Source organism: Streptomyces sp. NPDC041191 (assembly GCF_055591945.1).
Genome location: NZ_JBVIZC010000002.1, coordinates 117594 through 226372, shown reverse-complemented (window position 1 = coordinate 226372; position 108779 = coordinate 117594). Strand labels below are relative to the sequence as shown.

General features: G+C 72.2%; 123 protein-coding genes (2 of these 123 cut by a window edge). 75 read left to right on the top strand and 48 right to left on the bottom strand.

The genetic code is table 11. The annotated features are described in order from the left end of the window. On the top strand, positions 1–8 hold the 3' portion of the coding sequence (locus ACZ6AQ_RS04200; RefSeq protein ID WP_388688048.1) for a DNA-directed RNA polymerase subunit beta'. It extends 3892 nt beyond the left edge of the window; only the last 8 of its 3900 coding nucleotides appear in the window; its start codon lies beyond the left edge, outside the window; the stop codon is at positions 6–8. 64 nt (positions 9–72) lie between these two features. Here ACZ6AQ_RS04200 and ACZ6AQ_RS04195 read toward each other — a convergent pair whose 3' ends face one another. From ACZ6AQ_RS04195 to ACZ6AQ_RS04125, 15 genes are all read right to left on the bottom strand, one after another. Continuing rightward, a complete protein-coding gene (locus tag ACZ6AQ_RS04195) occupies positions 73–345 on the bottom strand; it encodes a hypothetical protein (RefSeq protein WP_468757321.1) in 273 nt (90 codons plus the stop codon). Next, positions 332–586 carry a hypothetical protein gene (locus ACZ6AQ_RS04190; RefSeq protein WP_388688043.1) on the bottom strand — a complete coding sequence of 85 codons (255 nt, stop codon included), beginning with the start codon at positions 584–586 and terminating at the stop codon, positions 332–334. The genes ACZ6AQ_RS04195 and ACZ6AQ_RS04190 overlap by 14 nt, the downstream gene beginning before the upstream one ends. Before the next feature lie 11 nt (positions 587–597). Further along, entirely contained in the window at positions 598–1530 is a 933-nt protein-coding gene (locus ACZ6AQ_RS04185; RefSeq protein WP_388688040.1) for a peptidoglycan-binding protein, read from the bottom strand. A gap of 77 nt (positions 1531–1607) precedes the next feature. Continuing rightward, positions 1608–3053: a phage tail protein gene (locus ACZ6AQ_RS04180; RefSeq protein WP_468757319.1), complete on the bottom strand. Its 1446-nt coding sequence runs from the start codon at positions 3051–3053 to the stop codon at positions 1608–1610. Between the two features lie 153 nt (positions 3054–3206). Beyond that, positions 3207–3923 (bottom strand): hypothetical protein, encoded by a 717-nt coding sequence (locus ACZ6AQ_RS04175; RefSeq protein ID WP_468757317.1) that lies wholly within the window; start codon positions 3921–3923, stop codon positions 3207–3209. A 3-nt stretch (positions 3924–3926) separates the two neighbouring features. Next, positions 3927–5033: a hypothetical protein gene (locus tag ACZ6AQ_RS04170; protein WP_468757316.1), complete on the bottom strand. Its 1107-nt coding sequence runs from the start codon at positions 5031–5033 to the stop codon at positions 3927–3929. An 8-nt stretch (positions 5034–5041) separates the two neighbouring features. After that, entirely contained in the window at positions 5042–6241 is a 1200-nt protein-coding gene (locus ACZ6AQ_RS04165) for a hypothetical protein (protein ID WP_468757314.1), read from the bottom strand. Positions 6242–6302: 61 nt separating this feature from the next. Further along, on the bottom strand, positions 6303–7238 hold the full coding sequence (locus ACZ6AQ_RS04160) for a phage distal tail protein (RefSeq protein ID WP_468757312.1): 936 nt from the start codon (positions 7236–7238) through the stop codon (positions 6303–6305). Positions 7239–7387: 149 nt separating this feature from the next. Next, positions 7388–8677 carry a phage tail family protein gene (locus ACZ6AQ_RS04155; RefSeq protein ID WP_468757311.1) on the bottom strand — a complete coding sequence of 430 codons (1290 nt, stop codon included), beginning with the start codon at positions 8675–8677 and terminating at the stop codon, positions 7388–7390. Beyond that, positions 8674–9873, bottom strand: a complete 1200-nt coding sequence (locus tag ACZ6AQ_RS04150; RefSeq protein ID WP_468757309.1) for a phage tail protein — start codon at positions 9871–9873, stop codon at positions 8674–8676. The genes ACZ6AQ_RS04155 and ACZ6AQ_RS04150 overlap by 4 nt, the downstream gene beginning before the upstream one ends. 24 nt (positions 9874–9897) lie before the next feature. Further along, entirely contained in the window at positions 9898–10659 is a 762-nt protein-coding gene (locus ACZ6AQ_RS04145) for a hypothetical protein (RefSeq protein ID WP_468757307.1), read from the bottom strand. A 339-nt stretch (positions 10660–10998) separates the two neighbouring features. Continuing rightward, positions 10999–11337, bottom strand: coding sequence for a hypothetical protein (locus ACZ6AQ_RS04140; protein WP_468757305.1), 339 nt, complete (start codon positions 11335–11337; stop codon positions 10999–11001). 65 nt (positions 11338–11402) lie between these two features. Next, positions 11403–11693 (bottom strand): hypothetical protein, encoded by a 291-nt coding sequence (locus ACZ6AQ_RS04135; protein ID WP_467386448.1) that lies wholly within the window; start codon positions 11691–11693, stop codon positions 11403–11405. A 119-nt stretch (positions 11694–11812) separates the two neighbouring features. Beyond that, on the bottom strand, positions 11813–12424 hold the full coding sequence (locus ACZ6AQ_RS04130; RefSeq protein WP_468757303.1) for a phage tail tube protein: 612 nt from the start codon (positions 12422–12424) through the stop codon (positions 11813–11815). 190 nt (positions 12425–12614) lie between these two features. Next, positions 12615–13019: a hypothetical protein gene (locus ACZ6AQ_RS04125; RefSeq protein ID WP_383440659.1), complete on the bottom strand. Its 405-nt coding sequence runs from the start codon at positions 13017–13019 to the stop codon at positions 12615–12617. A gap of 360 nt (positions 13020–13379) precedes the next feature. Between ACZ6AQ_RS04125 and ACZ6AQ_RS04120 the strand changes: the two genes are divergently transcribed. After that, positions 13380–13670: a hypothetical protein gene (locus tag ACZ6AQ_RS04120; protein ID WP_468757302.1), complete on the top strand. Its 291-nt coding sequence runs from the start codon at positions 13380–13382 to the stop codon at positions 13668–13670. Between the two features lie 115 nt (positions 13671–13785). Here the strand turns inward: ACZ6AQ_RS04120 and ACZ6AQ_RS04115 are convergent, their stop codons facing one another. From ACZ6AQ_RS04115 to ACZ6AQ_RS04105, 3 genes are all read right to left on the bottom strand, one after another. Next, the gene (locus ACZ6AQ_RS04115; RefSeq protein ID WP_468757300.1) at positions 13786–13995 is read right to left on the bottom strand and encodes a hypothetical protein; all 210 of its coding nucleotides are present in this window, start codon (positions 13993–13995) and stop codon (positions 13786–13788) included. Next, positions 13992–14708: a hypothetical protein gene (locus tag ACZ6AQ_RS04110; protein WP_468757840.1), complete on the bottom strand. Its 717-nt coding sequence runs from the start codon at positions 14706–14708 to the stop codon at positions 13992–13994. The genes ACZ6AQ_RS04115 and ACZ6AQ_RS04110 overlap by 4 nt, the downstream gene beginning before the upstream one ends. A 396-nt stretch (positions 14709–15104) precedes the next feature. Then, on the bottom strand, positions 15105–15401 hold the full coding sequence (locus tag ACZ6AQ_RS04105) for a WhiB family transcriptional regulator (protein WP_468757298.1): 297 nt from the start codon (positions 15399–15401) through the stop codon (positions 15105–15107). A 208-nt stretch (positions 15402–15609) separates the two neighbouring features. Here ACZ6AQ_RS04105 and ACZ6AQ_RS04100 point away from each other — a divergent pair, with 208 nt between their 5' ends. Continuing rightward, positions 15610–16047 carry a helix-turn-helix domain-containing protein gene (locus ACZ6AQ_RS04100; RefSeq protein WP_468757296.1) on the top strand — a complete coding sequence of 146 codons (438 nt, stop codon included), beginning with the start codon at positions 15610–15612 and terminating at the stop codon, positions 16045–16047. A 222-nt stretch (positions 16048–16269) separates the two neighbouring features. After that, a complete protein-coding gene (locus ACZ6AQ_RS04095; protein WP_468757295.1) occupies positions 16270–17259 on the top strand; it encodes a hypothetical protein in 990 nt (329 codons plus the stop codon). 71 nt (positions 17260–17330) lie between these two features. Here ACZ6AQ_RS04095 and ACZ6AQ_RS04090 read toward each other — a convergent pair whose 3' ends face one another. From ACZ6AQ_RS04090 to ACZ6AQ_RS04025, 14 genes are all read right to left on the bottom strand, one after another. After that, positions 17331–18419, bottom strand: coding sequence for a bifunctional 5,10-methylenetetrahydrofolate dehydrogenase/5,10-methenyltetrahydrofolate cyclohydrolase (locus ACZ6AQ_RS04090; RefSeq protein WP_468757293.1), 1089 nt, complete (start codon positions 18417–18419; stop codon positions 17331–17333). Then, on the bottom strand, positions 18416–18853 hold the full coding sequence (locus ACZ6AQ_RS04085; RefSeq protein WP_468757291.1) for a hypothetical protein: 438 nt from the start codon (positions 18851–18853) through the stop codon (positions 18416–18418). Before ACZ6AQ_RS04085 ends, ACZ6AQ_RS04090 begins: the two co-directional genes overlap by 4 nt. A gap of 28 nt (positions 18854–18881) precedes the next feature. After that, positions 18882–20282, bottom strand: coding sequence for a hypothetical protein (locus tag ACZ6AQ_RS04080; RefSeq protein ID WP_468757289.1), 1401 nt, complete (start codon positions 20280–20282; stop codon positions 18882–18884). A gap of 22 nt (positions 20283–20304) precedes the next feature. Continuing rightward, entirely contained in the window at positions 20305–20688 is a 384-nt protein-coding gene (locus tag ACZ6AQ_RS04075) for a DUF4913 domain-containing protein (protein WP_468757287.1), read from the bottom strand. Then, positions 20685–22451, bottom strand: a complete 1767-nt coding sequence (locus ACZ6AQ_RS04070; protein ID WP_468757286.1) for a type IV secretory system conjugative DNA transfer family protein — start codon at positions 22449–22451, stop codon at positions 20685–20687. The genes ACZ6AQ_RS04075 and ACZ6AQ_RS04070 overlap by 4 nt, the downstream gene beginning before the upstream one ends. Continuing rightward, positions 22448–23857 carry an ATP/GTP-binding protein gene (locus ACZ6AQ_RS04065; RefSeq protein ID WP_388688767.1) on the bottom strand — a complete coding sequence of 470 codons (1410 nt, stop codon included), beginning with the start codon at positions 23855–23857 and terminating at the stop codon, positions 22448–22450. The genes ACZ6AQ_RS04070 and ACZ6AQ_RS04065 overlap by 4 nt, the downstream gene beginning before the upstream one ends. Before the next feature lie 137 nt (positions 23858–23994). Beyond that, positions 23995–25473: an SCO6880 family protein gene (locus ACZ6AQ_RS04060; protein WP_388688765.1), complete on the bottom strand. Its 1479-nt coding sequence runs from the start codon at positions 25471–25473 to the stop codon at positions 23995–23997. Positions 25474–25541: 68 nt separating this feature from the next. After that, entirely contained in the window at positions 25542–26651 is a 1110-nt protein-coding gene (locus ACZ6AQ_RS04055) for a zeta toxin family protein (protein ID WP_468757284.1), read from the bottom strand. 34 nt (positions 26652–26685) lie between these two features. After that, the gene (locus ACZ6AQ_RS04050) at positions 26686–26928 is read right to left on the bottom strand and encodes a hypothetical protein (protein WP_468757283.1); all 243 of its coding nucleotides are present in this window, start codon (positions 26926–26928) and stop codon (positions 26686–26688) included. A 75-nt stretch (positions 26929–27003) separates the two neighbouring features. Continuing rightward, positions 27004–28245, bottom strand: a complete 1242-nt coding sequence (locus ACZ6AQ_RS04045; RefSeq protein ID WP_468757281.1) for a hypothetical protein — start codon at positions 28243–28245, stop codon at positions 27004–27006. Continuing rightward, on the bottom strand, positions 28235–29032 hold the full coding sequence (locus tag ACZ6AQ_RS04040) for a DUF8175 domain-containg protein (RefSeq protein WP_468757279.1): 798 nt from the start codon (positions 29030–29032) through the stop codon (positions 28235–28237). The genes ACZ6AQ_RS04045 and ACZ6AQ_RS04040 overlap by 11 nt, the downstream gene beginning before the upstream one ends. Before the next feature lie 17 nt (positions 29033–29049). Next, positions 29050–29331 carry a hypothetical protein gene (locus ACZ6AQ_RS04035; protein WP_388687979.1) on the bottom strand — a complete coding sequence of 94 codons (282 nt, stop codon included), beginning with the start codon at positions 29329–29331 and terminating at the stop codon, positions 29050–29052. 168 nt (positions 29332–29499) lie between these two features. Then, on the bottom strand, positions 29500–29742 hold the full coding sequence (locus ACZ6AQ_RS04030) for a hypothetical protein (protein ID WP_388687977.1): 243 nt from the start codon (positions 29740–29742) through the stop codon (positions 29500–29502). 22 nt (positions 29743–29764) lie between these two features. Beyond that, on the bottom strand, positions 29765–30157 hold the full coding sequence (locus ACZ6AQ_RS04025; RefSeq protein ID WP_468757278.1) for a DUF6668 family protein: 393 nt from the start codon (positions 30155–30157) through the stop codon (positions 29765–29767). A gap of 362 nt (positions 30158–30519) precedes the next feature. Here ACZ6AQ_RS04025 and ACZ6AQ_RS04020 point away from each other — a divergent pair, with 362 nt between their 5' ends. From ACZ6AQ_RS04020 to tuf, 7 genes are all read left to right on the top strand, one after another. Beyond that, positions 30520–31557 carry a peptidoglycan DD-metalloendopeptidase family protein gene (locus ACZ6AQ_RS04020; protein ID WP_468757276.1) on the top strand — a complete coding sequence of 346 codons (1038 nt, stop codon included), beginning with the start codon at positions 30520–30522 and terminating at the stop codon, positions 31555–31557. A 38-nt stretch (positions 31558–31595) separates the two neighbouring features. Continuing rightward, complete coding sequence (locus ACZ6AQ_RS04015) at positions 31596–32279, top strand: hypothetical protein (protein ID WP_468757274.1); 684 nt, start codon at positions 31596–31598, stop codon at positions 32277–32279. An 11-nt stretch (positions 32280–32290) separates the two neighbouring features. Next, complete coding sequence (locus ACZ6AQ_RS04010) at positions 32291–33496, top strand: tetratricopeptide repeat protein (RefSeq protein WP_468757272.1); 1206 nt, start codon at positions 32291–32293, stop codon at positions 33494–33496. Between the two features lie 390 nt (positions 33497–33886). Next, positions 33887–34258 carry a 30S ribosomal protein S12 gene (gene rpsL / locus ACZ6AQ_RS04005; RefSeq protein WP_003948652.1) on the top strand — a complete coding sequence of 124 codons (372 nt, stop codon included), beginning with the start codon at positions 33887–33889 and terminating at the stop codon, positions 34256–34258. Between the two features lie 2 nt (positions 34259–34260). Continuing rightward, positions 34261–34731 (top strand): 30S ribosomal protein S7, encoded by a 471-nt coding sequence (rpsG, locus tag ACZ6AQ_RS04000; RefSeq protein WP_015035567.1) that lies wholly within the window; start codon positions 34261–34263, stop codon positions 34729–34731. Between the two features lie 39 nt (positions 34732–34770). After that, positions 34771–36897, top strand: a complete 2127-nt coding sequence (gene fusA, locus ACZ6AQ_RS03995; protein WP_388687965.1) for an elongation factor G — start codon at positions 34771–34773, stop codon at positions 36895–36897. A 151-nt stretch (positions 36898–37048) separates the two neighbouring features. Continuing rightward, positions 37049–38242 (top strand): elongation factor Tu, encoded by a 1194-nt coding sequence (gene tuf, locus ACZ6AQ_RS03990; protein WP_388687963.1) that lies wholly within the window; start codon positions 37049–37051, stop codon positions 38240–38242. Positions 38243–38370: 128 nt separating this feature from the next. Here the strand turns inward: tuf and ACZ6AQ_RS03985 are convergent, their stop codons facing one another. Further along, complete coding sequence (locus ACZ6AQ_RS03985) at positions 38371–40362, bottom strand: PIG-L family deacetylase (protein WP_468757270.1); 1992 nt, start codon at positions 40360–40362, stop codon at positions 38371–38373. A gap of 269 nt (positions 40363–40631) precedes the next feature. Between ACZ6AQ_RS03985 and gdhA the strand changes: the two genes are divergently transcribed. From gdhA to truA, 34 genes are all read left to right on the top strand, one after another. Next, entirely contained in the window at positions 40632–41999 is a 1368-nt protein-coding gene (gene gdhA, locus ACZ6AQ_RS03980) for an NADP-specific glutamate dehydrogenase (RefSeq protein ID WP_468757268.1), read from the top strand. 201 nt (positions 42000–42200) lie between these two features. Then, positions 42201–42563: a YciI family protein gene (locus tag ACZ6AQ_RS03975; RefSeq protein ID WP_468757266.1), complete on the top strand. Its 363-nt coding sequence runs from the start codon at positions 42201–42203 to the stop codon at positions 42561–42563. After that, the gene (locus tag ACZ6AQ_RS03970; RefSeq protein ID WP_468757264.1) at positions 42560–43822 is read left to right on the top strand and encodes an RNA polymerase sigma factor; all 1263 of its coding nucleotides are present in this window, start codon (positions 42560–42562) and stop codon (positions 43820–43822) included. The genes ACZ6AQ_RS03975 and ACZ6AQ_RS03970 overlap by 4 nt, the downstream gene beginning before the upstream one ends. Positions 43823–44275: 453 nt before the next feature. Then, positions 44276–44584 (top strand): 30S ribosomal protein S10, encoded by a 309-nt coding sequence (rpsJ, locus tag ACZ6AQ_RS03965; RefSeq protein ID WP_003948644.1) that lies wholly within the window; start codon positions 44276–44278, stop codon positions 44582–44584. A 13-nt stretch (positions 44585–44597) separates the two neighbouring features. After that, positions 44598–45242 (top strand): 50S ribosomal protein L3, encoded by a 645-nt coding sequence (gene rplC, locus ACZ6AQ_RS03960; RefSeq protein WP_388687950.1) that lies wholly within the window; start codon positions 44598–44600, stop codon positions 45240–45242. A gap of 7 nt (positions 45243–45249) precedes the next feature. Then, positions 45250–45900 (top strand): 50S ribosomal protein L4, encoded by a 651-nt coding sequence (gene rplD / locus ACZ6AQ_RS03955; RefSeq protein ID WP_467386391.1) that lies wholly within the window; start codon positions 45250–45252, stop codon positions 45898–45900. Next, the gene (gene rplW / locus ACZ6AQ_RS03950) at positions 45900–46223 is read left to right on the top strand and encodes a 50S ribosomal protein L23 (protein WP_053646169.1); all 324 of its coding nucleotides are present in this window, start codon (positions 45900–45902) and stop codon (positions 46221–46223) included. The genes rplD and rplW overlap by 1 nt, the downstream gene beginning before the upstream one ends. Before the next feature lie 39 nt (positions 46224–46262). Beyond that, entirely contained in the window at positions 46263–47099 is an 837-nt protein-coding gene (gene rplB / locus ACZ6AQ_RS03945; RefSeq protein ID WP_030208986.1) for a 50S ribosomal protein L2, read from the top strand. Between the two features lie 12 nt (positions 47100–47111). Then, the gene (rpsS, locus tag ACZ6AQ_RS03940) at positions 47112–47393 is read left to right on the top strand and encodes a 30S ribosomal protein S19 (protein WP_015035577.1); all 282 of its coding nucleotides are present in this window, start codon (positions 47112–47114) and stop codon (positions 47391–47393) included. A 42-nt stretch (positions 47394–47435) separates the two neighbouring features. Then, complete coding sequence (gene rplV, locus ACZ6AQ_RS03935; RefSeq protein ID WP_004571827.1) at positions 47436–47783, top strand: 50S ribosomal protein L22; 348 nt, start codon at positions 47436–47438, stop codon at positions 47781–47783. Next, positions 47783–48631 (top strand): 30S ribosomal protein S3, encoded by an 849-nt coding sequence (rpsC, locus tag ACZ6AQ_RS03930; protein WP_017239578.1) that lies wholly within the window; start codon positions 47783–47785, stop codon positions 48629–48631. Before rplV ends, rpsC begins: the two co-directional genes overlap by 1 nt. Before the next feature lie 5 nt (positions 48632–48636). Next, the gene (gene rplP / locus ACZ6AQ_RS03925; RefSeq protein WP_015035580.1) at positions 48637–49056 is read left to right on the top strand and encodes a 50S ribosomal protein L16; all 420 of its coding nucleotides are present in this window, start codon (positions 48637–48639) and stop codon (positions 49054–49056) included. Beyond that, positions 49056–49280, top strand: a complete 225-nt coding sequence (rpmC, locus tag ACZ6AQ_RS03920; RefSeq protein ID WP_017239580.1) for a 50S ribosomal protein L29 — start codon at positions 49056–49058, stop codon at positions 49278–49280. Before rplP ends, rpmC begins: the two co-directional genes overlap by 1 nt. Next, complete coding sequence (gene rpsQ / locus ACZ6AQ_RS03915) at positions 49280–49561, top strand: 30S ribosomal protein S17 (protein WP_388687943.1); 282 nt, start codon at positions 49280–49282, stop codon at positions 49559–49561. The genes rpmC and rpsQ overlap by 1 nt, the downstream gene beginning before the upstream one ends. A gap of 106 nt (positions 49562–49667) precedes the next feature. Then, on the top strand, positions 49668–50036 hold the full coding sequence (gene rplN, locus ACZ6AQ_RS03910) for a 50S ribosomal protein L14 (protein ID WP_003956455.1): 369 nt from the start codon (positions 49668–49670) through the stop codon (positions 50034–50036). Positions 50037–50038: 2 nt separating this feature from the next. Continuing rightward, the gene (gene rplX / locus ACZ6AQ_RS03905; protein WP_030208998.1) at positions 50039–50350 is read left to right on the top strand and encodes a 50S ribosomal protein L24; all 312 of its coding nucleotides are present in this window, start codon (positions 50039–50041) and stop codon (positions 50348–50350) included. Next, positions 50347–50904 (top strand): 50S ribosomal protein L5, encoded by a 558-nt coding sequence (gene rplE, locus ACZ6AQ_RS03900; RefSeq protein ID WP_104860432.1) that lies wholly within the window; start codon positions 50347–50349, stop codon positions 50902–50904. The genes rplX and rplE overlap by 4 nt, the downstream gene beginning before the upstream one ends. 5 nt (positions 50905–50909) lie before the next feature. Then, on the top strand, positions 50910–51095 hold the full coding sequence (locus tag ACZ6AQ_RS03895) for a type Z 30S ribosomal protein S14 (RefSeq protein ID WP_003948630.1): 186 nt from the start codon (positions 50910–50912) through the stop codon (positions 51093–51095). A 206-nt stretch (positions 51096–51301) separates the two neighbouring features. Next, positions 51302–51700: a 30S ribosomal protein S8 gene (gene rpsH / locus ACZ6AQ_RS03890; protein ID WP_015035585.1), complete on the top strand. Its 399-nt coding sequence runs from the start codon at positions 51302–51304 to the stop codon at positions 51698–51700. A gap of 21 nt (positions 51701–51721) precedes the next feature. Continuing rightward, positions 51722–52261 carry a 50S ribosomal protein L6 gene (gene rplF / locus ACZ6AQ_RS03885; RefSeq protein ID WP_388687939.1) on the top strand — a complete coding sequence of 180 codons (540 nt, stop codon included), beginning with the start codon at positions 51722–51724 and terminating at the stop codon, positions 52259–52261. Between the two features lie 4 nt (positions 52262–52265). After that, complete coding sequence (rplR, locus tag ACZ6AQ_RS03880) at positions 52266–52649, top strand: 50S ribosomal protein L18 (protein WP_056651228.1); 384 nt, start codon at positions 52266–52268, stop codon at positions 52647–52649. Between the two features lie 46 nt (positions 52650–52695). Continuing rightward, positions 52696–53298, top strand: a complete 603-nt coding sequence (gene rpsE / locus ACZ6AQ_RS03875; protein ID WP_017239585.1) for a 30S ribosomal protein S5 — start codon at positions 52696–52698, stop codon at positions 53296–53298. Next, complete coding sequence (rpmD, locus tag ACZ6AQ_RS03870) at positions 53298–53480, top strand: 50S ribosomal protein L30 (RefSeq protein WP_015035589.1); 183 nt, start codon at positions 53298–53300, stop codon at positions 53478–53480. Before rpsE ends, rpmD begins: the two co-directional genes overlap by 1 nt. Position 53481: 1 nt before the next feature. Further along, positions 53482–53937: a 50S ribosomal protein L15 gene (gene rplO, locus ACZ6AQ_RS03865; RefSeq protein ID WP_093874532.1), complete on the top strand. Its 456-nt coding sequence runs from the start codon at positions 53482–53484 to the stop codon at positions 53935–53937. A 219-nt stretch (positions 53938–54156) separates the two neighbouring features. Then, the gene (secY, locus tag ACZ6AQ_RS03860) at positions 54157–55476 is read left to right on the top strand and encodes a preprotein translocase subunit SecY (RefSeq protein ID WP_388687932.1); all 1320 of its coding nucleotides are present in this window, start codon (positions 54157–54159) and stop codon (positions 55474–55476) included. Further along, on the top strand, positions 55476–56123 hold the full coding sequence (locus ACZ6AQ_RS03855; RefSeq protein WP_468757262.1) for an adenylate kinase: 648 nt from the start codon (positions 55476–55478) through the stop codon (positions 56121–56123). Before secY ends, ACZ6AQ_RS03855 begins: the two co-directional genes overlap by 1 nt. Before the next feature lie 96 nt (positions 56124–56219). Beyond that, positions 56220–57071 (top strand): type I methionyl aminopeptidase, encoded by an 852-nt coding sequence (map, locus tag ACZ6AQ_RS03850; RefSeq protein WP_388687926.1) that lies wholly within the window; start codon positions 56220–56222, stop codon positions 57069–57071. A gap of 200 nt (positions 57072–57271) precedes the next feature. Further along, positions 57272–57493 (top strand): translation initiation factor IF-1, encoded by a 222-nt coding sequence (gene infA / locus ACZ6AQ_RS03845; protein ID WP_003956442.1) that lies wholly within the window; start codon positions 57272–57274, stop codon positions 57491–57493. A 63-nt stretch (positions 57494–57556) separates the two neighbouring features. Beyond that, positions 57557–57670: a 50S ribosomal protein L36 gene (rpmJ, locus tag ACZ6AQ_RS03840; protein ID WP_003956441.1), complete on the top strand. Its 114-nt coding sequence runs from the start codon at positions 57557–57559 to the stop codon at positions 57668–57670. Positions 57671–57857: 187 nt separating this feature from the next. Next, positions 57858–58238: a 30S ribosomal protein S13 gene (rpsM, locus tag ACZ6AQ_RS03835; RefSeq protein WP_030209021.1), complete on the top strand. Its 381-nt coding sequence runs from the start codon at positions 57858–57860 to the stop codon at positions 58236–58238. A gap of 66 nt (positions 58239–58304) precedes the next feature. Beyond that, entirely contained in the window at positions 58305–58709 is a 405-nt protein-coding gene (rpsK, locus tag ACZ6AQ_RS03830) for a 30S ribosomal protein S11 (RefSeq protein WP_003956432.1), read from the top strand. A 138-nt stretch (positions 58710–58847) separates the two neighbouring features. After that, positions 58848–59870, top strand: a complete 1023-nt coding sequence (locus ACZ6AQ_RS03825; RefSeq protein ID WP_030209023.1) for a DNA-directed RNA polymerase subunit alpha — start codon at positions 58848–58850, stop codon at positions 59868–59870. A 175-nt stretch (positions 59871–60045) separates the two neighbouring features. Next, the gene (gene rplQ, locus ACZ6AQ_RS03820; RefSeq protein ID WP_388687922.1) at positions 60046–60531 is read left to right on the top strand and encodes a 50S ribosomal protein L17; all 486 of its coding nucleotides are present in this window, start codon (positions 60046–60048) and stop codon (positions 60529–60531) included. Positions 60532–60614: 83 nt separating this feature from the next. Next, positions 60615–61472 carry a tRNA pseudouridine(38-40) synthase TruA gene (gene truA, locus ACZ6AQ_RS03815; RefSeq protein WP_388687920.1) on the top strand — a complete coding sequence of 286 codons (858 nt, stop codon included), beginning with the start codon at positions 60615–60617 and terminating at the stop codon, positions 61470–61472. Here truA and ACZ6AQ_RS03810 read toward each other — a convergent pair. Further along, positions 61443–62423 (bottom strand): hypothetical protein, encoded by a 981-nt coding sequence (locus ACZ6AQ_RS03810; RefSeq protein WP_468757260.1) that lies wholly within the window; start codon positions 62421–62423, stop codon positions 61443–61445. The genes truA and ACZ6AQ_RS03810 overlap by 30 nt on opposite strands. Before the next feature lie 56 nt (positions 62424–62479). On the opposite strand from ACZ6AQ_RS03810, the gene ACZ6AQ_RS03805 reads away from it, so the two are divergent. From ACZ6AQ_RS03805 to glmM, 4 genes are all read left to right on the top strand, one after another. After that, positions 62480–64102 (top strand): ABC-F family ATP-binding cassette domain-containing protein, encoded by a 1623-nt coding sequence (locus tag ACZ6AQ_RS03805; protein WP_468757258.1) that lies wholly within the window; start codon positions 62480–62482, stop codon positions 64100–64102. A gap of 252 nt (positions 64103–64354) precedes the next feature. Then, positions 64355–64798 (top strand): 50S ribosomal protein L13, encoded by a 444-nt coding sequence (gene rplM / locus ACZ6AQ_RS03800; protein ID WP_388687912.1) that lies wholly within the window; start codon positions 64355–64357, stop codon positions 64796–64798. Positions 64799–64842: 44 nt separating this feature from the next. After that, on the top strand, positions 64843–65355 hold the full coding sequence (gene rpsI, locus ACZ6AQ_RS03795) for a 30S ribosomal protein S9 (RefSeq protein ID WP_015035601.1): 513 nt from the start codon (positions 64843–64845) through the stop codon (positions 65353–65355). Between the two features lie 148 nt (positions 65356–65503). Next, positions 65504–66862, top strand: a complete 1359-nt coding sequence (gene glmM / locus ACZ6AQ_RS03790) for a phosphoglucosamine mutase (RefSeq protein WP_388687909.1) — start codon at positions 65504–65506, stop codon at positions 66860–66862. A gap of 99 nt (positions 66863–66961) precedes the next feature. Here the strand turns inward: glmM and ACZ6AQ_RS03785 are convergent, their stop codons facing one another. Then, positions 66962–67945, bottom strand: coding sequence for a DUF389 domain-containing protein (locus ACZ6AQ_RS03785; protein WP_468757256.1), 984 nt, complete (start codon positions 67943–67945; stop codon positions 66962–66964). A gap of 38 nt (positions 67946–67983) precedes the next feature. Continuing rightward, positions 67984–69093: a type I pantothenate kinase gene (coaA, locus tag ACZ6AQ_RS03780; protein ID WP_468757254.1), complete on the bottom strand. Its 1110-nt coding sequence runs from the start codon at positions 69091–69093 to the stop codon at positions 67984–67986. A gap of 171 nt (positions 69094–69264) precedes the next feature. Between coaA and ACZ6AQ_RS03775 the strand changes: the two genes are divergently transcribed. From ACZ6AQ_RS03775 to ACZ6AQ_RS03740, 8 genes are all read left to right on the top strand, one after another. After that, complete coding sequence (locus ACZ6AQ_RS03775) at positions 69265–70023, top strand: hypothetical protein (protein WP_468757252.1); 759 nt, start codon at positions 69265–69267, stop codon at positions 70021–70023. Between the two features lie 107 nt (positions 70024–70130). Continuing rightward, positions 70131–71978, top strand: a complete 1848-nt coding sequence (gene glmS, locus ACZ6AQ_RS03770) for a glutamine--fructose-6-phosphate transaminase (isomerizing) (protein WP_468757250.1) — start codon at positions 70131–70133, stop codon at positions 71976–71978. Positions 71979–72049: 71 nt separating this feature from the next. Beyond that, positions 72050–72418, top strand: coding sequence for a holo-ACP synthase (locus tag ACZ6AQ_RS03765; RefSeq protein ID WP_468757248.1), 369 nt, complete (start codon positions 72050–72052; stop codon positions 72416–72418). A 256-nt stretch (positions 72419–72674) separates the two neighbouring features. Further along, on the top strand, positions 72675–74126 hold the full coding sequence (locus ACZ6AQ_RS03760; protein WP_468757246.1) for an NAD(P)H-hydrate dehydratase: 1452 nt from the start codon (positions 72675–72677) through the stop codon (positions 74124–74126). Positions 74127–74332: 206 nt separating this feature from the next. Further along, entirely contained in the window at positions 74333–75481 is a 1149-nt protein-coding gene (alr, locus tag ACZ6AQ_RS03755; RefSeq protein ID WP_468757244.1) for an alanine racemase, read from the top strand. A gap of 13 nt (positions 75482–75494) precedes the next feature. After that, the gene (locus tag ACZ6AQ_RS03750) at positions 75495–76679 is read left to right on the top strand and encodes an alpha/beta fold hydrolase (protein WP_468757242.1); all 1185 of its coding nucleotides are present in this window, start codon (positions 75495–75497) and stop codon (positions 76677–76679) included. A gap of 10 nt (positions 76680–76689) precedes the next feature. Continuing rightward, the gene (tsaE, locus tag ACZ6AQ_RS03745) at positions 76690–77229 is read left to right on the top strand and encodes a tRNA (adenosine(37)-N6)-threonylcarbamoyltransferase complex ATPase subunit type 1 TsaE (RefSeq protein WP_468757240.1); all 540 of its coding nucleotides are present in this window, start codon (positions 76690–76692) and stop codon (positions 77227–77229) included. Between the two features lie 100 nt (positions 77230–77329). Beyond that, entirely contained in the window at positions 77330–77518 is a 189-nt protein-coding gene (locus tag ACZ6AQ_RS03740; RefSeq protein WP_468757238.1) for a hypothetical protein, read from the top strand. A gap of 31 nt (positions 77519–77549) precedes the next feature. Here the strand turns inward: ACZ6AQ_RS03740 and ACZ6AQ_RS03735 are convergent, their stop codons facing one another. Then, positions 77550–78116 carry a L,D-transpeptidase gene (locus ACZ6AQ_RS03735; protein WP_468757236.1) on the bottom strand — a complete coding sequence of 189 codons (567 nt, stop codon included), beginning with the start codon at positions 78114–78116 and terminating at the stop codon, positions 77550–77552. A gap of 96 nt (positions 78117–78212) precedes the next feature. On the opposite strand from ACZ6AQ_RS03735, the gene tsaB reads away from it, so the two are divergent. The 7 genes from tsaB (at position 78213) to ACZ6AQ_RS03700 (ending at position 83507) form a co-directional block, all read left to right on the top strand. Further along, positions 78213–78869 (top strand): tRNA (adenosine(37)-N6)-threonylcarbamoyltransferase complex dimerization subunit type 1 TsaB, encoded by a 657-nt coding sequence (gene tsaB, locus ACZ6AQ_RS03730; protein ID WP_468757234.1) that lies wholly within the window; start codon positions 78213–78215, stop codon positions 78867–78869. Between the two features lie 23 nt (positions 78870–78892). Next, the gene (rimI, locus tag ACZ6AQ_RS03725) at positions 78893–79354 is read left to right on the top strand and encodes a ribosomal protein S18-alanine N-acetyltransferase (protein WP_468757838.1); all 462 of its coding nucleotides are present in this window, start codon (positions 78893–78895) and stop codon (positions 79352–79354) included. After that, the gene (gene tsaD / locus ACZ6AQ_RS03720; protein WP_388687877.1) at positions 79354–80457 is read left to right on the top strand and encodes a tRNA (adenosine(37)-N6)-threonylcarbamoyltransferase complex transferase subunit TsaD; all 1104 of its coding nucleotides are present in this window, start codon (positions 79354–79356) and stop codon (positions 80455–80457) included. Before rimI ends, tsaD begins: the two co-directional genes overlap by 1 nt. Before the next feature lie 11 nt (positions 80458–80468). After that, positions 80469–80714: a hypothetical protein gene (locus tag ACZ6AQ_RS03715; RefSeq protein WP_468757836.1), complete on the top strand. Its 246-nt coding sequence runs from the start codon at positions 80469–80471 to the stop codon at positions 80712–80714. A gap of 102 nt (positions 80715–80816) precedes the next feature. Continuing rightward, entirely contained in the window at positions 80817–81671 is an 855-nt protein-coding gene (locus tag ACZ6AQ_RS03710; RefSeq protein ID WP_468757232.1) for a polysaccharide deacetylase family protein, read from the top strand. 97 nt (positions 81672–81768) lie between these two features. Continuing rightward, the gene (locus ACZ6AQ_RS03705) at positions 81769–82134 is read left to right on the top strand and encodes a YciI family protein (RefSeq protein WP_468757230.1); all 366 of its coding nucleotides are present in this window, start codon (positions 81769–81771) and stop codon (positions 82132–82134) included. Between the two features lie 32 nt (positions 82135–82166). Next, complete coding sequence (locus ACZ6AQ_RS03700) at positions 82167–83507, top strand: RNA polymerase sigma factor (protein ID WP_468757228.1); 1341 nt, start codon at positions 82167–82169, stop codon at positions 83505–83507. 162 nt (positions 83508–83669) lie between these two features. On the opposite strand, the gene ACZ6AQ_RS03695 is transcribed toward ACZ6AQ_RS03700, so the two are convergent. Beyond that, complete coding sequence (locus ACZ6AQ_RS03695; RefSeq protein ID WP_468757227.1) at positions 83670–84857, bottom strand: THUMP-like domain-containing protein; 1188 nt, start codon at positions 84855–84857, stop codon at positions 83670–83672. Positions 84858–84995: 138 nt separating this feature from the next. On the opposite strand from ACZ6AQ_RS03695, the gene ACZ6AQ_RS03690 reads away from it, so the two are divergent. The 4 genes from ACZ6AQ_RS03690 (at position 84996) to ACZ6AQ_RS03675 (ending at position 89687) form a co-directional block, all read left to right on the top strand. Beyond that, a complete protein-coding gene (locus tag ACZ6AQ_RS03690) occupies positions 84996–85925 on the top strand; it encodes a polysaccharide deacetylase family protein (protein ID WP_468757225.1) in 930 nt (309 codons plus the stop codon). Positions 85926–86253: 328 nt separating this feature from the next. After that, positions 86254–86562: a co-chaperone GroES gene (gene groES, locus ACZ6AQ_RS03685; RefSeq protein ID WP_190121666.1), complete on the top strand. Its 309-nt coding sequence runs from the start codon at positions 86254–86256 to the stop codon at positions 86560–86562. 117 nt (positions 86563–86679) lie between these two features. After that, positions 86680–88308, top strand: coding sequence for a chaperonin GroEL (gene groL / locus ACZ6AQ_RS03680; RefSeq protein WP_388687863.1), 1629 nt, complete (start codon positions 86680–86682; stop codon positions 88306–88308). A gap of 194 nt (positions 88309–88502) precedes the next feature. Beyond that, positions 88503–89687, top strand: coding sequence for an FG-GAP-like repeat-containing protein (locus tag ACZ6AQ_RS03675; protein WP_468757223.1), 1185 nt, complete (start codon positions 88503–88505; stop codon positions 89685–89687). A 33-nt stretch (positions 89688–89720) separates the two neighbouring features. Here ACZ6AQ_RS03675 and ACZ6AQ_RS03670 read toward each other — a convergent pair whose 3' ends face one another. The 5 genes from ACZ6AQ_RS03670 to ACZ6AQ_RS03650 all read right to left on the bottom strand — a co-directional run bounded on the left by ACZ6AQ_RS03670 (position 89721) and on the right by ACZ6AQ_RS03650 (position 95199). Further along, positions 89721–90740, bottom strand: coding sequence for a hydroxyacid dehydrogenase (locus ACZ6AQ_RS03670; protein ID WP_468757222.1), 1020 nt, complete (start codon positions 90738–90740; stop codon positions 89721–89723). A 17-nt stretch (positions 90741–90757) separates the two neighbouring features. Further along, a complete protein-coding gene (locus ACZ6AQ_RS03665; RefSeq protein ID WP_388687856.1) occupies positions 90758–91612 on the bottom strand; it encodes a carbohydrate ABC transporter permease in 855 nt (284 codons plus the stop codon). Then, positions 91609–92508: a carbohydrate ABC transporter permease gene (locus ACZ6AQ_RS03660; RefSeq protein WP_468757220.1), complete on the bottom strand. Its 900-nt coding sequence runs from the start codon at positions 92506–92508 to the stop codon at positions 91609–91611. The genes ACZ6AQ_RS03665 and ACZ6AQ_RS03660 overlap by 4 nt, the downstream gene beginning before the upstream one ends. 4 nt (positions 92509–92512) lie before the next feature. Next, entirely contained in the window at positions 92513–93829 is a 1317-nt protein-coding gene (locus ACZ6AQ_RS03655; protein ID WP_468757218.1) for an ABC transporter substrate-binding protein, read from the bottom strand. Between the two features lie 254 nt (positions 93830–94083). Further along, positions 94084–95199, bottom strand: a complete 1116-nt coding sequence (locus ACZ6AQ_RS03650; protein ID WP_468757217.1) for a substrate-binding domain-containing protein — start codon at positions 95197–95199, stop codon at positions 94084–94086. 286 nt (positions 95200–95485) lie between these two features. On the opposite strand from ACZ6AQ_RS03650, the gene ACZ6AQ_RS03645 reads away from it, so the two are divergent. Beyond that, positions 95486–97453 carry a DUF2264 domain-containing protein gene (locus ACZ6AQ_RS03645; protein WP_468757215.1) on the top strand — a complete coding sequence of 656 codons (1968 nt, stop codon included), beginning with the start codon at positions 95486–95488 and terminating at the stop codon, positions 97451–97453. Between the two features lie 95 nt (positions 97454–97548). Here ACZ6AQ_RS03645 and ACZ6AQ_RS03640 read toward each other — a convergent pair whose 3' ends face one another. Together ACZ6AQ_RS03640 and ACZ6AQ_RS03635 are read right to left on the bottom strand one after the other, a co-directional pair. Next, entirely contained in the window at positions 97549–98322 is a 774-nt protein-coding gene (locus ACZ6AQ_RS03640; RefSeq protein WP_388687842.1) for an SDR family NAD(P)-dependent oxidoreductase, read from the bottom strand. Positions 98323–98350: 28 nt separating this feature from the next. Further along, positions 98351–99016 carry an MOSC domain-containing protein gene (locus ACZ6AQ_RS03635; RefSeq protein ID WP_468757214.1) on the bottom strand — a complete coding sequence of 222 codons (666 nt, stop codon included), beginning with the start codon at positions 99014–99016 and terminating at the stop codon, positions 98351–98353. A gap of 81 nt (positions 99017–99097) precedes the next feature. On the opposite strand from ACZ6AQ_RS03635, the gene ACZ6AQ_RS03630 reads away from it, so the two are divergent. Then, complete coding sequence (locus tag ACZ6AQ_RS03630; RefSeq protein WP_468757212.1) at positions 99098–99991, top strand: LysR family transcriptional regulator; 894 nt, start codon at positions 99098–99100, stop codon at positions 99989–99991. A gap of 89 nt (positions 99992–100080) precedes the next feature. Here ACZ6AQ_RS03630 and ACZ6AQ_RS03625 read toward each other — a convergent pair whose 3' ends face one another. Further along, on the bottom strand, positions 100081–100419 hold the full coding sequence (locus ACZ6AQ_RS03625) for a WhiB family transcriptional regulator (RefSeq protein WP_388687834.1): 339 nt from the start codon (positions 100417–100419) through the stop codon (positions 100081–100083). Between the two features lie 433 nt (positions 100420–100852). On the opposite strand from ACZ6AQ_RS03625, the gene ACZ6AQ_RS03620 reads away from it, so the two are divergent. The 4 genes from ACZ6AQ_RS03620 to ACZ6AQ_RS03605 all read left to right on the top strand — a co-directional run bounded on the left by ACZ6AQ_RS03620 (position 100853) and on the right by ACZ6AQ_RS03605 (position 105191). Then, complete coding sequence (locus ACZ6AQ_RS03620; protein ID WP_003948568.1) at positions 100853–101464, top strand: response regulator transcription factor; 612 nt, start codon at positions 100853–100855, stop codon at positions 101462–101464. A 243-nt stretch (positions 101465–101707) separates the two neighbouring features. After that, entirely contained in the window at positions 101708–102310 is a 603-nt protein-coding gene (locus tag ACZ6AQ_RS03615) for a sigma-70 family RNA polymerase sigma factor (protein ID WP_388687832.1), read from the top strand. Between the two features lie 148 nt (positions 102311–102458). Next, complete coding sequence (gene guaB / locus ACZ6AQ_RS03610) at positions 102459–103961, top strand: IMP dehydrogenase (protein ID WP_388687829.1); 1503 nt, start codon at positions 102459–102461, stop codon at positions 103959–103961. 105 nt (positions 103962–104066) lie between these two features. Then, positions 104067–105191: a GuaB3 family IMP dehydrogenase-related protein gene (locus tag ACZ6AQ_RS03605; protein ID WP_467386311.1), complete on the top strand. Its 1125-nt coding sequence runs from the start codon at positions 104067–104069 to the stop codon at positions 105189–105191. A 67-nt stretch (positions 105192–105258) separates the two neighbouring features. Here the strand turns inward: ACZ6AQ_RS03605 and ACZ6AQ_RS03600 are convergent, their stop codons facing one another. Together ACZ6AQ_RS03600 and ACZ6AQ_RS03595 are read right to left on the bottom strand one after the other, a co-directional pair. Next, positions 105259–105744 carry a hypothetical protein gene (locus tag ACZ6AQ_RS03600; RefSeq protein ID WP_468757211.1) on the bottom strand — a complete coding sequence of 162 codons (486 nt, stop codon included), beginning with the start codon at positions 105742–105744 and terminating at the stop codon, positions 105259–105261. A gap of 139 nt (positions 105745–105883) precedes the next feature. Beyond that, a complete protein-coding gene (locus ACZ6AQ_RS03595; RefSeq protein WP_468757210.1) occupies positions 105884–107125 on the bottom strand; it encodes a nucleotide sugar dehydrogenase in 1242 nt (413 codons plus the stop codon). Positions 107126–107477: 352 nt separating this feature from the next. Here ACZ6AQ_RS03595 and ACZ6AQ_RS03590 point away from each other — a divergent pair, with 352 nt between their 5' ends. After that, positions 107478–108779, top strand: partial view of a glycerol-3-phosphate dehydrogenase/oxidase gene (locus ACZ6AQ_RS03590; RefSeq protein WP_468757209.1) — the 5' portion only. It continues 405 nt past the right edge of the window; only the first 1302 of its 1707 coding nucleotides appear in the window; it begins with the start codon at positions 107478–107480; its stop codon lies off the right edge, out of view.

Sequence of the window (108779 nt, the reverse complement as noted above, 5' to 3'; positions counted from 1 at the left end):
ACCAGTAAGCGAGTCGCCTGAACCGCAGGGCGGTCACCCCGTGTACGACGGGGTGACCGCCCTGCGGCGTGTTCAGCGGCCGAGGGCCTGCCAGGTGGTGAGCATCAGGCCGGCGCTCGCCACCAGGACGGTGACGCTGGCCACCGGCCAGCGCGAGCGTTCCAGGGAGTCGAGCCGGACCTCGTGGTCGGCGAGCTGCTTGTCCGTCTGGTCGTGGCGCTGGACCAGCAGGGCCAGCGACCCGTCGACGCGGGCGAAGCCGGCCTCCAGCGTGCCGCGCAGCCGCTCCAGTTCCAGGGCGACCGCCACCGGGTCGCCCGAGTGGGACGTGTCAGAGTCGGTCATCGGCGGCCCCCGGGAGGACGGCGGCGTCCGGTTCCCCGCTCCGCAGCCAGGACGGCAGCAGCCGCTGCACCCCCGGCAGGGCCATCACGCGGGTCAGCGCGCCCGCGACGGCGAGCGCCCCGGCGGCCCAGGGGAGGGTGGCCGGGATGCCGGAGGCGTCGACGACGGCCGGCAGGACGACGGCGAGGGCCACGGCGGTCTGGACGATCGTGCGGGCCGTGCGCTTGGCGGCATCGGACATCTGTGGACTCCTCACCGGGTGTACGGGACCTTCAGGGCGTTCCAGGAGGCGCGGCCGGGCACGCCGTCGGCGTCGGCGCCGCGGAACCCGAGCTTGCGCTGCCACTTCGCGTAGCTGCGCCGGTCGGCCTCCGTCCAGCGGGGGCCGGGGCCCACGCCGTACGCGGAGCAGCCCTCGGCGACGAGCCGGCGGCCCATCGCGGTGATCACCGGGGAGCTGGTGGAGCCGGTGAAGAACTCGCTTCCGGGGAACGGCTGGAGGCGCGGGGCGCCCGAGGGGGCGCCGCCGGACGGCCCGGCCGGACTCGTGGCGGGCGCCTTCGACGGGGCGGCGGCGAGCCGGGCGGCGATCCGGCCGCGCAGGTCCGGCATGGTGAAGCCGCGCGGATCGCTCTTGTGGTCCGACCACTCCAGGTGCCCGATGACGGACTTGGCTCCCCAGGCGTGGGCGCGGCAGATCGCGGCGGAGGCGCGTTCGATGGCGTCGAGCTGGGCGGCCGGCCAGGGGTCGGCGCCGTCCCCGAGGTTGACGCACTCGAAGCCGTAGAAGCGGGCGTTGCCGTCGACGGCGCCCGCGCTGCCCTGGTGCTCGTCGGTGGCGGGCGGGCGGTCCCCGTAGTTCTCGGCGATGACCGCCTTCAGGACGTCGGGGTCGCCGCCGCCCGCGTGGTTGGCGCGGCCGTTGCCGACCAGGTGGACGACGCCCTCCTTGTCGATGACGCCGTGGCACAGGGGGCCGGGCAGTTCGGCGTAGCCGTTGTAGCAGAGCTCGACGGAGGCCGCGCTGCCACTGGAGACGGTGTGGTGGATCATCACGCCGTTGACCGGGCCCCAGGCACCGACGTGGTTGCGGTTGTGGGTGCGCCATTCGCGGTGCTCGACGACGGTGACGCCTTCGGCGCGCAGCGCGGCGAGCAGCTGGTCGGCGGTGAGGGGAGTGGCCATACGAGGGCTCCTTTCGGAGAGGAGAACGCCCCGTGCCGTTCGGACGGCACGGGGCGGGTGGTGCGGAGGGGGCCCGGTCAGGACAGGGCGGCCCAGATCGCGTTGGAGTCGGCGAGCACGGTGGAGGGGGTGAACGAGGCGGGCAGGGAGGTCTGGCCGGTGGTGGGCAGCCGGCCGTGGCGGACGAACGCCCCCGGCATGCGGGCGCTGCCGCCCGGGGTCTCGCCCATGGAGGCGCCGCGCATGAAGGCCGGGCCGCTGTTGGACGGGCTCGGGCCGTTGACCAGCAGCGCCACCCAGTAGTTGCCGGGGGCGGCGCTGTACTGGGCGGTCAGCGGCAGGACGAACGTCTTGCCCTCGGTCGCCGTGAGCGCCGTGTTCAGCGCGGCGGTCTGGCCGACCTTCGCGCCGGCGGCGGTGTAGAGGCCGGCGAAGGAGGCGGCGCCGAGCGTGCCGCCCACGTACCCGGGCACGTAGAAGACGACGTTCTTCACGGTGGTGGCCGCGTGCAGCGGGACGCCGATCAGGTACACCCAGCCGTTGATGCAGTACTGCACGGAGTTGGCCGAGGAGGCCGCCGGGTCGAACGCCCAGCCGGAGAAGCCCATCGACGCGGGCGACCAGGTGCCGGCCGCCGAGACCGCGTCGACGTAGCCGCGCCGGACCAGGTGGTGGGCGGTGGTGGGGTTGACCGCGGTCGACGGGGGAGCGGCGAAGGTCTTGGCGCCGTTCACCGTCTGGTCGCCGGTCAGGAGCACCGCGTCCCCGGCGGCGACCGCCGAGACGTCGGACGCCTTCAGCTGGACCGCGCCCGCCTGGCCGTTGACCGACTTCACCGGGGCGGCGTTGATGCCCAGGTAGCGGATGTCCCCCGTCGCCTGGGTCAGCGCGCCGAGCTCGGCGGCGGTGAGGGTGACCGCGCCGGTCTGCCCGTTCACCGAGGAGACCGCGCCCCCGGTGGCCGGCAGCTGGGCGAGGGGGACCTTGCCGTCGGGGCCGAGCGCCGCCACGCCGCCGGCCGTGCCCACCGTGGAGGCGGCGACGGCCGACAGGTCGGCGGCGGTGAGGGTGATGTCGGGGGTGGTGCGGCCGTTGACCGAGCGGATCGGGCCCGCCGGCCCGGCCGGGCCCATCTGCCCGGGAGGTCCGGCCGGTCCGGGCACGGCCACGTAGTGCGGGGTGTTCGGGTCGGCGGGGGCCGTGTCGGCGAGGTCGACCGAGGGACGGGAGGCCGGGAGGGCGATCTGGTACGCCCGGAGCCGGCCGAGGCCGCCGAGCTTCTCGGTCACCTGGTACGTCCAGTCGACCGGGTTCCAGCCGGGGGCGTCGGTGGCGGGCAGGACGACGTTGATCCGTCCCTCGCCGTCCAGCCGGGCGACGGTCGGGCCGCCGACGAACACGTCGGCGTCGGTGTGGGTCAGCAGGGACGGCGGGCGGAACTCGACGGAGCCGCTCATGGGGCTGCCGTCCGGGGTCAGGTAGCGGGCGGTGACGCGGACGGTCGGGATGGACGCGGGGAGCACGGGGCGTTCTCCTTCGGTTGGGCGGGTACGGGGCCGGCGGCGGGCCGGTGGCGGGGGAGCGCGGGCGCCGGGCGGGGCGGCGCGGCGCGGAGCCGGCCGGCGGCCGCCGCCCGCCCGGGGGAGGGCGACGGCCGCCGGCACGGGTGCCGTGCGTCAGGACTGCACGCCGTACAGCGCGAGCGGGCCGCAGCGGACCGTGTCGCCCGCCGCGGCGACCTTCGCCTGGATCTCGAAGGTGACCGTCGCGCTGAACGCGGCCGACAGCGGCTCGGTGAACTCCAGGTCCGCGTCCGGCGTGCCGACGGGGCCCACCGGGACGCCGTCCACGAGGAGGCGGACCTGCGCGCCGGCCGCGCCCCGGACCGCGATCCGCGCGTACAGGCGCGGGTGCTGCACGATGCCCGGACCGCTGTAGAGCGTGGTCCACTCGACGCTTCCGGTGGACTCCCAGCGGGCCGTGTCGACCGGCCGGGGCAGCGCGTACGGGATGTACGGGCGGGCGAGCCCGCGCTGCGCGGAGTCGTCGGCGACGACGACGTTGCCCCACCGGTCGAAGATCTGCACCGGCTGGGTGCTCAGCCGGTCCGGCGCCGGCGTCCGCACGGTCAGCGCCAGGGAGCCGTCGTCGCGGCGGACCATCAGACCCTGCTGGGGCTTGTCCGGGCCGCGGTCCGGCTGGACCCTGCCCATGTGGATCAGGTCCTCGCCCTCGGCGGAACGGACCCGCAGCCGGCCGCCGTCGCCGATGACGACCTCGCCGTTGTTGATCTGGTTCAGCGCCGGAGTGGTGTTGGCGCTGCCCATCAGCTCCCGGATCTGCCGTTCCAGGGCGCGGATGCGGTCCAGCAGGTCGGTGGGAATGATCGCCAAGGGTTACACCCCTTCCAGATAGAGCGTGGCCGTCTCCGGCTTGGTGCGCTGGGGCGGGTTCACGGCCAGGCCGACGATCCGGTAGCGGGCGTCGAGCCCGTCCGGGTGCCACAGGTCGCGGATGCGCAGCCGGATCAGGGAACCCAGCAGGGCGGGGGTGATCCGGCCGTCCAGGACGACCGTCAGCTCGGGGATCTGCTCGGGCCGGCGCTGCCGGGTGAGCTCGGCCCGGGCCAGCGACCGCAGCACCTCCGGGTCCTTCACCCCGCTGTGGTCGGAGGTGCGCTCCAGGCGTGGCCAGCCGGCCACGAGGTCGCCGGGCTCGGACTCCTGCACCGTCAGAGGTTCGGAGTCCTGGGCCTGGTCGGTGTTGTCCGAGTCGCCGCGGGCGACCCAGACGTTCGCCTGCACGGTCGAGTCCGTGGGCAGGCTGTACGACAGGACGGGTCCCGGATGGTCCAGGACGATGTCCGAACGGCCGCCGCGGATGACCGGGTGCCCCAGCTGGAGCCGCTTGACGCGGCGGCCCTGGCCGTCGCGGTAGCAGTGGACGCGCCATTCGAAGCCGTCGGCGAGCTGGGCCAGCTTGTCGAGCAGCTCGCGGACGCGGGCCAGGGCCGAGTAGCCGTACGCGAAGTCCCGGTGGACACCGGACATCTCCGCGCCGAGGCTGATCCCGATGTCACCGCCGGCCTGCGCCTGGGCGTGCTCGACCAGGGCCCGCGCGATGTCGAACTGGTCGGTCGCGGTGCCCACCATGTCGGTGGAGAGGATGCGGTGGTCCAGGTAGGAGTCGAAGGTGCCCGCCTGGAACTGCACCGTCATCCGGCCCTGCTCGTCGGAGGCGGGGGTGCAGGTCCACAGCACCCCGCCCCACCAGATGTCCCCGTCCCGCTCCAGCCACACCGCGGTGCGCCCGGGCAGGAGGGCCTCCTTGGCCCGTGCCGCCAGGTCCGGTCCGGGCAGGGGCACGGTCGCGGACAGCGACCCCGACTTGCCGATGAAGTCGTCGAACTTGGCGTCGGTGAGCGGCAGGATGTCGAGGACTTGGTCCGTGCGCAGGTCGCAGAAGAGCGCCCGGTAGACGGGCGTGATCACGTCCTTGCCCATCGGCCGGCTCACAGCACCGGGTCGACGCGGATGAACCGGTTGTCGATCCAGGCGTTGTTGCTGGTCGCCGACGAGACGTACGCGGCGACCGCGTCGTACACGGTGTGCGGCTTGAGGCCGGTCACCCGGAAGGTGTGCGAGACCGACACGCTCGCCTTGCCCGTCACCGCCGCGGCGCGCGAGTCGTCGGCGGGGACGACGACGGCGCCGGCGAGGCGGATGTTCGCCGACATCTGGGACCAGCCGGTGTCGACCGAGTTGCTGCCGCGGTAGCCGACCGTCACCAGCACCGCGCCCGAGACGGACGTGGTGAACAGGGTGGAGATGCCCGGGACGCCGGTGTCGGTGATGCTCTCGACCCAGGTCACGGACTTGCAGAAGCCGCCGTCGTTGTTGTAGTTCCAGCCGCTGGTCGGGATGATCGGGCGCCAGATCGTGCCGTCCCAGCGCTGGAGCTTGCCGCCCTCGTCGCGGTACTGGCCCACGTACTCGCCGGCCGCCAGCGCGCCCTGCGGGGCGACGCCGCCGATGTGCTTGGGGTAGGAGATCCAGCGGTTGCCGTCCCAGCGCTGGAGCTGGGTGGCGTTGTCCCGGTACTGGCCGGTGTAGCCGCCCTTCATCTCCCGGTTCCACGACTCCGCCAGGATGCCGCCGACGGCGACGGTGGTGTGCCGCAGGTCGTAGACGGCCTTGGACCAGTCCAGGCCGCCCGTGCCGACGGACGCGCCCGCCGGGACGACGACCCTGGCCAGCGGCAGCGCGCCCTCCGGCACGGGCTGCGGGTCCGGCTCGCCGGGCGTGCCCTTGAGGATCTCCAGGACGGCCTCGGTGCGGTTGTTGACCGTGTCGAACTGGGCGTCGTACACGCGCAGCACGACCAGGTCGACCCGGTCGTTGTTGGCGTCGCCGTCCGCGAAGGTGATCTGGGTGTAGTCGGTGAGCACGACCGGGTAGGCGCCGGCGGCTGCGGAGCCCTGGATGACGGCCCGGCCCGGAGCGACGTTCGCCGTCATGCCGGCGGTGTCCCCGTAGACGTACAGCGCGTCCATGAGGTACGCGCCGTCCTTCGACCCCGGCAGGATGCCGGTGGCGCTGGTCAGCGCGCCGGTGGGGGCCATGGTGCCGGTGGGGGCGAGCCGGGTGTCGGCGCGGGACTGGCCGGTCTCGGTCTCGGTGCGGTTGATCAGCCATGCGCTGCGCACGGGCATGAGGTCCTCCTGGGAGATGCGTGGTGGGAAGTCGGGGGAGGGGAGCAGGCGCCGGGACCGGTCACCAGTGGGAGTCGCGCCAGCGCACGGTCACCGAGGCCCTCGGGTCGGGGGTGGCGTCGTCGGAGCGGAAGGCGAGCGCGGTCCGGCCGGGCTCCAGCCGGAACAGCTGCTCCGGGGCGGACGCGGGCGTCGCCGTGTAGAGCCGGGACGCGGTGCCGTTGAGCAGCACGGTCCCCGCCTCGGTGTCGACGGTGAGGACGTCGCCCGCGCCGAGGGCGATGTCGTACTGGAGCTGGCGTCCGTCGCCGAGCCGGGTCAGCGACGGGCGGCGGACGGGGCCCCGGAACTCGATCACGGGGTGGGCGGCGGCGCCGCCCTCGTTGACCGCGCTGAAGCTGCCGGACTCGGCGTCGCCGCCCCAGCTCAGCGGCCAGGTGAGTCCGCCGCCGGTCTCGTCCTGCCAGACGAGCCCGGGTTCGCTGACCGGCAGGGTCGCCCGGCCCTCGCGCAGGGCGGGGCTCAGGCGCCGCGGGTCGGTCGCCGTCCACTGCAGGCTCGCCTTGCCCAGGCCCTGGCGGACGAAGGCGCGGTCCTGGGGGACGACGCGGCGGCTGACCCGGGCCCGTACGGCGAGGGTCTCGCCGTGCAGCCGTACGGCCAGCCAGCGCTCGCCGCCCTCGGGGCCGGTCGCGGCGCGGAAGGCGAGGCCGGTGTCCAGCGCCTGCGCGGCGGTGGGCGGCACCAGCCAGACGGTGGCGGTGACGAGCCGCGGCTGCGCCCAGACGGCGCCGGGCCAGGCGCCGTGCTGGTCGGGGCGGGGCACGTCGCCGGTGTCGAGGGTGGGCAGGTCGTCCCAGCCGGTGATGCCGGTGCGGTCGATCTGGTACGGCGTGCCCGGACCCATCAGCAGGCCGGCCCACTGGATCTGCCCGTCGCGGGTGATCAGTGAGCCGGGTGCGGTCTCGTCGGTGTACGCGGTGGTGGTCTCGGCCATGACGGGCCGTCACCTCACTTTCGTCAGGCCGCGTCCAGGCCGGGCGCGGGCCGCGGTCCGGTGCGGGGGCGGGGGTCCGCGGTGGTGTGGCGTGGTCCGGTGCGGGGGCGGGGGTGCGCGGTGGTGTTCCGGGCCGGACCGGTCCGGGTTCAGGCCGCGGTCCGGTGCAGGAACAGCAGGTCCTCGGCGACCGCGAGGGGGCTGCGCCCCTCCGGCTCGTGGTAGGCGCGCAGGCGGGCGCGGTCCGAGGGGTCGGGGGTGCCGCCGGTCCGCCGTCCCGCTTCGGCGGGCCGGAGCCGGTCGAGGGAGGACAGGGGCCGTACGGCGGAGGCGCCGTCCCGCGAGGGATCGACGACACCGCCCTCGGCGAGCTGCGGGATCTTGTCGAGCTTGACGCCGAACTTCTTGCCCAGGAACTCGCCGCTGAGGCTGTTGAGCCCGTCGATGACCCAGTTGGCGAAGGCGATCAGGCCCTTGACGGGGCCGGTGATGACCCCGGCGAGCATCTGCAGGCCGGTGGAGACGAAGTCGCCCATGCCGCCGAGGGTCCCGGCGGTGGCGTCCTTCACCCGGGTGAACATGCCGGGGATCTTGCCGGTGATCCAGTCCAGGACGGGCTGGATGACGGTCCTGAACGCGTTCCAGGGCCGCCGGACGAGGGCGCTGAGCGCCTCGGTGGCCCGGGTGATCGATCCCTTGGCCTTGCCGAAGTCCCCGGAGACGGCGGCGCCCACGACCTCGACGACGGTCGTCATGACGACGCCCATGGCCTTGAAGTAGGTGCCGATGATCGTGCCGTAGAAGGTGACGACGGGGCCGAGGAACTTCAGGATCTGCTGGAAGACCTTCAGGACGTGGTCGAAGACCTGCTTCATGATCTTCTGGCCGGTCTCGGTGTTCATGGCGTACTCGACGAGGGCGGCCACGACCGGCACGATGATCCCGGCCAGGAAGCCGAGCGGGTTGGCGCGCATGGCGACGTTGGCGGCGGTCATGGCGGCCGCGGCGGCACCGAGACCGATGCCGAGGACGGTCATGACCTGGGACACGGGGCCGATGAACTGGCCGAGGAGACCGGCGATGCTGTCGAATCCGGCGGCACCCGCCACGAGCGTGACCAGCCCTCCCACCGCGCCCCTGGTCTTCGAGCCGCCGTTCCTGATGCCGGTCGCGGCGGTGCCGGCCGTGCGGCCGGTCCTGGTGAGGGACGTGCCCGCGCCGTCGGCCCGGCCGCGGATCTGTCGCAGCTGGGCGGTGGCGGAGGAGGCGTCGGAACGGACGCCGTCGAGCGCGCCGGTGATCCGGGCCGGGACGCCGCGCAGGGCGCGTGCCGCCCGGACGGCCGGTGTGACCTGGGCGCGGAACGACGTGAGCGCGCGGGTAAGGTTCCGCAGTTCGACCTGGAGGGTGTTCGCGGGAAGGGCGGGCGCGGTGCTCATCCGCGCGCCTTCGACAGGAACAGCAGGGCGGAGGCGGTCTCCCGCAAGTCGCTGGAGGACGCCTCGTAGTAGTTCTCGATCTGGAAGCCGTGCGTCGCCCCGGCACCCGAGTTGATCGACCGGGCACGGGCCGCCCGGGCGGTGTGGCGCAGCAGCCGGTCGAGCTTGGACAGCGGCAGGACGGCCTCGGCCTCGCCGGCCTCGGCGACGATGGCGTGGACGCCGCCGCGGCGCGGCTGGACGACGCCGCCCTGGGCGAGCTGCGGGATCTTCGGGATGCTGACGCCGAAGGTCTTGCCGCCGACGAAGGGGACCCAGCCCGGGATCGAGACCTTGATGCCGTTGAGCTTGCCGATCGCGCCGTTGATCAGGCCGATGACGGCGTTGATGGGGCCCTTCACGGCGCCCTTGATCTTGTCGAACGCCCGGCCGGCGATGTCCTTGAGGCCGCCCCAGATGCTGGAGAGCTTGTCCTTGACGGCGCTGAACGCCCTCGGGACCACGTCCTTGATCCAGTTGACGACCGGCAAGATGATCTTCTTGATGCCGTTCCAGACACCGGAGATCACCGACTTCACGCCGTTCATCACCGAGGTGATGACCTTCTTGATGGCGTTGAACGTGGTCGAGATGACCTTGGAGACGGCGTCCACGACGACCGTGACGGCCTTCTTGATGCCGTCCCAGACCGTCTTGATCAGCTTCCCGGCCGCCTTCATGATCGGCCCGATGGCCTTCATGACGGCGGTGATGACCTTCTTGATGGCGTCGAAGGCGACCTTGAGGACCTTCTGCATGGTCTTCGAGCGGGTGGCCATCTCGACCACCTTCTCGATGAGCGGCATGAACAGTTCCATGAGCCGGGCGATGAAGTTGCCCTTCATGGACTTGTTGAGGCCGCCCATGCCCTTGGACGCGTTGTCGGCGCCCTTCTTGAAGTTGCCGATCTGACCGCCGCTGGTCGTGCCGGTCTTGCCGGCCTTCGCGAGGGACTTGTCGGCCTTGTCGGCGGCGGACTTGAGGTTGGTGAGTTCACGGGCGGAACCCTGGGCGGCGGACCGAAGGCCGGTGAGCCCGCTCTGCCCGGTGCGGGCCCCCTGACCGATGCTCTGGGCCGCCCTGGCCGAGGCGTCCGCCTGGGTCTTGAACTGTTTCAGTGAGCCCGAGGCCCGTGTTGCCGCTGAAGCGAGCGACATGGCGACTCCTTGGAGTGTGCGCGGTTAGGCGAAGGCGGCGGAGAGTTCGGTGACGGCGGCACGCAGCACGCGGACATCGGAGGCGACGCCTTTCGCGCTGGGGCGCGCGTGGTCGATTCCGTGGGGAGCGGGGCCGGGGCGCCTGGTCTCCGTCGCTCTTTGACGGTCTGCCGCCTGCGACACGGACCTGAGCGCGGCCTTGATCTTGTCGACGTCCCGCCTGAGGTTCTCCAGAATGGCCGCGTCGATCTCCTTGTCCCGACGCGCCTCCTTCTGTTTCTTGCTTTCGATCTTCTTCTGCAGCTTGTCGATCAGCTTGTTGGTCCACTTGAATTCCCGGGTGGCGCCGAGAATGGTGATTCCTTTTTCGTCGACCTTGAACACCGAGAGGCCCACGGTCAGCGCGGTGAGGCTCGCGGCGACTCCGGTCGCGGTGAGCGACGCGAAGGAGGCGGTGCCACTGACCTTGGAGAGGGTGACGCTCATGTTGTTGACGGTCACGCTCATTTTGTTGACGGTCACGCTCATGTCGTTGACCGTCTTGCTGTACTTGTTGACCGTGGAGCTGAAGGTGTTGTGGGTGACGCTGATCCCGTTGACGGTCGTGCTGATCCCGTTGACGGTCGAGCTGATGGCGTTCTGCGTGGCGCTGAGCTGGTTGAAGGACCTGGAAATCCCGCTGAAGGATTCCCGGAACTGCTTGTAGGGGTCCTTGGACGCCTCTTCCATGGCGTAGAGGGCGTCGTCGACTTCTTTTATGGTTTTTCTGGGGTTGGGGTTTCCCATCCGAGGTCTCCTGTGGGATCACTGCGGCACGGTGCTCGCACGGTTTCCGAACCGGCGCGAGTTCTTCTGGTGCTCCCCACCGCGAGGTCGAGGTGTTCCGGAGCCACCGGGCGCGCCGCCGCACGGCGGGTCGGGAAGGCTCCGCGCACTGCGGACAAAAGGTCGCCGGGGGCCGAAGCCGCCGGAGCGGCGGGCGGGCGCCGGCCCCCCGTGACGGACCCGGCCGCCCGCCCCGGTGCCGACCCGGACCGCCGCACCGTCGCCCGGTGCTCCTCCCGACGGCGGGAGGGGACGCCGGGCCGGCGGTGCGCACCGGTCGTGACTCACGCCGATCGTGACTCACGAGAAGAAGCGCCCCAGCTCCGCCGGGTCCGGGACGCCCGCCGCCTCCGGCGCCGACCGCTCCGCCTCCTCCTCGCGCTCGCGGTCGCCCGGCCTGGGGACCGGAACCGGTTGCTCCGGCGGGTCGGAGTCCTCGTCCGAGTGGACGGAGGCGAACATCCAGTTCGCCGCCGCCATGTGGTCGACCAGGGCGGCCAGGAGGTAGTCGGTGACCGACCACTCCGCCGCCTCGCCGTCCCGTTCCCGGCAGACGGCGCTGTCCTGGGGCAGGTGCTTCACGAGGACCGCGAGCCGGCGGGAGGAGAGCCGGCCGCGGTGCCAGTCCAGCAGGTCCACCCCGTAGTGCCGGAGCAGGTCGGCTTCGAGGGCCTCGGCGTGTTCGGTGACGAACTCGTCGAGGCTCAGTCTTCCCCCAGGCCGAGCCCGGTCTCCTTGCCGTACGCCTCCAGGACGGCGGCGATGTCCTGCATGGTGACCTCGTGCTTCTCGAAGCGCGCGAACTGCTCCTCGCCCATCAGCAGCAGGAGCAGCCCGTCGACGTCGTTGTCGTCGAGGTCCTTCAGCCCGCCGGCCGCGCCGCGGGTGAGCTCGGTCGGAAGCTCGAAGGTGTCGCCGTCCAGCTCGAACGACCAGGTCCGGCCGAGGGCTTCCAGGCGCTGGGCGCGGGCGGCGTTGACGTTGAACGATGCCATGGGTGTCTCCGTATCTCTGGGACGCGGGTGAGAAGGGTGGTGCGGGGGGAGGGTGGTGCGGGGGGAGGGTGGTGCGCCGGGGCGGGGGCGGTGGGCCCCCGCCCCGGCACGGGGGGTGGTCAGGCGCCGGCGCCGGCGGCCGCCGCGTACGCCGGGTCCTTCATGACGAAGGTGGCCAGCGGCTCGCCGTCCCCGGAGGACAGCGCGGTGAAGGTGACGCCGAGCGACGCGGCCGCCTTGCGGGCGAGCTTGATGTCGTCGGTGGCCGTGACCTGGCCGCGCGGGATGACGAAGCGGTACGTCACCTCCTTGCCGTCGGTGAACTCCAGGCCGAGCGCGCGCTCGTCGAAGGTCGGGCCGTCCGGGACGTCGAAGGTGAAGACGCCCGGGTTGCCGGTGCCGCCGGGGGTGATGTCGGTCTTGCTGCCGCCCATGAAGAACGGCAGCGTGTCCTCGTTGAACTGCAGCATCGAGAACTTCAGCGTCAGGTCGCGGTCCGAGTAGACGAACCGGGCCGGGCTGATCGACTGCCACGTCTCGACCGGGTCGAGCTTGTCCTTCTTGGAGAAGGTCACGCCGTCGGTCGACGTGTACCCGAGGTCCACCCAGCCGGTGCCCCAGTCGGTGGAGGGGTTGGCGGAGAAGGTGGTCGGGAGGGGGGCGCCGAGGGGGGCGACCAGGACGCGTCCGGTGCCTGCGACGCGGATCTCGGAAGCGGAGTTGCCTGCCATGGGGTGCTCCTTCAGGGGAATGGGTGGTGCATCGGTGGGCTGCCGTGGGTACGGCAAAGGCCCCGCCGGGATCGGCGGAGCCTGGTCTGTGGGGTACGGGGCGGAGGGTCCGGCCCGTACGGGGGCGGTGCGTGCCGGCGCGGTCCCGTACGCGCCCGCCGGGCGGACGCGGAAGGACTCGGGCGCCGGGTCAGGTCCGGACGGAGAGCTGGATCACGCAGAGGTAGCGGTTCGCGGCGGTGTAGACGTAGTCGGGCAGCCAGCGCGGGCCGTCCGCCTCCGCGACGTCGGTGATGACCGACGTGCCGAAGGCCGTGCCGGCGCTCTGGAGCAGCACGGCGCGGGCCGCGTTGGCGAGGACGTGGGCGGCCGTCTTGTCGGGGCCGTACACCTCCAGCTCGATCATCGGCCGGTCGACGTGCAGGTCGTCGATCCAGGCGCCGCCGCGGCGGGAGACGATCACGGCCCGCTGGGTGCCGTCGAAACCGGCCGGCGGCGTCTCGTCGACGACCGCGCCCGCCAGCTCCGGACGGTCGGAGAGGAGGTCCACGACGATGGCCTCCACGTCGGGGAAGGTGCTCGGGGCTGAGCTCATGACGGGGAATCACTCCTGTTCGTACGGGGCTGACGGCGTCCGGGCGGTGCCCGCGGCGCGCTCGGCGCGCCGGAGCGGGCCGGGGGGAGCCCGTGGTCCCGGCGCGCGGGGCCTTGCGGGGCACCGCCCGGACGCGGAGGCGGGGAGCCGGTCCCTGGAGGGATGCGGGCACAGCTCCGCCGCTGCACCTATTGTGAACGAGATCGCGCGAGCGCGCAACTAGTTCGTGCGAGCCCGCTCGGGGCATGAGTGTTTGGACTGGTGACGCACCGCCACGGCGCGTTACCCTCGATACTTCGAACACAGATTCGATTGGTGCGTGAGTCGATGTCAGCGCGTTGTGCGGACAGGGAACGGCAGGTGCGTGTGGTCGGGGGTGCCGGCAGTGCTCATGAACGGCTGACCGAGGTGGTCGCGGCCGCCGTCGAGGTCGCGGCGGAGGCGGGAGAGGCCGGTACGTACACCGGGGACGTGGCCCGGACCCTCTCCGCCGTGGTGGGCAAGGTCGGCGCGCGGATCGCGGTCGAGGCGGAGATCCGCGGGTTCTCCAGCGGCTGGCAGGAGGCGGTCGCCCACGTCGGAGCCCCCCGCCCCGACCCCGACGGCGCGCGCGTGGTGCCCATGCGACCGGAAGGGGACGGAGGACCGTGACGTCAGGACCGCACGGCAGACGGAAGAGGCGGCCGCCCCTCGGGGCGACCGCCTCTTCCGTGTCTTCCGGTGTTCTGCCGTGGTGCCGTACCGCCGTGCTCTGTTGTCCCCGCTCTCAGGCCGCCGGGTCCGCCGCGGGCCTGCGCCGGGTGGCGCGCTCCGCGGCGAACACGTCCTCCAGCCGGTAGAGCAGCGCCCGGCCCTGCCGGCCGGCCGGTACCAGGTGGCCCAGCTGGACCCACTTGCGGATCGTGGCGGGCACCACGCCGGCCTCCGTGGCCGCGAGGGCACCGTTGATCAGGGTGTCGGCGGCGATGACGGTCATCGGCGTCCTCCTTCGTCCGAACGGGCGGGTGCGGTGCGGGCGTCGGCGGACTCGTCCATCGACACGCCGATCTCGTCGGGGTCCGCCCCGGCGGCACGCGCCAGGGCCTCCCAGTCGCCCTCGTGCCACACGTGCCGGTAGGCGGGGTCCGTACGGCAGTCGCACTCCTCGCCGGCGCAGCGGCAGGCCGGGTTCACGCACAGCACCGCCCGGCGGGCCGGGAAGGCGCGCAGGGAGACCGAATCGCACCACGGGCAGCGGCCGCCGACCCGCACCATCGTCTCGGAGTCGCCGAGGACACGGGCGCTGCGGCGGGCCATGCGCCGGGACTCGTCCCGTACGTGCGCGGCGAGTTCCGGGTGGGCGGCGACCCGGGGGAGGAACCCCGCGATCCGCGTCAGCCGCTGGGGCACCCGCGCGTGGCGCGGGCGGCCGAGGCCCAGCTTGTCGTGGACGGCCTCGTCCAGCTCGATGACGCCGTCGGTGATGTCGCGGAGGGCGTCGGAGACGTGGAGCCGCAGCGGAGCGGCCGAGTAACCGGGGACGGGCGTGCCGTGCCGCTGCTGCGCGAGCAGCGAGTCCCGGCGCTCCTCGCGGAGGCGCCGGTCGGTCTCGGGGGAGGGAGCGCGCCGCTCGCCCGTGGCGGACGCGGACGGGCGGCCCGGCGCGAGCTCGGTCAGCAACTCGGGGAACTGCCTGAGCAGGGCCTCGATCCAGAGGGCCGCGTCGCGGACGGTCTTCTCGGGGGAGAGGGCCGGCCCGGGGACGGCCGGTCCGGAGGGAGCGGGGACGGACGGAGCGGGAACGGACGGAGTCGCGGTCGAGGGCGGGGGCTGGGGTGAGGACGCGGCCGGCGTGGACAAGAGGGCCTCCAGGTGGGGCGGGTGCGGCGGAGGGGGAAAGAGCGGGGGCGGGGCGAAGTGCCGGTCGGGTACGGGGACTTCACGCGGCCGGATCGGGACCCCGTACGAGGAGCCCCTACGTCACGTGCGGAACGGGGCTGGCCTCCGGCGTGGTCCCGGATACGCCGGAAGGCGCTCGACGCGCACGCGTCCGGCGGACGCCCGACGAGATGCGCGCGTGGGCGCAACAAGAGGAACGGGGTGGTCTCAGGGCGCGGCGTGCGGTCCGGGGGCGCCCGGCCGCCCCCTCCCGCGCCCGGCCGGTCGGCCGTTGCGCCAGAGGCGGCCGGCGCTCACCCCGTCGAAGAAGCTCTCCGCCGGGGCCACGGCCTCCTCGCACCGCCGTACGACCGGACACCGTTCGCATGCCATCAGTGCAGGCAGAGCCTCTTTTTCCCGTCTGCTGAAGACCACGTGCGGGGGCAGCCCGGAGCATGCGGCGGCGGCGCGCCAGCCGAAGAACTCCACGATCTCGGACAGCGGCAGGGCGGTTGCGGACGGCATGCGGAACTCCTGTCTCGGACGGCGGCCGGTCCGTTCGCGCGGTCCGGGCCGTAGTTGCGAACACGCACGATGACATATTGCGCGCTCGCGCGCAACGTTCCCGTCTCCTCGCCTTTGCGAAATCAACACGGTGCGTGCGCAGGAGCACGTAATTCCTTGCGCGCAATCGCGATAAGCTGGACATCGCTTTGGAGGGAGGCGACCAGTGATGACCGCCAGTGACCTGGAACCGTTCGCCGCCTGGATCGAGGAATTGATTCGCCGCCGCGGCTTCGACATCGACAGTCCCCGCGGAGGGGGCAAGTCCCGGCTCGCGGACGAAGCGGGGGTGCACCGCGCGGCCATCACCCGGCTGCTGCAGCGGCAGAGCATGCCGGACCTGGAGACGACCCGTCGTCTCGCGCACGTCCTGGACGTGCCGGTGCGGGACATGCTCATCAGATCCGGTCGGCTCACCGAGGACGACCTGCCGCTGCCGCAGACCGCCGAGACGGTTCAGCCCGGTGTCGGGGGACGCCGGCTGACCCTGGAGGAGGCCGCCGCCGGGCTCGGGGTGCCGGCGGCGCAGCGGGAGATGTTCATCAAGGTCGCGGGCCAGTTCCTGGACGCGCTGCCGGCCCGGCGCGAGTCGCTCGCCAAGGACTGAACCCGTGCCGCCCGAGCGGCCTTTCGCGCGGGGGAAGGCGTCCGGAGCGGGCGTCTTCCCCGTGTCCCAGTAAACTGTCACGGCCTGACGCCCGCACACCTGTACCAGTGACGCCCCAGGAGTCGCACACGCCGATGTCACGCGGGCCGGGCAGGTGGCCGCAGTCTGCCTTCGACGCCACGGGCGGGATCGGCAGCGATGGGACGCGAGAGAGAAAAACGCATGACCGAGGGCAAGGAGAGGTCCCTGCCCTCCGGCGGCGGGAACGACGCCACCGGCGGCGACGCGCCGGACCCCGCGTGCGGTGAGGAACACCCACCGGGCGACGGTGGCTCCACCAGGCCCCCGGGGTCTTCGGGCTCTCCGGGGACTTCGTCTCCGGGGGCCCCGGGGGATACGGACTCCCCGGGCGACATCCCCGGTCTCCTCGCCTTACTCGTCAGGCTGCTGGAGGACCACGCCCCCGACGAGATCGCCGTCCTGCTCCGCGAGGAGGTCGAGCGCCGCGAGTTCCGCGCCTACGCGAACGGGTGGCGCGACGCCACCGCCCACGCCGGGCCCACGCCGGAGGAGGCGCGGCTGACGCGTACCCGCGCGCTGCGTCTCGTGCGGCGCACGTCCGGGGACGCGTCCGTCATCCCCTTCCCGCAGAAGCGGCCGACGGCGGCGGACCAGGCGGCGAACGCGCCCGAGGAGATCCTGGCGGCTCCCGACGAACCGCCCGAGGAGCCCGACCGGCCGGCCGACGCCGATGCCGGTCCGGACGCCGTCGCGGGGGCTGCGTCCGGCACCGGTGCGGACGGGGCCGCCGGTACGCGGCGACCGGGCACCGGGGCGGGGGAGGGCGGCCCGGGGGAACCGGACGCGGCGGAGGCCGCCCCGGAGGGCCACGCGGGACCGGTGGTTCCGGGACCCCGGGGCCCCTCGGGACCCGAAAGTCCTTCCGCGTCCGGGGAGTCCTCGGCGCCAGGGGGGCCTTCGGCGTCCCCGGAGGCCCCGGAGACCTCGGAGTCTCTTGGGGCCGCCTCCTCACCCTCCGCCCGTCCTCCGCGCACCCCGCCCCCGCCCGGCTTCGTCCCCAAGAGCCGGAGGTCCAAGGTGCCCACGATCCCGAGCATTCCGAAGCTCGCCGGACCGCGCAGGCCCCGCCGCGGGCCGGCGGCCGGACGGCCTTCGGCGTCGTCGTCCGCGTCCGACGACGACACCGCCTGAGGGGGGCGTCCGGCCCTGCCCGGCCGGGGCCTCCGCCGGCGGCCGCCCCGTCGTCCCCCGGAGAACGGGGATCAGCGGGCCGGGCCGCCGCCTCCCTGGGGCGGGAGGTGGGGCCGGGGGGTGGTCTGCTGGCCGGGGACCCGGGGGGCCGTGGCCTGGGGGGCGGGGGCCGAAGGGGTGCCGGTCGCGGGTGCGGTGGTGCCTCGCAGGCGGGCGGCGGCGGCGATGGAGGGGGTGGTGGCCGTCGCGGTGGCGGTGGTGGTGTTGGTGGCGGTCGCGAACTGTGTCCGGTCGAGGTAGGGGCCGGGGGTGACCTTCCAGGAGGTGGCGTTCGGGTCGACTTCCTGGCGGACCACTCGTTCCATGAGGGTGGCCATTTCGACGGGGCCGATGCCGCCGGGTACGGGGGTGATGTTCTGGGGGATGTTGTAGGCCTCGGCGCGTACGTCGCCGCGGACGGTGCCGTCCGCCTGGGGGACGAAGCCGGAGTCGATGACGACGCGGTGGTGGGGCCGGATGTGGTCGGGGGTGAGGATGCCGGGGTTGCCGGTGACGGATATGACGATGTCGGCGTCGCGGACCTGTTCGAGTCTGTCGCCGTAGTCGAGGGTCATCGGGTCGTGTCCGCCGGCCCGGAGCATGTTGACGACTCCCTGTCCGACGAAGCCTTTGCTGCCGACCACGGCGATGGTGGGGTGGTCGGTCGCGAAGGGTTCCGCGACCCGGTAGATGCCTTCGGCCGTGGCACAAGCGGGGTAGGGGGACTCGCCCTTGAGCAGGGCGTCGATGTCCTTGGCCGGATCGAGCCGGTCCATGTACGGCAGGAACTCGGGCGGCGGAGGGAACTGCACGATGATCGCGCGCGTGTCCGGGTCCGCGCTGTATCCCTGAAGGATCCTGCTGAAGTCGCCGCGTCCGGCGTCCGGGGGCAGGACGACGTGGTCGGCCCGGAAGCCGAGGTGTTCGAAGCTCTTGATCTTCTGCTCGGCGGAGATCCGGGACGCCTCCAGGCGGACGCGCCAGTCCGGTGGGTCGTTGTCCGCCGGGGTGAAGCGGATGACCGCCACCCTCATCCCGGTCGGCTCCACGGCGGGCCGGTAGGGCGCGTACAGCTCGCGGGCCTGCCGCAGCACCTCCCGGCCCGACACCAGCTCCGTCACGTCGAGGACTCCAGGCCGGCCAGCACCTCCGGGACCGGAGCCAGGGGAACGCCGTGGAACAGGCGGACGACCTCGTCGGCTGTCAGCTTCCGGTCGTTCTCCTCGTCCTGGTAGCCGTGCTCCGTGACCTTCAGAGTGATCAGCGTGAACGAATCGGGCCCGGGGACGTAGTGGTACGAGAAGTTCCCGAAGTGGGCGATCCATAGGACGGAGGCCAGGTCGGGGCTCAACTTCTCGCGCAGGACCGGAAGGGCGGCCTCCGCGAGCGGGGCGAAGTCGTTGGTGATGCCCCGGTCATCAGGGTTGCTCGCCAGCTCGGAGAACACCACGACGGCCTGTCGGGCCGCCGGGTCGTAGACCGCGCGCAACAAGGTGTGGGCCGCGCCCCGACGGTGCTGCCAATGAAGGATCTGGGTGATCCGGGGAAGGGACACGTACTTCTCCAAAAAGGGATCGGGTCCGTCACTTGCGCTTGAGAACGGAGATGAGCAGGCCGTTCACCGGCTGGGGCGTCAGGAACACCCCGGTGTCCCGCAGGGCCCACTCGGGCACGCGGGTGCCGGCGGGAAGGGCGCGGGGCGTGCCGTCGCCCGAGGACAGGTCGGCCTCGGCCGCGCCGGGTTCCTCCCCGATCCGCGCGGCGACCTCCCCGTACGCGATCCCGTCGTCGGTGATCGCCCGGACGGACACGTCGGCCTTGCGGCTCTCGCCGGCGTCCAGGCAGGCGCCGTGGCGGCGCTGGAGGTCGAAGGCGACGGTGCCGGCGGCGACGAAGCGGCCGTTGGGGGAGGAGACGGCCTCGCCCGTGCGGGGGTTCTCGCAGACGATGCTCGTCTCCAGCTTGCCCGTGGCGGCGTTGTGCACGGCGACGAGGGGAGTGGAGAAGGTGCCCCCGGCCTCGGTGCGCCACCGGGTGAGGAGGTGCCCGCCGACGGCCGCCATGTACTGGCCGTCCATGGAGAGCTTGTCCATCGTGGACCGGACGCCCGACGGGGCGTCGTCCTGGATGTGCCACGCGCCGGGCATCTCCACGAGGCCGAGGCCGTGCCCGGACACGACCCAGCCCTTGGCGGTCCTGACCCGCCCGACGCCTTCGGCGCAGGCGTCCGCGCACGCGTCGATCGTGCCGCTCGTCACGTCCACGGCGACGGCGCCCTTCCTCGTGCCGTTCCAGTGGACCTGGAGCCCGCCGCCGACGTCCTCGACGCGCAGGTCGTCCTCGTCCCTCCCGCCCTCGGAGTTCGGCCCGTACACCTCCACGGGGACGTCGATCTGCCGCACCGGCGCCACGGCCGGGCCGGAGGCGTCCACCGGGTGGACCAGGAGGCGGACGATCTCCTTGCCCTTGGTGAGGGCGTCCCCGCCCAGCATGCCGTGGGCCCACAGCACGACGTACTCGCGGCCGTCCTGGAAGGTGGTCGAGACCGAGGGCAGCTCCACCTTGTCGCCCTCGTAGGAACTCTTGCCGGCCTCCCCCAGGGGGGTGGGCGGCTCCCACGGCCTGCTGGTGAAGCGGACCTTGCCGGTCGACGCCTCCCGGACCTGGACGACGTAACCGTCCTCCGTGGTGTTCACGTAGGCGATCGTGTCGCTCCGGGGGGCCACGGCCACCGGCGGCTTCGAGGAGTACTTCGCCGGCATCCAGGAGAGCAGCTGCTCCCAGCCCCGGTCGGCGCTGTAGGCGGGCGGGACGGTGAGGAGGACCGAGGGGCCCGCCGGAGTCGGGGAGGCCGACGGCGCGGCGGTCGTCTTCTTCCCGTCGTCCCCCTTCTTCCCCGTGGACGCCGGCTCGCCGATCCCCGCGCATCCGGTCAGGAGCATCCCGGCCAGGACGGTCCCCGCCACGGCCTTTCGCGTGCGCATCACTGTCACTGCCTCTCTCGGTTCAGAACGCTTCGACCACCGGCACGGCCTTGGGCCTGTGGGCGCCCGGCTTGCACCCCGCGAACGGCCCGGAAGGGCTGCGGAGTTCGTGCATGACCGCCCCCAGGTGGTCGCGGTGCCACAGCGCGGGCCCGCTCGGGCCGGCCGCCGGGTCGGTGAGCTCCTGCCAGGCGAGCCACAGGCCGTGCAGCCGGGCCACCGCCTCCAGGTGTTCCCACCAGCGGGGGCACCAGGGCTCGCCGGAGGTGACCTCCCGGCCGTAGACGGGCAGCAGGAGCGCGTGCACCCAGGTCGCCAGGGCGCGCAGTTCCTCGTCGTACTCCTCGCCGTCGAGGTAGAGGATGAACAGCGGCCCCTGCGGGTCGGGCCCGGCGGGGGCGCTCACCGGGACACCTCCTTCGCGGCACGGGCGGTGATGGCCCGCAGCTCCGCCGCCGCGGCGGCCTGGACGCGTTCGGCGCCCGGCTCCGCGTACCAGGGGCGCAGCCGGATCAGGGCGGGACGGACACCGGTGGCCAGGAGCAGGGCCGTGCCCTTGGGCAGGGCCCGGATGCGGTCGGCGGGAAGGATGCGCTCCAGCCGGTACGAGGTGGAGCGGGTCCGGCCGTCCTTGCTCCGGGAGTGGCTCACGGTGCGCACGTCGTGCTCGCCGACCAGCCGGGAGACCTTCTCCACGAAGTCCGCGTCGTCGAGGCCCGCGCCGAGGAGCTTGATGGTCGCCGCGCCCCACAGGGCGTCCATGCCGGCCTCGCCCCACACGCGGGAGCCCTGCCGGTAGCTCTGGAGCAGGGTCACGATGTTGATGCCGCGCGAACCGAGGTGCGAGTACAGGTCGGGCAGGTCGGAGATCCGGCAGACGTTGGCGGCCTCGTCGAGGATCGCGGTCATCGGCGGTTCCAGCCGGCCGCCCATCCGCTCGGCGGCGCGGACCCCGGCGCGCAGGACGGAGTCGGCGACGGCGGCGATGACGCCCGCCGCCGAGCCGCCGCCGTCCTTGGACAGCAGGTACAGGGTGCCGGTGCCCAGCACGTGGTGGTCCGGGCGGAACTCCGGCATGACCGGGTCGGGGGTCACCCAGGCGGCGATCCGGGGATCGAGCAGGCAGCTCACACACTGGCGGGCCGTCTCGTAGATGCCGTCCCGGGTCTCGACCGCTCCCTGGATCGTGCCCCGGAGCTGTTCGGCGAGGGCGGGCATGCCCGCGTCGCGCAGCAGGTCGATCGGGGTGCGGTCGGCGGGGTCGGCGAGCCAGCCGAGGACCTCGTCGATCTGCCGTCCGCCCTTGGCCGCGGCGTGGAAGAGGGCCGTCAGGGTGTTCTGGGCGGCGGAGATCCAGAAGTCCCGCTTGGAGGCGTCGTCGTTGACCGCGCCGACGAAGTGCCCGGCCAGCCGCCGGGCCCCCTCGATGTCGCGGGCGTCGGCGAGCATGTCCCACCAGAGGGCCCGGGGGGTGTGCGCGATGCCCTGGGGGTCGAACGTCCACACCTGGCCGACCCGTTCGCGTTCGGCCCGGGTCGCGGCGAAGACGTCGGACTTGTTGGAGGTCAGCAGGACGCTGCCGCGGGCGCGCAGGACGCGGGGGACGGCGATGCCGGTGGACTTTCCGGCGCGTGGCGCCATCAGGTCCAGTTCCACGTCCTCGTAACTGGAGCGCAGCTCGGGGCCGTTCGGTTCCAGGTTGCCGAGGAGGTTGCCGGTGTCGTCGGGGGTGAGCCTGCCGCCGGTCAGCTTCTTCAGGCCGGGACGGAGCTGGAGGGCGCGGGCCGCGGCCCCCTTGGGGAGCATCGCGGCGAGTTCCTTGCGGCCGGCGAGGCCCGGGGTGCGCCCGCCGCCCCGCTTGCGGACCAGCAGGACGAGGACGACGGCCAGGCCGGTCAGCAGCCCGGCCGTCACGGCGATGCCCGCGAACACGGCGGCCCGCGGGGCGTCCGGCCAGAGTGCGGCCGGGCCGTCCTCCACCAGGGAGGAGAGCGTCCGCAGGCCGAACGGGGGCGGGTTCCAGCCCGCCCCGGACGCGACGGCGCCGAGCGTTCCGCCCAGCCACACGCCGAGGAAGCCGAGGAAGACGAGGGCGGCGACGCCCACGATCAGCCAGGGCAGGTAGTCCTCGGCGGAGGTGGCGCCGCCCCGGGACCGGCGGTTCGTCATCGGTGCTCCCCGGAGCGCGGCAGGGGCATGTCCCGCCCCGCCCACCGCGTGTTGGTGTTGTGCAGGTTGCGTTCCGTCTCGGTGATGGCGACCTTGATGGGGATGCCGGGACGGCCGCCCACCTTGATCAGGAAACGGCCCCGGCCGGGCGGCTCGGAGCTCACGTCCGGGTTCGCCCAGCCGGGCGGCGACGACCAGGACGAGACCAGTTCGATCTCCCGCTGGGACATGCCGATCACCTTGCCGAGATCCTCCATCTCGGTACGGGGCAGACCGGCGCAGACCACCATGCCGGCGCGCTCGACGAAGCCGCGGGCCTTGGCCCGGTCGGCCTCGCTGCCCAGCGCCTCGGCGTCCTTCAGGGTGTGGGTGATCTTGGCGTCGCCGAGTCCGAGCGAGCGGTTCAGGCGGGTGAGCGCGTCGATGCGCTCCACGATGCCGGAGGCGGCGCGCAGCGGCCGCCACAGCTCGTCGAGGACGGTGAAGAACCAGCGCTGCGGGGCCAGTCCGGCGTCCGCGAGCGCGTGGGCGGCGGCGACCGTGCCGAGCCCGTCGGACCAGGCGGCGAGCATCGCCGCCGCGGTCAGCTGGGTGTCCGCCTCGCCGATGCGGGAGATGTCCACGCACACGGCGGGCGCGTTGGGGTTGATGCGGGTGGAGGTCTCCGAGGCGAAGGTGTCGCCCAGCGGACCGTCCAGCACGCCGATGAGCGAACGGTGCAGGGGGTCCACGGCCTTCTGGTACCGCTGCTGGTCGCCCCGGTCCAGGGTGACCGCGCGGACCCGGTCGGGGCCCTCGTCCAGCACCCTCAGCAGATCGGGCAGGAGGGGCGGGCGGCCGGGCGTGGACCGCTCCCTCAGGTGGTGCAGGCAGGCGGAGAGGACCGACTGCTCGTGGTCGTCCATGGGGCGCCCGCGCATGATGGTGATGAGCGCGGCCACCATGTTCAGGACGCGGCCGTGGGCCTCGGCCAGCAGGACGCGTCCGGCCTCTCCGCCGATGCGCTCCGCCGCCTCGCCCATGGCCCCGGGGTCGAGGACGTTGATGCCGCCGACGCCCCGGCCGATGGAGATCACCTGGCCGCCCAGGGCCCGCACGGTGTCCGCGTAGTCGGGCTTCAGGTCGCCCAGGACCAGGGGGACCACCCCGGTGGCCGTCATGCCGATCAGCATGCGGTTGACCAGCGTGGACTTGCCGAGTCCGGGCATGCCGAGCATGAACAGGGACGGGTTCGAGATGTACCGGGCCCGGGTGAACCAGGAGATCGGGTCGCCGCAGACCGTCGCACCGGTGTGCAGGTGCTGGCCGAGCGGGACCCCGGTCATCGGCGCCCCGGAACCGGCCGCGAACGGCCACAGGCCGCACGCCTGGACCGTGGTGGCGCGCCACATCGAGGGCGGGTCCACATGGGCGACCTGGCCGCCGCCGGGGCCGGGCCAGCCCCGCGCGGGCGCGACCGGGACCCGGCGGCGGGCGGCCTGCTTGGCCTCCTTGGCCCGCCGGAGCTCCTCGGCCTCCCCGGCGCTCCTGGACTGCTTCCTGCTCACAGCGTCTCCCTGAGCTGGTACGGAATGAGGGTGTACTCCCACGGGAGGAGGCCGACGGGCAGCGTGCAGGTGAAGGCGGACGCCTGCATGCGGTCGGCGGGGCGCATCAGGATGCGGGAGGACGCCTGCAGGTTGCGGACGGTGATCGAGGCGTCCTGGAGCTCCTCCTCGTTGTCCACCGTGACGGTGACCATGAGGGAGAACTCCACCAGGCCGGCGCCGGACGCCTCCTCGGCGGCGGTCTGCTCGGCCGCCTGCATCTCGGAGGCGGCGCGGGCCTGGACCAGGCCCCGGCGGGAGCCCGCCATGAAGTGGGCCGCGCGCCGGTCGGCCTCCACGATGCGGGCGGAGGTCGCCGGGTCGATCGGCCGGTAGACGAGGGAGACGCGCTTGCGGCGGGTGCCCTGGGCGGGTTCGAGCAGACCGCGCAGCACGCTGGAGCGGACGGTGCCGCGCGGCGCCAGGGTGAGCATCCAGGTGCGGGAGATGCCCGAGTCGTGCTTGTAGCCGTCCACGGTCTCCACGGCGGCCGCCGGTCCGCAGTCCTGCCAGCTCACCCCGGTGGTGGCCTGGTTGGCGCGGACGGACAGCACGTCGGGCGCGATGGCCGGGTCGTAGGCGACCCGGACGATCTCCGCGATCCGCTCCTCGGACAGCGGCGAGGCGGAACCGCCGCCGGCCGCGACCAGGCCGGCCAGCAGGCCGGGCAGGCGCATCGAGAGGTCGGTGACCACGTCCTCGGGCTTGCGGCGGGGGCCGGGCAGGGCCCCGTAGGTGAGGGCGACGTACGTGTGCATCTCGGAGGAGGCGGACGGGTAGCGCGCCACGACCTCCTCCATCACCGCGCGGGCCGCCTCCGGGGCGTCCGGGGCGATCCGGGGCAGCACCTCGGCGGCCAGCCGGGTGCCGGTGTCGGGGGCCGTCTCCACGACGACCTGGGCGCCGCGCAGCCCCGGTTCGTGGGAGAGCCGGGACAGCCAGTCGCCCCAGGAGGCGACCCAGATGTCGACCTGCTCGGGGTCGACGAGGGAACCGCCGTCGGGCTCGCAGGCGAGCACGATGGTGTAGAGGTTCCGGCCGGGGTGGTGCAGGACGCCGAAGGGGCGGTCGTACGCGTCGCGGCCGTGCAGCATCTTCACGCGGGCGAGCAGCCCGGGAGGGGAGAAGTTGCCGCCGGGGCGGCGCGAGAGCGGCCCGGAGACGTAGGTGTGCGAGCCGTTGGCCTTGCGCTTCAGCCAGCCGATCCGGATGGCGACCATCTGGTAGACGTTCCTTCCGTCGGCGGTCCGCAGGGCGAGCGGGCCGAGGAACAGGGCGAGGGGGACGAGGACGGTGAGGGCGACGGAGATCGAGACGAGCGAGGCGAGCAGGACGACCACGAGACCGCCGAACGCGACGACGGTCCCGAGCAGGCCGAGGGGCCCGAGCCCGGGTCGGCGGGGGCGCCGCCAGTTCCCGTAGGTGGGCCGCGCCATGGATTCGGAGGCCACGGGGTTCCTTTCGGGGGAGGAGTGGACGAAGTGCGGACGGGCGTCCCGCCGGGTCAGCGGGTGCGGCCGCCGGAGGAGGGCGGTGTGGGGCGCGGGGTGGTGGTGCGGGCGCCCCGGGTCTGGTTCTGGGTCTGCGTGTTCTGGGTGCTCTGCGTGCTCTGGGTGTTCTGGGTGTTCTGGGTGGTGCCCCGGGAGGAGCGCAGCTTGCCGGCGGCGGCGACGCCGACGGAGAACTCGCCCCTGGTGAAGGTGGGGGTCGTCTGCTGCGCGGGGATCACCGTGCCGGTGCCGGTGGGCGTGAACGCGCCGCGCTCGGTGGTGATCAGCCCGGTCGCCAGGCCCTGCCCGACGAGCTTCTCGGCGTTCTGGCGGCTGATGGAGTGGCCGAGGCCGGTGGTGTTCTTGGCGTAGAGGGCGCGGATCATCTCCTGCGGGGCCATGCGGCCGCCGTAGGGGTCGTTGCCCTGCTCGTACGCGATGCGGCCCGCCTGCCAGCGGCCGGCGTTCTGCGCGAGGGAGGTCTCCAGGGGGACCTCGACGGAGAGGATGACGCGCTGGTCGTATCCGTCCCGGGCGAGGTTGTCGAGGAGGGCGACGTTGGCCGTCTCGTTGGCGAGCGTCGCGTCGAAGAGGAGGTTGTGGCCCTCGCGGCGGGCCCAGGTCTCCAACTGGTCGCGGAGGTAGGACGCTTCGCGGTGCAACAGCCCGGACAGCTCCGCCGGGGAGAGTTCCCGGCCGAAGGAGAGGGCCATCGCTTCGGGGGAGAGCCGCGGCAGGCCGCCGGCCTCGAAGAGGGCGCGCTTGAACTCGTCGGGGTCGAGGACGACGTAGTCCTCCAGCTTCAGGCCGTGCGCGGAGGTGAGCAGGCGGCCCAGCTCGGACTCCTCGTTCTGCCAGGAACCGAGCTGGTGCTGCACGGTGCTCTTTCCGGCGCCGGGCGCGCCGGCCGTCAGCAGGACGGCGTTCCCCCCGCGCGGCCGGCCGGCGTACTCGGCCTTGAAGCGTTCGATGACGGAGGCGTGCAGGGCGAGGCGTTCGCGGTGGTAGAGGCCCTGGGTGGTGAACCGCGCGGCGGTGTCCCCCGCGCCGGGCGAGAGGTCTCCGCCCCGCCCCATGCGCTGCTGCAGCTCGGCGTAGAGCTGAGCGTATTCCCCCGTCAGCATGGTCTTCCTTTCCTCTGCCCCGAGCCCGTTCGGGTCAGCCGCGCGCGTTCTTGCGGCGCAGGATCTCTTCCGCGTCCTCGTAGGTGATGTCCCCGAGCAGGATGGCTCCGTTGATCATGGAGAAGACGTTGTCCTGACCCGTGGGCTCGATGAGCAGCGGATCGTAGAGCTCTTCCTCGAAGTCCCATGCCGCGATGGTCTCGATCATCTCCTCGCGGGGGATGCCGCCCTCGGCGTAGCGCCTGAGGTACTCGCGGAGGGAGGGCTTCTCGGTCATGGGTCGGTCCTTCCGTGCCGTGCCGCCGCCGGCGGGTGGGGTCCGCGCGCCGCGCCGCCCCACCCGCCGCCGTCGTTACTGGTTGTGGCCCTTCATACCGTCGTTGTCGTCCAGGGAGCCCGCGACCTCGTTGGCCGCGTTCATGCCCGCCTGGGCGACCACCGCGGCGGCCTGGACGGCGATCATCGCGGGGCCCGCGGCCGCCGCGGCGCCACCGGCCGCCGCCGCACCGCCGCCACCCGCTCCCGCGCCTCCGGCGCCACCCGCGCCGGCCGACGGGGCCGCGCCGGCACCGGACGACGGGGAACCCACGGGGCCCCGGCCGCCGCCACCGCCACCGCCACCGCCACCGCCGCCCCCTCCTCCTCCGCCACCGGCGCCACTGGCGATGCTGACCGCACCGCTCGCGATGCTGTTGGCGAAGTTGAGGGCCACGGTGCCGCCCGAGGTGCCGCCGAGCGCGGCGGTCGCCGGGACGACCAGCTTGAGCAGGGCGGGCAGGGCGAAGACCGAGAGGACGAGCATGCCCATGCCGGCGATGGTGTTCTCCAGGCCCGGGTCCTTCCGGCTCTGGGTCATGGACGTGGCCGAGTAGATGATCAGCGCGGCGGCCGGCTTGTAGAGCAGCCAGGCGACCAGCCAGCCGATGTGCTTCTTCCACCAGCCGTCGCCCCAGCCCGTCATCGAGGAGGCGGCGGCGATGGGAAGGGTGCCGATCAGCATGATGAGCACGCCCAGCCTGATGTACATCAGGATGATCTGCACGAAACTGGCCAGCATGACCAGCAGGCCGAAGATCAGGATCAGACCGGGACTGGTCAGCGCGGTGACGCCGAGGATGGTCTCGGCGTTCTCCCCCAGGTTGGCCTTGCGGTAGACCTCCTGGGCGTACGCGTCCGACGCCTGGTACAGCAGACCGGCCACGACGGGGATGAGGGTGGAGACGAGGATGACCTTCCACATGCCCATGAACGCCTGCTGCATGGACTGGCCCTTGCGCTCGTAGGCCATCCTGATCGCGGCGACGAGGACGGAGGCGACGGCCACGTAACCGACGATCCACTTCGTCTCGCCGATGATCATGTCGAGCCCGGTGCCCCCCTCGGGGTTGAGGCTGCTGCCGCTGCCGACCTTCATCCAGACGCCGTTGAGGGCCTTGAGCACCTCGGAGGCCGCCGCGCCGATCGCGTTCGCGAAGGCTTCCACGGCGCTGCCGACCACGCTGTTGACGGCGCCCTTGACGCCGTCCTTGGCGCATTGCAGCGGACTGGTGGCGCAGTCGAGGAGGTCTCCGGGACTGGGCAGGTCAAGCGCCACTTCCGCCTCCCCAGAGGACGAATCCGTCCGTGCCGCCGACCGGCGTGATGCTCTCCGTGATGGAGCCGCGCAGCGTGGGACGGATCTTCCAGTCCCCGTCCTCCCAGACGACCGCGACGGTGCCCGTGACGTAGTTCCCCTCGGGGAGCCGCATGAGCATCATCACCGTGGCGCGGTCCTTGTCGTAGGTGACCATGCTGAAGCCCACGTAGGTGCCGTTGCTGCCCGGTGCGCCGGGGTCGTTCTCGTCCTTCTTCGCGGCGCGGGACTTCTTGAGGGCCTCCGTGCCGGTGCCGGGGGTGAACTGCCTCCCGACGACGGTCTTCCAGTCCGAACCGCCCATCTTGGTGGAGATGGAGTGCACCGCGAGCGCCGCACCCAGCGGCGTGTGCGCGAAGCAGGACCAGACGGGCCCGTCGTACTGGAGGGGGCCCGCCGTAGCGGACACCGGGACGAGTTCCGACCGGTAGACCTTCCACTTCAGGTCGGCCGGGCTCTTCGGCGGGATCGCCTGGTCGCTGTCGTCCGTGCGGCAGCCCGCCGGCCGGGGCTCCTCCGCCCCGCCCGACGGCTTGCCCGAGGGGGTGGCCTGCGTGCCGCCCGGGGAAGGGGACGCCGTCGTCTCCGGCCCCCGGCCGGCGTTCGCGTCGCCGTCGTCGGCGAGTACGGCGTACCCGCCGACCAACGCCAACACCAGGAAGAACCCGGCGGACAGCAGCCAGCCGGGCTGCTGCCAGAACGGCTTCTCCCACTCACCACTGCTGCTTCGCCGGCTTCGCGGACTCATGGGTCGGCCTTCCCGGGTCAGTTGAAGACGAAGGAGACGAGCGGCCCGGCGGTGGCGACCAGGATGCATCCGCCCAGCACCATGCCGAGGCGGCCCATGTGCTCCGAGCCCTCGCCCCGGCGCATCGAGATCGCCATCATGGCGCCGGTGATCAGCACGCCCGCGACGCCCGCCGCGGTTCCCGCCCACGCGACGATGCCCAGTACGTCGTTGACCTTGCTGGTGAGTTCCTTCGGCGCGTCCATGCCCGGCTTGGGCACGTCGGCTGCGAGGATGATGTCGCGGACCTTGCTCAACATGGAGAATCTCCCCCCGTGGGAACGAGCCTTCGTGGCTCACATGTGGTGCCTGTACCGATGAGTTGGGTGGCGATGTCGCCGCTGCATCATGTCAGGGCTTCTTCGGTGCGTGTCCGTCTCTGACCGCAACAGTGACCTGTTCGGAACGGAACGCGGTACGGAATCCCTTCAAGGCAGCAGGAATTGGACGATCGGACCCGCGGTCGCTCCGATGATGCAGGCCCCCATCACGACCGCGAACTGCGTCAAGTGCTCATCACCGCTTCCCGATCGTAGCGAGATCGCCATCCGCGACCCCACGATCAGAACGCCCAGTACGCCCGCGGCGGTGACCAGCCAGGCGAGGTAGCCGAGGATCTGGTTGAGGGGACCGGTGACGTTCGCGCCGGGAGCGGCCAGTATCAGTTCCATCTCGTACTTCCCGTGGGCCGGTTCAGTTGCCGGCGACGAGCCGGCCGAGTGCGGCGACCTCGCGCGGCAGGGGCCCCGAGAGATTACCGGTACGCCAGGACGACACCCAAGGGACCCGGTGCACTTCCACCACCGAACCGATCACCTTGATCCGCTGGTTCAGCTCCCTCGGCAGCCGGCCGGGGGCGTCCGCGACGAGGACGACCGCCGCGAGCGTGACGCCCGCCGGAATCTCGTTCTGCCGGTGGGCGTTGAGGATCCGGGAGACCGCCTGGAGGCCCGAGGCGTGGGTGCGGGCCACCAGCAGGACGTTCCCCGGCCGGCCGGCCGCCGTGTCGGGCCAGGAGAGACCGGAGTCGTGCCCCCCGAACACCTGGGCCAGGGTGGAGGTGCCCGCCCCGCCGTGGCCCCCCATCCAGGAGAACCGGCCCCCGGCGCCCGGCGGAACGGCCGCCCCGGGCACCGGCCCGGACGGCGCGGGTGCCGGAAAGTCCTGGTACGGCACGGGATTCGGGGTGGACCCGTCCGAAGGTGCCGGTACCGGCCGGGCGGAGGGATCCACCGGTCCGCGGAGCCAGATCTCCGGCCCGCCGATCGTGTTCTGCTGCATATGTTCTGCCCCCGTGTCGACGTGCGTCGACTGTCTCGCGTAGCGTCCGACCCCGACAACGTACTGCGAATCTCCGGCCCTTGAACGCGCCGGACGTGTGATGTTGTCGCCGGGCACGTGGAAGCGCGGCCCGGTGCCGGAGCTCGGGACGCGCCGACGGGGGAGCGATGTCAGGCAATGGGGGAAGCACCGTCGCGTGGGTCGCGGGCGGTGCCTTCGCGCTGGTCGTCATGCCGGTCTTCATGTTCGTGGGGGTGGGAGCGGGAGACGCCGGGCCCGACATGTCGGGCGTCAACGGCGGGACGCTGGACCCGAAGCACGTACCGCCGCAGTACCTGCCGTGGGTGCTGAAGGCGGGCTCCATGTGCCCGCAGATCACCGCGCCGGTCATCGCCGCGCAGATAGAGGCCGAGTCCGGCTGGATCAACGGACGGACCTCGCCCGTCGGGGCCCAGGGCCTCTCCCAGTTCATGCCCGGGACCTGGAAGACCTGGGGCCGGGACGACGACGGCAACGGCCGCGTGAACCCCTTCGACCCCGGGGACGCGATCATGGCCCAGGGGCGCTACGACTGCGCCCTGGCCGAACAGGTCGAGGGGTACAAGTCCCGGGGGAAGGCGAGCGGACCGACGCTCGACCTCACCCTCGCCTCCTACAACGCGGGGCCGGGCGCGGTGCTCAAGTACGGTGGCATCCCCCCGTACCAGGAGACCCAGGGCTACGTCGTCAAGATCAAGGCCGCCATGGCGAAGTACACGGCGATCGCCTCCGGCCCCGGCACGGGCACGATCCCGGCCGGACAGCGGCTGGCCATGCCGCTCTCCGGCAACCCGCCCGTCACCTCGCCCTTCGGCATGCGCGTGCACCCCATCACCGGGGTCCACAAGCTCCACACCGGCATGGACTTCGGGGTGGCGGCCGGCGTGCCGATCCTCGCCGCGAAGGAAGGCGTCGTCACCTCCGCCGGCATGGAGAAGGGGTACGGGAACCGCGTGATCGTCTCCCACGGCACGATCGGCGGCAAACAGATCTCCACGACCTACAACCACATGTCCGCGATCAACGTCTCCAGGGGGCAGAGGGTCGGCGTGGGAACGGTGGTCGGCCTCGTCGGGAGCACGGGCTACTCGACCGGCGCCCACCTGCACTTCGAGGTGCAGGAGAACGGACAGTACGTCAACCCCGCCCCCTGGATCGGAAAATGACCGGGCGGCGGGCGGACGGGAACGGAAGGAGGGGAACCGTGCGGAAGGCGATCGCCGCGGTGCTCGTGACCGTCACGGGAGCGGCCGTCCTGGCCGGCTGCGGACTGAAGGACCTCCGGGAGTCGGACGGCGCGGGCGGAGGGCCGGGACCGGACCCGGTGGCCTCGGACTCCTTCACGCCCAAGGCGCCCGTCCCCCGGGGGAAGCCGCTGGACGGGGGGAGCAGGATTCCCGCCCCGCCGAAGGCGGACGACCGGGACCCGACCTCGGTCACCCGTGCCTGGGCGACCGCCGCCTACGGCTACGACACCGCCTACGACGCGGGACGCCAGGACGCGGTGCTCCGGTCCCTCCCCTACCTCACCCCCGAACGCGCCGCCGCCGAACGCGAGCACGTCCCGTCGGGCGGCACCGGGGACGACTGGAACGTCTGGGCGCAGCACAAGGCGTGGACCACGCTGCGGCTCACCTTCGGCGACGGCGACGACGACCTCCCGCCCGACACCCCCGTCCTCGCCCACCGGGAGGTCTTCGTCGAGGGCACGGCCCTGGGCCGGGACGGCTGGACCGGACCGGGCCCCCGGCTCACGGCCTGGGTCGAACTGACCCGCCCGGCCGGCGGCGGTCCGTGGCGGGTCGCCGACGTCCGGGTGGTCGAGGAGGTCCTGCCGCCCTCCGCGCCGCCCTCCGTCCCTCCCGCTTCCCCCGCACCGAAGAACTGAGTGAGGCATCCATGTCCGTGTTCAGCCGCCGCAAGCGGAAGGAAGAGGACCCGCCGCCGGCTTCCGGGTCCACGGCGGTCGAGGTACGGGTGCGCGCCGACGGGTTCGCCGAGGTGGACGGCAGGCCCGTGGTGGCGGGAGTCGGGGAGAATCCCCAGGACGCCGTGCTCGACTACCTGCACCGCCTCGTCCTGACGTCCGGACGGCCCGTGGCGGCCGTGGTGTACGACGAGCGGATCGGGTCGGTCGTGCCGCTGCGGGTGCTGGAGGACGGGTCGAGCGTCTTCTCGGGCCCCCCGGCGCCGCTGCGGGAGGCCGGGTCCCAGGGCCTGCCGGCCCAGGGGCCCGCGCCGGTCCCGGCGCCCGCGTGGGACTCCGCGCTCCCGTCCGGTCCGGCGGTACGGGCGCCCCGGCCCGCCGCCGTGGAACCGGTACCCGCGCCGCGGCAGGAGCCCGAGACCCCGCCCGCGCGGACCCCGGCCCCGGCGCCCGCGCCCGCTCCGTCTTCCGCGCCGGACCCGTCTCCCGTACCCGCCCCGTCTTCCGTGCCGGACCCGTCTCCCGCGCCGGACCCGTCTCCCGCGCCCGCTTCGTCCCCGGTGCCCGCACCGTCCTCCGTGCCGGCCCCGTCCCCCGTACCCGCTCCCTCTCCCGTACCGGCTCCCGCCCCCGTACCCACGCCGTCCCCCGCACCGGAACCCGCACCCGCTTCCGCCCCCGTGGAGTCGCCCGCCCCCACGCCGGCCCCCGTTCCCGCCCCGGCCCCGGTCCCCGGCCCTCCCGTCGGCGAACCGGCCGCCGGTCCCGTGGCCCGCATCCACGAGGCGCTCCAGGCCGGGCGCATCGAGTGGGCCGCCACCCTCGCCCTGCAGAGCGTGAACGAGGCCGCCGCGCGCCTCGGCCCGGAGGCGCCCGAGACGCTGCGGCTGCGCGAGCTCAACGCGTACGTCGCCTTCGTCGCGGGGGACAGCCGCCGCGCCTTCGAGGGCTCCCTGGACATCGCCCGCGTACGCGTCGCGCACGACGATCCGCAGGCGCTGCAGAGCGTGCTGAACGCGGCGGCGGCCTGGCTCAGGGTCGCCGACCCCCACGAGGCGCTCCGGATGGGGCACGACCTGGTCGCCCTCTGGTCCACCCTGCCCGCGGCGGACCAGGCCCGGCTGGAGTCCGTGCGGGCCCGGATGGCCCGGCTGGAGCGGCGGGCGGGGACCGCCTGAGCATGCGCGCCCGAAGCGGCGCCGTCCTCCCGGAGGGCGGGCGGGGCTCTCGGCACGCGCCCCGGCGGAGCACGGGCGCGCCGCCTCCGTCCGGTCCGCGCGGGCGGCCGCCCGTCCGGCGCCGTCCGTGCCCGCGCACGGCCGCCGACCGGGTGCGTCGCATTTGTTTTGACCGGAGTCCGTGCGATAGGTACGCTCAAGCCTTGTGCCTGGGGTGTGCCTGGGCTCGTGTGCGTGTCCTCAGCCGCACCGCGAGTCATATACCGGCCACCGTGGTCCGCGCTTTTTCCGCCGTTGGCGGGGGTCCGCGCGATTCGACACACCCGACCGCGTGGGTCGGTGACTGTTCCAGGTTAGTTTTACCGACGGCACACAGAAACCGGAGAAGTAGTGCCTACGATCCAGCAGCTGGTCCGGAAGGGCCGGCAGGACAAGGTCGAGAAGAACAAGACGCCCGCACTCGAGGGTTCCCCTCAGCGCCGCGGCGTCTGCACGCGTGTGTTCACGACCACCCCGAAGAAGCCGAACTCGGCCCTCCGTAAGGTCGCGCGTGTGCGTCTGACCTCCGGCATCGAGGTCACGGCCTACATCCCGGGTGAGGGTCACAACCTGCAGGAGCACTCCATCGTGCTCGTGCGCGGTGGCCGTGTGAAGGACCTGCCGGGTGTTCGTTACAAGATCATCCGCGGTTCCCTCGACACGCAGGGCGTCAAGAACCGTAAGCAGGCTCGCAGCCGCTACGGCGCCAAGAAGGAGAAGTAAGAATGCCTCGTAAGGGCCCCGCCCCGAAGCGCCCGGTCATCATCGACCCGGTCTACAGCTCTCCTCTTGTCACCTCGCTGATCAACAAGATCCTGCTGGACGGCAAGCGTTCCACCGCCGAGCGCATCGTGTACGGCGCCATGGAGGGTCTTCGCGAGAAGACCGGCCAGGACCCGGTCATCACGCTGAAGCGCGCTCTCGAGAACGTCAAGCCGGCCCTCGAGGTCAAGTCCCGCCGTGTCGGTGGCGCCACCTACCAGGTGCCGATCGAGGTCAAGCCGGGCCGCGCGTCCACGCTCGCCCTCCGCTGGCTCGTCGGTTACTCCCGCGCCCGTCGCGAGAAGACCATGACCGAGCGCCTCATGAACGAGCTGCTCGACGCCTCGAACGGCCTCGGCGCTGCGGTCAAGAAGCGTGAGGACACGCACAAGATGGCCGAGTCCAACAAGGCCTTCGCGCACTACCGCTGGTAGTCGCAACCCACATCGAGACCGAGAGAAGACTGAGCCGATATGGCTACCACTTCGCTTGACCTTGCCAAGGTGCGCAACATCGGCATCATGGCTCACATCGACGCGGGCAAGACGACCACCACCGAGCGGATCCTGTTCTACACCGGTGTCTCGTACAAGATCGGTGAAGTCCACGACGGCGCTGCCACGATGGACTGGATGGAGCAGGAGCAGGAGCGCGGCATCACGATCACGTCCGCCGCGACGACCTGCCACTGGTCGCTCGAGAACGTCGATCACACGATCAACATCATCGACACGCCCGGCCACGTCGACTTCACCGTCGAGGTGGAGCGTTCGCTGCGCGTGCTCGACGGTGCTGTCACCGTGTTCGACGGCGTGGCCGGCGTCGAGCCGCAGTCCGAGACCGTCTGGCGTCAGGCGGACCGCTACGGCGTTCCGCGCATCTGCTTCGTCAACAAGCTCGACCGCACCGGTGCCGACTTCCTGCGCTGCGTCGACATGATCGTGGACCGCCTCGGCGCCACCCCGATCGTCATGCAGCTCCCGATCGGTGCCGAGGCCGACTTCCAGGGCGTCGTCGACCTCGTCCGCATGAAGGCCCTCGTCTGGTCCGCCGAGGCCAGCAAGGGTGAGATGTACGACATCGTCGACATCCCGGCCTCGCACACCGAGCTGGCCGAGGAGTACCGCGGCAAGCTGGTCGAGACCGTCGCGGAGAACGACGAAGAGATCATGGAGCTCTTCCTCGAGGGCGTCGAGCCCACCGAGGAGCAGCTGTACGCCGCGGTCCGTCGCATCACCATCGCCTCCGGCAAGGGCGGCGAGACCACGGTCACCCCCGTGTTCTGTGGCACCGCGTTCAAGAACAAGGGCGTCCAGCCCCTGCTCGACGCGGTCGTCCGCTACCTGCCGTCGCCCCTGGACGTCGAGGCCATCGAGGGCCAGGACGTCAAGGACCCCGAGGTCGTCGTCCGGCGCAAGCCGTCCGACGACGAGCCGCTGTCGGCCCTCGCGTTCAAGATCGCGAGCGACCCGCACCTCGGCAAGCTCACCTTCGTCCGGATCTACTCCGGTCGCCTGGAGGCCGGCACCGCGGTGCTGAACTCCGTCAAGGGCAAGAAGGAGCGCATCGGCAAGATCTACCGCATGCACGCGAACAAGCGTGAGGAGATCGACTCGGTGGGCGCCGGCGACATCGTCGCCGTCATGGGCCTCAAGCAGACCACCACCGGTGAGACGCTGTGCGACGACAAGAACCCGGTCGTCCTGGAGTCCATGGACTTCCCGGCGCCGGTCATCCAGGTCGCCATCGAGCCCAAGTCCAAGGGTGACCAGGAGAAGCTGGGTGTCGCCATCCAGCGTCTCGCGGAGGAGGACCCCTCCTTCCAGGTCCACTCGGACGAGGAGACCGGCCAGACCATCATCGGTGGCATGGGCGAGCTCCACCTCGACATCCTCGTCGACCGCATGCGGCGCGAGTTCAAGGTCGAGGCGAACGTCGGCAAGCCGCAGGTCGCGTACCGCGAGACGATCCGCAAGGCCGTCGAGCGCGTGGACTACACCCACAAGAAGCAGACCGGTGGTACCGGTCAGTTCGCCAAGGTGCAGATCGCGATCGAGCCCATCGAGGGTGGCGACGCCTCCTACGAGTTCGTGAACAAGGTCACCGGTGGCCGCATCCCGAAGGAGTACATCCCTTCGGTCGACGCGGGTGCGCAGGAGGCCATGCAGTTCGGCATCCTGGCCGGCTACGAGATGACCGGCGTTCGCGTCATCCTTCTCGACGGTGGCTACCACGAGGTCGACTCCTCCGAGCTCGCGTTCAAGATCGCCGGTTCGCAGGCCTTCAAGGAGGCCGCGCGGAAGGCTTCGCCGGTCATCCTCGAACCCATGATGTCCGTCGAGGTCACCACGCCCGAGGACTACATGGGCGAGGTCATCGGTGACATCAACTCCCGCCGTGGCCAGATCCAGGCCATGGAGGAGCGCAGCGGCGCTCGCGTCGTGCGGGGCCTCGTGCCCCTCTCGGAGATGTTCGGCTACGTCGGAGACCTCCGCAGCAAGACCTCGGGTCGCGCAAGCTACTCGATGCAGTTCGACTCCTACGCCGAGGTTCCCCGGAACGTCGCCGAGGAGATCATCGCGAAGGCCAAGGGCGAGTAACTCTCCCGAGTTCACGCTTTAGGCTTGACACCGAACGCCGGGGCTCGGCCCCCGAAACCCGAGGAACCGGGCCCCGGCGGACGGCATCCCAGCAAAGATCACCTGGCGCCGATGAGCAAGGCGTACAGAACCACTCTCCAGGAGGACCCCCGTGGCGAAGGCGAAGTTCGAGCGGACTAAGCCGCACGTCAACATCGGCACCATCGGTCACATCGACCACGGTAAGACGACCCTCACGGCCGCCATTACCAAGGTGCTGCACGACGCGTACCCGGACCTGAACGAGGCCTCGGCCTTCGACCAGATCGACAAGGCTCCCGAGGAGCGCCAGCGCGGTATCACCATCTCGATCGCGCACGTCGAGTACCAGACCGAGTCGCGTCACTACGCCCACGTCGACTGCCCCGGTCACGCGGACTACATCAAGAACATGATCACGGGTGCGGCGCAGATGGACGGCGCCATCCTCGTGGTCGCCGCCACCGACGGCCCGATGCCGCAGACCAAGGAGCACGTGCTCCTGGCCCGCCAGGTCGGCGTTCCCTACATCGTCGTCGCCCTGAACAAGGCCGACATGGTGGACGACGAGGAGATCCTGGAGCTCGTCGAGCTCGAGGTTCGTGAGCTCCTCTCCGAGTACGAGTTCCCGGGCGACGACCTGCCGGTCGTCCGTGTCTCGGCGCTCAAGGCCCTCGAGGGCGACAAGGAGTGGGCGGACAAGCTCCTCGGTCTGATGAAGGCCGTCGACGAGTCCATCCCGCAGCCCGAGCGTGACGTCGACAAGCCGTTCCTGATGCCGATCGAGGACGTCTTCACGATCACCGGTCGTGGCACCGTCGTCACCGGTCGTATCGAGCGCGGTGTCCTCAAGGTCAACGAGACCGTCGACATCATCGGCATCAAGACCGAGAAGACCACCACCACGGTCACCGGCATCGAGATGTTCCGCAAGCTGCTCGACGAGGGCCAGGCCGGTGAGAACGTCGGTCTGCTCCTCCGTGGCATCAAGCGCGAGGACGTCGAGCGCGGCCAGGTCATCATCAAGCCGGGTTCGGTCACGCCGCACACCAGCTTCGAGGCCCAGGCCTACATCCTGTCGAAGGACGAGGGTGGCCGTCACACCCCGTTCTTCAACAACTACCGCCCGCAGTTCTACTTCCGTACCACGGACGTGACCGGCGTCGTGACCCTCCCCGAGGGCACCGAGATGGTCATGCCGGGCGACAACACCTCCATGTCCGTCGAGCTGATCCAGCCCGTCGCCATGGAGGAGGGCCTCAAGTTCGCCATCCGTGAGGGTGGCCGGACCGTCGGCGCCGGCCAGGTCGTCAAGATCAACGCCTGATCTCGCACTGACCTGGTGGCTCGCAGGAGCCGCTGAGTGACAAGGGGAAGGCCCCGCACCGAGAGGTGCGGGGCCTTTCTCGCGTTCCGCCGGACGGCGCGGCCCGGGCGGGACCTTCCGGACACGGCCTACGGCCGCCAGCTCCACAGCCGTCCGTCCGCGCCCGCGCCCACCACGGTCGCTCCCCGCGCGCCCAGGTGCAGGGCGGCCGAGACCACGGGACCGCCGGACGTACGGGTACGCCTGCGTCCGCCGGCCCGCACCGTCGCCCGGCCGCGCGGGTCCGTGCCGAGCAGGACGGTCCCGAGCGCCGCCGAGTGCGCGGCGACCACGCCCCCGTACCCGTCGAGGCCGGTGTCGCCGCGCGGGCCGAGCAGCTTCCCGGACGCCGGGGGCCGGTGGTAGAGCGCGCCGTTCGCGCTCGCCACGGTGGAGCCGGAGAGCGGCAGCCGTTCCGTCCGCTCCGTCCCGTCCACCCAGTGCCGTACGGACTCCCGGCCCGCCGCGTAGAGGTGCGTCCGGCCCGCCCCGTCCACCGAGACGGCCAGCCCGTCCTGGACCTCCGCGTCCCCGGGGAGGGTCCGCCAGGGGCCCCAGGTCCCGTCCGCCGCCCGCACCCTGGTCGAGACGCGCTTGTCCGCGTTCCGCACGAAGAGGTGGACCCGGCCGTCGGGGGCCGCGACCGCCACCGGAGAACCGATTCTGCGCCCCCGGTCGCCCGTGCGCTCCGGGTTCCCCAGGCCCCGCCAGGCGAGGAACGGACCGCCGGGGGAGCGCTGCTCCAGGAGCACCACCTCGCGCCGGTTGGCCCCGCCGTGCCCGTCGAGCGCGGCGAACCGCACCCCGAAGAGCAGCGTCCTGCCGTCGTCGAGTAGGGCCGAGCCGAGCGCCGGGGCGAGCGGGCCGCCGCCCAGGTCCTCCGGCTCGCCCCAGGCGCCGCCGGGGGCGGTCTCGCGCCGGCGGACCGCGCGCAGGCCCAGGACCCCGTAGACCGTGAGCCGTCCGTCCGGCTCCTCGGCGAGCACCGGGCGGGCACCGGGCCAGCGGTGGTGGGTGGAGCGGACCCAGCCCTTGCGGTTGGTGAGCGGCCGGGTGCCGCCGACCCCGTAGTCGCCGCAGCCCGAGGGGTTCCCGCACCGCCAGGACGGGTTCCCGCCGTACGGGACGAGCCGGGCGGCCTTCTCCTTCAGGACTCCCGGCGGGAGGTTCTTGGGCCAGTGCCGGTTGTAATAGCCCCGGAAGGCGGTCGTGGTGAAGGCCGGCACCGGCTCGCCGTCCCGCACCGCGTCCGCGACGCGGCGGCACAGCGCGGCCCAGGTGAAGCAGGCGACCGCCGTGTGGTCCCCGTGGTCCTCGTAGCCCGGCTGCTCGGCGTCGTTCCGCCGTGCGGCGTCGGTGCCGTGCTGGATGTCGGGGTCCGGGTCCAGGGTGTGCACCACGGTGGGCCGGTAGCGGGCGAGCAGTCCGGCCAGGACCTCGACCAGGCCGTCGTAGTCGTAGGTGTCCGGGCGGGTGAGGGGCGAGTCCGCCGACAGGTGGGTCCGCACCTCCAGGGAGCGGTCCTTCCAGAGCGCGGGCAGCGCCATGTACCGGCGGGGGGCGTGCATCGGCAGGTTGAGGAAGACCAGCTCGATCCGGCGGGTGCCGTGCGTGAGCGTGTCGATCTCGGCCCGCCGGCCTCCCGGGAGCGTCAGGACCCCCCGCCGCCACGGCGTGAACACCGGCAGGCCGAGGGCCACGGCGTACGACTGGCGCAGCCCCTGGTGGCGGGCGGCGGAGTAGGCCGCCCGGTCCGGGCGGGCCTCGGGCATTCCGGCGATCCGGTTCCGGCCGTTGTGCTCGCCGGCGGTCACGTACACGGAGACGAGCGGGACCCCCGCGTCGATCAGCCGCTGCGAGTCCGGGTTCATGAAGTACAGGTCGTCGTCCGGGTGCGCGGCGAACTGCATCAGGAGCGCCCGGTGGGGCGGCGTCGGGGCGACCGGTTTCCCCGGCGCCGGATCGGCGGTCGGTCCGGTCCGGCGCGGCTCCGGTACGGAGCATCCGGCGACGGCCGGGGCGACGGCGACGGCGAGGGCGCCGGCGAGGACCGTCCTGCGACGGGGGGTGGTGTGCTGCACTGCGGGGCCCTTCACTCATCGGTCCCCTGGAAGACGGATGTGCGCGCGAAGGGGTTGTGTCCGTACGGCACGGTTGACGGACGTCTCGGATGACGGAACCCGGAGTCCGCTCACTGGTGCTCACGATCACATGGATGCAACAGTGAGGACGACGGCGGCGGAACGAGGGAGTTCCGGCCGGCCGTCCCTCCCTCCCGCGCGCGGCAACGGCGCCGAGCGCTCCCACCGGTTTCTCCGCCGGCGCATGCCGTGCCAGAAGGGGGTTCCACGTGCCGAACCGACCCGACCCGAAGACCGCCCGGGCCGCTCTCGACGCCCTCCGCACCGAGATCGAGCACCGCAACCCGGCGCAGCCCGAGTTCCACCAGGCCGTCCACGAGGTGCTCGACAGCCTCGCCCCCGTGCTCGCGGCCCGTCCGGAGTTCGCCGAGCCCGGACTCCTGGAGCGGCTGGTCGAGCCCGAGCGGCAGATCATCTTCCGGGTGCCGTGGCAGGACGACCAGGGCCGTACGCGGGTCAACCGGGGCTTCCGCGTCGAGTTCAACAGCGCCCTCGGCCCGTACAAGGGCGGTCTGCGCTTCCACCCGTCGGTGAACCTCGGGATCGTCAAGTTCCTCGGTTTCGAGCAGATCTTCAAGAACGCCCTGACCGGGCTCGGCATCGGCGGCGGCAAGGGCGGCAGCGACTTCGACCCGCACGGCCGCAGCGACGCCGAGGTCATGCGGTTCTGCCAGTCGTTCATGACCGAGCTGTACCGGCACCTCGGTGAGCACACCGACGTACCGGCCGGTGACATCGGCGTCGGCGGCCGGGAGATCGGCTACCTGTTCGGCCAGTACCGGCGGATCACCAACCGCTGGGAGGCCGGCGTCCTCACCGGCAAGGGCAGCGGCTGGGGCGGCTCCGCGATCCGCCCGGAGGCCACCGGCTACGGCAGCGTCCTCTTCGCCGAGGCGATGCTCCGCGAGCGCGGCGAGGGCCTGGAGGGCCGGACGGCCGTCGTCTCCGGCTCCGGCAACGTGGCCCTGTACACGATCGAGAAGCTGATCGCCCTCGGTGCCAACCCGCTGACCTGCTCCGACTCCGGCGGTTACGTGTACGACGACAAGGGCATCGACCTCGCGCTGCTCCAGCACGTCAAGGAGGTCGAGCGCGGCCGGGTGGCGGACTACGCCGAGCGCCGGGGCGCCTCCGCGCGCTTCGTGCCCGGCGGCCGGGTCTGGGAGGTCCCCGCCGACGTGGCCCTGCCGTCCGCGACCCAGAACGAGCTGGACGAGAACGACGCGGCGGCCCTGATCCGCAACGGCGTGAAGGCCGTCGCCGAGGGCGCCAACATGCCCACGACGGCGGAGGCGGTCCACCTGTTCCAGCGGGCCGGCGTCGCCTTCGGTCCGGGCAAGGCCGCCAACGCGGGCGGCGTCGCCGTCAGCGCCCTGGAGATGGCGCAGAACCACTCCCGTACGACCTGGAGCGCGGCCCGGGTGGAGGAGGAGCTGGCGGGGATCATGACCTCGATCCACACGGCCTGCCACGAGACGGCCGAGCGCTACGGGGCTCCGGGCGACTACGTCACCGGGGCCAACATCGCCGGGTTCGAGCGGGTCGCCGGGGCGATGCTGGCGCAGGGCGTCATCTGAGCAGCGGCCGGGCCGCCCCGCCCGGCCACGGCGTCCGTACGTCCCCGTTCCCGTTCCCGCGCCTCCGCCCGCCCGCGCCCGTACGTCCCCGGGAAGATTTTCCGGAAGATCTTCCCGGGGACGTAGAGACCGTCCGGACGGCTCCGACCGTAGGGTGACAGCGCGCCGGAGGGGCGCGCGGGAACGGGGAGGACACCCGGAATGAAGTACGTCGCGATGATCTACGGCAACCAGGCCAAGTGGGACGCCTTCCCCGCCGAGGCGTGGCCCGAGGCGATCGCCCGGCAGGACGCCTTCAACCGCAAGTACCGGGAGAGCGGCGAGCTGATCGGCGCGTACGGACTGGCCGACGCGGCCGCCGCCCGGCTCGTGCGGCGCGAGGACGGGGTGCCGGCCGTCACCGACGGCCCGTACCTGGAGACCAAGGAGTACCTGGCCAGCTTCTACCTCCTGGACTGCGACAGCCAGGAGCGGGCGCAGGAGATCGCCGCCGACATGCCCTTCGCGGACGTCGAGCCCGTCGAGCTGTGGCCGGTCCTGCACGAGTCCGCGGCGGACGTGTGAGCGACCGGAACGGCGTCGAGGACCTGCTGCGCGAGCACGCGCCGCGGGTCCTCGGCGCGCTCGTCCGGCGGCACGGCGACTTCGACCTCTGCGAGGACGCCCTCCAGGAGGCCCTGATCGCCGCCGCCCGCCAGTGGCCCGGGGAGGGCGTGCCCGGCAACGCGTACGGCTGGCTGCTGACCGTCGCCCACCGCCGGTACGTGGACCTGGTGCGCGGCGAGGCCGCGCGCAGGCGCCGCGAGGACGCCGTCGCGCTCGCCACCCCGGACTCCGAGCTCCTGGCGCGCGCGGCGGACGAGGACCCCGGCACGGACCGGGACGACTCCCTGGCGCTGCTCTTCCTCTGCTGTCGCCCCGAGCTGTCGCCGCCCAGCCGGATCGCGCTCACCCTGCGCGCCGTCGGCGGTCTCACCACCGCGCAGATCGCCGCCGCCTTCCTGGTCCCCGAGGCGACCATGGCGCAGCGGATCAGCCGGGCCAAACAGGCGATCAGGGAAGGGGGTTGGCCGCTGAACCCGCCGGGGGGCGAGGAGGGCGCGGCCCGCCTCGCCGAGGTGCGGCACGTGCTGTACCTGATCTTCAACGAGGGCTACACGACCAGCGGCGGCGACGCGCTCACCGCGCCCGCGCTGTCCACGGAGGCGATCCGGCTCGCCCGGCTGCTGCACCGGCTCGTCCCCGACGACACCGAGACGGCGGGACTGCTCGCCCTCATGCTGCTCACCGACGCCCGCCGTCCGGCCCGCACGGGGCCGGCCGGGGAGCTGGTGCCGCTCACGGAACAGGACCGGACGCGCTGGGACGGCCGGCTGGTCGCGGAGGGGGTGGAGCTGCTCGGCCGCACCCTGCCGAAGGGGCGGGTCGGTCCGTACCAGCTCCAGGCGGCGATCGCGGCCGTGCACGACGAGGCGGGGTCCGCCGGAGAGACGGACTGGCCGCAGATCCTCGCCCTGTACGACCTCCTGGAGCGGATCGCGCCGAACCCGATGGTCACGCTCAACCGCGCGGTCGCCGTCGCGATGGTCCACGGCCCCGGAGCCGGCCTCGAACTCCTGGACGGGCTGGCGGCGGACAAGCGGCTCGCCCGGCACCACCGCCTCCTCGCCGCGCGGGCGCACCTCCTCGAACTGCTCGGCGACGACGGGGGCGCCGCCACCGCCTACCGCGAGGCGGCCCGCCGCACGGCCGGTGCCCCCGAACGGCGCTACCTGACGGAGCGGGCCCGGCGCCTGGCGGGACCGGGGGAGAGGGGCGCCTGAGCGCCGCGCGCACACCCTGCGTATGCGCCCCGGCGCATGGGCGTACGTGACGTGGGGTACAGTCTTCGACCCCGATTGGCGGCCGGATGCCCGTGTGTGGCAGACTGTCGGGGTTGCTCGGTTGAGTGCCGATGCTGCGCGCCTCCCGTCGGGGGGACCGGAAGCGAGTCCCACAGTACTCGTCGCTCCTTCTCAGGGGCGGACGTACGGGAATCTTCTGGGAAGCGTCAGCGGGGTGCCGGCCAGGCACCCGGTGGGCCGGTGGAGACAGTGCGGCAGCCCCCGATCGGCGGTCATGGCGACCGTGCCCCCTTGGTTGGGAAGTCCCTGGGACTTCTGCGTAGAGGGAGTGCGACACGCCCGACCGCGTGGGTCGGAGGAGGCGGCGGTTCTCCGGAAGCACGACCGACCGGGTTCCAGAGCGTTTACGAGACAAAGGACTACTGAGTAGCCATGGCGGGACAGAAGATCCGCATCCGGCTCAAGGCCTACGACCACGAGGTCATCGACTCCTCGGCGAAGAAGATCGTCGAGACGGTGACGCGCACTGGTGCGTCGGTCGCGGGCCCGGTGCCGCTGCCCACTGAGAAGAACGTGTACTGCGTCATCAAGTCGCCGCACAAGTACAAGGACTCGCGCGAGCACTTCGAGATGCGCACGCACAAGCGCCTCATCGACATCCTCGACCCCACGCCGAAGACGGTCGACTCGCTCATGCGCCTCGACCTGCCGGCGGGCGTCGACATCGAGATCAAGCTCTGAGGTGACGCGCGAGATGGCTAAGAACATCAAGGGCATCCTGGGCGAGAAGCTCGGCATGACGCAGGTCTGGGACGAGAACAACCGGGTCGTCCCGGTGACCGTCGTCAAGGCCGGCCCGAATGTCGTGACCCAGGTGCGTACGAACGACACCGACGGCTACGAGTCGGTCCAGATCGCCTTCGGCGAGATCGACCCGCGCAAGGTGAACAAGCCCCTCAAGGGCCACTTCGCCAAGGCCGACGTCACCCCGCGCCGCCACCTGGTGGAGCTCCGCACCGCCGACGCCTCCGAGTACACGCTCGGCCAGGAGATCACCGCCGAGCTCTTCGAGGCCGGCGTGAAGGTCGACGTCACCGGCAAGAGCAAGGGCAAGGGCTTCGCCGGTGTCATGAAGCGCCACAACTTCCGTGGTGGCAAGGCGTCGCACGGTGCCCACCGCGTGCACCGCAAGCCCGGTTCCATCGGTGGCTGCGCCACCCCGGGCCGTGTCTTCAAGGGCATGCGCATGGCCGGTCGCATGGGCAACGAGCGTGTGACCACCCAGAACCTGACCGTCCACGCCGTTGACGCCGAGAAGGGTCTGCTGCTCATCAAGGGCGCCGTCCCCGGCCCGAACGGTGGCCTCGTCCTGGTCCGCACCGCGGCCAAGGGGGTTTGAGGAACCGATGAGCACCATTGACATCCTTTCGCCGGCGGGCGACAAGGCCGGGACCGTCGACCTCCCCGAGGAGATCTTCGGCGCGAAGGTCAGCGTTCCGCTGATCCACCAGGTCGTCGTCGCGCAGCTGGCCGCGGCCCGTCAGGGCACGCACAAGACCAAGACCCGTGGCGAAGTCCGCGGTGGTGGCAAGAAGCCTTACCGCCAGAAGGGCACCGGCCGCGCCCGTCAGGGTTCGACCCGCGCCCCGCAGTTCGCCGGTGGTGGCGTCGTGCACGGTCCCGTGCCGCGTGACTACTCGCAGCGGACCCCGAAGAAGATGAAGGCCGCCGCTCTCCGCGGTGCCCTCTCGGACCGGGCGAACCACTCCCGCATCCACGTCGTCACCGGCGTGGTCGAGGGTGAGATCTCCACCAAGGCCGCCAAGACGCTGTTCGGCAAGATCTCGGAGCGCAAGAACCTGCTCCTGGTCGCCGAGCGCTCCGACGAGGCCGCGTGGCTGTCCGCTCGTAACCTGCCCCAGGTGCACATCCTGGAGCCGGGCCAGCTCAACACGTACGACGTGATCGTCTCCGACGACGTGGTCTTCACCAAGGCCGCCCTCGAGTCCTTCGTGTCTGGCCCCCAGACCGCTGAGACCGAAGGGAGCGACGCCTGATGAGCGAGGCCGTCGTCACCAGCAAGACCTTCTCGGACCCGCGTGACATCCTCGTCAAGCCGGTCGTCTCGGAGAAGAGCTACGCCCTGCTCGACGAGAACAAGTACACGTTCATCGTCGCGCCCGGCTCCAACAAGACCCAGATCAAGCAGGCCGTCGAGGCGGTCTTCTCGGTCAAGGTCACCGGGGTCAACACGATCAACCGCCAGGGCAAGCGCAAGCGGACCAAGGCCGGTTTCGGCAAGCGCAAGGACACCAAGCGCGCCATCGTGACCCTTGCTGAGGGCAACCGAATCGACATCTTCGGCGGCCCGACCGCCTGACGGCGGTCGAGTCGTCCGATATCGGACGAGGACTGAGAAATGGGTATCCGCAAGTACAAGCCGACTACGCCGGGCCGCCGTGGCTCCTCCGTAGCCGACTTCGTCGAGATCACGCGGTCCACGCCGGAGAAGTCGCTGGTCCGCCCCCTGCACAGCAAGGGCGGCCGTAACAACACCGGTCGTGTGACCGTCCGTCACCAGGGCGGTGGCCACAAGCGCGCCTACCGCGTGATCGACTTCCGTCGTCACGACAAGGACGGCGTGCCGGCCAAGGTCGCTCACATCGAGTACGACCCCAACCGCACCGCGCGCATCGCGCTGCTCCACTACGTGGACGGCGAGAAGCGCTACATCATCGCCCCCAAGGGTCTGACGCAGGGTGACCGCGTCGAGAACGGCCCCGGCGCGGACATCAAGCCCGGCAACAACCTGGCGCTCCGCAACATCCCGGTCGGTACCACGATCCACGCGATCGAGCTCCGTCCCGGTGGCGGCGCCAAGTTCGCCCGCTCGGCCGGTGCCTCCGTGCAGCTGCTGGCGAAGGAGGGCACCATGGCCCACCTCCGCATGCCGTCCGGTGAGATCCGTCTGGTCGACGCCCGCTGCCGCGCCACCATCGGCGAGGTCGGCAACGCCGAGCAGTCGAACATCAACTGGGGCAAGGCCGGACGCAAGCGCTGGCTGGGTGTTCGCCCGACCGTCCGCGGTGTGGCGATGAACCCGGTCGACCACCCGCACGGTGGTGGTGAGGGCAAGACCTCCGGTGGTCGCCACCCGGTCTCCCCGTGGGGTCAGAAGGAGGGTCGTACTCGTTCGCCGAAGAAGGCTTCGAACAAGTACATCGTCCGCCGCCGCAAGACGAACAAGAAGCGCTAGGAGCGGGTTTAGATGCCGCGCAGTCTCAAGAAGGGACCCTTCGTCGACGGCCACCTCGTCAAGAAGGTGGACGCCCAGAACGAAGCCGGTACCAAGAACGTCATCAAGACCTGGTCCCGTCGCTCGATGATCATCCCGGCCATGCTCGGCCACACGATCGCGGTGCACAACGGCAAGACCCACATTCCGGTGTTTGTCACCGAGTCGATGGTCGGCCACAAGCTCGGCGAGTTCTCGCCGACGCGCACCTTCCGGGGTCACGTGAAGGACGACCGGAAGTCGAAGCGCCGCTAGTAGCGGGGTGGAATGACCATGACAGACACTGGAAGGACAACCATGGAAGCCAGGGCCCAGGCGCGGTACATCCGCGTCACGCCCATGAAGGCCCGCCGCGTGGTGGACCTTATCCGTGGCATGGACGCCACGGAGGCTCAGGCGGTCCTGCGTTTCGCCCCGCAGGCCGCGAGCGTGCCGGTTGGCAAGGTGCTGGACAGCGCCATCGCCAACGCTGCACACAACTACGACCACACCGACGCCTCTTCGCTGGTCATCAGCGAGGCGTACGTGGATGAGGGCCCGACCCTGAAGCGGTTCCGTCCGCGTGCTCAGGGCCGTGCCTACCGGATCCGTAAGCGGACCAGCCACATCACCGTGGTCGTCAGCAGCAAGGAAGGAACCCGGTAATGGGCCAGAAGGTTAACCCGCATGGGTTCCGGCTCGGCATCACCACGGACTTCAAGTCCCGCTGGTACGCCGACAAGCTGTACAAGGACTACGTCAAGGAAGACGTCGCCATCCGCAGGATGATGACGTCCGGCATGGAGCGCGCCGGCATCTCGAAGGTGGAGATCGAGCGCACCCGTGACCGTGTGCGTGTGGACATCCACACCGCGCGTCCCGGCATCGTCATCGGCCGCCGCGGCGCCGAGGCCGACCGCATCCGCGGCGACCTCGAGAAGCTCACGGGCAAGCAGGTCCAGCTGAACATCCTCGAGGTCAAGAACCCCGAGATGGACGCCCAGCTGGTCGCCCAGGCCGTCGCCGAGCAGCTCTCCTCCCGCGTCTCCTTCCGTCGTGCCATGCGCAAGAGCATGCAGGGCACGATGAAGGCCGGCGCCAAGGGCATCAAGATCCAGTGCGGCGGTCGCCTCGGCGGCGCCGAGATGTCCCGCTCGGAGTTCTACCGCGAGGGCCGCGTGCCCCTGCACACGCTCCGCGCGAACGTCGACTACGGCTTCTTCGAGGCCAAGACGACCTTCGGCCGCATCGGCGTGAAGGTCTGGATCTACAAGGGCGACGTCAAGAACATCGCCGAGGTCCGCGCCGAGAACGCCGCGGCCCGTGCGGGCAACCGCCCGGCCCGTGGTGCCGGCGCTGGCGACCGCCCGGCCGGCCGTGGTGGCCGCGGTGGCGAGCGTGGCGGCCGCGGCCGCAAGCCGCAGCAGCAGTCCGCGCCGGCTGCCGAGGCCCCCAAGGCCGACGCTCCCGCCGCCGCTGCCGCTCCGGCTGAGAGCACCGGAACGGAGGCCTGACCGACATGCTGATCCCCCGTAGGGTCAAGCACCGCAAGCAGCACCACCCCAAGCGCTCTGGCATGAGCAAGGGTGGTACGCAGGTCGCGTTCGGCGAGTACGGCATCCAGGCCCTCACGCCGGCGTACGTGACCAACCGCCAGATCGAGGCGGCCCGTATCGCGATGACCCGCCACATCAAGCGTGGCGGCAAGGTCTGGATCAACATCTACCCGGACCGCCCCCTCACGAAGAAGCCCGCCGAGACCCGCATGGGTTCCGGTAAGGGTTCTCCCGAGTGGTGGATCGCGAACGTCAAGCCGGGTCGGGTGATGTTCGAACTGTCCTACCCGAACGAGAAGATCGCGCGCGAGGCTCTGACCCGTGCGGCTCACAAGCTGCCGATGAAGTGCAAGATCGTCAAGCGCGAGGCAGGTGAGCTGTGATGTCGGCCGGTACCAAGGCGTCCGAGCTGCGCGAGCTGGGCAACGAGGAGCTTCTCAACAAGCTCCGCGAGGCCAAGGAAGAGCTGTTCAACCTCCGCTTCCAGGCGGCGACGGGCCAGCTCGAGAACCACGGTCGGCTCAAGTCCGTCCGTAAGGACATCGCCCGGATCTACACCCTGATGCGTGAGCGCGAGCTGGGCATCGAGACGGTGGAGAACGCCTGATGAGCGAGAGCAACGTGACTGAAAAGAACGAGCGGAACGCTCGTAAGGTCCGCGAGGGCCTGGTCGTCAGCGACAAGATGGACAAGACCGTCGTCGTCGCCGTCGAGGACCGCGTCAAGCACGCGCTGTACGGCAAGGTCATCCGCCGTACGAACAAGCTCAAGGCTCACGACGAGCAGAACGCCGCCGGCATCGGTGACCGCGTCCTCCTGATGGAGACCCGGAAGCTGTCCGCCACGAAGCACTGGCGCGTCGTCGAGATCCTCGAGAAGGCCAAGTAATCACCTAGGGGGCTTTCCCTTAGGTTCAGTTCCGCCAGGCTCGGTGGAGAAGCGCTCGTCACGAGTGCTTCTCCACCGGGAACCGGCAGACAATCAGGAGATAGACGTGATCCAGCAGGAGTCGCGACTGCGTGTCGCCGACAACACTGGTGCCAAGGAGATCCTTTGCATCCGTGTTCTCGGTGGCTCGGGTCGCCGCTACGCGGGCATCGGTGACGTCATCGTCGCCACCGTCAAGGACGCGATCCCCGGTGGCAACGTGAAGAAGGGTGACGTCGTCAAGGCGGTCATCGTTCGCACCGTCAAGGAGCGCCGCCGCCAGGACGGCTCGTACATCCGCTTCGACGAGAACGCCGCTGTCATTCTCAAGAACGACGGCGACCCTCGTGGCACCCGTATCTTCGGCCCGGTCGGCCGTGAGCTGCGCGAGAAGAAGTTCATGAAGATCATCTCGCTCGCGCCGGAGGTGCTGTAAGCATGAAGATCAAGAAGGGCGACCTGGTCCAGGTCATCACCGGTAAGGACAAGGGCAAGCAGGGCAAGGTCGTCACGGCCTTCCCCCGCGAGAACCGCGTCCTCGTCGAGGGTGTCAACCGGGTCAAGAAGCACACCAAGGCCGGCCCCTCGCAGGCCGGCGGCATCGTGACGACCGAGGCCCCGATCCACGTGAGCAACGTTCAGCTCGTCGTGGAGAAGGACGGCAAGAAGGTCGTCACGCGTGTCGGTTACCGCTTCGACGACGAGGGCAACAAGATCCGCGTTGCCAAGCGGACGGGTGAGGACATCTGATGGCTACCACCACTCCGCGTCTCAAGACGAAGTACCGCGAGGAGATCGCGGGCAAGCTGCGTGAGGAGTTCTCGTACGAGAACGTCATGCAGATCCCCGGTCTCGTCAAGATCGTGGTCAACATGGGTGTCGGCGACGCCGCCCGTGACTCGAAGCTGATCGACGGCGCGATCCGCGACCTCACGACGATCACCGGTCAGAAGCCGGCCGTCACCAAGGCGCGCAAGTCCATCGCGCAGTTCAAGCTCCGCGAGGGCCAGCCGATCGGCGCCCACGTCACGCTCCGTGGCGACCGCATGTGGGAGTTCCTGGACCGCACCCTGTCGCTGGCGCTCCCGCGCATCCGCGACTTCCGCGGCCTGTCCCCCAAGCAGTTCGACGGCCGTGGCAACTACACCTTCGGTCTCACGGAGCAGGTCATGTTCCACGAGATCGACCAGGACAAGATCGACCGTGTCCGGGGTATGGACATCACCGTGGTGACCACGGCGACCAACGACGACGAGGGCCGTGCCCTTCTGCGTCACCTCGGCTTCCCCTTCAAGGAGGCGTAAGCGAGATGGCGAAGAAGGCTCTCATCGCGAAGGCTGCCCGCAAGCCCAAGTTCGGCGTGCGCGGTTACACGCGCTGCCAGCGCTGTGGTCGTCCCCACTCCGTGTACCGCAAGTTCGGCCTGTGCCGCGTGTGCCTTCGTGAGATGGCTCACCGTGGCGAGCTGCCGGGCGTGACCAAGAGCTCCTGGTAATCCCTCACTTGGGATGACCGGAGTCTCTCGGTAAGCATTGGGTCGGCGGAGGCCCGCCCCCGCATGCCTTAGGCTTGTGGGGTTGGGCGTCCGCCGCCCGTACGACTTACTACGCCGTAGGTCCCCGCGCCGCACCCGTCCCGCCCCTGTGTGGGGAGAGGGATGGCGCACTGGAAACCCCGGCGAGAGAGGCCGAAGGCCAATTCATGACCATGACTGATCCGATCGCGGACATGCTGACTCGTCTGCGTAACGCGAACTCGGCATACCACGACTCCGTGACGATGCCGCACAGCAAGATCAAGTCTCACATCGCGGAAATCCTCCAGCAGGAGGGCTTCATCACGGGCTGGAAGGTCGAGGACGCCGAGGTCGGCAAGAACCTCGTCCTCGAGCTCAAGTTCGGTCCGAACCGTGAGCGCTCCATCGCGGGCATCAAGCGGATCTCGAAGCCCGGTCTCCGGGTTTACGCGAAGTCCACCAACCTGCCGAAGGTCCTCGGCGGCCTGGGCGTGGCGATCATCTCCACGTCCCACGGTCTCCTGACCGGCCAGCAGGCAGGCAAGAAGGGCGTAGGTGGGGAAGTCCTCGCCTACGTCTGGTAGTCGGGAACGGAGGAATAGCTAATGTCGCGTATTGGCAAGCTGCCTATCCAGGTTCCCGCCGGCGTGGACGTCACCATCGATGGCCGCACGGTCACGGTCAAGGGTTCCAAGGGCACCCTGAGCCACACCGTCGCCGCGCCGATCGAGATCGTTAAGGGCGAGGACGGCGTTCTCAACGTCACCCGCCCGAACGACGAGCGTCAGAACAAGGCCCTCCACGGCCTGTCCCGCACGCTGGTGGCCAACATGATCACCGGTGTGACCCAGGGTTACGTCAAGGCGCTCGAGATCAGCGGTGTCGGTTACCGCGTCGCCGCGAAGGGCTCCAACCTGGAGTTCCAGCTCGGTTACAGCCACCCGATCCTGGTCGAGGCGCCCGAGGGCATCTCGTTCAAGGTCGAGTCGCCGACCAAGTTCTCGGTCGAGGGCATCGACAAGCAGAAGGTCGGCGAGGTCGCCGCCAACATCCGCAAGCTGCGCAAGCCCGACCCGTACAAGGCCAAGGGCGTCAAGTACGCGGGCGAGGTCATCCGCCGCAAGGTCGGAAAGGCTGGTAAGTAAAGCCATGGCATACGGTGTGAAGATCGCCAAGGGCGACGCCTACAAGGGCGCCGCCAAGAAGCGCCGCCACATCCGCATCCGCAAGAACGTGTCGGGTACGGCGGAGCGTCCGCGCCTCGTCGTGACGCGTTCCAACCGCGGTATCACCGCTCAGGTCATCGACGACCTCAAGGGTCACACCCTTGCGTCGGCGTCGACCCTGGACGCGTCGATCCGCGGCGGCGAGGGTGACAAGTCCGCGCAGGCCAAGCAGGTCGGTTCCCTGGTCGCCGAGCGCGCCAAGGCCGCCGGCGTCGAGGCTGTCGTGTTCGACCGTGGTGGCAACAGGTACGCCGGGCGCATTGCCGCTCTGGCTGACGCCGCCCGCGAAGCCGGGCTGAAGTTCTGAGCCCCGGTTCCGGGACCAACGGACGTAACAGAGAGAGGTAATCCAAATGGCTGGACCCCAGCGCCGCGGAAGCGGTGCCGGTGGCGGCGAGCGGCGGGACCGGAAGGGCCGCGACGGTGGCGCTGCCGCCGAGAAGACCGCGTACGTTGAGCGCGTTGTCGCGATCAACCGCGTCGCCAAGGTTGTCAAGGGTGGTCGTCGCTTCAGCTTCACCGCGCTGGTCGTGGTGGGCGACGGTGACGGCACCGTAGGTGTCGGTTACGGCAAGGCCAAGGAAGTTCCCGCGGCCATCGCCAAGGGCGTCGAGGAAGCCAAGAAGAACTTCTTCAAGGTTCCCCGCATCCAGGGCACCATCCCTCACCCGATCCAGGGCGAGAAGGCCGCGGGCGTCGTCCTGCTCAAGCCGGCTTCCCCCGGTACCGGTGTGATCGCCGGTGGCCCGGTGCGCGCCGTGCTCGAGTGCGCCGGCGTTCACGACATCCTGTCGAAGTCGCTCGGCTCCGACAACGCGATCAACATCGTGCACGCGACCGTGGCGGCCCTCAAGGGCCTGCAGCGTCCCGAGGAGATCGCGGCCCGCCGCGGTCTGCCCCTCGAGGACGTCGCCCCCGCGGCTCTGCTCCGTGCGCGTGCTGGGGCGGGTGCGTAATGGCTCGCCTCAAGGTCACGCAGACGAAGTCGTACATCGGCAGCAAGCAGAACCACCGCGACACCCTGCGTTCGCTCGGCCTCAAGAAGGTCAACGACGTGGTTGTCAAGGAGGATCGTCCCGAGTTCCGCGGCATGGTGCACACCGTCCGCCACCTCGTGACGGTCGAGGAGGTTGACTGACATGGCGGAGAACAACCCGCTGAAGGCCCACAACCTCCGTCCCGCCCCCGGCGCCAAGACCGCGAAGACCCGTGTCGGTCGTGGTGAGGCGTCGAAGGGTAAGACGGCCGGTCGTGGTACGAAGGGCACGAAGGCCCGCTACCAGGTTCCGCAGCGCTTCGAGGGTGGGCAGATGCCCCTCCACATGCGTCTGCCGAAGCTGAAGGGCTTCAAGAACCCCTTCCGCACCGAGTACCAGGTCGTGAACCTGGACAAGCTCACCGCGCTCTACCCGCAGGGTGGCGAGGTCACGGTGGCCGACCTGGTCGCCAAGGGTGCCGTTCGCAAGAACCAGCTCGTCAAGGTCCTTGGCCAGGGCGAGGTCTCCGTGGCGCTGCAGGTGACGGTCGACGCCGTCTCCGGCTCCGCCAAGGAGAAGATCGCCGCCGCCGGCGGCACCGTCACCGAGCTCGTCTGAGACGACCGCTCGATGGCTTGAACATCCGACCGGGGATGCCTCTCAAAAGGGGCATCCCCGGTTGGTCGTTCCTAGGGGGGCATGGTCGCCGGTAAGGTGGCGTGCACTGTCCGGACTCCGTGTGCCGCGTGCGCGCGGGGTCGATGACTGAAACCAACTATTCGTCGAACCTCAAGACCGTCACCCTTGACGCATTGCGCGGGGGTCGCAGGAGGCACCGTGCTCACCGCGTTCGCCCGGGCGTTCAAGACGCCCGACCTGCGCAAGAAGCTACTCTTCACGCTCGCCATCATCGTGCTGTACCGCCTCGGGGCCCACGTCCCCGTACCCGGCGTCAGCTACGAGGCCGTCCAGCAGTGCGTCAAGCAGGCCAGCGAGGGCAACAGCAGCCTGTTCGGCCTCGTCAACATGTTCAGCGGCGGGGCGCTGCTGCAGATCACCATCTTCGCGCTCGGCATCATGCCGTACATCACGGCGAGCATCATCCTGCAGCTGCTGACCGTCGTGATCCCGCGCCTCGAGGCCCTCAAGAAGGAGGGGCAGTCCGGTACCGCCAAGATCACGCAGTACACCCGGTACCTGACGATCGCCCTCGCCATCCTCCAGGGCACCGGTCTCGTCGCGACCGCCAAGAGCGGCGCGCTCTTCAGCGGCTGCGCCGTCGCCGACCAGGTCGTGCCCGACCAGTCGATCTTCACCATCGCCACGATGGTGATCACCATGACGGCCGGCACCGCGCTCGTCATGTGGCTCGGTGAGCTGATCACCGACCGCGGCATCGGCAACGGCATGTCGATCCTGATGTTCATCTCGATCGCCGCCGGCTTCCCGGGTGCCCTGTGGGCCATCAAGGAGAGCGGCAAGCTCGCCCAGGGCTGGATCGAGTTCGGCGTCGTCATCCTGGTCGGCTTCGTGATGGTGGCCCTCGTGGTCTTCGTCGAGCAGGCCCAGCGCCGCATCCCGGTCCAGTACGCGAAGCGCATGATCGGCCGGCGCTCCTACGGCGGTACGTCCACGTACATCCCGCTGAAGGTGAACCAGGCGGGTGTGATTCCCGTCATCTTCGCGTCGTCGCTGCTCTACATCCCGGCCCTCGTCGCCCAGTTCTCCAACTCCACCGCGGGCTGGAAGACCTGGATCGAAGCCCACTTCGTCAAGGGTGACCACCCGTACTACATCGCCACCTACTTCCTCCTGATCGTGTTCTTCGCCTTCTTCTACGTGGCGATCTCGTTCAACCCCGAGGAAGTCGCCGACAACATGAAGAAGTATGGTGGCTTCATCCCGGGTATCCGGGCCGGTCGACCTACTGCCGAGTACCTGAGCTACGTGCTCAACAGGATCACTTGGCCGGGCTCGCTGTACTTGGGTCTGATCGCTCTCGTGCCGACGATGGCGTTGGCAGGCTTCGGCGGCGCCAATGCCAACTTCCCCTTCGGCGGGACGAGCATCCTCATCATCGTGGGTGTGGGGCTGGAGACCGTGAAGCAGATCGAGAGCCAGCTCCAGCAGCGCAATTACGAAGGGTTCCTCCGCTGATGCGAATCGTCCTCGTCGGACCGCCCGGTGCGGGCAAGGGCACGCAGGCTGCGTTCCTCGCCAAGGACCTGGACATCCCGCACATCTCCACGGGTGATCTGTTCCGTGCCAACATCTCGCAGGGCACGGAGCTGGGGCTCAGGGCCAAGGCGTTCATGGACGCCGGCGACCTGGTCCCCGACGAGGTGACCATCGGGATGGCCAAGGACCGGATGGACCAGCCGGACGCCGCCAACGGCTTCCTCCTGGACGGCTTCCCCCGGAACGTCGCCCAGGCCGAGGCGCTGGACGCCGTCCTGAAGGCCGGCGGCATGGAGCTGGACGCGGTCCTGGACCTGGAGGTCCCCGAGGACGAGGTCGTGAAGCGGATCGCGGGCCGCCGCATCTGCCGCAAGGACAGCGCGCACGTCTTCCACGTGACGTACAACGAGCCGAAGACCGAGGGCGTCTGCGACGTCTGCGGCGGCGAGCTCTACCAGCGCGACGACGACTCCGAGGAGACCGTCCGCCGGCGCCTGGAGGTCTACCACACGCAGACCGAGCCGATCATCGACTACTACCGGGCGCAGGGCCTGGTCGTGACGATCTCGGCGCTCGGCAAGGTGGAGGAGGTCACCGCCAAGGCGATGGCCGCGCTCAAGAAGTAACCCCGCTCCGTCCGATACGGCCGCGGTGCCCCTCGGGGCGCCGCGGCCGTATCGTTGTTCTGTTCACCCGTACTCGATGGAAAGGCCCCGGCCACGATGGTGCAGATCAAGACCCCCGAGCAGATCGCGAAGATGCGCGAGGCGGGCCTGGTCGTCGCCGCCATTCACGCGGCGACCCGCGAGGCGGCCGTGCCGGGCGCCACGACGAAGGACCTGGACGAGGTCGCGCGCAAGGTCATCGCCGACCACGGGGCGAAGTCGAACTTCCTCGGGTACGGCGGGTTCCCCGCGACGATCTGCACCTCGGTGAACGAGGTCGTCGTCCACGGCATCCCGGACGACAAGACCGTCCTCAAGGACGGCGACGTCATCTCGGTCGACTGCGGCGCGATCGTGGACGGCTGGCACGGCGACGCGGCCTACACCGCCTTCGTGGGCACCGGGCACGCGCCCGAGCTGGTCGAGCTCTCCCGGGTGACCGAGGAGTCCATGTGGGCCGGCATCGCGGCCATGAGGACCGGCAACCGCCTGGTGGACGTCTCGAAGGCGATCGAGACCTACATCAAGCGGCAGCCGCGCCCGGCGGTCGGCGACCACAGCCTCGGCCGGTACGGGATCATCGAGGACTACGGCGGCCACGGCATCGGCACCGAGATGCACATGGACCCGCACCTGCTGAACTACGTCTCCCGCAAGCGCGGCAAGGGCCCGAAGCTGGTCCCCGGCCTCTGCCTGGCGATCGAGCCGATGGTCTCCCTGGGCACCCCGCGCACGGAGGTCCTGGAGGACGACTGGACGGTCGTCACGACGGACGGCACCTGGTCCTCGCACTGGGAGCACAGCGTGGCGGTGACCGAGGAGGGCCCGCTGGTCCTGACGGCGGTCGACGGCGGGAAGGCGAAGCTGGCGGAGCTGGGCGTCACGGCGGCGCCGGACCCGCTGGCGTAGTCCGGTCCCCGCGCGGCGGCCCCCTCCGCGCGGAGTTTCCGCCGCACGGTGGCTCGCGTAAGGATCACCCGGAGTGGGCAGACTTCCCGATTCGTCTTTCGCTTGCTCCTGACGTAGACTGATGCGTCGGCTCTCGTGTACCCGTGTGTCCGCATGCGGGGGCGAAAGTCGATCAAGGTAGCCGATTCGAAAGGCGAAGCGTGGCCAAGAAGCAAGGTGCCATCGAGATCGAGGGCACCGTGATCGAGTCCCTCCCGAACGCCATGTTCAAGGTGGAACTTCAGAACGGTCACAAGGTCCTCGCGCACATCTCCGGCAAGATGCGGATGCACTACATCCGTATCCTTCCGGACGACCGGGTCGTCGTGGAGCTCTCCCCGTACGACCTGACGCGTGGCCGGATCGTCTACCGGTACAAGTAGATCTTGCCCGCACCCCGCGTCCGCGCGCGGGTGGTGGCACTGACCCGGAGAACCTCACATCCCATGAAGGTCAAGCCGAGCGTCAAGAAGATCTGCGACAAGTGCAAGGTGATCCGCCGTCACGGCCGGGTCATGGTCATCTGCGACAACCTGCGCCACAAGCAGCGCCAGGGCTGACGCACGCCGACCGACCTGCAACTTCGCAGTTCTTCGCGCGACGCAAGCACATGTACATCGCAGAGCCCGTCGGGCCGTGTTCCACGGCTGACGGCACCTCCGGCGGGGGCCGGGGACCCGGTCTGTACCTCGTACGGCAGCCGGGAACGGTTCTGCAGCAGACCCCCGAGAACACAGGAGCCATTGAATGGCACGCGTTTCCGGTGTTGACATCCCGCGCGAAAAGCGTGTGGTGGTCGCACTCACCTACGTCTTCGGCATCGGGCGCACCCGGTCCGAGGAGATTCTCGCCGCGACCGGCGTGAACCCGTCCACCCGTGTCCGCGACCTTGCCGAGGAAGACCTCGTCAAGATCCGCGAGTACGTGGACGCCAACCTCCGTACCGAGGGTGACCTCCGCCGTGAGATCGCCGCCGACATCCGCCGCAAGGTCGAGATCGGCTGCTACCAGGGCCTCCGCCACCGTCGTGGCCTGCCCGTCCGCGGTCAGCGCACCAGCACGAACGCCCGTACCCGCAAGGGCCCGCGTCGCGCCATCGCCGGCAAGAAGAAGCCGGGCAAGAAGTAGTCCTCAGCGGACGCTCGACCAAGCGGTCTTCGCTGTAGGACCGACCACCTCCCGTAGGAGATATAGATGCCCCCCAAGGGTCGTCAGGGCGCTGCCAAGAAGGTGCGCCGCAAGGAAAAGAAGAACGTCGCTCACGGCCACGCGCACATCAAGAGCACGTTCAACAACACGATCGTCTCGATCACGGACCCCTCGGGCAACGTGATCTCCTGGGCCTCCGCCGGCCACGTCGGCTTCAAGGGCTCGCGCAAGTCCACCCCCTTCGCCGCGCAGATGGCCGCCGAGTCGGCCGCCCGCCGCGCGCAGGAGCACGGCATGCGCAAGGTCGACGTCTTCGTCAAGGGTCCCGGCTCCGGCCGTGAGACCGCGATCCGCTCCCTCCAGGCCACCGGCCTCGAGGTCGGCTCGATCCAGGACGTCACCCCCACGCCGCACAACGGCTGCCGTCCCCCCAAGCGCCGCCGCGTCTGACGCCGGCCGCGTGACGGACGCACCCGTGCGTCCTTGAGAGTCCGGGCGGTACGACCCCTCGCGGGGACGTGCCGCCCGTACCCTTGGCAGTACCTGTCGGGCGTCAAATAGTGGGCGTCCACGACTGAAGGAAAAGACATGCTTATCGCTCAGCGTCCGTCGCTGACCGAAGAGGTCGTCGACGAGTTCCGCTCCCGGTTCGTGATCGAGCCGCTGGAGCCGGGCTTCGGCTACACCCTCGGCAACTCCCTCCGCCGTACCCTCCTGTCCTCGATCCCGGGTGCCGCCGTCACCAGCATCCGCATCGACGGCGTCCTGCACGAGTTCACCACCGTGCCGGGCGTCAAGGAGGACGTCACCGACCTCATCCTGAACATCAAGCAGCTGGTCGTCTCCTCGGAGCACGACGAGCCGGTCGTGATGTACCTGCGCAAGCAGGGTCCGGGCCTGGTCACCGCCGCCGACATCGCGCCCCCGGCCGGTGTCGAGGTGCACAACCCCGACCTCGTCCTGGCCACCCTGAACGCCAAGGGCAAGCTGGAGATGGAGCTGACCGTCGAGCGCGGTCGCGGCTACGTCTCCGCCGTGCAGAACAAGCAGGCGGGCCAGGAGATCGGCCGCATCCCGGTCGACTCCATCTACTCGCCGGTGCTCAAGGTCACGTACAAGGTCGAGGCGACCCGTGTCGAGCAGCGCACCGACTTCGACAAGCTGATCGTCGACGTCGAGACCAAGCAGGCCATGCGCCCGCGCGACGCCATGGCGTCCGCCGGCAAGACCCTGGTCGAGCTGTTCGGTCTGGCGCGCGAGCTCAACATCGACGCCGAGGGCATCGACATGGGCCCGTCCCCCACGGACGCCGCCCTCGCCGCCGACCTGGCGCTGCCGATCGAGGAGCTGGAGCTCACGGTCCGCTCCTACAACTGCCTCAAGCGCGAGGGCATCCACTCCGTGGGTGAGCTCGTGGCGCGCTCCGAGGCGGACCTGCTCGACATCCGCAACTTCGGTGCGAAGTCGATCGACGAGGTCAAGGCGAAGCTGGCCGGCATGGGCCTGGCGCTCAAGGACAGCCCGCCCGGATTCGACCCGACCGCCGCCGCCGACGCCTTCGGCGCCGACGACGACGCGGACGCGGGCTTCGTCGAGACCGAGCAGTACTGATCCGCCCGGGGGCTCGCCCCCGGAGGATCGGAACGACTGCGGCCGCCGGCCGGCTCCGGCCGGCCGTGCGGTTCCCCGCGCCCCCCGGGAGCGCGGGTCTCCGACGGGCGACCGCCCGCTCGGACACTGACACCGGTACCTCGTACGGCCGGTGCAGATCACAAGGAGAAAGACCATGCCGCGTCCCGCCAAGGGTGCCCGTCTCGGTGGCAGCGCCGCTCACGAGCGTCTGCTGCTCGCCAACCTGGCGAAGTCCCTCTTCGAGCACGGCCGCATCACCACGACCGAGGCCAAGGCCCGCCGCCTGCGTCCGGTCGCCGAGCGCCTGATCACCAAGGCGAAGAAGGGCGACATCCACAACCGTCGCCTGGTGCTGCAGACGATCACCGACAAGGGCATCGTCCACACCCTCTTCACCGAGATCGCCCCGCGCTACGCGGAGCGCCCGGGTGGCTACACCCGCATCACCAAGATCGGCAACCGTCGTGGCGACAACGCCCCGATGGCCGTGATCGAGCTGGTCGAGGGCGAGATCGCCAAGAAGGCGACCGTCGCCGAGGCCGAGGCCGCCACCAAGCGCGCCGTCAAGGAGGCCGACGAGGCCCCCAAGGCCGAGGAGACCAAGGCCGACGAGGCCGCCGAGGAGTCGAAGGACGCGTAAGCGTTCTTCCGGCTGTTCCGTGTGCGGGCCCGTACCCCTCCGGGGGTGCGGGCCCGTTCCCGTGTGTTTGAGAGGATCTCCGCGTGAGCGACGACGTGCAGGACGGTTTCGTACGGGTCCGGCTGGACCTTGCGTACGACGGCAGGGACTTCTCCGGCTGGGCCAAGCAGGCCCGCGGACAGCGGACCGTCCAGGGGGACATCGAGGACGCCCTGCGGACCGTGACCCGGTCCACGGAGACGTACGAGCTGACCGTGGCCGGCCGGACCGACGCCGGCGTCCACGCGCGCGGCCAGGTGGCCCACGTCGACCTGCCCGTGGAGCTGTGGGAGGAGCACCGCGACAAGCTGCTGCGGCGGCTCGCCGGGCGCCTGGCCCACGACGTGCGCATTCGGTCCCTGACCGAGGCCCCCAGCGGTTTCAACGCCCGCTTCTCCGCGATCTGGCGCCGCTACGCCTACCGCGTCACCGACGCCCCCGGCGGGGTCGACCCGCTGCTGCGCGGACACGTGCTCTGGCACGACTGGACCCTCGACGTGGACGCCATGAACGAGGCCGCCGCCGCACTCGTCGGCGAGCACGACTTCGCCGCGTACTGCAAGAAGCGCGAGGGCGCCACGACCATCCGCACCCTCCAGGAGCTGCGCTGGGAGCGGCGGCCCGACGGTGTCCTGGAAGCGACCGTCAGGGCGGACGCCTTCTGCCACAACATGGTCCGCTCGCTCGTCGGCGCGCTGCTCTTCGTCGGCGACGGCCACCGGCCCGTGGAGTGGCCGGGCAAGGTGCTCGCCGCCGGCGTCCGGGACTCGGCCGTGCACGTCGTACGGCCGCACGGCCTCACCCTCGAAGAGGTCGGCTACCCGGCCGACGAGCTGCTCGCCGCCCGCAGCCGGGAGGCGCGCAACAAGCGGTCACTGCCGGGGAGCGCCGGCTGCTGCTGACGCCTGGGCGCGCCCGCGGGCGTAGATCTGGTTGAAGGCGAAGGTGCCGAGGTCGTCGCTGGACAGGAAGACGGCCCGGTCGGCCTTGGTGACCTTCCGGCCGTCGGCGAAGCCGGCCTGGGTGAAGTACGCGTACCGGCCGATGGCGTTCGACCGGCGCAGGCAGACCGTGGCGCGGCAGAAGTCGCCCACGCCCGCGCCGGTCAGCGGGGCGATGCCGCCGGTGGCCTCGTTCTTCGCCTTCAGGGCCGCCGCCTCGGAGGGGAAGACGGCGACGCCGACGGTGGTCGCCACGCCGTCCCGCACGTAGGTGGCGCGGAGCACCCGCTGACAGCCGTTCCCCTTCAGGACGGCGCCGAGGCCGCCCTGGGTGACGGCCGCGCAGTCGGTCGTGGCGGAGGTCGCGCCCTTCTGGTACGGGCGGCCGCTCATGGTCACCCGCCGGCCCGGGAAGAGGCCCTCGGCGGTGAGCGGGGCCCTGTCCTTCTTCGGGTCCGAGATGTAGTCCTTCGGGTTCGGCGGGGGCGGCGGCGCCACCGAGGAGAAGGTCGGTTCCGGGGTGGGGGTCCCGGTGGGGGAGGCCGTGACGGTGGGGAGCGCCCCGCCCTTCCCGGCGGCCTCGTTCTTCTTGCCGGTGGCCACCACGGCGGTGGCGACGACCGCGCCGACGACCAGGGTGGCCAGGACGCCGCCGCCGATCATCAGCCGGCGCCTGCGGCGGTCGCGGGCGGCCGTGGCGTCGGCCAGGGCGCCCCAGTCGGGCGCCGGGCCGCCGCCGGGCTGCCCGGGCCCCTGTCCCCCCTGCCCCCCCTGCCCCCCCTGTCCGTATCCGGGCTGCTGCCACCCCGGCTGCCCGGGCTGCTGCCCGTACCCCGGCTGCGGACCGTGTCCCGGCTGCCCCTGCCCCTGTCGCTGCGGCTCCTGCGGCCACTGCGGTCCCCCAAAGCTCATGCCGCGCATCCTAAACCGCTTGGGTCCGGCCGGGGCGGGCGGCGACAATGCACTCCATGGGACACGTCGAGGCCGCACATCTTGAGTACTACCTCCCCGACGGGAGGGTCCTGCTCGGGGACGCCTCCTTCCGGGTGGGGGAGGGCGCCGTCGTCGCGCTCGTCGGGGCCAACGGCGCCGGGAAGACCACGCTCCTCCGGATGATCGCCGGGGAGCTCCAGCCGCACGGCGGCTCCGTCACCGTCAGCGGCGGCCTCGGCGTGATGCCGCAGTTCGTCGGCTCCGTACGGGACGGGTCCACCGTCCGCGACCTGCTCGTCTCGGTCGCGCAGCCCCGCGTCCGGGAGGCCGCGAAGGCGGTGGACGAGGCCGAGCACCTGATCATGACGGTGGACGACGAGGCCGCGCAGATGGGGTACGCGCAGGCCCTCTCCGACTGGGCCGAGGCACAGGGGTACGAGGCGGAGACCCTGTGGGACATCTGCACCACGGCGGCGCTCGGCGTCCCGTACGAGAAGGCGCAGTTCCGGGAGGTCCGGACGCTCTCCGGCGGCGAGCAGAAGCGGCTGGTGCTCGAAGCGCTGCTGCGCGGCCCGGACGAGGTGCTGCTCCTCGACGAGCCGGACAACTACCTCGACGTCCCGGGCAAGCGGTGGCTGGAGGAGCGGCTGCGGGAGACCCGCAAGACCGTGCTCTTCATCTCCCACGACCGGGAGCTGCTCTCCCGGGCCGCGCAGAAGATCGTGGCGGTCGAGCCGGGCCCGGCCGGTTCGGACGTGTGGGTGCACGGCGGCGGCTTCGACACTTTCCACGAGGCGCGGCGGGAGCGGTTCGCCCGCTTCGAGGAGCTGAAGCGGCGCTGGGAGGAGAAGCACGCCCAGCTGAGGAAGCTGGTGGTGAACCTGCGGCAGGCGGCGGCGGTCAGCCACGAGATGGCCTCGCGGTACGCGGCGGCGCAGACCCGGCTGCGGAAGTTCGAGGAGGCGGGCCCGCCCCCGGAGCCGCCGCGCGAGCAGGACATCCGGATGCGGCTGCGCGGCGGCCGGACCGGAGTCAGGGCCGTGACCTGCGAGAACCTCGAACTGACCGGGCTGATGAAGCCGTTCTCCCTGGAGATCTTCTACGGGGAGCGGGTCGCGGTCCTCGGCTCGAACGGCTCCGGCAAGTCGCACTTCCTGCGGCTGCTCGCCGGGGACGGGTCGGTCGCGCACACGGGGACGTGGAAGCTGGGCGCCCGGGTCGTGCCGGGGCACTTCGCGCAGACCCACGCCCACCCGGAGCCGGCCGGCCGCCCGCTCGTGGACATCCTGTGGACGGAGCACTCCAAGGACCGGGGCGGGGCGATGTCCGTCCTGCGCCGGTACGAGCTGGAGCGCCAGGGCGACCAGCCCTTCGACAAGCTCTCGGGCGGCCAGCAGGCCCGGTTCCAGATCCTCCTCCTGGAGCTGGCGGGCACCACCGCGCTGCTCCTGGACGAGCCGACGGACAACCTGGACCTGGAGTCGGCCGAGGCGCTCCAGGACGGCCTGGAGTCGTACGAGGGGACGGTGCTGGCCGTCACGCACGACCGCTGGTTCGCGAAGAGCTTCGACCGGTTCCTGGTCTTCGGCTCGGACGGGGTCGTACGGGAGACGAGCGAGCCGGTGTGGGACGAGCGGCGGGTGGAGCGGGCACGCTGACCCCGGGCCCCGGCCGTGGGGCGGGCGCGGTGGGGCCGACGCGTTTTGACCCGCCCGGGGCGGCGCGGGTACTGTGGCGGTTTGTTACGCGCAGGGGTTTCGTCGTGTCCGCACGAAGGGCCCCCGCGCAGGTTCCCTGGAGCAGTTACCAGTGGCTCGCATACGGGCGGCGTCCCGGCAGTGCAGGCCCCAGCTGCATGATCGCTTCAGGTGTGTCTGGACTCCATCCACTGAAGAAGCGAAGGCTACGAAGTGCGTACGTACAGCCCCAAGCCCGGCGATGTCACTCGCCAGTGGCACATCATCGACGCGCAGGACGTTGTCCTGGGCCGTCTCGCGACCACGGCTGCGAACCTCCTGCGAGGCAAGCACAAGCCCGTCTACGCGCCCCACATGGACATGGGCGACTTTGTCATCATCATCAACGCCGACAAGGTCCACCTCTCCGGCAACAAGAAGACCCAGAAGCTGGCGTACCGCCACTCCGGCTTCCCGGGCGGTCTGCGCTCCGTCCGTTACGACGAGCTGCTCTCCAAGAACCCCGAGAAGGCCGTCGAGAAGGCCATCAAGGGCATGATCCCCAAGAACACCCTGGGCCGTCAGATGCTCTCGAAGCTGAAGGTCTACGCGGGCGAGAACCACCCGCACGCCGCTCAGCAGCCGGTCCCGTTCGAGATCACCCAGGTCGCGCAGTAGTTCCGGCCACACCCCCTAAGAACGAAAGAAATCTGAGGAGCATCGTGGCCGAGACCACCCCCGAGACCCCCGTCGACGAGTTCGAGGGCGTCGAGGAGTACACCACCGAGACCGAGCTCGTCGAGGGTGAGTACACCTCCGAGTCGCTCGCCTCCCGCTTCGGCGACCCGCAGCCGGCCGCCGGCCTGGGCCGTCGCAAGAACGCCATCGCCCGCGTCCGGATCGTTCCGGGCACCGGCAAGTGGAAGATCAACGGGCGCACCCTCGAGGACTACTTCCCCAACAAGGTGCACCAGCAGGAAGTCAACGAGCCCTTCAAGGTGCTCGAGCTCGACAACCGCTACGACGTCATCGCCCGCATCGCGGGTGGCGGCGTCTCCGGCCAGGCCGGTGCCCTGCGCCTCGGCGTGGCCCGTGCGCTGAACGAGGCGGACGTCGAGAACAACCGCCCGGCGCTGAAGAAGGCCGGCTTCCTCTCCCGCGACGACCGTGCGGTCGAGCGCAAGAAGGCCGGTCTCAAGAAGGCCCGCAAGGCCCCGCAGTACAGCAAGCGTTAATCACGCCTGCTCGGTCTGTATCTCGTACGCCCCGGCGGCACTGCCCGTGCCGTCGGGGCGTACGTTTTTTCGTACTCTCCTTTCATAAGCCTCTCTTTCATGGGCCTCTCTTTCACGGGCCTGGGCACGTCATTCTCGGAGGACAGCTGTGGGACGACTCTTCGGCACGGACGGCGTACGGGGCGTCGCCAACGCGGACCTGACGGCGGAGCTGGCGCTCGGCCTGTCGGTCGCGGCGGCGCACGTACTCGCCGAGGCGGGCACCTTCGAGGGCCATCGCCCGACCGCCGTGGTCGGCCGTGACCCGCGCGCGTCCGGAGAGTTCCTGGAGGCCGCCGTCGTGGCCGGTCTCGCCAGCGCCGGCGTCGACGTGCTGCGCGTCGGCGTCCTGCCCACCCCGGCCGTGGCCCACCTCACCGGCGTCCTCGGCGCCGACCTCGGCGTGATGCTCTCCGCGAGCCACAACGCCATGCCCGACAACGGCATCAAGTTCTTCGCGCGCGGCGGCCACAAGCTGGCCGACGAACTGGAGGACAGGATCGAAGCCGTGTACGAGGAGCACCGCACCGGCGCCCCCTGGGAGCGCCCGACCGGCGCCGGCGTCGGCCGGGTCCGCGACTACGACGAGGGCTTCGACACGTACGTCGCCCACCTCATCGCGGTCCTCCCCAACCGGCTCGACGGCCTCAAGGTCGTCCTGGACGAGGCCCACGGCGCCGCCTCCCGCGTCTCGCCCGAGGCGTTCTCCCGGGCCGGTGCCGAGGTCGTCACCATCGGCGCCCGGCCGGACGGCCTCAACATCAACGACGGCTGCGGCTCCACCCACCTGGACCTGCTCCGCGCCGCCGTGGTCCAGCACGGCGCCGACCTGGGCATCGCGCACGACGGCGACGCCGACCGCTGCCTGGCCGTGGACGCGGAAGGCAACGAGGTCGACGGCGACCAGATCCTCGCCGTGCTCGCCCTCGCCATGCGCGAGGCGGGCACGCTGCGCGGCGACACCGTCGTCGCGACCGTCATGTCCAACCTCGGCTTCAAACTGGCCATGGAGCGCGAGGGCCTGACCCTCGTCCAGACGTCGGTCGGCGACCGCTACGTCCTGGAGGCCATGAAGGAGCACGGCTACGCGCTCGGCGGCGAGCAGTCGGGTCACGTCATCGTGCTCGACCACGCCACCACCGGCGACGGCACCCTCACCGGCCTCATGCTGGCCGCCCGGGTCGCCGCCACCGGCAGGCCGCTCGCGGAGCTCGCCGGGGTGATGGAGCGGCTGCCGCAGGTCCTCATCAACGTGAAGGACGTCGACAAGTCGCGCGTCGCCACCTCCGGCGACCTGGCCGCCGCCGTCACCGAGGCCGAGCGCGAACTTGGCTCGACCGGCCGCGTCCTGCTCCGCTCCTCCGGCACGGAGCCGCTGGTCCGCGTCATGGTCGAGGCCGCCGACATCGAGCAGGCCCGCGCGGTCGCGCAGCGCCTCGCGGACGTCGTGAAGTCCGCCCTGGGGTAACGGCGCCCGCCGGGGGGAAGCCTCCCCGCGGCACCGTCGTGCGCAGTCGGCCCCGCCGTCCCGGAACCCGGGACGGCGGGGCCTCCTCCGTACGGGCTCCTACCGCTTCGCCGGCCTGCGGGGGCCCGCCGGGCGGCGTCCGGCCGCCGTCCGGCGCCAGCGGCCGCGCTGGGTGCGCCACAGCGCCCGCTGCGCGTACAGCGTCACCGCCCCGGCCAGCACGATGCCGAAGAGGTTCAGCGTCAGCTGTTCGAGCGAGCCCCACATCTGGCCCAGTTCGCCGTAGGCGAGCGCCACCGCCGCGTTCGCGCCCGCCGGGACCGTCGTCACCGAGATCGCCACGCCCACCAGGGCCCCCGACTTGGCGGAGGTCAGGGAGAGCGTGCCGGCGACGCCCGCGAGCACCGCCACGACGAACGAGAACAGGTCCGGCTGCCAGATGAAGCGGGTGTTGGGGCGGTCCCCGTCCAGCTGGGCCCGGCTGAACAGGTCGAAGGCGTCCATCGCCAGGCTGAACAGGGTGGTGGCGGCGATCGCCACCGTGAACCCCACGAACAGCGCGAGCAGCGAGCGCGCCGCCGCCCTCGGGGCGCGCCGCACCACCCCGGTGAAGATCCCGGCGAGCGGACCGAACTCCGGCCCCACCGCCATCGCGCCCACGATCAGGATCGCGTTGTCCAGGACGACGCCGCAGGCCGCGATCATGGTGGCCAGGACCATGAACGCGCAGTACGCGAACGAGAGCGTCGACTCCTCGTGGGTGGCCTCCGAGAGCTCCTCCCAGATCACCGCGTCGGCGGGGTCGCCCGGCGCCTCCGCCTCGGCCGCGTCGGCCCGCGCGGACAGCGTGAGGCCGATGTCCTGGACGGTGATCGCGCCGTCCCGGTCGATCCCGAGCCCGCGCAGCTCGCTCAGCAGTTCGTCGCCCGCCTCGCGGGCCACGTCGCACGTCACCAGGTCCCCGGCCGGGTCGCGGGCCGCGCCGGGGACGACCACCAGATGGGCGGTCCCGACGGTCGACTCGATCAGGGCGACCGCGGCCCGGGTGCGGGCGGGGGGAACGATCATCCGCAGATGCAGCATGCGGAGAGCTTACGGAGGCCCGGCCGGGCGGCGGGGGTTCAGAGCTTGCGGAGGCTCAGCCGCTGCACCTTGTGGTCGGGTCCCTTGCGGACCACCAGGGTCGCCCGGCCGCGCGTCGGCGCGACGTTCTCCAGGAGGTTCACCTTGTTGATGGTCCGCCACATGGTGCGCGCGTAGTCGAACGCCTCCTCCTCGGAGACCTGGGTGTAGCGCCGGAAGTACGAGGAGGGGTCCTGGAACGCGGTGTCGCGGAGCTTGCGGAAGCGGTTGAGGTACCACCGCTCGATGTCCTCCGGCCGCGCGTCCACGTACACCGAGAAGTCGAAGTAGTCGGCGAGGCCGACGCGGGTGCGGCCGTCCTTGCCGGGCAGGGCGGGCTGGAGGACGTTCAGGCCCTCCACGATGAGGATGTCCGGACGGCGCACGACGAGCCGTTCGCCGGGCACGCGGTCGTAGATCAGGTGCGAGTAGACCGGGGCCGACACCTCGTCCCTGCCCGCCTTGATGTCTGCGACGAACCGGGTCAGGGCCCGGCGGTCGTACGACTCGGGGAAGCCCTTGCGGGACATCAGGCCGCGCGCCTTCAGCTCCTCCATCGGGTAGAGGAAGGCGTCCGTGGTCACCAGCTCCACGCGCGGGTGCTCCGGCCAGCGGGCGAGGAGCGCCTGGAGGAGGCGCGAGACCGTGGACTTGCCGACGGCGACCGACCCGGCGACCCCTATGACGAAGGGGGTGCCGCGCTGCTCGGCGCTCTCGCCGAGGAAGGTGTTCAGGGCGCCGCGCAGGCCGCTGGTGGCCTGCACGTACAGGTTCAGCAGCCGGGACAGCGGGAGGTAGACGTCCCGCACCTCGTCGAGGTCGATGACGTCCCCGAAGCCGCGCAGCCGCTCCACCTCCTCGGCGGTCAGGGGCAGCGGCGTCTTGTCGCGCAGGGCGCTCCACTCGGCGCGGGTGAGGTCGACGTAGGGGGTGGTGGCCTCGGAGGGGCGGCGGTGGCCGGACCGGGGACATTCCCCGGTCCCGGCGTCGTCGCGGGGGCCGTCTCCGTGCGGGGGGCCGTCTCCCTGCGGGGAGCCGCCTCCGTAGGAGGGACCGTTCCCGTCGGCGGGGCCGTCCCCGTGGGGGCTTCGTGGCGGCGAAGTGATCACACCGCCATTGTCGGGGGTCGGGGACGGCCGTGGGTGGTGGGGTCGGTCACGCGGCGCGGGGGTTGGTCCGGTCCGCGGGAGTGGGGGATCATGCGGGGGCCGCGTGTGCACGGATTCCACGCGGGGGGAGCCGCCGAGGGGCGGCACGAAGAGAAGCAGAGAGCCACACGCATGCGCACGTCCATCCGCACCGCCGCCGTCGCCACCACCGCCGTCTCCCTCGCGCTGCTCGTCACCGCCTGCGGCGGGACGAAGAGCGACGACAAGGGCAAGGAGAGCACCCCCGCCGCCTCCGCCACGTCCGAGGCGCCCGCCGCCAAGGCGCTGTCCACCGCCGAGCTGGAGAAGCTGATCGTCGAGCAGGGCGACGTCAAGGGCCACCAGGTGCGGAAGGCCGGCCCGAAGGACGTCGTGACGGCCGACAAGATCACCACCGACAAGGCCGCCTGCGCGCCGATCGCCCACGCCATGTCCTTCGTCTCGCCCGGCTCGCCCGCCGCGTCCGCGCAGCGCAAGGTGATGGAGGAGCCGAAGAAGAGCGCGACGGCCTCCCCGGAGGACGCCGTCCTCGAGGGGCTCGGCGTCCGGATCACCGCGGTGACCCTCGGCTCGTACGACGGCAAGGGCGCCCAGGACGCCTTCGCCTCGGTGAAGAAGGCCGGCGCCGAGTGCGCCGGAGGCTTCACGGTGACCCAGCTCACGGAGAAGACCAAGGTCACCAAGGTCGCCCCGGAGAGCGTCACCGCCGGGGACGAGGCGGTCGCCTTCACCGTCACCACCGACATCGAGGGCGAGCCGCTCGTCAGCAAGCTCGTCGTCGTCCGCAAGGGCGGCACGCTGGCGTCCTTCTCGACCGTCAGCGCGGCCCCCGGCGGGGTCAAGGAGCTGCCGAAGGCGGTCGTGGACGCGCAGGCCGCCAAGCTGGGCTGATCCGGCGGCGCCCCGGATTCCTCCCCGGCCGGAGACGGCGCGACACGGGCCCCCGCCCGCCCCGCGCCGTCTCCGGCCGTGGGGCCCCTTCGCCGTAGTCTTCCGGCATGTGTGGAATCGTGGGATATGTCGGCGGGCAGTCGGCGCTTGATGTGGTGGTCGCGGGTCTCAAACGACTCGAATACCGGGGCTACGACTCGGCCGGTGTCGCGGTGCTCTCCGACGGGGGGCTCGCCGCGGCCAAGAAGGCGGGCAAGCTCGTCAACCTGGAGAAGGAGCTGGGCGAACGCCCCCTGGCCGACGGCTCCGTGGGCGTCGGGCACACCCGGTGGGCCACCCACGGCGGCCCGACCGACGCCAACGCCCACCCGCACCTGGACAACGCCGGGCGGGTCGCGGTCGTCCACAACGGCATCATCGAGAACTTCGCCGCCCTGCGCGGGGAACTGGCGGAGCGCGGTCACGACCTGGCCTCCGAGACGGACACCGAGGTCGTCGCGCACCTCCTCGCGGAGGAGTTCTCCTCCGCCGGGGACCTGGCGGAGGCCATGCGCCTGGTGTGCCGGCGGCTCGACGGGGCGTTCACCCTGGTCGCCGTGCACGCCGACCAGCCGGACGTGGTGGTCGGGGCCCGCCGGAACTCGCCGCTCGTCGTCGGCGTCGGCGAGGGCGAGAACTTCCTCGCCTCCGACGTGTCCGCCTTCATCGCCCACACCCGTTCCGCGATCGAGCTGGGCCAGGACCAGGTGGTCGAGCTGACCCGGGACGGCGTCACCGTCACCGACTTCGACGGGGTGCCCGCCGACGTGCGGTCCTACCACGTGGACTGGGACGCCTCCGCCGCCGAGAAGGGCGGCCACGACCACTTCATGCTCAAGGAGATCGCCGAGCAGCCCAAGGCCGTCGCGGACACCCTCCTCGGCCGGATCGACGCCTCCGGCCGGCTCACCCTGGACGAGCTGCGCATCCCCGCCGCCGTGCTCCGCGAGGCCGACAAGGTCGTCGTCGTCGCCTGCGGCACCGCCTTCCACGCCGGGCTCATCGCCAAGTACGCCATCGAGCACTGGACCCGCGTCCCCTGCGAGGTGGAGCTGGCCAGCGAGTTCCGCTACCGGGACCCGATCCTCGGCCCGCGCACCCTGGTCGTCGCGATCTCGCAGTCCGGCGAGACCATGGACACCCTGATGGCGGTCCGGCACGCGCGCGAGCAGGGCGCGAAGGTCCTCGCCGTCTGCAACACCAACGGCTCCACCATCCCGCGCGAGTCCGACGCCGTGCTCTACACGCACGCCGGACCCGAGGTCGCCGTGGCCTCCACCAAGGCGTTCCTGACCCAGCTCGTCGCCTGCTACCTGCTCGCCCTCTACCTCGGGCAGGTGCGCGGCACCCAGTGGGGCGACGAGATCCGGGCCGTCGTCCGCGACCTGGCCCGGATCGGGGACGAGGTCGAGCGCGTCCTGGAGACGATGGAGCCGGTCCGGGCCCTCGCCCGCTCCCTCGCCCACAAGGACACCGTCCTCTTCCTCGGCCGGCACGTCGGCTACCCGGTGGCCCTGGAAGGCGCGCTGAAGCTGAAGGAGCTGGCGTACATGCACGCCGAGGGCTTCGCGGCGGGCGAGCTCAAGCATGGGCCGATCGCCCTGGTCGAGGAGGACCTGCCGGTCGTGGTCGTGGTGCCCTCGCCCCGGGGGCGCTCCGTCCTCCACGACAAGATCGTCTCCAACATCCAGGAGATCAGGGCGCGCGGCGCCCGCACGATCGTGATCGCGGAGGAGGGCGACGAGAGCGTGGTCCCGTACGCCGACCACCTCGTCCGCGTCCCCGCGACGCCTACGCTGCTCCAGCCGCTGGTCGCCACGGTGCCGCTCCAGGTCTTCGCCTGCGAGCTCGCCACGGCGCGGGGCAACGAGGTGGACCAGCCGCGCAACCTGGCCAAGTCCGTGACCGTGGAGTGAGGGGACCCTCGGACGAGGGGACCCGGGAGCGAGGGGACCCTTGAGCGAGGGGACCCGGGAGTGAGTGGGAAATGATCATCGGGGTGGGGATCGACGTGGCCGAGATCGACCGTTTCGCCGCGTCGATCGAACGGACGCCGGGGCTGCTCGGGCGTCTCTTCGTGGAGGGGGAGCTGCTGCTTCCCGGCGGGGAACGGCGCGGGACCGCCTCGCTCGCGGTGCGGTTCGCCGCGAAGGAGGCCCTGGCGAAGGCGCTGGGCGCGCCGGCCGGACTGCACTGGACGGACGCCGAGGTGTACGTCGAGGAGTCGGGCCGGCCGAGGCTGCGGGTCCGGGGGACGGTGGCGGCGCGGGCGGAGGAGCTGGGCGTACGGCACTGGCACGTCTCGCTGAGCCACGACGCGGGAGTGGCGTCGGCGGTGGTGATCGCGGAGGGGTGAGGGACGGCGGGAGGCGCGCGGAGGCGGCGCGGGCCCGGCCGCCGTACGCGGCCGGGCCGTGTGCGGCGCGCGGTTGCCGGAACAGGCCCGGGGCGTGGCGCGCCGCGCTTCCCGTGGTCCCGGAGGCGGGAGCCCCGGGCGGGCAGGCCCGACGCGGCGCGGAGGCGGCGCCGGTCCCGCCCCGGGCGCCCGCCGGCCCCCGGGCATCTCGCCCGCCCCCGGGCGCCCGCCCGCCCCCTGCGGCAGACTGCTGCCCATGCGTACCGCTTACCGCGTGGAGACCGTACGGGCCGCCGAGGCCGCCCTCATGGCCCGCCTTCCGGAGGGCGCCCTGATGGGCCGGGCCGCCGCCGGACTCGCCGCCGCCTGCTGCTCGCTGCTCGGGAGGGGGCGGGTGTACGGGGCCCGGGTCGTCCTGCTCGTCGGGAGCGGCGACAACGGCGGGGACGCGCTGTACGCCGGGGCCCGGCTCGCCCGGCGGGGCGCGGGCGTGACCGCCGTGCTGCTCGGCGGGCGCGCCCACGAGGGCGGACTCGCGGCGCTCCGGGCGGCGGGCGGGCGGACCGCCGACGAGCCGTTCGGGCCGCTCGCCGAGGCCGACCTCGTCCTCGACGGGATCACCGGCATCGGCGGACGGGGCGGACTGCGCCCCGACGCCGTCCCCGTCGCCCGGGCCGCCCGGGGTTCCGGGGCCGTGGTCGTCGCCGTCGACCTGCCGAGCGGCGTCGACGCCGACACCGGGGAGGTCGCCGGGGAGGCGCTGCGGGCCGACGCGACGGTCACCTTCGGGACGTACAAGCCGGGGCTCCTCGTCGATCCTGCGCGGGAGTACGCGGGCGCGCTGCGGCTCGTGGACATCGGGCTCGGCGCGGCCCTGCCGGGGGTGCCGGACCTCGAAGCGCTCCAGCACGAGGACGTGGCGCGGCTGCTTCCGGTGCCGGGCGCCGAGAGCGACAAGTACCGGCGCGGGGTCGTCGGCGTCGCCGCCGGCTCCGCCCGCTACCCCGGCGCCGCCGTCCTCGCCGTGTCGGGGGCGCTGCGGGGCGGGGCGGGGGCCGTGCGGTACGCGGGGGACGGCGGGGACGCGGTGCTCGCCGCGCACCCCGAGACCCTGGTGCACGCGGGGCCGCCGCGGAAGGCCGGGCGGGTGCAGGCGTGGGCCGTCGGGCCGGGGCTCGGCGAGGAGGCCGGGGCGCGGGCGGCGGTGGCCGACGCGCTCGCCTCGGACGTGCCGGTCCTGGTCGACGCGGACGGACTGCGGGGCCTCGACCCGGCGGCGGTGCGGGGCCGCGACGCCCCCACCCTGCTCACCCCGCACGCGGGCGAGGCGGCGGCGCTGCTCGGCACCGGGCGGGAGGAGGTCGAGGCGGGCCGTCTCGCGGCGGTGCGGGAGCTGGCGGAACGGTTCGGCGCGACGGTCCTCCTGAAGGGCTCCACGACGCTGGTGTGCGGGCCGGACGGCGGACCCGTACGGGTCAACCCCACCGGGACGTCCTGGCTGGCCACGGCCGGGAGCGGCGACGTCCTCTCCGGCCTCGCGGGCTCCCTCCTCGCGGCGGGTCTCCCCCCGCTGGACGCGGCCTCCTGCGCCGCCTACCTCCACGGCCTGGCGGCACGCCGCGCCGTGTCGCGGGGGACCCCGATCACGGCGACGGAGGTCGCGGACGCGCTGCGGGAGGCGTGGCGGGACGTGACGGGACCGGCGTAGGGCCCGGCCCGCCCTCCTGGCCCCGTCCGCCCTCCCGCCCCGTCCCGACCCGCCCTCCCGCACCGGCCCCTCCCGGGCCGTGGACGCCGGGAGCCGGGGACGCCGGGCGCCGTGGACGCCGGAAACGCGGCGCGCTCCCACGAGGGTGACCGGTGCCGCACCGGGCGGAAACGGGTCCGGCCCCCGCACCTGAGAGACTGTGCGCGATGACTGAGACACCGCCGCCCCGCAGAGCCCGCGCCGAGATCGACCTCGGCGCGCTGCGTGCGAACGTCCGCACGCTGCGCGCCCGCGTCGCCCCCCACGTCCGGATCATGGCCGTGGTCAAGGCCGACGCGTACGGACACGGCGCCCTGCGCTGCGCCCGCGCCGCCCTGGACGCGGGCGCGGACTGGCTCGGCACGGCCACCCCGCACGAGGCCCTGGCCCTGCGCGCCGCCGGGATCACGGACGTGCCGGTCATGTGCTGGCTCTGGACCCCCGGCGACCCCTGGGACGAGGGGATCGAGGCCGGGCTCGACATGTCCGTCGGCGGCATGTGGGCCCTGGAGGAGGTCGTCGCGGCCGCACGGGCCACCGGGAAGCGGGCCAGGGTCCAGCTCAAGGCCGACACCGGGCTCGGCCGCAACGGCTGCCAGCCCGCCGACTGGCCCGAGCTGGTCGGCGCGGCGCTCGACGCCGAGGCCGAGGGGCTCCTCAAGGTCACCGGCCTCTGGTCGCACCTCGCCTGCGCCGACGAACCCCACCACCCCTCCATCGCCGCCCAGCTCGACGTCTTCCGCTCGATGCTCGACCACGCCGAGAAGGCCGGCGTCGAGCCCGAGGTCCGGCACATCGCCAACTCGCCGGCCACCCTCACCCTCCCCGAGGCCCACTTCGACCTGGTCCGGCCCGGCATCGCCGTCTACGGCGTCTCGCCCGCCCCCGAGCTGGGCACCTCCGCCGAACTCGGCCTGCGGCCCGTCATGTCGCTCAAGGCGGGCGTCGCGCTCGTCAAGCGGGCCCCGGCCGGGCACGGGGTGAGCTACGGCCACCACTACGTCACCGACCGCGAGACCACCCTCGGTCTCGTCCCCCTCGGGTACGCCGACGGCGTTCCCCGGCACGCCTCCGGCCGCGGCCCCGTCCTCGTCGGGGACACCGTCCGCACGGTCGCCGGGCGCGTCGCCATGGACCAGTTCGTGGTCGACCTCGGCGGGGACGCCCCCGAGCCCGGCACCGAGGCCGTGCTCTTCGGCCCCGGCGACCGGGGCGAGCCGACGGCCCAGGACTGGGCGGTGGCCGCCGACACCATCGCGTACGAGATCGTCACCCGGATCGGGGCGCGCGTCCCGCGCGTCTACCTGGACGACTGAAGGGGGAGTGACCGTGGGGGAGTCCAGCGGGGGCGGCGTCTGGCGGCGCGCCGGGTTCGCCGGTGCCGCGCTGGGCGTCCTGGCGGCCGGCGCGGCCGCCGGCGTCGCCGTCGAACGGCTCACCGTCGGCCGTTCCGTACGCCAGAAGGCGCGGCTCGCCCTGGACGCCACCGGCCCCTACGGCGGCCTGCGCGGCACCCCGGGCCGGGCGCTCGCGGACGACGGCACCGTCCTGTACTACGAGGTCGACGAGGTGGAGGGGGACGGGACGGGCGACGCGTCCGCCCCCCGGCGTCCCCGCGGGGCCGGGGCGCCCGCCCCCCTCACCGTCGTCTTCAGCCACGGCTACTGCCTCAACCAGGACTCCTGGCACTTCCAGCGGGCCGCCCTGCGCGGCCTCGTGCGGACCGTCCACTGGGACCAGCGCAGCCACGGCCGCTCCGGCCGGGGCGTCGCCCAGGACGGCCCGGCCGGCGTGCCCGTCTCCATCGACCGGCTCGGCCGCGACCTCGGGGCCGTCATCGACGCCGCCGCCCCGGAGGGCCCGCTCGTCCTCGTGGGGCACTCCATGGGCGGCATGACGGTGATGGCGTTCGCCGAGCAGTACCCGGAGACGGTGCGCGACCGGGTCGCCGGCGTCGCCTTCGTGGGCACCTCGGCCGGAAAGCTGAACGAGGTGACGTACGGGCTCCCCGTCATGGGCGTCAACGCCGCCCGGCGCGTCCTGCCGGGCGTCCTGCGCACCCTCGGCGCCCGGACGGAGCTGGTCGAGCGCGGCCGCCGGGCGACGGCGGACCTCTTCGCCGGGCTGGTGAAGAAGTACTCGTTCGCCTCGGAGGACGTGGACCCGGCGGTCGCCCGCTTCGCGGAGCGCATGATCGAGTCCACCCCCATCGACGTCGTCGCCGCCTTCTACCCGGCCTTCGCGGAACACGACAAGTCGGCCTCCCTGCCCGCCCTCCGCGGTCTGCCGGTGCTGGCGCTCGCGGGGGAGCGGGACCTCATCACCCCCCGCTCCCACACCGAGGCCATCGCCGCCCTCCTGCCCGACGCGGAACTGGTGATCGTCCCCGACGGGGGCCACCTGGTGATGCTGGAGCACCCGGAGACGGTCACCGCCCGGCTGACCGACCTGCTCGTACGGGCCGGGGCCGGGCCGGGGGCGACGGCGGCGGGGACGGGTCCCGCCACGGGCTAAATTGGCGGGTATGGAAGCAGCGCACCCGTCCGTGGCCGGTGGCACCACCTCCGTCTCCGAGGCCACCCTCTCCGTCGACTCCCCCCAGCGGATGCAGGACCTGGGCCGCCGGCTCGCGGAAGTCCTCCGCCCCGGCGACCTCGTCATGCTCACCGGCGAACTGGGCGCCGGGAAGACCACCCTCACCCGCGGCCTCGGCGAGGGGCTGGGGGTGCGCGGCGCCGTCACCTCGCCGACCTTCGTCATCGCCCGCGTCCACCCGTCCCTGGTCGGCGGCCCGGCCCTGGTCCACGTGGACGCGTACCGCCTCGGCGGCGGCCTCGACGAGATGGAGGACCTGGACCTGGACGTCTCGCTCCCCGAGTCCGTCGTGGTCGTGGAGTGGGGCGACGGCAAGGTCGAGGAGCTGACCGACGACCGGCTGCACCTCCTGATCCACCGCGTCACCGGCGACACCGACGACGACCGGCGCACGGTCGTGCTGCGCGGCATCGGCGCGCGCTGGGCCGGGGAGGACCTGGACGCCCTCGGGGAGTCCGGCCGGTCGTAGTTTCCGACAACGTGTCGGCACCGTGTTGCGCGGGCCGTGCGTGCCGTGGTGACATGGAGGCACGAGCTGGTTAGGTGTACCTAACCTACGGGAGGCAGGCATGGCGAGGCCGAAGCACGCGGAACCCGGCCGGGAGCACGTCCCGATGAGCGAACTGCTGGCGTCCTGCGCGGCCGCCCGCACCCTGTCGACCCCGCCGCGACGGCCCGAGGACGGCGAACGCGGCGAGCACGCCGTGCGCGACGCGCGTGGACGGGCCGAGGCCGCCGGGGCCGCCGAGGCGGCGTAGCCCCCTCGTGGTCCGGTCCCGGTCACCCGGTTCAGGGGACGACGACGACCTTCGCGCCGATCACCGCGAACGCCCACAGCGCGTTCCCGTCGGCCCGCGTCATACGGACGCCGCCGGTCCGCTTCGACGGGTCGGGGGGCGGCGTCGAGCCGTCCACCGCCGCGCTGAAGCCGATCGCCACGTCCTGGACGGTCGTGAACCGCACCACGTGTTCGATCCGCACCCCGTCGGAGCCCCGTACGGAACCGGACCGCGAGGTCACCGCGTACGTCCCGGGGGGCGGGGACACCGTGCTCGGCATCACCGGGAAGGTGCGGGTGACCCCGCCCTTCCCGTCCACCAGCCACACCCGGTGCCCGGTCGGCGAGTACACGACCCGCTCGCCGGTGCCCGAGTTCGCCGGGAGCGCCAGCGGGTCCCTGACCGGCCGCTTGGGGGCGCCGCTCGGGGAGACCGAGGGGGCCGCCGCGCTCGGCGCCGGGGGCTTCGCCGACACGTCGGCGGGGGCGTTGGCCGACGCCTGGTAGGCGAGGAAGCAGACCGCGGCGATCGCCGCCGCCGTGAGCCCGGCCACGAATCCCGAGCTGCTCCGTGCCACCGTGCCCACCTCTCGTACGAATGTGTCGAAGGGTGACGGTAGCAGCCGGTGCTCCGGGGTTCGGGGCAGCGTGCCCGGGAGCCGTAGGCTGTTCGCGTGCTGTTGCTCGCCATGGATACCGCCACCCCCGCCGTCACCGTCGCCCTCCACGACGGCGAGGCCGTCGTCGCCTCGTCGTGCCAGGTCGACGCCCGCCGCCACGGGGAGCTGCTGCTGCCCGCCGTGGACCGGGTCCTCAAGGAGGCCGGGCTGGCCCTGGACGCGGTCACCGGCCTCGTCGTCGGCGTCGGCCCCGGCCCGTACACCGGTCTGCGCGTCGGCCTCGTCACGGCCGCCGCCTTCTCGTCCGCGCTCGGCGTGCCCGTGCACGGCCTGTGCACCCTCGACGGCCTCGCGTACGCCTCCGGGATCGACGAGCCCTTCGCCGTCGCCACGGACGCGCGCCGCAAGGAGGTCTACTGGGCGCGGTACGACGACTCCCGCACCCGGGTGACCGACGCGGCCGTGGACCGGCCCGCCGACATCGCCGGGGCCCTCGCCGGGCTCCCGGTCGTCGGCGCGGGCGCCCGCCTCTACCCCGGGGACTTCCCCGACGCCCGCGACCCCGAGCACCAGTCGGCCGCCGCGCTCGCCGCCCTCGCGGCGGAGCGGCTGGCGGCGGGCGGGGAGGGCTTCCTCGACCCGCTGCCGATGTACCTGCGCCGCCCCGACGCCCAGGTGCCGAAGAACTACAAGGTGGTCACCCCCCGGTGACCGACGGCACGGAACTGCGCGAGATGCGCTGGTGGGACATCGAACCGGTGCTCGCCCTGGAGGACGAGCTGTTCCCCGAGGACGCCTGGTCGGCCGGGATGTTCTGGTCGGAACTGGCGCACTCCCGGGGGCCGGGCGCCACCCGCCGGTACGTCGTCGCGGAGGACCCCGGCGGCAGGCTCGTCGGGTACGCCGGGCTCGCCGCCGTCGGCGGCCTCGGAGACGTGCAGACCATCGCCGTCGCCCGCGACCAGTGGGGCACGGGCCTCGGCGCCCGGCTCCTCACCGACCTGCTCCAGCACGCCACCGCCTTCGAGTGCGACGAGGTCCTGCTCGAAGTGCGCGTGGACAACACCAGGGCCCAGAAGCTCTACGAGCGCTTCGGCTTCGAGCCCATCGGCTTCCGGCGCGGCTACTACCAGCCGGGGAACATCGACGCGCTCGTGATGAGACTGACCGTTCAAGGAACCGGGACCGATATCTGATGGCTGCTGACGAACCGCTGGTACTCGGCATCGAGACCTCCTGCGACGAGACCGGCGTCGGCATCGTCCGCGGGACCACCCTCCTCGCGGACGCCGTCGCCTCCAGCGTGGACACCCACGCCCGCTTCGGCGGCGTCGTGCCCGAGATCGCCTCCCGCGCCCACCTGGAGGCGATGGTCCCGACGATCGAGCGCGCCCTGAAGACCGCGGGGATCTCCGCCCGGGACCTCGACGGCGTCGCCGTCACCGCCGGGCCCGGCCTCGCGGGCGCGCTGCTCGTCGGCGTCTCGGCGGCCAAGGCGTACGCCTACGCCCTCGGCAAGCCGCTCTACGGCGTCAACCACCTGGCCTCGCACATCTGCGTCGACCAGCTCGAACACGGCAAGCTGCCCGAGCCGACGATGGCCCTCCTGGTCTCCGGCGGCCACTCCTCGCTGCTGCTCTCCTCCGACATCACCTCCGACGTGCGCCCGATGGGCGCCACCATCGACGACGCGGCCGGCGAGGCGTTCGACAAGATCGCCCGCGTCCTCGACCTCGGCTTCCCCGGCGGCCCGGTCATCGACCGGCTCGCCAGGGAGGGCGACCCGGCCGCCATCGCCTTCCCGCGCGGGCTGAGCGGCCCCAGGGACCCGGCGTACGACTTCTCCTTCTCCGGCCTCAAGACCGCCGTGGCCCGCTGGATCGAGGCGAAGAGGGCGGCCGGCGAGGAGGTGCCGGTGCGGGACGTGGCCGCGTCCTTCCAGGAGGCGGTCGTGGACGTCCTCACCCGCAAGGCCGTCCGGGCCTGCAAGGACGAGGGCGTCGACCACCTGATGATCGGCGGCGGCGTGGCGGCGAACTCGCGCCTCCGGGCCCTCGCCCAGGAGCGCTGCGACCGCGCCGGGATCCGGCTGCGGGTGCCCCGGCCGGGCCTGTGCACCGACAACGGCGCGATGGTCGCGGCCCTCGGCTCCGAGATGGTCGCCCGCAACCGGGCCGCCTCCGACTGGGAGCTGTCGGCGGACTCGTCGCTGCCGGTGACGGACCCGCACGTGCCGGGCGCCCACGCGCACGACCACGACCACGTGCACGAGATCAGCAAGGAGAACCTGTACTCGTGAGGCTCACCCTCATGTGGGAGGCCAGGGCCGCCCGGGGCCGGGGCGCCGAACTCCTGGAATGGGCCCGGGAGCGGTCCCGGGTCCTCGCCCGCGAGCCGCTGCGCCGGGAGGTCTTCCGGGCGCCCCAGGACCGGGTCCTCGTCCTCACCTGGTGGGAGGCGGAGACCTTCGGCGCGGAGCTGCCCGAACTTCCGGAGCCGGACGCGGAGCTGATCGCCCGTCCGGTCCACCGCTGGCGGTTCGAGGCGGTGGAGTGACCCCGGGCGGCCGTGCGGCGGTCCCGGCCGCGCGGGGAGTCGGATAGGCCACACGTACGCCGGTCGGGCAACCTTTCGACGCGCGGGGGCATCTCCCCGCGCGTGAAGAAGACGATCGCGCTCTGGGTGGTCCTGACCGCCTCGGCCCTGCTGGCGGCCGGCTGCACGGCGGAGCGCCCCGCCGCACCCGCGTCCGCGCCCGCCCCGAGGACGTCGTCCGTCCCCTCCCCGGCGCCCCCCGCGGGGGACGGGGCCCCGGGAGCCCCCGCGGACACCGCCGCCGCGTACCGGAAGTGGGGGCTCGCCCCCCTCCCGGCGCCGCCCGCCCCGCCGGCGGTGAAGCCGGTGGTCCGGCGCCCGGGACAGCCGGTGCCGGTGATCGGCGAGATCCCCACCCGGGAGAAGATCGTCTTCCTCACGATCGACGACGGGGCGGAGAAGGACCCCCGCTTCGTCACGATGATGAAGGACCTGGGGGTCCCCTTCACCATGTTCCTCACCGACGCGGCCGTCCGCACCGACTACGGGTACTTCGACCCGCTGGTCGCCCAGGGCCACGGCGTCGCCAACCACACCCTCACCCACCCGAACCTGCGCACCCTCTCCCCGGACGCCCAGCGCCGGGAGATCTGCGGCCAGCAGGAGAAGCTGGCGAAGCGGTACGGCACGGCCCCGCGCCTCTTCCGCCCGCCGTACGGCAACTGGAACGAGGCTACGCGCGCGGCGGCCGGGGCGTGCGGGGTGGACGCGATCGTGCTGTGGCGCGAGTCCATGCAGATCACGAACATGCAGTACCAGCGCGGCGACCGGAAGCTCCACCCCGGCGACATCGTCCTCGCCCACTTCCGGGGCCCCGCCGAACTCAAGGGCCGCACGATGACCGAGATGACGGCCACCCTGCTGCGCCGCATCCGGGAACAGGGCTTCACGGTGGCGCGCCTGGAGGACTACGTCTGAGATTTTCCCGGGCGCGGTGTCGATACGGGCGGTCCCCGTTCGTCGGAGGAGTGAGAGGCGGGGAAACACCCCGCCACCGCATCCACGAGGAGACACCATGCCCCGCTTCATGACGCTCATCCGCGCCGAGGAGGACACCGTCGACATGGCGGACGCCGACCCCGGGTTCGAGGAGCGGATGGGCGCGCTCTTCGAGGAGATCACCCGGGCCGGCGTCATGCTGGACACGGCCGGGCTCCGGCCGACCTCGGAGGCCACCCGGATCACCTGGTCGGACGGGAAGCTGTCCTTCACCGACGGCCCCTTCACCGAGACCAGGGAGGTCGTCGGCGGCTACGCCCTGATGAAGTGCGCGGACATGGCCGAGGCGCTGGAGTGGGCCGGGCGCTTCCTGTCGGCCCACCCGCCGCACTGGAAGCTGGGCCTGGAGGTCCGCGAGGTCGAGGGGGAGCCGGGGGCCTGAGCCCGGCCCCGCTGTCCGTGCCGTGTGCTGTCATGGGGGACGTGACGGCACACGGCACGGGAACGGGGCGCGGGGCGGGTCCGGACCACGGCTCCGGCCCGGGTCCGGGACGGGGGCGCGGGGCGGACTCGGTGGAGGGCGTGCTCGACACCGTCTTCCGGGCGGAGTCGCCGAGGATCGTCGCGACCGCCGCACGGATCGTCCGCGACCTCGGCATCGCCGAGGAGATCGCCCAGGACGCCCTGGTCACCGCCCTCGAACAGTGGCCGCGCACCGGGGTCCCGGAGCGGCCGGGAGCCTGGCTGACGACCGCCGCCAGGCACCGCGCCGTCGATCTCGTGCGGCGGCGCGAGACGTACGCCCGGAAGCTCACCGAGATGGGCCGCGCCCTCACCGGGGAGGCGTACGACCCCGAGCCCTCCGGACCCGGCGACATCGACGACGACGTGCTGCGGCTGGTCTTCACCACCTGCCACCCCGTCCTCTCCGCCGGGGCGCGGACGGCCCTGACGCTGCGGCTCGTCGGCGGACTCCGGACGGACGAGGTCGCCCGCGCCCTCCTCGTGCCCACGGCGACCGCCGCGGCCCGGATCACCCGCGCCAAGCGGACGCTCGCCGAGGCGGGCGTGGAGTTCGAGGTGCCGTACGGCGAGGAGCGGGCCGCCCGGCTCGGCTCCGTCCTGGAGGTCGTCTACCTGATCTTCAACGAGGGGTACGCGGCGACCTCGGGCGACGACCTGCTGCGGCCCGGCCTGTGCGAGGACGCCCTCCGGCTCGCCCGCGTCCTCGCCGCCCTCGTCCCCGGGGAGGGCGAGGCGCAGGGCCTGGCCGCCCTGCTCGAACTCCAGGCGGCCCGGACGGCCGCCAGGACCGGTCCCGACGGCCGGCCGGTGCTGCTCGCCGACCAGGACCGGCGCCGCTGGGACCGGTCGCTGGTCCGGCGCGGCTTCGCGGCCCTGGAGCGGGCCGGGGACCCGCGGGACTACGGGCCGTACGCCCTCCAGGCCGCCGTCGCGGCCTGTCACGCGCGGGCCGCGTCGTACGAGGAGACGGACTGGGCGCTCATCGCCGCGCTGTACGGGCGGCTCGGCGTCCTCGCCCCCTCCCCGGTGGTCGAGCTGAACCGCGCGGTCGCCGTGTCGAGGGCCGAGGGCCCGGCGGCGGCCCTCCCGCTGGTCGACGCCCTCGCCGCCGTGCCGTCCCTGGCCCGCTACCACCTGCTGCCCAGCGTCCGGGGGGACCTGCTGGCCCGGCTGGGACGGACGGCGGAGGCGCGCGCCGAGTTCGAGCGCGCGGCGTCCCTCACCCGCAACGGGAGCGAGCGGGCGCTGCTGCTCGGGCGGGCGCGGGAGAGGGGCGCGCCCCCGCCCTGACCCCCGGGGACACGGAGGCACGGGGACCCGGGCCCCACGGGGCGTGAACCGTGCGGGGCGCGGGGCCGGCGAGGACCGTCGGCGCGGTCGGCGCGGTCGGCGCGCGGCGCGGTCCACCGGCCCGGGGCGCCGCCCGGCGCTCCCGCCGGCGCCCGGCGCCGCTCACCGCTCCCCGTCCGGCCGGACGGGCCGGCCGATCAGCATCGTCGGGGCCCCCGCGACCCGGGTGAGCAGCACCGTCGCCGCGTGGGGACCCTTGGGCCGCACCCTGCGCCGGACCTCTTCCGGTTCGACCGCGGAGCCGCGCTTCTTCACCGTCAGGGTGCCGACCTCGCGCTCCCGCAGCAGTGCCTTCAGCCGCTTCAGGTTGAAGGGGAGTTCGTCGGTGATCTCGTACGCGGCGGCGTACGGGGTGGGGACGAGCGCGTCCGCCGTGACGTACGCGATCGTTTCGTCGATCAGGCCGCCGTCCAGCTCCTCGGCCACCTCGGCGACGAGGTGCGCGCGGATGACGGCGCCGTCCGGCTCGTACAGGTAGCGGCCGACCGGCCGGACCGCCGGGTCGGGCAGCCCGCGCCCGGTGAGGCCCGCGCCGGAGGGCAGCAGGGTGGCCCGGCGCGCGCCCGGCTCCGTACCGAACCAGAGGACGGCTTCCTTCACGTCCCCGCCGTCCGAGATCCACTCGGCCTCGGCCTCCGCGGGAACGGCCTCGTGCGGGATGCCCGGCGCCACCTTCAGGGCGGCGTGCGGGGCCTTCCGGGCCGCCTCGACGGCCCAGGACAGCGGCGGGGAGTACGCCTCCGGGTCGAAGATCCTGCCCCGGCCGCCGCGCCGCGCCGGGTCCACGAAGACGGCGTCGTACGGGCGCGTGTCGATCTCCGTCACGTCCGCGCACCGGACCTCGATCAGTCCGGACAGGCCGAGGGCCTCGGCGTTGGCGCGGACCGCCTCGGCGGTCAGCGGATCGCGGTCGACGGCGAGGACGGAGATCCCGGCGCGGGCGAGGGCGATCGCGTCGCCGCCGATCCCGGAGCACAGGTCCGCCACGCTGCCGACGCCCAGCGCCTTCATCCGGGCCGCCCGGTACGCCCCGACCGAGGCCCGGGTCGACTGCTCGACGCCGTTCGGCGTGAAGTACATCCGGAACGCGTCCTCCGCGCCGAACTTCGCCACCGCCCGCTGCCGCAGCCGTGCCTGGCCGAGCGCGGCCGTGACCAGCTCGACCGGGTGGTCACGGCGCAGCCGGGAGGCCACCGCCAGTTCCCGGGCGGGGTCGTGGTCGCGCAGGGCGGTGAGGAGCGCCTGCCCCTCGGGGGTGAACAGGGCGGCGAAGGAGGCGAGGTCGGTCACCGCCCCATTGTGGTCCCTGGAGGGCTGTGGGCCGGCCGGGGGACGGCGGGCGCGGTACGGCGGTGTCGCGGCCCGGCGGGGGTTCCCGCGCTGACAGGATGCGGCGCCATGCAGCTCGTACGACAAAAGGAAGAAAAGATGGCACAAGGGGTGCACCGCTCCCGCCGGACGCTCGGGGCGGCGCTCGTCGTCGCCGCCCTCGCCGCGACCGCCACGGCCTGCTCCGGAGCCGCCGCGCCGGACCGCGCCGCGCCGCCCGTCCCCGCCGCCGGCCAGCAGGCCCCGCAGCGGGAGGCCGGACCCCGGGCCGCCCCCCGGTCGCGGGCCGAGGAGCTCCGCGCCCAGCGGGCCGCCCGGGTGCTCGCCGCCCGGAAGTGGGGCCTCGCGAAGCCCCCGCTCGAAGCGCCCGCCCCGCCGGCCGTCAAGCCGGCGATCAGCACCCGCAAGGGCTTCGAGACGAAGAGCGACGGCATGCCGCCCGTCTTCACCACCGTGCCGACCGAGGAGAAGGTCGTCTTCCTGACGATCGACGACGGCGCGGAGAAGGACCCCGAGCTGCTGCGGATGATGGACGAGCTCCGGCTGCCGTACAGCGCCTTCCTCAGCGACTACGTCATCAACGACGACTACGCGTACTTCTCCCGGATGCAGAAGTCCCAGAAGGGCGGGATCGCCCTCCACAACCACACCCTCCACCACCGCTACCTGCCCGGACTCTCGTACGAGGAGCAGAAGCGCGAGATCTGCGGCATGCAGGACGTCATCGGGAAGAAGTACGGCAAGCGGCCCGAACTCTTCCGCCCGCCGTACGGCAACTACAACGACGACACGCTGCGCGCGGCCCGGTCCTGCGGCATCCGGGCGGTCCCGCTGTGGGCCGCCGAGGCGTTCCCCGACCGCATGGAGTGGCGCGAGTGGGACCGGGACCTGCACCCCGGCGACATCGTGCTCACCCACTTCCGGGGCAAGGAGGACTGGGACGGCAGCATGGCCGACATGGTCCGCCGCGTGATGGACGTGATCACGGCCAAGGGGTACGCGGTGGCGAAGCTGGAGGACTACGTCTGAGACCGGCGGGGGCGGGGGACGGTCCGTACGGGGAGCGCGGGAGAACTCCGCCCGACCGCGCCCCGACCGCGCCCCGGTCACGTCCCCGACCGCGCCCCGGTCGCGTCCCCGACCGCGTTCCCGACCACCCTCCCGATCACGCCACGGAGCGATCAATTGGCACTCCGCTTGACCGAGTGCTAATCGCGGTCATAGTGTCAGCTCTGGCACTCCCCACCGGAGAGTGCCAACACAGCGACGGGCAGGTCCGGCACCCGCGACGACGGATCCACCTGGTTCGCCACCTCAGACAGTCAACCCCGTGATCTCCGAAGGGGGAGGTCGGATCGTGACGACCACCAGCTCCAAGGTTGCCATCAAGCCGCTCGAGGACCGCATCGTGGTCCAGCCGCTCGACGCCGAGCAGACCACCGCCTCTGGCCTGGTCATCCCGGACACCGCCAAGGAGAAGCCCCAGGAGGGCGTCGTCCTGGCCGTCGGCCCGGGCCGCTTCGAGAACGGCGAGCGCCTGCCGCTCGACGTCAAGACCGGCGATGTCGTGCTCTACAGCAAGTACGGCGGCACCGAGGTGAAGTACAACGGCGAGGAGTACCTCGTCCTCTCGGCCCGCGACGTGCTCGCGATCATCGAGAAGTAGTTCACCGAAGTACCGAAGTACCTGAAGCAGATGCTTTGAGCTGCGCCCCGAGGCCCCTTCCAGGCGCCCCGGGGCGCGGTTCGTTCCACCCGATTCCGAGAGGGCTGAACCGCTCCCATGGCGAAGATCCTGAAGTTCGACGAGGACGCCCGTCGCGCCCTTGAGCGCGGCGTCAACAAGCTTGCCGACACGGTGAAGGTGACGATCGGCCCCAAGGGCCGCAACGTCGTCATCGACAAGAAGTTCGGCGCCCCCACCATCACCAACGACGGTGTCACGATCGCCCGCGAGGTCGAGATCGAGGACCCGTACGAGAACCTCGGCGCCCAGCTCGTGAAGGAGGTGGCGACCAAGACCAACGACATCGCGGGTGACGGCACCACCACCGCCACCGTGCTCGCCCAGGCGCTCGTCCGCGAGGGCCTGCGCAACGTGGCCGCCGGCGCCTCCCCGGCCGCCCTGAAGAAGGGCATCGACGCCGCCGTCAAGGCCGTGTCCGAGGAGCTGCTCGCCACCGCGCGCCCGATCGACGACAAGTCCGACATCGCCGCCGTCGCCGCGCTCTCCGCGCAGGACCAGCAGGTCGGCGAGCTCATCGCCGAGGCGATGGACAAGGTCGGCAAGGACGGCGTCATCACCGTCGAGGAGTCCAACACCTTCGGCCTGGAGCTGGACTTCACCGAGGGCATGGCCTTCGACAAGGGCTACCTGTCCCCGTACATGGTGACCGACCAGGAGCGCATGGAGGCCGTCCTCGACGACCCCTACATCCTGATCCACCAGGGCAAGATCTCCTCGATCCAGGACCTGCTCCCGCTCCTGGAGAAGGTCATCCAGGCCGGCGCCAGCAAGCCGCTCCTGATCATCGCCGAGGACGTCGAGGGCGAGGCCCTGTCGACCCTGGTCGTGAACAAGATCCGCGGCACCTTCAACGCGGTGGCCGTCAAGGCCCCCGGCTTCGGCGACCGCCGCAAGGCGATGCTCGGCGACATGGCGACGCTGACCGGCGCCACCGTCATCGCCGAGGAGGTCGGCCTCAAGCTCGACCAGGCCGGCCTGGACGTGCTCGGCACCGCCCGCCGCGTCACGGTCACCAAGGACGACACCACCATCGTCGACGGTGGCGGCAACTCCGAGGACGTGCAGGGCCGCGTCAACCAGATCAAGGCCGAGATCGAGTCCACCGACTCCGACTGGGACCGCGAGAAGCTCCAGGAGCGCCTCGCGAAGCTGGCCGGCGGCGTGTGCGTGATCAAGGTCGGCGCCGCCACCGAGGTGGAGCTGAAGGAGAAGAAGCACCGTCTGGAGGACGCCATCTCCGCGACCCGCGCCGCGGTCGAGGAGGGCATCGTCTCCGGTGGTGGCTCCGCGCTCGTCCACGCCGTCAAGGTCCTGGAGGGCAACCTCGGCAAGACCGGCGACGAGGCCACGGGTGTCGCGGTCGTCCGCCGCGCCGCCGTCGAGCCGCTGCGCTGGATCGCCGAGAACGCCGGCCTGGAGGGCTACGTCATCACCTCCAAGGTGGCGGAGCTGGACAAGGGGCAGGGCTTCAACGCCGCGACCGGCGAGTACGGCGACCTGGTCAAGGCCGGCGTCATCGACCCGGTGAAGGTGACGCGCTCCGCCCTGGAGAACGCCGCCTCGATCGCCTCCCTCCTCCTCACCACCGAGACCCTCGTGGTGGAGAAGAAGGAAGAGGAGCCGGCGGACCACGGCCACGGCCACGGTCACGGCCACTCCCACTGAGGCGGCTGACTGACAGTTGAGGCCCGGTGCTCCCGTCGCGGGGGCACCGGGCCTCGGCGTTCGCCTCCCGGGGCGGCAGGGACCTTTCCCTCCCGGGCCGGGCCCCGGTGGCCGGTACGAACGCGGGTACGAGTACCTTCCTCCTCGCGGCGCGGTGCGATCTTCCGTACGCGCGCCGCGACAGGAGGGAATTGATGCGTAGACCCCTGTTCCGGCGCCTGGCCTCCACGGCCGCCGCGCTGGGACTCACGTCGCTCGGCCTGCTCGGCGCGGGTGCCGCGCCCGCGCAGGCCGCGGTGAGCGACTGCCCGTCGGGCTATTTCTGTGCCTGGAAGGACTCCAGCGGCACGGGCTCGATGCTCACGTTCAACACGGACAAGCCGACGCTGGGCACCTGGGACGGCAGGATCCGGATGGTCATGAACCGGACGTCGCTGGTCGCCTGCGTGTACGAGCAGCAGAACTACGGTCGGGCGAACGGCTACAGCCGCTACCGGAACGAGGGTTACCCCACCAGCCTCAGCGAGAACGTCACCGTCCGCTCGGTGAAGCTCGTCCGCACCCTCCGGGAGTGCGAGACGACTCCCTACCCCGACTGGTACGCGGAGACGACCCCCAAGGCCGCCGGCTTCGGAGACCTGAACGGCGACCGCAGGGCCGACGTCCTCTCCCGCGACCCGGCGGGCCGCCTGTGGTTCCTGCCCGGCGACGGAACCGGCCGTCTGGCCGGCTCCGGCGGCTGGAACGGCTTCAACGCCCTCGTCCGGCACGGTGACTTCAGCCGCGACGGCCGCGAGGACGTGATCGCCCGCGAGGCCGCCACCGGCAGGCTCTGGCTCTACCCGGGCACCGGGACCGGCGGCCTGGGCGCGCGCAAGCTGATCGGCAACGGCGGCTGGAACGCCATGAGCCGGATCGCCGCGTACGGAGACCTGTCCGGCGACGGCCGCGCGGATCTGCTCGCGGTCGAGAAGTCCACCGGCAGGCTCTGGCTCTACCCGGGCACCGCGTCCGGCGGCCTGGGCGCGCGCAAGCTGATCGGCAACGGCGGCTGGAACGCCATGAACGCCCTGGTGGGCGTCGGTGACATGAACGGTGACGGCCGGGCCGACCTGTACGCCCGCGAGGCCGCCACCGGCAAGCTCTGGCTCTACCCGGGCCGGACCGGCTCCCTCGCCCCGCGCGTCCTGGTCGGCAGCGGCGGCTGGAACGCCATGGAGTCCCTCGTCGCCGTCGGTGACTGGTCGGGCGACGGCCGGGCCGACCTCCTCGCCCTGAACGAGTACGACAGGTTCTACCGGTACGAGGGAAGCGGCACGGGCGGCCTGCGCGCGGGCCAGTGGACCGACATCTGGTGGGCCCTGAACGGCTTCCTCTGAGCCGTCGCGGGCCTCGGACCTCCAGCCTCCGGCCTACGCCGAGCGCTGGAGGTCCGACGCCCGCACCTCCTCCGCGAACGCCTCCCCCCGCACGTACCGCTCCACCTCCCCCACCGCCTGGTCCGCCATCCGGTGCAGCTCGTTGCCGAGCGAGCCGGCCACGTGCGGGGTGAGGAGGACGTTCGGAAGGGTGTAGAGGGGGGAGTCCGGCGGCGGCAGGTCCGGGTCCGTGACGTCGAGGACCGCGTGGAGGCGGCCCTCGACGAGGTGGCGGAGGAGGGCCGGCTCGTCCACCAGGGAGCCCCGGGACGTGTTGATCAGGGTCGCCCCGTCCGGCATCGCCGCGAGCTGCGCCGCGCCGATCATGCGGTACGTGGACGGGAGCTGCGGCGCGTGCACCGAGACGACCGTGCTGCGGGCGCACAGCTCGTCCAGGCCCACGAGTTCCGTGCCCGGGGGCGGGACCTCGGCGTACGGGTCGTACAGCAGGACCTCGAAGTCGAAGGGGCGCAGGAGGTCGATCACCCGGCGGCCGATGCGGGAGGCCCCGACGACGCCGACCGTGCGGCGGTAGTTGCCCCAGGCCGAGGACTCGGCGAGCCAGTCGTGGCCGGCGCGGAGTTCGGCGTACCGCCGGGCCGAGCGCAGGACGCCCTTCCCGGCGAAGAGGATCGCGGCGAGCGTGTACTCCGCGACCGGCAGCGCGTTGGCGGCGGCGGCCGACGTGACCCGCAGGCCCCGCTCCCAGCAGGCGTCGGTGATGTGGTGCTTGACCGATCCGGCCGCGTGGACGACGGCCCGCAGGCGGGGTGCCCGGTCCAGGACCTCGGGGGTGAGTGGGGTCGCCCCCCAGCAGGTGAGCAGGAGTTCGGCCTCCGCGAGGGCGGCGGCGGTCCGCTCGTCCGGGGCGGTGAGGTCGTGGGCGACGAGGTGCGGATCGGTGCGGGTCAGGGCCGCGAGGCGGGTCCGGTGGGCCTCGGTGAGGAGGCGTTCGTCGACGCCCCGGCCCATCGCGAGGAGGAGGGAGGGGCGGTGGTCGGTGGCGGGGCGCATGGCGGGAGCTGCCTTCCTCACTTGACGCTGCCGGCGGTCAGGCCGGCCTTCCAGTGGCGCTGGAGGGAGACGAAGGCGATGACGAGGGGCAGGACGGCGAGCAGGGAACCGGTGACGACGAGGGGGTAGTAGTCGGGTTCGGCGTGGGCGTTGCTGTTCCACGCGTACAGGCCGAGGCTCAGCGGGTACAGCTTCTGGTCGGACAGCATCACCAGGGGGAGGAAGAAGTTGTTCCAGACCGCGGTGAACTGGAAGAGGAAGACGGTCACGAAGCCGGGCATGACCATCGGCAGGCCGATCGACCAGAAGACGCGCAGCTCGCCCGCCCCGTCGATGCGGGCGGCCTCCAGGGCCTCGTCGGGGACGTAGCCGGCGCAGAAGACCCGGGAGAGGTAGACGCCGAAGGGGTTGACGAGGACGGGGAGCAGGACGGCCCAGTAGGTGTTGACGAGCCCGATCTCGCTGGCCAGGAGGTACATCGGCAGGGCGAGCGCGGTGGTGGGGACGAGCACGCCGAGGAGGACGAGGCCGAAGAGCTTCTCCTTGCCCCGGAAGGCGTAGACGTGGAAGGCGTATCCGGCGGCGACGCTGACGAGCGAGCAGGCGAGGGCGCCGAACCCGGCGTAGAGCAGGCTGTTCAGGTACCAGCGGAAGTAGACGCCGTCGTTGTACTCGGCCAGCCGGGAGAGGTTGCCGCCGAGGTCGAAGCCCTCGAAGGAGAAGGCGTTCCCGGCGAGGAGCCCGCCGGCGTCCTTGGTGGCGGCGGTCAGCAGCCAGACGAGCGGGAAGAGCATGTAGACGGTGGCGAGGGCGAGGGCCCCGTTGACGGCCGTCTTCGAGAGCCAGCGGTGGTCGCGGCGGGAGCCGTTCACGCGGCGCGCTCCTTCCGGGCCGCCCGGCGGCCGGTCAGACGCGTCACCGCGAAGGAGAGCAGCGCGGCCGTCAGGGCGAGGAGCACGGAGGCCGCCGCGGCGAGCCCGTAGTCGTTGCGGTCGAAGGCCGCGGTGTACGCGTACATGTTCGGCGTCCAGGTGGAGGTGACGGCGGAGCCGGTGCCCCTGTTGAGGATGAGCGGCTCGGTGAAGAGCTGGAGGGAGCCGATGACCGTGAAGAGGCCGACCATCGCCAGCGACGCCTTGACGAGCGGGACCTTGATGGAGAAGGCGGTCCGCCAGGCGCCCGCCCCGTCGACGGTGGCCGCTTCGAGGACGGAGCGGTCGATCGCCTGGAGGGCGGCGTAGAAGATCACCATGTTGTAGCCGAGCCACTCCCACAGGGCGATGTTGACGACGGAGGGGAGGGCGCCTCCGGGGGAGAAGAAGTCGAAGCCGACGCCACCGGCCTCCATGGCCCGGACGACCGGACTGAGCTGGGGCGTATAGAGGTACACCCAGATCAGGGCGGCGATGATGCCGGGGACGGCGTGCGGCAGGAAGAGCGCGAGCTGGAAGAAGCGGCGGGCGCGGGCGAGCGCCGAGTCCAGCAGGAGGGCGAGGCCGAGGGCCCCGGCGAGCAGCAGCGGGATGTAGAGCAGGCAGTAGCCGAGCAGGACGCCGAAGCCCTCGCGGAAGACCCGGTCACCCAGCGCCGCCGCGTAGTTGTCGAGGCCGCTGAAGACGGTCTCGGAACCGCCGAAGCCCAGTCCGGACTGCTTCTCGGTGAAGAGGCTGAGCCAGACCGCGTATCCGATCGGCACCACCATCACCGCGGTGAAGAGCACGAAGAAGGGCGTCAGCAGGATCGTGGCGGCACGGGTGCGGGCCTTCACGCGGTCAGCCCTCGACCTTCAGGCCGCGCTTGGTCAGTTCGGCGACGGTGGCGGCGTGGCCGGCCTTGACGGCGTCGGCGAGGGACGGGCCGCCCGGGGCCACCTTGCCGAACTGGTCCTTGATGGTGGTGTTGGTGGTGCCGGTGGTCGGGCCCCAGGCCCAGCCGGGGGTGATGGAGGCGCCGGCGGCCTCGAAGAGGGCGTAGATGTCCTGGCCGCCGTAGTAGCCGGCGTCGAACGCCTTCTTGGCGACGGGGCGGAGGACGGCGGCGGCGGGGAAGGCGGAGGAGGTGCCGGAGGCGATGCGGGCCCTGACGCCCTCCTCGGTGGTGGACATCCACGTGGCGAAGGCGACGGCCGCGGCCTTCTGCCTGCTGTTCTTGGTCACGGCGAAGGAGGTGCCGCCGAGCATGCCGCTGGCGGGCTTGCCGTCCCAGGTGGGGACGGGGGCGACGGCCCACTTGCCGGCCTGTTCGGGCAGGGTGCCCTTGAGGACGCCCGCGCCCCAGGAGGCGCCCAGGTAGCCGATGGTGGTGCCGTTCTTGAGCGAGCCGGTCCACTCGGGGGAGAACGAGGCGTTCTTGTGGACGAGCCCGTCGTCGAGGAGGCCCTGCCAGTAGGCGGTGACCTTGGCGGTGGCCGGGTCGGTGGTGTCCACCTTCCAGGTCTCGTTCTCGGCCTTGAACCACTGGGCCCCGGCCTGCCAGACCATGGCCTCGAAGGTGGTCGGGTCGTCCGGGAAGAAGGTGGCGATGCGGGCCTTGGAGTCGGCCTTCCTGACCTGCTCGGCGGCCTTCCGGAACGCGTCCCAGGTGGCCGGGACCGGGACCTTGTACTTCTCGAAGAGGTCCTTGCGGTAGAAGAACGCCTGGGGGGCGGCGTCGAAGGGGACGGCCCAGGTCTTGCCGCCCAGGGTGGTGAGTTCGACGGCCTGGGAGAGGAACTTGGCGCGGTCGGTCTCGGTGAACTCGCCGCCGATGTCCTGGAGGGCGCCGGAGCTGACGAACTCGGGGAGCGAGGGGTACTCGACGGAGACGAGGTCGGGGGCGTTGCCCGCCTTCACGGCGTTGGAGATCTTGGCGTAGCCGCCGGCGTTGCCGGAGGGGATCTCCTCGAACTTCACCTTGATGTCGGTGTGGGAGGCGTTGAAGGCGTCCACGACGTCCTTGGTGCCCTTGGCCCAGCCCCAGAAGGTGATGGTCACGGGCCCGTTCGGCTTGTCGGCGGCGTCGCCGCCGGCACCGCCGCAGGCCGTGAGGACGGCGAGGGCGGTGGCGGTGCCCGCGACGACGCGGGTCGTTCTGCTCCGGATGGGGGACACGGCACGGCTCCTGGGGGCGGGGCGGCTGGGAGGTTGTGGCCGTGATCCTGTGACCCTTCATGAACGAAGTCAAGAGCGAAAGATTGATTGATCGAAAAAAGATCAAAGTGGGGGTGGAGGCAGAAGGGGCGGACGGGTGTGCGGTCGGGGGCGGGTGGAGGCGTGGCCGGGGCGGCGGACGCGTGGGGGAGCGAGGAGGAGGAGGCGGCGGACGCGTGGGGGGAGCGAGGAGGAGGCGGGCGGACGGAGCGGGCTCACGGGGTGCCGGGTACGGACCCCGGCGCCCCGCACGAGGCCCGCACCCGCAGCCGGGGCAGCAGGCTGAGGTGGCGCCGCGCCTCCGCCTCCCCCGTCTCCCCGGCGGCCCCCTCGGCGAGCCGCTCCAGCAGGAGTTCCGCCGCGTGCCGGCCGACCTGCCGCTTGGGCGGGGCGACCGCCGTCAGCGGGGTCTCGGCGAGCGCGGCGACCTCGTCGTCGTACGCGATCAGGGCCAGGTCCCCGGGCACCCGGACGCCCAGTTCGGCCAGGCGCCGCGTGATCTCGATGGCGTCCACGTCGTTGTGGACCAGGGCCGCGCTCGCCGGGCCGGACCGGACGGCCTCGTACAGCGCCCGCACCGCCCGCTCGAACCCCTCCGGGTCCTCCTCCGCCGGTACGGAGTCGATCACCGGGCGCGGCTCCGTCAGGCCCAGCGCGGCCAGCGCCCCGGCGTACCCGGCGCGCACCGCGAGCGCGGTCGGCGAGTCCCGGCGGGCGACGAGCAGCGGTGTCGCGTGGCCCAGGGCGAGCAGGTGCCGCAGGGCGAGCAGCACGCCGTGGCCGTGGTCGGAGACGACCCGGTCCAGGCCGTCCAGCGGGCTGCCGGGCTCGGCGCGCCGCTCCAGGAGCACCGTCGGCACGGGCAGCCCGGCCAGCCAGTCGCCGTACGCGAGCCGGTCCTCGGGGCCCCGCCAGCCGGGCGCGACCAGGACGCCCTCGGCGCCCGCCGCGAGCAGCCCCTCGGTGCGGGCGCGGTCCTCCTCGGGCCGGTAGTCCGAGACGCGCAGCACGAGCCGGGCCCCGGCGCGGGCCGCCGCCTCGTGCGCCCCCCGGACGACCTCGGCGAAGTAGTACGTGGCGGAGGGGGCGAGCAGGCCGATGACCGGGCCCTCGCCGGGCCGCCCGGCGCCCGGGGCGTTCCGCCGGGCCGGCCAGGACACCTGGCCGTGCACCCGGTCGAGCAGGCCCCGGCCGGCCAGGGCCTCGACGTCCCTGCGGGCGGTGACGGGGGAGACCCCGAGCCGTTCGGCCAGCTCGGAGACGCGGGCGGTGCCGCGCTCGCGCACCAGGGCCAGCAGTCGGTCGTGTCGTTCGGCGGCACTCTCGCGCACGGTGCGGTTCCCCTCGTGGTGGTGGACCTCCGAGCTTAAGGCCAGAATGATCGAACGACAGGATTTTCGATCATTCGCTCCCCAACTCTTGACGCCCGATCGAAGTCTGTCGAGGATTCCCGGCGACGCCAGACCCGCCCCGGACCCCGAAACCGCCCACGGCCACCGGCACTCGTCGGCGGTCACCGGAAGCCGCCGGGTCCGCCCCGGGCCGGTGAGAGCCGCCCTATCGCGGGGAGCCGGGACCCACGAGCCCCGGAGCCTCCGGAAAGCCACAGGGAGCACCATGCCCGCGCCGCCCGAGAACCGCGGGCTCAGCCCGTACACCGGCTGGACCCGCGCCCACTGGGAGGCCGCGGCCGACCGTCTCCTCCTGGACGTGCGCCCGTTCGCTTCGCCCCGGTACGGCCTCGTCGGTCTCCCCGGGCCCCGCCCCAGCTGGTCGGGGGCCCGCTCGGACGGCCTGGAGGGCTGGGCCCGCACCTTCCTGCTCGCCGCCCTCCGCGTCGCGGGCGACGGCGGCGCCGACCCGCACGGCCACCTCGACCGGTACGCCGAGGGCCTCGCCGCAGGGACGGAGGGGCCCGGCCGGGAGGACGCCGAGTCCTGGCCGCTCATGTCCGGCACCCGCCAGGCGGTCGTCGAGTCCGCCTCGGTCGCCCTCGGCCTCCGCCTCACCCGCCCCTGGCTCTGGGACCGGCTCGACGACCGCGTCCGCGAACGGGTCGCGGAGTGGCTGCTCCCCGCCCTCGGCCCGTCCCCCGTCGACAACAACTGGTGGCTCTTCGGCCTCACCGTCGCGGGCTTCCTCGGGGACGCCGGGGTCGAGACCGACCGCGCCGCCGCCACGATCGACCGCTCCCTCGCCCGCGTCGAGGACTGGTACCTCGGCGACGGCTGGTACAGCGACGGCGACAACCGCGCCTTCGACCACTACAACGCCTGGGCCCTGCACTTCTACCCCGTGCTCCACGCCCACCTCGCCGGCGACCGCGCCCTCCTCGACCGGTACGGGCCCCGGCTCCGTGACCATCTGGACGACTACGTCCACCTCTTCGACGCGAACGGCGCCCCCGTCCCGTACGGACGTTCCCTGATCTACCGCTTCGCCGCCGCCGCCGCGCCCTGGCTCGGCACCCTCACCGGCCACACCCCGCTCACCCCCGGCGCCACCCGCCGCCTCGCCTCCGGCACCCTGCGGTACTTCCTCGACCGGGGCGCCACCGACGAGAACGGGCTCCTCACCCTCGGCTGGCACGGCCCGTACCCGCCGCTCGTCCAGGAGTACTCGGGCCCCGGCTCCCCCTACTGGGCGTCCAAGGGCTTCCTCGGCCTCCTCCTGCCCGCCGGCCACCCGGCCTGGACCGACCCCGAGGAACCCCTGCCCGCCGAACGCGCCGACACCGTCCGCGCCTTCGCCCCGGCCGGGCTGCTCGTCCAGACCACCGCGGCCGACGGGCTCGTACGCCTCCACAACCACGGCAGCAACCACGTGGGCAGCCGCGAGGGGGGCGAGGACGACCCCGGCTACGCCCGCCACGCCTACTCCACCCGCACGGGCCCCACCACCGGGACCGCCCCGGCCGACAACCATTTCGCGCTGCTCGGCGCCCCCACCGACCCCGCCGACCCCGCCGGCTCCGCCGTCCCCACTGACCCCGCCAACCCCACCGACCCCGCCGACCCCGCCGTCCCCACTGACCCCACCGGCTCCGCCGACCCCACTGACCCCACCGGCCCCACCGGCCCCGTCGTCCCCGCGTCCGGGACCCGGGCCACCCCCCGGGGGCCCGCCGTCCCCGCCGGCACCGGCCCCGGGTGGGCCGCCTCCCTGCACACCCCGTGCCCCGGCGTCCGGGTCCTCTCCGCGACCCTCGCCCACGGCCGCGCCGAACTCCGCGCCCACCTCGTCCTCGGTGCCCCGGAGGGGACACCCGTACGGCAGACCGGCTGGGCCGTCCCGCCCGGGGGGCCGAGCGCCCAGCTCCACCCGGTCCACGGCTACCCGTCCGGGGAACCGGCCGCCGCGCTCCCCACCGGGGAGACCCTTCAGGGTCCCGGCAGCCGCACCCTCGCCCTCTACGGCGTCACGCGCGGTCCGGCCGCCCTCTTCGCCGCCCTCGCCTCGCTCACCGCCGAACCCGGCCCGGAACCCGTCGACCGCCTCGCACGCGTCCGGATCGACGGTCACGCCCTCGACGTGACCTGGCGGGACGGCACCACCACGCGCCTGGACCTCGACACCCTGCTGTGAACGGGCGGCCCGATCCGCGCCCGCGCCCCGCGTCGGGCCGGGCTTCGTGTCGGGCCGCCTTTCACGTCGGGCCGTGCCTCACGTCGACCCGTACCTCACTTCGGTCCGTACTTGCGGCCCGCCTTCGAGGAGACCCCGCCCAGCAGACCGCGCGGCGCCAGCTTCACCACGCCCATCAGGGCCTTGTACCGGGGATCGGGGATCGACAGCGTCTTCCCCCGGTCCAGGTCCGCGAGCGCCGCCGACACCAGCTTGTCCGCGTCGAGCCACATCCAGCCCGGGATGTTGCCCGTGCCCATCCCGGCCCGCTCGTGGAACTCGGTCCGCACGAAGCCGGGGCAGAGCGCCATCAGCCGCACGCCGCTGCCCGCGAGGTCCCGCGCCGCGCCCTGGGTGAACTGCACGACCCATGCCTTCGAGGCCCCGTACGTGCCCCGGGGGACGAAGGCCGCCACCGAGGCGACGTTCACCACCCCGCCCCGGCCGCGCTCCTTCATCGAGGCGGCGGCGGCCGAGGTCAGCCGCAGCACCGCCTCGCAGTGCACGGTGAGCATCCTCAGCTCGTCGGCCATGGACACTTCCAGGAACCGGCCCTTGTTGCCGAAGCCGGCGTTGTTCACGAGCAGGTCCACCGACCGCCTCGGGTCCGAGAGCCGCGCCTCGACGGCGGCGATCCCCGCCTCCTCGGCGAGGTCGGCCGCGAGCACCTCGGCCTCGACGCCGTGCCGGTCGTGCAGCTCGGTCGCCTGCTCCCGGAGCCGCTTCACGTCCCGGGCCACGAGCACGACGTGGTGGCCGTCCGCCGCGAGTCTCCGTGCGAAGGCGGCCCCGATGCCCGCGGTGGCGCCCGTAATCAGTGCAGTCGTCATACGGGCACGGTAGTGCCCCGCCCGGCGGCTACGCGCGGGCGTGCTTCTCGGTGTACGCGCGGGCGAGGGCGAGCAGGCCCGACTCCATCCACGCGGCGGCGGCCAGCGTGCCGGGCAGCAGGGCGCGTTCGGAGGTCGCGGCCCGGTGGAGCAGCGCGACGGTGATCCCGTGGTCCGGCCGGTGCACGACCTCGATCGGGTCGCCCGCCCGCACCTCGCCCGGCGCGATCACCCGCAGCAGCGCGCCCGGCCCGGCCTCCGCCCGGGTGAACCGCTTGACCCAGCCCCTCTCCCCGAGGAAGCCCGCGAAGGTGCCGCACGGGATGCGGCCGCCGGTCACCTCCAGGACCACCTCCTGCCCGATCCGCCAGCGCTCGCCGATCAGGGCGCCGTTGACGTCGAGGCCGCGCGTGGTGAGGTTCTCGCCGAAGGAGCCGTTGGCCAGCCCGCGGCCCAGCTCCCGCTCCCACACGTCCAGGTCCTCGCGGGCGAAGGCGTACGCGGCCCGGTCGTCGCCGCCGTGGAAGCGCAGGTCGCAGACGGCGTCCCCGGCGACCCCGCTCGCCCCGGCGCCGGGCGCCTCGATCCGCACGGGCCCCTCGACGGGGCGCTTGTCGATGCCCGTGAGGCCGGAGGGGGCGCCGGTGTAGTCCACGGCCCGGGCGCGGCCCACGTTCACGCTCAGCAAGGTCATGCGGGCACCTTACGGGGACCCGTCTCAAAGCCGCTCGGCATTATCGGGGAGCTTTCCCAAGCGTCCCTTATGCTGGAACCCATGATCGAGGCCCGCCACCTCCGTGTCCTGCGCGCCGTCGCCGCCACCGGCTCCTTCTCGGCCGCCGCGCGTGAACTCGGCTGCACCCAGCCCGCCGTCAGCCAGCAGATGAAGGCGCTCGAAGCCTCCGCCGGAACGCCGCTGCTCGTCCGCACGGGACGCGAGATGCGCCTCACCCAGGCCGGCGAGGTCCTGGTGCGCCACGCCTCCGGCATCCTCGCCGGGCTCACCGCCGCCGAGGAGGAGGTCGCCGCCATCGCCGGGCTGCGCGCCGGCCGGGTCCGCCTGGTCTCCTTCTCCAGCGGCAGTTCCACCCTCGTCCCCACCGCCCTGGCCGCCCTGCGGGCCGCGCACCCCGGCACCCGGGTCTCCCTGGTCGAGGCCGAACCGCCGCGCTCGATCGAGATGCTCCGCGAGGGCGACTGCGACATCGCCCTCGCCTTCCGCTACGGGGCCGGGCGGGCCGAGTGGGACGACCTCGTGGTCCGCCCGCTCCTCGCCGACCGGCTCGTGGGCCTGGTCCCCGAGGGGCACCGGCTCGCCGGGGCCGGTGCGGTGGGCATCGCGGAGCTGGCGGACGAGTCCTGGATCGCGGGCTGTCCGCGCTGCCGCCGCCAGCTCGTGGACGTCTGCGAGGAGGCGGGCTTCACCCCCCGCATCGACTTCGCCACCGACGACTACCCGGCGGTCGTGGGCCTGGTGGGCGCGGGCCTGGGCGTGGCCGTCCTGCCGGAGCTGGCCATCGAGTCCGTACGGCCCAAGGGGGCGCGGACCGTGACCGTGGAGCCCGCGGTGGAGCGGGAGATCGTGGCCCTGACCCTGCCGGACCTCGCACAGGTCCCGGCGGTCGCCGCCACGCTGGACGAACTCGCCCGCGCCGCCGTGCGCGCGTAGGCGCCGGCCGACGCCCTCGCGCGGGCCCGGCTCGCGTCACGGGCCGTGCGGGCCGTGCGGTGGGGTCGTATGGGTGAAGAAACGTTCCTTCACAGAGGTGCGGACGTGGCGGCGGTGGACGCCGACGTCGGCGCCGTCGTGATCAGGCGGTTGCGGGCGCGTCCCATGAGCTCCTCGCGTTCGTCCTCGGTGAGGCCGCCCCAGACGCCGTAGGGCTCCCGCACGGCGAGTGCGTGGGCCGCGCACTCCGCGCGCACCGGGCACCGCATGCAGACCTCTTTAGCCGAGTTCTCACGCGCGCTCCGCGCCGCGCCGCGCTCTCCCTCCGGGTGGAAGAACAGGGAGCTGTCGACCCCGCGGCAGGCCGCGAGCAGCTGCCAGTCCCACAGATCGGCGTTGGGTCCGGGAAGGCGGGAGAAATCTGCCATTGCGCTTGTCCCCTTGAAACCGTGTCGAACGGATAGGCGGGCGGGTGGATGGCCACCGGCCGGGGCTCCTCCGGTCCCCGACAGGTCGGGTCGTAACACCTACTGTCTAAGTAGATGTAAATATGACTCATTGCGAATCTAGCCTCAGACACCGCGAAAAGGGAAGAAATCCCGCTAAATGGTGCATAGCCTTTGATCTCGCGACGGAAGGGTCGCGTCGCGCTTCTCCGCGCACGGCCCCTCACGTAGAGTGCCGAAGCCTGCCGTCCGGCCCGTAACTCTTTCGGGTGACCGTCGTTGAGAGTGCGGAGGCGGTTGGAGGAACAAGCGATCGGGCAGGTGTCCGAGAGCGTCGACCGCACAGGTGACGATACGTACAGCCCTGGAGGCTCAAGGTGACGCGCAACAGCTGCGAGAGCCGCGGAGGTCACGCATGACATCCGTCCTCGTCTGCGACGACTCCCCGCTTGCCCGAGAGGCGCTTCGCCGCGCGGTCGCGACCGTGCCCGGCGTCGAGCGCGTGACCACCGCCGCCAACGGCGAGGAAGTCCTCCGCCGCTGGGGAGCGGACCGCTCGGACCTCATTCTGATGGACGTGCGCATGCCCGGCCTGGGCGGCGTGGAAACCGTCCGCCGGCTGCTCTCGGCCGACCCCGGCGCCCGCATCATCATGCTGACGGTCGCCGAGGACCTCGACGGCGTCGCGCTCGCGGTCGCCGCGGGTGCCCGCGGCTACCTGCACAAGGACGCCTCGCGCGCCGAACTGCGGGCCACGGTCACCCAGGCGCTCGCGGACCCGACCTGGCGGCTCGCCCCGCGCCGGCTCCGCTCGGCCGAGATGGGCGCCGCGCCCACGCTCACCGCGCGCGAGATCCAGGTCCTCGAAGGCATGAGCCACGGCCGGTCCAACGCGGAGATCGGGCGCGAGCTCTTCCTCTCCGAGGACACGGTCAAGACCCACGCCCGGCGCCTCTTCAAGAAGCTGGGCGCCTCGGACCGCGCCCACGCCGTCGCCCTCGGCTTCCGCTGGGGCCTGGTGCGCTGAACCGCAGGTCACCCGCCGCATCCCCGTCCTCGCCCGCGCTCGTCGCGGGACGGACGGGGTGGGCTTGTGTCACTTCCCCGCCGAATGACGCATCCTTGAGGTGTGGAGTTCCTCGGGGACGAGTCGATCGAGCGGGAGGGGAGGGCGCGGGAGATGAGTTCCGGCGTACCCGCTCATAACGCTTCGGTGCACAACTACGGACGCGGTGCCACGAACGCGGAAGCGTCGGGGCACCATGGAGCGATGCGCGACGACGAGACCGCGGGGTCCCCCCTGCCTGCCGGGCGGGGAGAGATCGGCGCGCTCGTCCACCGCGCGGTCGACGGCGACGCGCAGGCCACGCACGACCTGCTCGCACGCGTGCATCCGCTCGCCCTGCGGTACTGCCGCACCCGTCTCAGCCGGCTTCCGGGCGACGCCCGCCACTTCGTGGAGGACCTGGCCCAGGAGGTCTGCGTCGCCGTCCTGATGGCGCTGCCGCGCTACAAGGACACCGGCAGGCCCTTCGAGGCGTTCGTCTTCGCCATCGCCGGGCACAAGGTCGCCGACCTCCAGCGGGCCGCCATGCGGCACCCCGGGTCCACGGCCGTGCCCTCCGACGAGATGCCCGAGCGCCCCGACGACTCCCTCGGTCCCGAAGAGCGCGCGCTGCTCAGCGACGACGCCGAATGGGCCAAGAAGCTGCTCGCCAACCTCCCGGAGAACCAGCGCGAGCTCCTCGTGCTCCGGGTCGCCGTCGGGCTCACCGCCGAGGAGACCGGACAGATGCTCGGCATGTCCCCCGGCGCCGTCCGGGTCGCCCAGCACCGCGCCCTCAGCCGTCTGCGCGCGCTGGCGGAGCAGTGATCCCGTCCCTTTCCGGCACGGACGCCCCTCCCGGCACGGATGTACGAAGGTCCGAAGTTCGCGGCTGATCTTGATCGTGGAATGAGACACCGCTCCGGCCCGTTAGCATGGACATCCGCACCGATCAAGGCCATTTGGGGAAGGTGTCATGACTGCCAACGTCGACGGAGTGCCCGAGAAATTCGCGACACTCGGGCTGACCTACGACGACGTGCTGCTGCTGCCGGGGGCCTCCGAGGTGCTCCCCAACGCGGTCGACACCTCGTCCCGCATCTCCCGCAACGTCCGGGTGAACATCCCGCTGCTCTCCGCGGCGATGGACAAGGTCACCGAGTCCCGCATGGCGATCGCGATGGCCCGCCTGGGCGGCGTCGGCGTGCTGCACCGGAACCTCTCGGTGGAGGACCAGGTCAACCAGGTCGACCTGGTCAAGCGCTCCGAGTCCGGCATGGTCACCGACCCCATCACCGTGCACCCGGAGGCGACGCTCGCCGAGGCGGACGCCCTGTGCGCCAAGTTCCGCATCAGCGGCGTCCCCGTCACCGACCCGGCGGGCAAGCTCCTCGGCATCGTGACCAACCGCGACATGGCCTTCGAGAGCGACCGCACCCGTCAGGTCCGCGAGGTCATGACGCCGATGCCGCTGGTCACCGGCCAGGTCGGCATCTCCGGCGTGGACGCCATGGAGCTGCTGCGCCGGCACAAGATCGAGAAGCTGCCCCTGGTGGACGACCGGGGCGTGCTCAAGGGCCTCATCACCGTCAAGGACTTCGTCAAGGCGGAGAAGTACCCGCACGCCGCCAAGGACGCCGAGGGCCGTCTGCTCGTCGGCGCCGCCGTGGGCGCCAGCCCCGAGGCCCTGGACCGCGCCCAGGCGCTCGCCGGCGCCGGGGTGGACTTCCTGGTGGTGGACACCTCGCACGGCCACAGCGGCAACGCCCTGAGCTGGATGGCGAAGATCAAGTCGAGCGTGGGCATCGACGTGATCGGCGGCAACGTCGCCACCCGCGACGGCGCGCAGGCCCTGATCGACGCCGGTGTCGACGGCATCAAGGTCGGCGTGGGCCCCGGCTCGATCTGTACCACCCGTGTGGTCGCCGGCATCGGCGTCCCGCAGGTCACCGCCATCTACGAGGCGTCCCTCGCGGCCCGTCCCGCCGGCATCCCGCTGATCGGCGACGGCGGCCTGCAGTACTCGGGCGACATCGGCAAGGCGCTGGCCGCCGGCGCCGACACCGTGATGCTCGGCAGCCTCCTCGCGGGCTGCGAGGAGTCGCCCGGCGAGCTGCTCTTCATCAACGGCAAGCAGTTCAAGTCGTACCGCGGCATGGGCTCGCTCGGCGCCATGCAGTCCCGCGGCCAGGGCCGGTCGTACTCGAAGGACCGTTACTTCCAGGCCGAGGTCGCCTCCGACGACAAGCTCGTGCCCGAGGGCATCGAGGGCCAGGTGCCCTACCGGGGTCCGCTGGCCAACGTGCTGCACCAGCTCGTCGGCGGCCTGCGCCAGACGATGGGCTACGTCGGCGCCGCCACCATCGCGGAGATGGAGAGCAAGGGCCGTTTCGTCCGGATCACCTCGGCGGGCCTCAAGGAGAGCCACCCGCACGACATCCAGATGACGGTCGAGGCACCGAACTACAGCAAGAAGTAGCGTCCGCGTGAGTGGGGGGCGGTTCCGGCACGTGGCCGGAACCGCCCCCCACCCGCGTGTCGGGGATACTGGTAGGCGCAGACGTAGAGGGAGAGGCCACACATCGTGACTGAGATCGAGATCGGGCGCGGCAAGCGCGGCCGCAGGGCGTACGCGTTCGACGACATCGCCGTCGTGCCCAGCCGGCGCACCCGGGACCCGAAGGAGGTCTCGATCGCCTGGCAGATCGACGCCTACCGCTTCGAGCTGCCGTTCCTGGCCGCTCCGATGGACTCGGTGGTCTCCCCGCAGACCGCCATCCGCATCGGCGAGCTGGGCGGCCTGGGCGTCCTGAACCTCGAGGGCCTGTGGACCCGGTACGAGGACCCGCAGCCGCTGCTGGACGAGATCGCGGAGATGGACGAGGCGACCGCGACCCGCCGCCTCCAGGAGATCTACGCGGCCCCCATCAAGGAGGAGCTGATCGGGCAGCGCATCAAGGAGGTGCGCGACTCCGGCGTCGTCACCGCCGCCGCGCTCTCCCCGCAGCGCACCGCGCAGTTCTCCAAGGCCGTCGTGGACGCCGGGGTGGACATCTTCGTCATCCGCGGTACGACGGTCTCCGCCGAGCACGTCTCGGGCGCGGCCGAGCCGCTGAACCTCAAGCAGTTCATCTACGAGCTGGACGTCCCGGTCATCGTCGGCGGCTGCGCCACGTACACCGCGGCCCTGCACCTGATGCGCACCGGCGCGGCGGGCGTCCTGGTCGGCTTCGGCGGCGGCGCCGCGCACACCACCCGCAACGTCCTGGGCATCCAGGTCCCGATGGCGACCGCCGTCGCGGACGTGGCCGCCGCGCGCCGCGACTACATGGACGAGTCCGGCGGCCGGTACGTCCACGTCATCGCCGACGGCGGCGTGGGCTGGTCCGGCGACCTGCCGAAGGCGATCGCCTGCGGCGCCGACGCCGTGATGATCGGCTCGCCGCTGGCCCGCGCCACGGACGCGCCGGGCAAGGGCCACCACTGGGGCATGGAGGCCGTCCACGAGGACGTGCCGCGCGGCAAGCTGGTGGACCTGGGCATCGTCGGCACCACCGAGGAGATCCTCGCGGGCCCGTCGCACATCCCGGACGGCTCGATGAACTTCTTCGGCGCCCTGCGCCGCGCGATGGCCACCACCGGCTACAGCGAGCTCAAGGAGTTCCAGCGCGTCGAGGTCACGGTCGCGGACGCGCAGCACAAGCGCTGACGCCTCCCGTACCCGCGTGGGGCCCCGCACCGGCCGGTGCGGGGCCCCACGCGCGTGTGCGCCGTGGTCAGGCGGCCTTCCGCGCGCCCGAGAAGGCGGCGAAGGCGGCCAGGGCGAGGAAGAGGAAGGTCATCGGGTCCTTGGCCTCGTTCCACGCCTGGGTCAGCGCGCCGAACTCCTGGAAGAAGAGGTCGGTGGCGGGGACGCCGAGCCGCTTGCCGAGGATGATCGCGATGCCGAGGAGCTGGCCGAGGTAGACGCCCCCCACGGAGAGGAGCGCGCCGGCCACGGGCAGGACGGGGTTGCCGCCGCCGACCTTGCCGGCCGCGAGGCCGACGAGGACGCCGACGCCGACGGCGGCCCAGCCGATCTCCCGTTCGATGCCGCCCATGACGGCGCCGTACACGCCCCCCGCGACGAGCGCGGCGACGAAGGCGGCCAGCAGGCCGAGGCCCACGCGGGAGCCGCGGGGCGCGGACGGCGGTGCCGGGTGGGGCTGGGGCGCGGCGTCCCCGGCGAACGGGTTGCCGGGCGGCGGGACGGGCTGGGACATGCGGATTCCCCCCTGGGAACGGAAACGCGCGGAAGCGCGTTCGAGAGGCCCGGAGGCTAGCAGCCCGCTGTGACGGAGACACGGGTTTTCGGGCGGAACCGTCCTCCGGGCCGGCCCGCCGCCCTTCCGCCGCCCCGGCTCAGAGGCGGTGGGCCGCCCCCGCCGGGACGGCGCCCCGGGTGTCGAGGAGGAGCTGCGCCTTCACCGAGAGGCCCTGGAGGTCGTAGGTGCGGTGGTGCTGGAGGAGGACCGTCAGGTCGGCGTGGGCGGCCGCCTCGTAGAGGGAGTCGGCGCGGGGCACGGGCAGGTCGCGGACGCGCCAGTCGGGGACGTGGGGGTCGTGGTAGCTGACGGCCGCGCCCAGGTCCATGAGGCGGCGGGCGATCTCGTCGGCGGGGGAGCCCTGCCGGTCGGAGAGGTCGGGCTTGTACGTGATGCCGAGCAGCAGGACGCGGGCGCCCCGGGCCGACTTGCCGTGTTCGTTGAGGAGGGTGGCGGCGCGGCGGACGACGTACCCCGGCATGCGTTCGTTGACCTGGCCCGCGAGTTCGACGAGGCGGAGCGGACGGTGGGCGCCGACGGTGTCGACGGGGACGCCGTGGCCGCCGACGCCGGGGCCGGGGCGGAACGCCTGGAAGCCGAAGGGCTTGGTCTCGGCGCAGCGGATGACGTCCCACACGTCGACGCCGAGTTCGTGGCAGAGGACCGCCATCTCGTTGACGAGGGCGATGTTGACGTGCCGGAAGTTGGTCTCCAGGAGCTTGACCGTCTCCGCCTCGCGGGGGCCGCGCGCGCGGACCACCTTGTCGGTGAGGCGTCCGTAGAAGGCGGCGGCGGACTCGGTGCAGGCGGGGGTGAGGCCGCCGATGACCTTGGGGGTGCCGGTGTAGCCGTGGGTGCGGCTGCCGGGGTCGAGCCGGCCGGGCGAGTACGCGAGGTGGAAGTCGCGGCCCGCGCGCAGTCCGGAACCGGCTTCGAGGACGTCGCGGAGCGGGCCCTCGGTGGTCCCCGGCGGGACCGGGGACTCCAGGAGGACGGTGGTGTGGGGGCGCAGCCGGGCGGCGAGGGCGCGGGCCGCGTCGGTGACGGCGGTGAGGTCGAGGGTCCGGTCGGGGCCGAGGGGGGTCGGGACGCAGAGGACGGCGGTGCGGACCCGGCCGAGTTCGGCGGGGTCGGCGGTCGGGCGGAAGCCCCCCGCGAGCATCCGGCGGATCTCCGGCGTGGTGAGCGAGCCCTCGACCGGGGAGCGTCCGGCGGCGAGTTCGGCGGCGGCGCGCGGATCGACGTCGTAGCCGATGGTGCCGAAGCCCGCGGCGGCCGCGGCCTGGGCGAGGGGGAGTCCGTGGTGGCCGAGGCCGATGACGGCGAGATCAGCGGGCATGGGGGTGGACCGTCCTTCCCAATAGCCGGAGGGGACGCGACGCGCAAGCCCGGTGGGCGGAACGGGTCGCACGCAATGTCAGACTAGGCGTAAATATGACCGTTATGGTGCATTGTGTGGCCGCAGGTCGCCGAGTGTTGTCCACAGGTCGGCGGGGAGGCGGTGGCTGAAGTCGCCGGAGCGGGACAGAATCGGACTGTGAGCCGGACCACACGGTCCCGGCTCGTGTGCGGGAAGGACGCGGACGGGGCAGCCGGTACGCGGAAGGACGCGCGCGGGGCACCCCGGGCGCGGGATCGCCGCGACGGGACGACCGTGCGCGGAAGACGGGGGACGACGGGAGGCGGCAGACGTGAGGACAGCGAAACTGGGACCGGCCGAGCGCGCCGAGGCGCTGACGGCCATGGCCGGGCGCGAGCTGGACGTACTGGTCGTCGGCGCCGGCGTGGTCGGCGCGGGCACGGCCCTCGACGCCGTCACGAGAGGGCTCTCCACCGGCATCGTCGAGGCCCGCGACTGGGCCTCGGGCACCTCCAGCAGGTCCAGCAAGCTCATCCACGGCGGCCTGCGCTATCTGGAGATGCTGGACTTCGCCCTGGTGCGCGAGGCGCTCAAGGAGCGCGGGCTCCTCCTGGAGCGGCTCGCCCCCCATCTGGTGAAGCCGGTCCCCTTCCTCTACCCCCTCCAGCACAAGGGCTGGGAGCGGTTCTACGCCGGTTCGGGCGTCGCGCTGTACGACGCGATGTCGTTCTCCTCCGGCCACGGCCGGGGCCTCCCCGTCCACCGGCACCTCTCCCGGAGCCGCGCCCTGCGGGTCGCCCCCTGCCTGCGGAAGGACGCCCTGGTCGGCGCCCTCCAGTACTACGACGCCCAGATGGACGACGCCCGCTTCGTCACCACCCTCGTGCGCACGGCCGCCTCCTACGGCGCCAGGGCCGCCAGCCGGGCCCGGGTCGTCGGCTTCCTCCGGGAGGGCGAGCGGGTCGTCGGCGCGCGCGTCCAGGACGTCGAGGCCGGGGCCGAGTACGAGATCCGGGCCAAACAGGTCGTCAACGCCACCGGGGTGTGGACGGACGACACCCAGGCCCTCATCGGGGAGCGCGGCCAGTTCCACGTCCGCGCCTCCAAGGGCATCCACCTCGTCGTGCCCAAGGACCGCATCCACTCCACCACCGGCCTGATCCTGCGGACCGAGAAGTCCGTCCTGTTCGTGATCCCCTGGGGGCGCCACTGGATCGTCGGCACCACCGACACCGACTGGGACCTCGACAAGACCCACCCGGCCGCGTCCAGCGCCGACATCGACTACCTCCTGGAGCACGTGAACACCGTGCTCGCCACCCCGCTCACCCGGGACGACGTCGAAGGCGTCTACGCGGGCCTGCGCCCCCTCCTCGCCGGCGAGTCGGACGCCACCAGCAAACTCTCGCGCGAACACACCGTCGCCCACCCCGTCCCCGGCCTGGTCGTGGTGGCGGGCGGCAAGTACACGACGTACCGCGTGATGGCGAAGGACGCCGTCGACGAGGCGGTGCACGGCCTCGACCAGCGCGTCGCGCCCTGCGTCACGGAGGACACCCCGCTCCTCGGCGCCGAGGGCTACCGGGCCCTGTGGAACGCGCGGGCCGGGATCGCCGCCCGGCACGGGCTGCAC

What these genes read in the sequence shown, in the direction of transcription:
- ACZ6AQ_RS04195 (WP_468757321.1), bottom strand. Translation starts at nt 345, where the DNA reads ATGACCGACTCTGACACGTCCCACTCGGGCGACCCGGTGGCGGTCGCC.
- ACZ6AQ_RS04190 (WP_388688043.1), bottom strand. Translation starts at nt 586, where the DNA reads ATGTCCGATGCCGCCAAGCGCACGGCCCGCACGATCGTCCAGACCGCC.
- ACZ6AQ_RS04185 (WP_388688040.1), bottom strand. Translation starts at nt 1,530, where the DNA reads ATGGCCACTCCCCTCACCGCCGACCAGCTGCTCGCCGCGCTGCGCGCC.
- ACZ6AQ_RS04170 (WP_468757316.1), bottom strand. Translation starts at nt 5,033, where the DNA reads ATGGGCAAGGACGTGATCACGCCCGTCTACCGGGCGCTCTTCTGCGAC.
- ACZ6AQ_RS04165 (WP_468757314.1), bottom strand. Translation starts at nt 6,241, where the DNA reads ATGCCCGTGCGCAGCGCATGGCTGATCAACCGCACCGAGACCGAGACC.
- ACZ6AQ_RS04160 (WP_468757312.1), bottom strand. Translation starts at nt 7,238, where the DNA reads ATGGCCGAGACCACCACCGCGTACACCGACGAGACCGCACCCGGCTCA.
- ACZ6AQ_RS04155 (WP_468757311.1), bottom strand. Translation starts at nt 8,677, where the DNA reads ATGAGCACCGCGCCCGCCCTTCCCGCGAACACCCTCCAGGTCGAACTG.
- ACZ6AQ_RS04150 (WP_468757309.1), bottom strand. Translation starts at nt 9,873, where the DNA reads ATGTCGCTCGCTTCAGCGGCAACACGGGCCTCGGGCTCACTGAAACAG.
- ACZ6AQ_RS04145 (WP_468757307.1), bottom strand. Translation starts at nt 10,659, where the DNA reads ATGGGAAACCCCAACCCCAGAAAAACCATAAAAGAAGTCGACGACGCC.
- ACZ6AQ_RS04135 (WP_467386448.1), bottom strand. Translation starts at nt 11,693, where the DNA reads ATGGCATCGTTCAACGTCAACGCCGCCCGCGCCCAGCGCCTGGAAGCC.
- ACZ6AQ_RS04130 (WP_468757303.1), bottom strand. Translation starts at nt 12,424, where the DNA reads ATGGCAGGCAACTCCGCTTCCGAGATCCGCGTCGCAGGCACCGGACGC.
- ACZ6AQ_RS04125 (WP_383440659.1), bottom strand. Translation starts at nt 13,019, where the DNA reads ATGAGCTCAGCCCCGAGCACCTTCCCCGACGTGGAGGCCATCGTCGTG.
- ACZ6AQ_RS04115 (WP_468757300.1), bottom strand. Translation starts at nt 13,995, where the DNA reads ATGACCGTCATCGCCGCCGACACCCTGATCAACGGTGCCCTCGCGGCC.
- ACZ6AQ_RS04105 (WP_468757298.1), bottom strand. Translation starts at nt 15,401, where the DNA reads ATGCCGTCCGCAACCGCCCTGCCGCTGTCCGAGATCGTGGAGTTCTTC.
- ACZ6AQ_RS04100 (WP_468757296.1), top strand. Translation starts at nt 15,610, where the DNA reads ATGACCGCCAGTGACCTGGAACCGTTCGCCGCCTGGATCGAGGAATTG.
- ACZ6AQ_RS04095 (WP_468757295.1), top strand. Translation starts at nt 16,270, where the DNA reads ATGACCGAGGGCAAGGAGAGGTCCCTGCCCTCCGGCGGCGGGAACGAC.
- ACZ6AQ_RS04080 (WP_468757289.1), bottom strand. Translation starts at nt 20,282, where the DNA reads ATGCGCACGCGAAAGGCCGTGGCGGGGACCGTCCTGGCCGGGATGCTC.
- ACZ6AQ_RS04070 (WP_468757286.1), bottom strand. Translation starts at nt 22,451, where the DNA reads ATGACGAACCGCCGGTCCCGGGGCGGCGCCACCTCCGCCGAGGACTAC.
- ACZ6AQ_RS04060 (WP_388688765.1), bottom strand. Translation starts at nt 25,473, where the DNA reads ATGGCGCGGCCCACCTACGGGAACTGGCGGCGCCCCCGCCGACCCGGG.
- ACZ6AQ_RS04055 (WP_468757284.1), bottom strand. Translation starts at nt 26,651, where the DNA reads ATGCTGACGGGGGAATACGCTCAGCTCTACGCCGAGCTGCAGCAGCGC.
- ACZ6AQ_RS04050 (WP_468757283.1), bottom strand. Translation starts at nt 26,928, where the DNA reads ATGACCGAGAAGCCCTCCCTCCGCGAGTACCTCAGGCGCTACGCCGAG.
- ACZ6AQ_RS04040 (WP_468757279.1), bottom strand. Translation starts at nt 29,032, where the DNA reads ATGAGTCCGCGAAGCCGGCGAAGCAGCAGTGGTGAGTGGGAGAAGCCG.
- ACZ6AQ_RS04035 (WP_388687979.1), bottom strand. Translation starts at nt 29,331, where the DNA reads ATGTTGAGCAAGGTCCGCGACATCATCCTCGCAGCCGACGTGCCCAAG.
- ACZ6AQ_RS04030 (WP_388687977.1), bottom strand. Translation starts at nt 29,742, where the DNA reads ATGGAACTGATACTGGCCGCTCCCGGCGCGAACGTCACCGGTCCCCTC.
- ACZ6AQ_RS04025 (WP_468757278.1), bottom strand. Translation starts at nt 30,157, where the DNA reads ATGGGGGGCCACGGCGGGGCGGGCACCTCCACCCTGGCCCAGGTGTTC.
- ACZ6AQ_RS04020 (WP_468757276.1), top strand. Translation starts at nt 30,520, where the DNA reads ATGTCAGGCAATGGGGGAAGCACCGTCGCGTGGGTCGCGGGCGGTGCC.
- ACZ6AQ_RS04010 (WP_468757272.1), top strand. Translation starts at nt 32,291, where the DNA reads ATGTCCGTGTTCAGCCGCCGCAAGCGGAAGGAAGAGGACCCGCCGCCG.
- rpsG (WP_015035567.1), top strand. Translation starts at nt 34,261, where the DNA reads ATGCCTCGTAAGGGCCCCGCCCCGAAGCGCCCGGTCATCATCGACCCG.
- fusA (WP_388687965.1), top strand. Translation starts at nt 34,771, where the DNA reads ATGGCTACCACTTCGCTTGACCTTGCCAAGGTGCGCAACATCGGCATC.
- ACZ6AQ_RS03975 (WP_468757266.1), top strand. Translation starts at nt 42,201, where the DNA reads ATGAAGTACGTCGCGATGATCTACGGCAACCAGGCCAAGTGGGACGCC.
- rpsJ (WP_003948644.1), top strand. Translation starts at nt 44,276, where the DNA reads ATGGCGGGACAGAAGATCCGCATCCGGCTCAAGGCCTACGACCACGAG.
- rplC (WP_388687950.1), top strand. Translation starts at nt 44,598, where the DNA reads ATGGCTAAGAACATCAAGGGCATCCTGGGCGAGAAGCTCGGCATGACG.
- rplD (WP_467386391.1), top strand. Translation starts at nt 45,250, where the DNA reads ATGAGCACCATTGACATCCTTTCGCCGGCGGGCGACAAGGCCGGGACC.
- rplW (WP_053646169.1), top strand. Translation starts at nt 45,900, where the DNA reads ATGAGCGAGGCCGTCGTCACCAGCAAGACCTTCTCGGACCCGCGTGAC.
- rplB (WP_030208986.1), top strand. Translation starts at nt 46,263, where the DNA reads ATGGGTATCCGCAAGTACAAGCCGACTACGCCGGGCCGCCGTGGCTCC.
- rpsS (WP_015035577.1), top strand. Translation starts at nt 47,112, where the DNA reads ATGCCGCGCAGTCTCAAGAAGGGACCCTTCGTCGACGGCCACCTCGTC.
- rplV (WP_004571827.1), top strand. Translation starts at nt 47,436, where the DNA reads ATGGAAGCCAGGGCCCAGGCGCGGTACATCCGCGTCACGCCCATGAAG.
- rpsC (WP_017239578.1), top strand. Translation starts at nt 47,783, where the DNA reads ATGGGCCAGAAGGTTAACCCGCATGGGTTCCGGCTCGGCATCACCACG.
- rplP (WP_015035580.1), top strand. Translation starts at nt 48,637, where the DNA reads ATGCTGATCCCCCGTAGGGTCAAGCACCGCAAGCAGCACCACCCCAAG.
- rpmC (WP_017239580.1), top strand. Translation starts at nt 49,056, where the DNA reads ATGTCGGCCGGTACCAAGGCGTCCGAGCTGCGCGAGCTGGGCAACGAG.
- rpsQ (WP_388687943.1), top strand. Translation starts at nt 49,280, where the DNA reads ATGAGCGAGAGCAACGTGACTGAAAAGAACGAGCGGAACGCTCGTAAG.
- rplX (WP_030208998.1), top strand. Translation starts at nt 50,039, where the DNA reads ATGAAGATCAAGAAGGGCGACCTGGTCCAGGTCATCACCGGTAAGGAC.
- ACZ6AQ_RS03895 (WP_003948630.1), top strand. Translation starts at nt 50,910, where the DNA reads ATGGCGAAGAAGGCTCTCATCGCGAAGGCTGCCCGCAAGCCCAAGTTC.
- rpsH (WP_015035585.1), top strand. Translation starts at nt 51,302, where the DNA reads ATGACCATGACTGATCCGATCGCGGACATGCTGACTCGTCTGCGTAAC.
- rplF (WP_388687939.1), top strand. Translation starts at nt 51,722, where the DNA reads ATGTCGCGTATTGGCAAGCTGCCTATCCAGGTTCCCGCCGGCGTGGAC.
- rplR (WP_056651228.1), top strand. Translation starts at nt 52,266, where the DNA reads ATGGCATACGGTGTGAAGATCGCCAAGGGCGACGCCTACAAGGGCGCC.
- rpsE (WP_017239585.1), top strand. Translation starts at nt 52,696, where the DNA reads ATGGCTGGACCCCAGCGCCGCGGAAGCGGTGCCGGTGGCGGCGAGCGG.
- rpmD (WP_015035589.1), top strand. Translation starts at nt 53,298, where the DNA reads ATGGCTCGCCTCAAGGTCACGCAGACGAAGTCGTACATCGGCAGCAAG.
- rplO (WP_093874532.1), top strand. Translation starts at nt 53,482, where the DNA reads ATGGCGGAGAACAACCCGCTGAAGGCCCACAACCTCCGTCCCGCCCCC.
- ACZ6AQ_RS03855 (WP_468757262.1), top strand. Translation starts at nt 55,476, where the DNA reads ATGCGAATCGTCCTCGTCGGACCGCCCGGTGCGGGCAAGGGCACGCAG.
- map (WP_388687926.1), top strand. Translation starts at nt 56,220, where the DNA reads ATGGTGCAGATCAAGACCCCCGAGCAGATCGCGAAGATGCGCGAGGCG.
- rpmJ (WP_003956441.1), top strand. Translation starts at nt 57,557, where the DNA reads ATGAAGGTCAAGCCGAGCGTCAAGAAGATCTGCGACAAGTGCAAGGTG.
- rpsM (WP_030209021.1), top strand. Translation starts at nt 57,858, where the DNA reads ATGGCACGCGTTTCCGGTGTTGACATCCCGCGCGAAAAGCGTGTGGTG.
- rpsK (WP_003956432.1), top strand. Translation starts at nt 58,305, where the DNA reads ATGCCCCCCAAGGGTCGTCAGGGCGCTGCCAAGAAGGTGCGCCGCAAG.
- ACZ6AQ_RS03825 (WP_030209023.1), top strand. Translation starts at nt 58,848, where the DNA reads ATGCTTATCGCTCAGCGTCCGTCGCTGACCGAAGAGGTCGTCGACGAG.
- rplQ (WP_388687922.1), top strand. Translation starts at nt 60,046, where the DNA reads ATGCCGCGTCCCGCCAAGGGTGCCCGTCTCGGTGGCAGCGCCGCTCAC.
- ACZ6AQ_RS03810 (WP_468757260.1), bottom strand. Translation starts at nt 62,423, where the DNA reads ATGAGCTTTGGGGGACCGCAGTGGCCGCAGGAGCCGCAGCGACAGGGG.
- ACZ6AQ_RS03805 (WP_468757258.1), top strand. Translation starts at nt 62,480, where the DNA reads ATGGGACACGTCGAGGCCGCACATCTTGAGTACTACCTCCCCGACGGG.
- ACZ6AQ_RS03785 (WP_468757256.1), bottom strand. Translation starts at nt 67,945, where the DNA reads ATGCTGCATCTGCGGATGATCGTTCCCCCCGCCCGCACCCGGGCCGCG.
- ACZ6AQ_RS03775 (WP_468757252.1), top strand. Translation starts at nt 69,265, where the DNA reads ATGCGCACGTCCATCCGCACCGCCGCCGTCGCCACCACCGCCGTCTCC.
- glmS (WP_468757250.1), top strand. Translation starts at nt 70,131, where the DNA reads ATGTGTGGAATCGTGGGATATGTCGGCGGGCAGTCGGCGCTTGATGTG.
- ACZ6AQ_RS03765 (WP_468757248.1), top strand. Translation starts at nt 72,050, where the DNA reads ATGATCATCGGGGTGGGGATCGACGTGGCCGAGATCGACCGTTTCGCC.
- ACZ6AQ_RS03760 (WP_468757246.1), top strand. Translation starts at nt 72,675, where the DNA reads ATGCGTACCGCTTACCGCGTGGAGACCGTACGGGCCGCCGAGGCCGCC.
- alr (WP_468757244.1), top strand. Translation starts at nt 74,333, where the DNA reads ATGACTGAGACACCGCCGCCCCGCAGAGCCCGCGCCGAGATCGACCTC.
- tsaE (WP_468757240.1), top strand. Translation starts at nt 76,690, where the DNA reads ATGGAAGCAGCGCACCCGTCCGTGGCCGGTGGCACCACCTCCGTCTCC.
- ACZ6AQ_RS03740 (WP_468757238.1), top strand. Translation starts at nt 77,330, where the DNA reads ATGGCGAGGCCGAAGCACGCGGAACCCGGCCGGGAGCACGTCCCGATG.
- rimI (WP_468757838.1), top strand. Translation starts at nt 78,893, where the DNA reads ATGCGCTGGTGGGACATCGAACCGGTGCTCGCCCTGGAGGACGAGCTG.
- tsaD (WP_388687877.1), top strand. Translation starts at nt 79,354, where the DNA reads ATGGCTGCTGACGAACCGCTGGTACTCGGCATCGAGACCTCCTGCGAC.
- ACZ6AQ_RS03715 (WP_468757836.1), top strand. Translation starts at nt 80,469, where the DNA reads ATGTGGGAGGCCAGGGCCGCCCGGGGCCGGGGCGCCGAACTCCTGGAA.
- ACZ6AQ_RS03705 (WP_468757230.1), top strand. Translation starts at nt 81,769, where the DNA reads ATGCCCCGCTTCATGACGCTCATCCGCGCCGAGGAGGACACCGTCGAC.
- ACZ6AQ_RS03700 (WP_468757228.1), top strand. Translation starts at nt 82,167, where the DNA reads ATGGGGGACGTGACGGCACACGGCACGGGAACGGGGCGCGGGGCGGGT.
- ACZ6AQ_RS03690 (WP_468757225.1), top strand. Translation starts at nt 84,996, where the DNA reads ATGGCACAAGGGGTGCACCGCTCCCGCCGGACGCTCGGGGCGGCGCTC.
- groL (WP_388687863.1), top strand. Translation starts at nt 86,680, where the DNA reads ATGGCGAAGATCCTGAAGTTCGACGAGGACGCCCGTCGCGCCCTTGAG.
- ACZ6AQ_RS03675 (WP_468757223.1), top strand. Translation starts at nt 88,503, where the DNA reads ATGCGTAGACCCCTGTTCCGGCGCCTGGCCTCCACGGCCGCCGCGCTG.
- ACZ6AQ_RS03670 (WP_468757222.1), bottom strand. Translation starts at nt 90,740, where the DNA reads ATGCGCCCCGCCACCGACCACCGCCCCTCCCTCCTCCTCGCGATGGGC.
- ACZ6AQ_RS03645 (WP_468757215.1), top strand. Translation starts at nt 95,486, where the DNA reads ATGCCCGCGCCGCCCGAGAACCGCGGGCTCAGCCCGTACACCGGCTGG.
- ACZ6AQ_RS03640 (WP_388687842.1), bottom strand. Translation starts at nt 98,322, where the DNA reads ATGACGACTGCACTGATTACGGGCGCCACCGCGGGCATCGGGGCCGCC.
- ACZ6AQ_RS03635 (WP_468757214.1), bottom strand. Translation starts at nt 99,016, where the DNA reads ATGACCTTGCTGAGCGTGAACGTGGGCCGCGCCCGGGCCGTGGACTAC.
- ACZ6AQ_RS03630 (WP_468757212.1), top strand. Translation starts at nt 99,098, where the DNA reads ATGATCGAGGCCCGCCACCTCCGTGTCCTGCGCGCCGTCGCCGCCACC.
- ACZ6AQ_RS03625 (WP_388687834.1), bottom strand. Translation starts at nt 100,419, where the DNA reads ATGGCAGATTTCTCCCGCCTTCCCGGACCCAACGCCGATCTGTGGGAC.
- ACZ6AQ_RS03620 (WP_003948568.1), top strand. Translation starts at nt 100,853, where the DNA reads ATGACATCCGTCCTCGTCTGCGACGACTCCCCGCTTGCCCGAGAGGCG.
- ACZ6AQ_RS03615 (WP_388687832.1), top strand. Translation starts at nt 101,708, where the DNA reads ATGCGCGACGACGAGACCGCGGGGTCCCCCCTGCCTGCCGGGCGGGGA.
- guaB (WP_388687829.1), top strand. Translation starts at nt 102,459, where the DNA reads ATGACTGCCAACGTCGACGGAGTGCCCGAGAAATTCGCGACACTCGGG.
- ACZ6AQ_RS03600 (WP_468757211.1), bottom strand. Translation starts at nt 105,744, where the DNA reads ATGTCCCAGCCCGTCCCGCCGCCCGGCAACCCGTTCGCCGGGGACGCC.
- ACZ6AQ_RS03595 (WP_468757210.1), bottom strand. Translation starts at nt 107,125, where the DNA reads ATGCCCGCTGATCTCGCCGTCATCGGCCTCGGCCACCACGGACTCCCC.